This is a genomic window from Shewanella sp. TB7-MNA-CIBAN-0143, assembly GCF_040310065.1.
In the GTDB taxonomy this organism is placed as follows: Bacteria; Pseudomonadota; Gammaproteobacteria; order Enterobacterales; family Shewanellaceae; genus Shewanella.
In genome coordinates this window covers 57,672-151,781 of record NZ_JBEOPL010000015.1, presented here as the reverse complement: position 1 = coordinate 151,781, position 94,110 = coordinate 57,672, and the positions used below count along the sequence as shown (strand labels likewise).

The following is a 94,110-nucleotide window of genomic DNA, read 5'->3' as shown; positions in this document are numbered from 1 at the left end:
CATTCGTCTAGAGGCCTAGGACACCGCCCTTTCACGGCGGTAACAGGGGTTCGAATCCCCTATGGGATACCATATTTTTAAAATTTTAGTTTTAGTCAGCTAGAATTTGGGGCTATAGCTCAGCTGGGAGAGCGCTTCGCTGGCAGTGAAGAGGTCCACGGTTCGATCCCGTGTAGCTCCACCAATTATTTGGTATTTAATGCATATATTGCATTCATAAATTAACCACCGAAAGGTGGTTTTTTTATGTCTAATTTTTATTTCTTTCTTGTTTTAATTAAGTCCATGTAAACTATTATTACTCTGCTAGTCATAAATACTCTCTTCACATCACGATCAATGACAATGTGCGACATTCCACCCATTACCCCTTTTCTACTGTGTGACAATCCACACATAAAATCGCTCTCCGGTTTCCTTATTAAATTAAAGTTAATATATTTCATTGAGTTACAAATAATTAACATTCTGGCCTAATGCTTGCTATGTTTGATCTATCCTCATAAAGCGTTTATGGCGTACTTGTTCTGGGACAAGTCACCACCTTGAGGAAAATATAACACTAAAAAAAGGAAGTTAATTATTATGAAAAAATCCACCAGTACCTTTACACGCCCACTCAAATCAATTGCTAAACTAGCAACAATTGCGACTATTCTGGCAGCGAGTTTTAATGTCTTTGCTGAACCTGTAGAAATTAAATTTTCGCATGTTGTTGCAGAAAACACACCAAAAGGACAAATGGCACTTAAGTTTAAAGAATTAATAGAGCAGCGTTTACCTGGTGAATACGTTGTTAACGTATTTCCTAACTCACAGTTATTTGGGGATAACAACGAGCTAGCAGCACTACTCCTAAACGATGTGCAATTTGTAGCACCGTCATTATCTAAGTTTGAGCGTTTTACCAAAAAACTACAGATTTTCGATTTACCTTTCTTATTTGAAGATATGGCAGCAGTTGATCGTTTTCAGCAGTCAGATTCAGGCCAAAAATTATTAAACGCAATGAACCGTAAAGGCCTTGTTGGTCTAGGTTATCTTCACAACGGCATGAAGCAATTCTCAGCGAACGATCCATTGGCATTACCAAAAGATGCTAACGGCAAAAAGTTCCGTATTATGGCATCTGATGTGATTGCAGCTCAATTTGATGCAGTTGGCGCGATTCCTGTTAAAAAGCCATTTTCAGAAGTGTTTACTCTACTACAAACACGCGCAATTGATGGTCAAGAAAACACTTGGTCAAATACCTACTCAATGAAATTCTATGAAGTACAAAGTCACATAACAGAAAGTAATCATGGCGTTTTAGATTACATGGTAGTGACCTCAAATACCTTCTGGAAAGGTCTACCCGCCGATAAACGAGCTATTTTTAAGTCATCACTAGACGAAGCTATCGCACTTGGTAACAAAATTGCAGCTGAAAAAGATAATCAAGATAGACAAGCCATTATTGATTCTAAGCGCTCTGAATTAGTCACTTTAGCGCCTGCTGCACGCCAGCAATGGGTTAACGCTATGAAACCAGTTTGGGCTAAGTTTGAAGATCAAATTGGTAAAGACATGATTGATGCCGCTCAAGCTGCAAATACTAAATAGTCTCCGTACTTGACGTGGTACTGAACGCATTCTTGCATCAGTACCACCTTTTTTTATTCAAGGAGTATGACCGTGATTTCAAGACTATTTGGTTATTTTGAAGAAGGGTTCCTTAATTTATTAATTACATTAATGACGTTGCTAGTTTTTGGCGAAGTTATTGCTCGTTTCTTTTTTAACACCGGTTTTTTATGGATCCAAGAACTGACCCTTACTCTTTGTGGTTGGTTTGTATTATTTGGTATGTCTTATGGCGTTAAAGTAGGAGCACATATTGGTGTCGATGCCTTTGTGTCTAAGCTATCTGGTAAGCCACAGAAAGCAGTCGCTATCTTTGCGTGCCTGTGTTGCATTATTTACTGTGGCATGTTTTTAAAAGGGGCTTGGGACTACCTTAGCCAAATGTACCAAATTGGTATTCCAATGGAAGATATCGACTTTCCTGCATGGTTTATTCATCAATTAGATCCAGATTTTGCCTGGGAAACATTACGCATCGACGTAGAAGACGGTGCAGTTCCTATTTGGTTATCTCAAAGTATTTTAATTATCGGATTTTCAATGCTCACTTGGCGCTTTATAGAATTATTTATCGCTATATTGCGCAATAAAGCTGTTGGTTTCCAACTGGCCGATGAAGCTAAAGACAGCATGCATTTAATCGATGAAGCTGCGCTATCCACGTCATCAGAACAACAAAATGATAAGGACGCGAAATAATGACTATAGCAACACTATTTATTGCTTTGTTTATTTGCATGATGATTGGTATGCCTATTGCCATTGCTTTAGGCTTTTCAAGCATGCTGACTATTTTGTTATTTTCAAATGATTCGCTCGCTTCGATTGTTTTAAAACTGTATGAGTCGACTTCAGAACACTACACTTTATTGGCAATCCCATTCTTTATTCTATCATCGGCATTTTTGTCTACTGGTGGCGTAGCAAGACGTATTATTGACTTTGCGATGGACAGCGTAGGTCATATCCGCGGTGGTCTTGCCATGGCATCAGTGATGGCTTGTATGCTATTTGCAGCGGTATCGGGTTCATCACCAGCTACTGTAGCGGCTATTGGCTCTATTGTTATTGTTGGTATGGTGCGTGCAGGTTATCCAGAAAAATTTGCAGCAGGCGTTATCACTACGTCGGGTACATTAGGCATTTTAATTCCACCATCGATTGTAATGCTGGTTTATGCAGCCGCGACAGAAGTGTCTGCAGCTAGAATGTTTATGGCCGGTTTAATACCAGGCTTAATGATGGGTTGTATTTTAATGCTGGCCATCTATATCGTTGCTCGGATTAAAAAGCTGCCTTCACGTCCTTTTCCTGGCGTTAAAGCATTAGCGATATCAAGTGCTAAAGCGATGGGTGGTTTAGCACTCATTCTGATTGTGCTAGGTTCTATTTACGGTGGTGTAGCAAGCCCAACTGAAGCTGCGGCAGTAGCTTGTGTATATGCTTACTTTATTGCTGTATTTGGTTATCGTGATATTGGCCCTCTTAAAAATGTCGCTTGGCGAAATAAACATGAGTCTTTAGTGGGAGCCTCATTACGTAACATAGGGCACATGTTACTTGGCGTTATTAAAACACCTACCGACAAAGAAATCCGTCATGTAGTACGTGATGGCGCTAAAGTCAGTATTATGCTGCTGTTCATTATTGCTAATGCCATGCTGTTTGCCCATGTATTAACCACCGAACGTATTCCGCACATTATCGCCGAAACGATTGTCGGATTTGGATTACCCGCATGGGGCTTTTTGATTATCGTCAACTTACTGTTATTAGCTGCGGGTAACTTTATGGAGCCTTCAGCTATTCTGTTGATTATGGCGCCAATCTTGTTCCCTATCGCAACCCAGTTAGGTATCGATCCTATTCACTTAGGCATCATTATGGTGGTCAATATGGAGATAGGCATGCTCACACCGCCTGTAGGGCTCAATCTGTTTGTCACCGCAGGGATAACAGGAAAAAGTATGGGGTGGGTAATTCAATCGTGCCTTCCTTGGTTAGTGTTGTTACTCGGTTTCTTGATGTTGATTACCTATATTCCACAAATTTCTCTATTTTTACCCGAATACATAGACAAATTAAACGGCTATTAACTTGATAATTCGCGTATTATAGACGAGCCTTAATTTATTAAGGCTCGTTTTTTTACTTATGCTCAATAATCATCATAATCATTATCGATTGGGAATATGCATGCTTTCATTCTCGACTACCAAAAAACGAAATGTTGTAATGAGCATGATGCTCATTATCGGGTTATTACTGACCCTTAGAGTTACATATTGGTATTTACTTGAACAAGGCACAACGTCCATTGCTGAGCAATCTGAAAAGCAAATTAATGAACTGGTAATTTTTATTGATAACGCCCTTTCACACTACGAAAATATTCCTGCAGTACTTGCACAAAACCCCATCTTAGAACAAGGGTTACTTGATCAACGCAATCCTCAAACAATCGAAAAGCTCAACGCTTATTTATCTGAATTACAGCAAGTCACTGAGTCGTCAGACATTTACCTCACCGATGCGCTTGGCGTGGCTATTGCCGCCAGTAATTGGGATGTACCAAACTCTTTTATTAATCATGATTATTCATTTAGGCCTTACTTTATCGATGCGATATCAGGGAAGTCTGGACGATATTATGCAGTTGGTACCTCATCAAATAAGCGCGGATTCTACTTTGCTAATCCGGTATATCATAGAGGCGTGGTATTGGGTGTAGTGGTTGTAAAAGTTGATATAAGTTTGATTGAACAACAAAGTAGTGGTATTGCCATCGCAAGCCAATATGAGTTTATGATCAGCGATCCAGACAATATAGTGTTTCTTTCAAGCATTAATAGTTGGCGATTTAATTCATTAACACCACTGACACAGGCTAAACGTTTTGCTCTAAATTCATCAAAACGCTATGCCAACCGGCCCATTGGTGAGCTTAGTGTAAGCCCTCTTTTTATGCTCGGCAATTCCGATACTAAACAGGTATATAAAATATCATCAGCTGAAGGCCACGCAAAATACCTTGAACGTCACCAATTGATGCCCAATGCTAATTGGAACGTTCATATTCTTACTCCAATGAAGCCCTTATATGAATCGTTACCGCCAATAATGCTATTGGCGGCCACACTCTATTTATTATTAACACTTTTTATACTTTACAGCATTGAGCGCCGTAAAAATTTACGCAGAATGCACCAAGCTCAAAATCTACTCGAACAACGAGTAAAAGAGCGTACATTGGATCTTGAACAAGCCAACACCCAATTAAAAGACACTCAAGACGAACTAATCCAAGCGGCAAAGCTTACGGTCATAGGTAGCCTGTCAGCCAGCATTAACCACGAGCTCAATCAACCGCTGGCAGCACTGCGCAGTTACGCACAAAACACTCAAACCTTCATTGGCCGTAATATGATTGAAGATGCCAGCAGCAATATCAAAATCATGATAGAGCTAACCGATAGGCTTGCAGATATTATTGGTCAGTTTAAAAGCTTTACACGTAAATCTCAGGGTAAAGACAACGCCACCGAAATTAATCAATCAATTGAGCAAGCACTTACCATTGTTCAACCTGAAATGGACAAACAAGGTGTTAAATTGTCGCTGAAATTATTAACGGGCAAATGCCAAATATGGGGCGACAGCGTCAGATTACAACAAGTACTGGTTAACCTTATTAGTAATGCTATCGTCGCAATGCAGCAATCTACAGAGCGACAATTACAAATCGAAGTTTATTGCGACAGCAAGGTCAATATAAGCATTCAAGACAGTGGCCCAGGCGTGAGAGAAAGCCAAATGAATAAAATTTTTGAACCTTACTACACCACCAGTGAGCGCCAAGGACTAGGCTTAGGATTGTCCATCTCGCAGCGAATTATCGAATCTATGCAAGGTTCTATTACTGTCGAGAATGCCATACACGGTGGGGCTATTTTCCATATTATTTTGCCACTTTATTTACGTGAGGAAGTGTAAACGTGACTCAAATTCAAGACATCAATAATTATCAAGTTATTATTGTTGATGATGAACCTCATATCGGTATCGTGTTACAGCAGTTATTTAAACTAGAGAATATCAACGCGTTGGCGATTACGAATCCGCAAGCTATCTCCAGCCATATTACCGCTAACTGGCCAGGCATAGTGATTTCTGATGTCAATATGCCGCAACTCGATGGCTTAAGTTTATTGCAACAACTGAAACAACAAGACAGTGACTTACCTGTAGTACTATTAACGGGTTTTGGTGACATCGCCATGGCGGTAGACGCTCTCAAGAAAGGTGCTTACGACTTTATCGAAAAACCATTTAACAACGAACATATACTCGATGTGACTAAACGCGCGTTAGATAAGCGTGCGCTAACACTAGAAAACCGTAAACTTAAACGCGAACTTGAATCGCATATAGCACCTGGTCCACGTATTTTAGGCAGTAGTCCTGGTGTGATGAAAATGCGCCATCTTATTGACCAAGTGCTCGACACACCTGCAGATATCATGATTGAAGGTGAAACCGGTGCAGGTAAAGAGCTTGTCGCCCGATATCTGCATGACCATAGTTATCGTAACAAAGCTAATTTTGTCGCCATTAATTGTGGTGCAATCCCTGAAAATCTCATTGAAAGTGAACTCTTTGGTGCAGAATCTGGCGCTTTCACTGGCATAGACAAACGCCGCATCGGTAAGTTTGAATATGCTAATGGTGGCACGCTACTGCTAGATGAAATAGAAAGCACTCCTATGGCCTTACAGGTTAAATTATTGCGTGTATTGGAAGATCGTAAAGTCGAACGATTAGGATCAAATACGCCGATTAATTTGGACATCAGGGTTATTGCGGCAACAAAATTAAACTTGCAGCAACTGTGCGAAGAAGGGAAATTCAGACAAGATTTATTGTATCGTCTTAACCTAGTGACCATTGTAATTCCTCCACTACGAGATCGCCGAGAGGACATTCCATTGCTGTTTTTACATTTTGCCAGAATTGCTTCGGCTCGTTACCATAAAGCACTCATAGCATTAAATCCCCAGCAAACGATGGTGCTAACCTCTCACGACTGGCCAGGCAATGTACGCGAGTTGCGCAACTTAGCAGAGCGTTATGTGTTACTTGGTGCAGAAGCCGCTTTTGCTGGTAATTTAGATAACCACACCACTATGCACACCAGCATGTCGCTTCAGCAAAGAGTGGAGTTCTTTGAGAGAATGTTAATTGAAGAAGCATTAAGCCACAACAAAGGCAGCATCAAATTAACCATGGAACAACTCGAATTACCCCGTAAAACCTTGTACGACAAAATGCGTAAGTTTGAACTAGACCGTAAACAATTTATCGAGAGTTAATCGGGTACGGGAACATCAATAACCTGTTGTTGATGTATCCCTAAACGCCAGACCGCCACGAAAAGCAGCGCCAAAAGGCTCATAGACCCCGCAACCACACCATTCCATTCAGCTTCGTGCCAAAACATCATTAAATAAGGTCCGCCCAGGGATGCGCCAAGATAATAGCAACATAAATAGAGCGACGTTGCCTTAGCGCGATGACTGGTGGCACGGATAGCAACAAACGAATTACAACAGCTGTGAGTTAAGAAAAATCCGCAAGCACTGATCAGAAAACCCACCACAATGGCAGTCAATGTATCCACCAAAGTCAACAACGTGCCAGCAACCATTAAGCATAAAGCCACTCTAAATAATGGCATCGAGCCATAGCGCATAATCCATTTTGCCGACAAATAAGAAGCAAATGTGCCACTTGAATAACAGAGAAAAATCAAGGTCGCATTAAAGCGACTCAAACCATATGGTTCAGCCATAATATGCAATTGAATAAAGCTAAACTGATTGACCATCATCATAAATGCTAAGCCACCAATGGCATAAGCTAGGCGCATCTGCGAGTCAGACAAATGGAACATAAAGCCATCTATATCTTGCTTTACCTTGTGTCGCAAAGAGACTTTTTGCTTAACTACTGGGGATTTAATTTCTTTACGCGGCAATAAATACGTTACCAATGCCACCCCCATTAACGTGACCAAAAACACCAACCCCATTGACGACTGCCACGACAAATTTTGTGCCATTAATCCGCCAAAAATTCGTCCTGCGATACCGCCCATACTGTTGGCCATAATGTATACGGCAGCAGCTTTGAGCATAAAAGAGGGAGCTAATTGTTCTTTAAAATAGGCCATCGAAATCGCGGGCACAGCGGCCAACAAAATGCCCTGCAGTAAGCGCACCCATAATAAGTCATCGAATGTTTGGGCAAACACTAATAAAATATTCGACCCTGCGAGCAGCCATAAACTCACCACAATAGGAGCCAACCGTCCTATCCTGTCAGATAAAACTGCATAAAAAAGCAATGAAAAAGCTAAGGTAAAACTGGTAACAGATAACACCAAAGTAGCTTGTGCGCCAGACACATCAAAATGTTCCGCAATAGACGGCAGCATGCCTTGTACTGTGTACAAATTAATGTAAATCACCATAGAAGCGATGCACAAAGCCCAAATTAAACGAGTTTGCGCATGCGAGCGATAAGTCTGAGATAACTCTGTCATAAACAACCTAAACAGCACATTAGGGTAGAAAACAGATTATTACCCGCCAAATAAATAGATCAATGACGGGCATAAGAGTTTGTGAACTAGATTACGAAGTGGCTATTTAACGCGTTTCATTAACACTTGAGTGGTAAATTGACCGTTACTGATCACACGGAACTTATCATACGTTTGAAAAATAGCATTACCTTGATAAGTGATCATTGCCACAACACCGTAATCAACACCGCTTTTGACTAACTCAGCAGGTAAGGTGAATTTAAATGGAACGGGTGCTCTGGCTATATCAAAGTTTTTTTGAGAGATAATCGCACCCGGAGTATTAAAATCAATTAATGCAATGTTAATTTTACACCCTTGTGGCAAGGCAATTTTCTCTGCATAACCTGCATAGCCATTTACAATGACTGGCTTTTCAGGCTCAATCGTCACACAACCATTGAGCATTATGGCAATCAAAGTGACAACCGCGAATTGTATCCCTTTCTTAATTATTAACATGTTAGCATCCTACTTGGTCATTCTGATTAAACCTTCCTGTGTGGCAGAAGCCACAAGACGTCCTTGCTGATCAAAAAACTGCCCTTTCACAAATCCACGTCCACCGCCTGCATTGGGACTATCAATACAGTACAAGAGCCATTCTCCCATATTAAATGGGCGATGAAACCACATGGCATGATCAATAGTGGCCATGCGCATACCTGGAGTTAAAAAAGACACACCATGGGGCTGAGTTGCTGTGGCTAAAAAATTAAAATCCGATGCGTAAGCGAGTAAATACTCTTGAATACTGTGGTCCGATGGTACTTGCCCATTGGCACGTAGCCATACATACCCTTTTGCCTCTGTTGTGTTAGGGGCGATAGGATGAACCGGGTTAACTAAACGCATTTCAATCGGAGAGTCTGCCATAAATTTTTCGAGCATTTTCGCTGGTACTTTATCACGCATAGTCACTGCAAGTTCTTGCTGATTCAATAAACCTTCAGGTCCTGGCACATCGGGCATGACATCTTGATGATTAAAGCCTTCTTCAACCGTTTGGAACGAACAAGTCATATAAAAAATAGGTCGACCTTTCTGAATCGCTTTCACTCTACGCGCACTAAAACTTCCTCCATCACGCATATTTTCAACATCGTAAATAATCGGTAATTTTTCATCACCCGCACGTAAAAAGTATGAATGTAAAGAATGTACATGACGGTCTTCACTAACCGTTTGTTTTGCAGCACTTAACGCTTGTCCCATCACCTGGCCACCAAACACGTGTCCGAAGCCTAAATCTTGACTCTGGCCGCGAAACAGACCTAACTCAATTTTCTCAAGTGACAACAATGACAATAAATCGTTTAATACCTGACTCATAACACCTTCTCTACAACTTGGATTAACGTTAAGGTTACCTTAGTTAAGCTGATGTTTTCTAGCTTATTCTATGGTAATTGTTGAATTTAAGTCATCTCGTGACAAATCACGAAATAGTGATGCAACGCAAATATTCATATCTGCAGCTTAATTGAATATTTGGTATGCTATTAGACATGACTAATCAACAGTGCGTCTCACAATATTATGCAACCTAGCTCAATGCAATCATGGTTTATGGCTATCCGTCCTCGCACGTTACCGGCGGCTATCGGTCCATTATTAATCGGAAATATGCTAGCGATTGGGCTCGAACAATTTAGCTTACTCATCGCCTTTACCTCAATGCTATGTGCAGTATTATTGCAAATTTCAGTTAATCTCGCTAATGACTACTTTGACTTTAAGAATGGTATCGACACCGAAGAGCGGATCGGTCCAATAAGAGTCACTCAAAGCGGTATTCTTGCTCCGTCATCTGTACGAAATGCCATGATTGGTTGCCTAGTCATATCATTGTTAGTAGGTTCATTGCTAATCGTTCACGGTGGCTGGCCAATAGCCATTCTTGCTACAGCCTCTATATTAGGCGCGTTATGTTATAGCGGAGGTCCCTACCCACTGGCATCACATGGATTAGGCGAAATTGCTGCATTTGTATTTTTCGGCTTAGTGGCCGTTGTTGGCAGTTACTATTTACAAGCAGGCACCACCACCATGACAGCATGGTTACTTGGCTGTGCTATTGGTTTTTTTAATGCTGCCATTATGCTGGTCAATAACACTAGAGATATCTCTACCGACACAAAAGCAGGTAAAAATACTCTTGCGGTAAGAATTGGTGAAGCACAAGCAAAAGTGCTATATCAAAGTTTTGTCTACTTACCATTTGGTATCATTATCGCGGGATTCTTGCTCGGGTCGCTCGATGGGTTACCCGTATTATTAGCAGGTGTATCATTAGTAATCGCACGTAACCTGAGTCGCGAATTTCATAATAATACTGGTGAAGCATTAAATCCTATCCTTGGGCAAACAGCTAAATTGACGATGATTTTTAGCGTCTTATTTAGCATTGGATTGTACTTTTCGTTAACCTAACAATTTTCCTTAGCTAAATAAAAAGACGCTTCATTTTACAATGAAGCGCCTTTTTATAATGTAAGACTAATTACACCTTAGCTAAAGTACGCTGCTTCGCACTCCAGTCTAAGTGGTATTTCTCACCAGCGGGTTTATCGGTGCGTTCAAAAGTATGTGAACCGAAAAAGTCGCGCTGACCTTGTAACAAGTTAGCGGGTAATGTCTCACAGCGGTAGCTGTCGTAATAGGCAATAGCCGAACTAATACATGGAGCAGGAATGCCCTGCATAACAGAAGCTGCGACCGTTTTACGCCAGTTAAGGTGTTTTTGCGATAATGTTTGACTAAAAGTGTCAGCCATTAATAAGTTCGTAAGGTTTGCATCTTCTTGATAAGCCTTAGTAATTGACTGTAGGAACGTAGCACGGATAATACAACCCGCTCGCCAAATTTTAGCAATTTCAGCAAAATCTAAAGACCAATTCTGCTCTTTAGCATTCATCGCCATTAACTGAAAACCTTGCGCATAACAGCACACTTTAGCGCAGTATAATGCATCTTCAAGATTAGCAATAAATGCCACTTTTTCAGCATCACTAAAACTGACTGGTGCAGGTCCTGCTAACTTCGAGCTTAACTGCATACGCAAGTTTTTCTGAGTGCTCACAGCGCGTGCATAAACGGCTTCAGCAATCGTTGGCGCAGGGCAACCAATTTGCAAGCTGCTCACTGCAGTCCATAAACCAGTGCCTTTTTGGCCTGCTTTATCTAAAATCATTTCAACTAATGGCTTACCGGTTAATGGATCGTCTTGTTGTAAGACTTCAGCACTAATCCCCATAAGGTAACTGTTAAGAATGCCTTTATTCCAACCATTGAACACGTCACCAATGTCATGAGCAGACATGCCTAAGCCGTCACTGAGCAATTGATACGCTTCGCAAATAAGTTGCATATCAGCATATTCAATACCGTTATGAACCATTTTAACGTAATGACCAGAACCAGCAGGACCAATATAAGTCGTACACGGCTCACCTTCGGTTACCGGATTGCCTGGCTCAAAACGCTCTATCGGTAAACCCGTTGCTGAATCCACTTTAGCAGCAATAGCTTTCCAAATTGGCTCAACATAACGCCATGCCTTTTCATCACCACTAGGCATGAGAGATGGGCCAAAACGTGCACCTACTTCGCCACCAGACACTGCAGAGCTAAAGAAAACAAACTGATCTTTATAACGTGCTTCGCGTTCTACCGTGTCGGTCCAAAGGCTGTTACCCGTATCAATAACGATATCGTTGGCTTCAATACCAGCTTCAATTAACGATTTACATACACCGTCAACAGGCGCACCAGCAGGCACAGATAATACAATAACTCGAGGCTCAACTAATTTAGCCAGCATTTCTGTAAGATTATTACATGACTGCATGCGCGGTGCCGTACCGGCTTTACGCTCACTTTCTTCTTGAGCCACAGCAGCGTTGACTTTTGGAGTATCTAAATCGAAAACTGCAACATGGTAGCCGTTGTCAGCAATGTTTAATGCGAGGTTCTTGCCCATAACACCAAGGCCGATAACGCCGACGTGAGATTGTTGGGTGTGGTTATTCATAGTGTATGTTTCCACAGGTCACAGAGATTAATCGCGTAGTGCGAATCCATTTGGGTGGCAATTATAGCGATTCTTGTAACTAAATTACCAGTAACAAAACGCGGAAACGCTGTTTTTTACAATGTATGCCCAATCTGTTTATTAGGAGATAACATCGTGTCACAATAGAAAAAACCATAAAAACACTGGTTTTTTATGGTTTCGATTTAAAATCACCTTATCATTTGGCATGGCTAAATATTGAAGAGTAACATCATGTTATCTCAGTAGTTAGTGCATTAGCATAACCCATTTTAGTCAACGCATTCCGGACAATATCTAAGGTTTGTGGGTCTTCAATCGTTGCTGGCATGGTGTACTCTTGATTGTCTGCAATTTTACGCATTGTGGCGCGTAATATTTTTCCAGAGCGGGTTTTAGGCAACTTTTGCACAGCACTTACCAGCCGAAATGAAGCCACTGGGCCAATTTCATGACGTACCAAGGCAAGTAACTCTTTATAAAGAGCTTCATCTGACAAGGTAACGCCATTTTTAAGGACTACTAATCCAAGAGGCACCTGGCCTTTTAGTTTATCTTGCACACCAATTACCGCAGCCTCGGCCACCGCTTCATGCTGACATAAAACTTCTTCAAATCGACCCGTAGATAAACGGTGTCCGGCAACATTTATGATGTCGTCAATTCGGCTCATAATGTATAAATAACCATCTTCATCGACATAACCTGCATCTCCAGTTAAGTAATAACCAGGATACATAGACAAGTAACTGTCGATATAGCGTTTATCATTTTGCCACAAGGTCGTTAATGTGCCTGGAGGTAAAGGTTGCTTTATCACCACATTACCACTTTCATTAGGAGCCACTTGTTGCCCCATCGCATCAAGAATCTCCACTTGGTATCCAGGTACTGCTCGCGCAGGCGATCCGGCTTTAATCTCTATCGGATCGGTGCCCATCAAGTTTGCCGCGACAGGCCAACCAGTTTCAGTTTGCCACCAATGATCAATCACTGGTTTACCTAACTGCTGCTGACTCCAGTTTAAGGTGTCAGGATCGCAACGCTCCCCCGCTAAATACATTTGCTTAAGGCAAGTTAAATCAAATTGTTTAATAAACTCGCCTTCTGGATCTTCTCGTTTTATAGCCCGAATAGCTGTAGGTGCGGTAAAAAAACTACGAACATTTTTTTGTTCGATAATACGCCAAAATGCACCCGCATCAGGGGTACCAATAGGTTTACCTTCGTACATTATGGTCGTCGCACCCACCAGCAATGGCCCATAAACAATATATGAATGGCCTACCACCCAGCCCACATCAGATGCAGCCCAAAAAACATCACCGACCCCAATGTCATAAATGTGTTTCATCGACCATGCTAATGCGACTGCATGGCCACCATTATCACGTACTACACCTTTAGGTTGGCCAGTGGTACCAGAGGTATATAAAACATATAAAGGATCGGTCGCATCGAGCGACACGCAATCAGCGTCAGGCGCACCCACCAGTGAATTGTACCAATCCAGATCTCTTGGTGACTGTAGTTGTGCTTGATATTCTGTACGATTTAAAATAATGCAATGATCTACTTGATGTTGCGCTTGAGATAATGCGTCATCGAGTAAAGGTTTGTACGGTACGACACCAGAAGGTTCAATGCCGCATGAAGCAGACAGAATTAACTTAGGTTTCGCATCATTGATACGCGTAGAAAGCTCATTGGCAGCAAAACCACCAAACACCACAGAATGAATCGCACCAATCCGTGCACATGCCAGCATGGCATAAGCTGTTTCTGGCACCATTGGCATGTAAATAACCACTCGGTCGCCTTTTTCAACACCAAGTGACACCATCAATCCAGCCAAGCGTTTTACCTGAGCCAACACAGATTGATAACTAATTGAGTATTCGTTGTGCGTCACAGGGCTAATATAATGAATAGCGGTTTGCTCACCTCTTCCCGCCAATACGTGGCGGTCTACGGCATTAAAACAAGTATTCATCTTGCCATCAGCAAACCAACGGTAAAAAGGCTTATTGCTATCATCAAGTACAGTTTGGGGCGCAAGATCCCAGCTAATAGCTTCAGCGGCTTGCTGCCAAAACACTTCGGGATCGGCTATCGATTGTGCGTGCATTGATAGTCCTACATCAGCCATATTGTTCTCCGTTAATCAACTTTTATTACAGTGATTATGAGCAGAATTCATTAAATACCCCTATTAGACAAAGGGATAACAACCACTAAAACCAACAAAAAAACCTTTAGTTTCAATCGAGTGTTTAACTTGTGCAGGTCAAATACTATCAATAATAAAATACACTAAATAACAATATGTTAATGTATAATTAGTGTTTGAGTGGCAAGCAAAATTAACACGCATTAAACTGAAAACCATCTAGCAAACTTTACCTTTACGTAAACTTCATATATCTTGCATCAAAAGAAACACTTTTGGTGACATGATGAGCACAACCCACATTCCTCAATCAACATATTCAATCAGTGACTTATCAAAAGAATTTGATATCACCACCCGCAGTATTCGTTTTTACGAAGACCAAGGCTTGATTAAACCTAAGCGTCGCGGACAAACCCGTATATACAGCCTGAAAGACAGAGTGCGCTTAAAACTTATTTTACGCGGTAAACGTCTTGGATTTTCGTTAGCTGAAACTCGTCGATTATTTGAGCTTTACGATGCTGATAAAAGTAGCTCAACACAGCTCAATACCATGCTGGATTTGGTCAATGAAAAAAAATCAGCTCTACAGCAGCAAATGGACGACATTAAAGTGGTGTTAATGGAACTTAATTCAGCCGAACAACAGTGCAAAGCAGCACTAGCCGACAACTCGGCTAAAAAAGCCAAATAAAACTCAATAAAAAAATAGCTAACTCAATTAAGCCAAACAAGTTTTATCCAACTGCCAAAAACGTGCAAAAAAAGCGTTGGCAGCAAATGTTTTGCCAGACGATAATAAAAATTCAACAGGACACATGCAAATGAGCGATTTATATACCAGCTTAAACTTCGGTTTAGGTGAAGATGTTGACATGTTACGCGACGCCGTTCGCGGTTTTGCCGCCAACGAAATTGCACCTATGGCCGCCCAAGTCGATATCGACAATGAGTTCCCTAATCAATTATGGCCAGTACTTGGTGATATGGGGCTATTAGGCGTAACCGTTGATGAGCAATATGGCGGCGCTAACATGGGCTACCTTGCGCACGTGGTGGCAATGGAAGAAATTTCCCGTGCTTCAGCATCTATAGGGTTAAGTTATGGCGCCCACTCAAACTTATGTGTGAACCAAATTAATCGTAATGGTAATGACGCTCAAAAAGCCAAATACTTACCTAAACTCGTCAGTGGCGAGCACATTGGTGCACTTGCCATGAGCGAACCCAATGCCGGTTCAGATGTAGTGTCAATGAAACTGCATGCTCGCAAAGAAGGTGACCGCTACATCCTTAACGGCAATAAAATGTGGATCACTAACGGTCCAGATGCCCATACCTATGTTATTTACGCCAAGACTGACCTAGAAAAAGGTGCACATGGTATTACCGCATTTATCGTTGAACGAGGATCTAAAGGGTTTAGCCAAGCCCAAAAACTCGACAAGTTAGGTATGCGCGGTTCAAACACCTGTGAACTTGTATTTGAAGACTGTGAAGTGCCAGAAGAAAACATCTTAGGCGGCCTCAATAATGGCGTAAAAGTGCTTATGAGCGGCCTTGATTACGAACGAGTAGTGTTGTCTGGTGGCCCATTAGGCATTATGTCTGCTTGCATGGACATCGTAGTGCCATACATTCATGAGCGTGAACAATTTGGCAAATCGATTGGTCAATTCCAATTGGTACAAGGTAAATTAGCCGATATGTACACGGGTATGAATGCTGCACGCGCTTATGTTTACAGTGTGGCTAAATCATGTGACCGCGGTGAAACTACCCGTAAAGACGCCGCTGGTGCGATTTTATACAGCGCTGAGCTTGCCACTAAAATGGCCTTAGATGCCATTCAATTACTGGGCGGCAATGGCTATGTCAACGAGTACGCAACAGGTCGTTTATTACGTGATGCTAAGCTTTACGAAATTGGTGCAGGCACCTCTGAAATTCGCCGCATGTTAATTGGTCGCGAATTGTTTAACGAGTCAAAATAACCAGTTTTTGCAGTACGAAGGCGACATATCAAGCGTGCTATGTCGCCTTAATCAAGCCCCCCTTATTTTTTGCTTCATTAAGGATATAGAAATGACGCAACTGAGCAGCCGTATCAATCCTCGCAGTGACGAATTTAAAGCCAAGTCAGACAGCATGGCGTTATTGGTCGATGATCTTCAACAAAAACTAAAAAAAATCGAACAAGGCGGCGGCCCTGTTGCCTTAGAACGCCATTTATCTCGTGGTAAGTTATTGCCGCGCCAGCGCGTTGAAAAGCTGCTCGATCCAGGTTCACCTTTCTTAGAAATATCGCAATTTGCCGCTTACGAAGTCTATGACGAAGAAGTCCCAGCGGCAGGCGTTATTGCTGGTATCGGTCGTGTCAGTGGTATTGAGTGCATGATTATCGCCAACGATGCCACGGTCAAAGGCGGCACTTACTACCCGATTACCGTTAAAAAGCATTTACGCGCGCAAGACATCGCCAGCCGTTGTCACTTACCGTGCATCTACTTAGTCGATTCTGGTGGCGCGAATTTACCTCGCCAAGATGAAGTATTTCCAGATCGCGATCATTTCGGCAGAATTTTTTATAACCAAGCACAAATGTCAGCCAAAGGTATTCCGCAAATTGCTGTCGTCATGGGCTTGTGTACCGCAGGCGGTGCTTATGTTCCTGCAATGGCCGATGAGTCTATTATTGTTAAAGATCAAGGCACCATCTTTTTAGCCGGGCCTCCATTAGTGAAAGCGGCTACCGGTGAAGAAGTCAGCGCAGAAGAGCTTGGCGGCGCAGAAGTTCATACTAAAATATCGGGTGTTGCCGATCATTTAGCGCAAAATGACGACCACGCGCTTGAACTCGCTCGCCGTGCAGTACTGCGACTTAATCATCAAAAAGAAATCAAAAGCTTATTAAGTCCAGTCAAACCACCACAATTCGATATCCATGAATTGTACGGCATTGTTGGTACTGATCTTAAAAAGCCGTTTGATGTAAAAGAAGTCATTGCCCGTGTGGTTGATGACTCTGACTTTGACGAATTTAAAGCTAACTATGGTGCAACCCTAGTGTGTGGTTTTGCCCGTATTCATGGTTATCCTGTCGGTATTGTAGCCAATAATGGCATTTTATTTTCTGAATCGGCGCAAAAAGGCGCTCACTTCATTGAACTGTGTTGCCAACGTAAAATTCCGCTGTTATTCCTGCAAAATATTACCGGCTTTATGGTGGGTAAAAAGTACGAACACGAAGGCATTGCTAAACATGGTGCCAAAATGGTGACCGCAGTGTCTTGCGCTAACGTGCCTAAATTTACCGTGATTATCGGTGGCAGTTATGGCGCGGGTAACTACGGCATGTGTGGTCGCGCATTTGAACCGACCATGATGTGGATGTGGCCAAACGCCCGTATTTCGGTAATGGGTGGCGAACAAGCTGCTGGTGTATTAGCCACAGTGCGCCGCGATGGTTTAGCGCGTAAAGGCGTTGAATGGTCGGCAGAAGACGAGCAAGCCTTCCGTAAACCAATTGTTGAACAATACGAAAAAGAAGGTCATCCGTATCATGCCAGTGCCCGACTTTGGGATGATGGCATTATCGACCCTGCACAAACGCGTGATGTGGTCGGCTTAGCCTTATCGGCAGCATTAAATGCTCCTATTGAAGACACCCGCTTTGGGGTGTTCCGCATGTAATTGTGCGGTTAATTCAGCTAATAAGGAGTAATAAATAATGTTATCAAACCAATATAAGTTCATTGAATGCCGTCTAGACAAAGGGGTGGCAGAGCTCATTTTAAACCGCGTTGAAGTGCATAATGCCTTTGATGAAGTGATGATTAGCGAGATGATCCAGGCTATCGAAAGCTTTGCCAGTAACAATCAATGCAATATGTTGATTTTGCGTGCTAATGGTAAAAACTTCAGTGCTGGCGCCGACCTCAATTGGATGCGCAAACAAGCAAAAATGGACTTTGAACAAAATCTGACTGATGCCCATGAGCTTGCCAAGCTGATGCACGTGTTAGACAAGTTTCCAAAACCCACTATTGCCTTAGTACAAGGCGCGGCCTTTGGTGGCGCTTTAGGACTAATTTGTTGTTGCGATATTGCCATTGCCAACACCCGTTCAAGCTTTTGCTTAAGCGAAGTCAAGCTGGGGCTTATCCCTGCTGTGATAAGTCCGTATGTGGTTCGTGCTATGGGTAATCGCCAATCGCGTCGCTTTATGCTGACCGCTGAACGCTTTAGTGCTGATGTTGCCTTAACCCATCAAGTCATTCATGAAGTTAACGACGACTTAGATGCAGCGGCGGTCCCTTTTATCACCGCATTTAATGCCAACAGTCCTCAGGGCATGGCATGGGCAAAAAATCTCGTATCGCATTTAGAAAACGGCGTGATTGACGACGCTACGCTCAATTTTACCAGCGAGCAAATTGCTCGGATTCGTGTATCAGATGAAGGTCAAGAAGGCCTTAATGCTTTCTTTGAAAAACGTACGCCAACATGGCAAACCGCTAAATCTGATCCACAAGGAGCCCAATAATGTTTACCAAATTACTGATTGCTAACCGTGGTGAAATTGCTTGCCGTATTATTAAAACGGCTCAAACCATGGGTGTTCGCACCATAGCCCTTTATTCCGATGCAGACAAAGATGCCCGCCATGTAGCCATGGCAGATGAATCGTTTTATCTAGGTGGCAGCGCCCCAGCGGACTCATATTTAAAAGCTGATTTAATTATCGAGATAGCTAAAAAATCGGGCGCGGAAGCCATTCACCCTGGTTATGGTTTTTTGTCTGAAAATGCTGAGTTTGCTCGTAAATGTGAGCAAAATGGTATCGCCTTTATCGGCCCTGGCAGTGATGCTATCGATTCGATGGGCAGCAAAAGTGCCGCCAAAAAAATCATGTCAAAAGCCAATGTGCCCTTAGTGCCGGGTTATCATGGCGACGATCAAACGGATGCCACGTTAATAACAGAAGCCAAAGCTGTTGGCTTCCCGTTACTGATTAAAGCGGCCTATGGTGGTGGCGGTAAAGGGATGCGTATCGTAGAAAACGAAGGCGAAACCCTTGAAGCGGTTAAATCAGCACGCCGTGAAGCCAGCTCGTCATTTGGCAATGACAAACTGTTAATGGAACGCTACTTACGTCAACCACGTCATGTTGAAGTACAAGTATTTGCCGACACTCATGGCAATGCGATTTATTTATCGGATCGTGACTGCTCTATTCAACGTCGCCATCAAAAAGTGGTTGAAGAAGCACCTGCTCCAGGTTTGTCAGACGAACTACGAGCTCAGATGGGGAACGCAGCCGTTGCAGCCGCCAAAGCCATTGATTATGTTGGTGCGGGTACCGTTGAATTTTTACTGGATACTGATAACAGCTTCTACTTCATGGAAATGAATACCCGTTTGCAAGTGGAGCATCCTGTTACTGAAATGGTCACAGGCCAAGACTTAGTCAAATGGCAATTACTGGTCGCCAGTGGTGCTGAATTACCGCTGCGCCAAGATGAAGTGCGTATTCATGGTCACTCATTTGAAGTGCGAATTTACGCTGAAGATCCGCAAAACGAATTTCTACCGGCCAGTGGCAAGCTCAATTTTTTACGTGAACCAGAACAAAATCGTCACGTGCGTATCGATTCTGGTATTCGTGAAAACGATGTCATCAGTAACTTTTATGACCCGATGATCGCCAAGCTGATTGTATGGGATGAGTCGCGCCCTCGCGCACTACAACGTTTAGTACACGCACTTGAGTCATACCAAATCAGTGGCCTTAAACATAACATCGAGTTTTTAGCCAACATTGCTGAACACCCAGCCTTTGCTGCGGCAGACTTCTGTACTGACTTTATTGAGCGTTATGGCGACACCTTAATTGGTGACGCAGCTATTGAAGCAGATACTGCGTTAGCACTAGCAGGACTTTTTCAGGTATTGTCACGTAAGCAAGCGGCAAAAGCGCTGGCCATTAACAGTGCTGATCCGTATTCACCTTGGGGCCTAGTGAGCGGCTTTAGACTAAACAGTTCAAGCGTGCATCGTGTGTCGTTATTAACTGACGTATCCGCCGAAGTGCAACAGCATGACTTGTTGCTTACCGCCGTTGGCGAGCAATATCAATTGTGTTTACACGACCAAGTATTGACGTTAGCGGGTGAGCTGAAAGCTGACTTACTCTTAGCCGAAATTAATGGCCATAAGAGCAAAATTCCTGTTAGCCATCAAGGCGATGACTTTACGCTATTTTTACCATCTGGCAGTTATCACTTTAAAGCCATATTGGCTCAAGTGATTGAAGAAGTGATTAACCATGCTGATAAGCTTAAAGCACCAATGAATGGCACTGTTGTGACTCATTTAGTGGAAGTGGGCGAACAAGTCAAAGCGGGCCAAGGCTTATTAGTGATGGAAGCCATGAAAATGGAATACACCATCGAAGCGCCGTTTGATGGCGTGGTGAGTGAGTTTTATTTCCAAAGCGGTGAGCTTGTCAGTGACGGTGCACAACTATTAAACGTTGAACCATTAGCCTCTGAAGCTAACATCGAGGAAGCGTAAATGTTACCGACTAAAGTGAGCATTTTTGAGGTCGGCGCGCGTGACGGTTTACAAAACGAAGTGCCGGTGACCACTGCAGACAAACTCACGCTAATCACTCAACTTGGTGATGCAGGTATTAAGCGTATTGAAGCAGGCAGCTTTGTGTCACCTAAGTGGGTGCCACAAATGGCCGATTCTGATGCTGTATTGCAGCAACTCAAACGACAAGCTGGTGTAGTTTACAGTGCATTAACGCCTAACCTAAAAGGCTTTGAATTAGCCCTTGCTGCAGGTGCGGATGAAGTGGCTATTTTTGGCGCGGCATCAGAAAGTTTCAGTCAAAAAAACATTAATTGCTCAATCAATGAGTCAATCGAGCGCTTTATTCCGTTAATGGAAGCCGCCAAAAAACATGGGATTGCAGTGCGTGGCTACGTGTCTTGTGTGCTGGGTTGTCCGTACGAAGGCGACATTGCAGTGAGTGAAGTCGCGAGAGTATCTGAGATCCTTTATAAAATGGGGTGTTACGAAATCTCATTAGGCGACACCATCGGTGTTGGCACTCCCAATAAAGCGCGGCAAATGGTTGAAGCTGTCGCCAAAGTGGTTCCGGTTGATAAGTTAGCCTTGCATTTTCATGACACATACGGTCAAGCATTAGCCAATATTCTGGCCTGTCTCGACACTGGTGTCAGCGTGTTTGATGCATCAGTCGCCGGTCTTGGTGGTTGCCCATATGCAAAAGGCGCTTCCGGTAATATCGCCACTGAAGATCTGGTCTACATGATCCATGGCATGGGAATAGATACCGGCATTGACTTAGCTAAGCTTGCATTTGCTGGCGACAACATAAGTCGCGCATTAGGCCGAAGCAATGGGTCTAAAGTGGCAAATGCAATCAGAACGTAATCACATATACTAAAAATGGTTAACGTAGCATACCGCTAACCGTTGATATCAATATAACGATAAGGACAACAAGATGGCAGGATTCAATAAAGTCGTCCACAGCTATGAAGAAGCACTGGCAGGACTGAATGACGACATGACCATTATGGTCGGCGGGTTTGGTTTGTGTGGTATTCCTGAAGGCTTAATAAACCACATGGTTAAATTGGGTGTTAAAGGCTTAACTGCTATTTCAAACAACGCTGGTGTTGATGATTTTGGTTTAGGCTTGTTACTTAAACAACATCAAATTTCAACCATGATAGCCTCTTATGTTGGCGAAAATGCCACCTTTGAACAACAAATGTTGTCTGGTGAGCTTAATGTGATACTCACGCCACAAGGCACATTGGCTGAAAAAATTCGTGCTGGTGGTGCGGGTATTCCGGCATTTTTCACCGCAACAGGTTACGGCACGCCGATTGCTGACGGTAAAGAAACGCGCGAAATTAAAGGTCGTCACTACGTATTAGAAGAATCATTGACGGCAGACTTTGCTTTAGTTCGTGCATGGAAAGCCGACACCATGGGTAATTTGGTATTTCGAAAAACCGCCGCTAACTTCAATCCAATGATGGCCACCGCAGGTAAAATTACCGTGGTTGAGGCTGAAGAAATTGTTGAACCGGGTGAGTTAGATCCAGACCACATTCATACACCAGGTATTTATGTTGATCGCATTATCAAAGCCAGCTTTGAGAAACGTATCGAACAACGTACCGTCAAAGCTGCGAAATAAGGGAGACAACACCATGGCACTGACCAGAGAACAACTCGCCCAGCGCGTAGCAAAAGAATTACAAGACGGTTTTTACGTTAATTTAGGTATTGGTATCCCTACTCTTGTGGCTAACTATATTCCACAAGGCATGCAAGTGATGCTGCAATCTGAAAACGGTCTACTCGGCATGGGCGAGTTTCCAACCGAAGAAACCATAGACGCTGATCTCATCAACGCCGGCAAACAAACAGTTACCGCAGTTGCTGGGGCGTCATTCTTTTCATCGGCAGAGAGCTTTGCGATGATACGTGGCGGCCACGTAGACCTAACCGTATTAGGCGCTTTCGAAGTTGATGTTAACGGCTCTATCGCCTCATGGATGATCCCAGGCAAGCTGATTAAAGGCATGGGCGGCGCAATGGACTTAGTGGCTGGTGCTGACAACATTATTGTCACCATGATGCATGCAGACAAATACGGCAACTCAAAGTTATTGTCAAAATGCGAACTGCCATTGACGGGCTATGGTTGCATTAAACGCGTAATGACAGATTTGGCCTTTATGGAAATTAAAGATGGCGCTTTCCATTTACTTGAACGTGCCCCTGGCGTGTCTGTTGAAGAAATCGTCACAAAAACAGCTGGTAAGTTAGTGGTACCAGACCATGTGCCAGAAATGACTTTTTAATTAATCTTAAATGGTTAATATAACAAAGCCCGCCACTCTGGATATACTCAGTAATGCGGGCTTTTTTGTATTTTTTAAAATGACAACTAACTAAAAATACCTAACGGTTCCTTGATGTGACCGTTAATTTGCAGAAAAACTACCAGGTTAAAGGCGCAAGCAATTGATCATCTGCTGGAATAATCAATACGTTACTGCGCATCCGCTCTAAAACTAACTCAGCAGTATTACCTATAATCCGTCCTAATAATCCTTCTCGTTGCCGAGCACCAATCACAAAATATTCACTCTTCAATCTGCAGGCTAGCTCAAACAAGCACAGCTCAGGCTCACCAGCAATAATGTGGATACATTCGGGATCCATATTAAATTGAGCAATCTGTTTTTGATGATCTTTATATGCCTTTTTAACAAGAGCATGGGTATCAATCAAATCCATATCTCGTAATATTTTGGGTACCCTAAGCACAAACGCTAAATGTAATTTGGTCCCTGTAGCTTCTGCAAGTTGCTTACCATATGCCACTACAACGCTATTGAGCTGTTGTTTAATAGGATCATGAGTAGCAAGATCGACAGCCATCAACGTTGCGTTGCCTTTAGTGAGTGGATTACTGGTTAATAATAATAACGGGATCCGAGTATGGCGTATCAACTGCCAGTCAGTGGATAAATAATGGTCTGCATGATGTACAGCCTTCACCATAAGGTCAAATCCATGACGAATAGAATGATGACAGGCATGTTCAAATAAATATTTGCTCCACACCATGTGTACCGGAATATCTTCACCTTTAAGATCCACGAGATGCTGCTTTAATTCAGCTTCTCGTTGATCCATTAACTGCTTTTGAGCAACGCTGACTAAACGAGGGTTATAACTTTCAGGACCACTAAAATAAGCATAAGAATAAGCAAAAACTTCCGCATTTTTGTTCAATTGCTTAGCTAACAGCAAACCGCTCGCTATCGCATCGGTGTGTGCTTGTTCCATTTGCGCGATAATAAACACCTTATCCATTTCCTTCTCCTTAAGTCTGCCAATTTTTTGATGTACAGCTACTGAAATAGTGATGTCCTGATTAGTTGTGCTATATAACAATCTTCATTGCTGGGGACTTGAACTAAAAACCCCATCAGCTGAGCTTTATAGGCAAATGTCACCGTTAAAAACAGTCGTCCAAATAACCAACTCACCTAGCTCAAATAGTAAATAATTGAAAGTTCCAACTAAATATTTTTTCCGTTAAAACACAGTAAATCATGTCTTATTAGCTATCATTAGTTTAGTCAATAGAGTACGTTTGTGTTTAATAATTAATCAGTAAGTTGATCGTAATCAACTTTCTGAGATCAAATCGAATCAAGGGATATAGCGCAAACTAAGGCAGACAAAATGACAATAGATAGTTTTGTAATGTCATTATTCTTTATTCTAGTGGTAGGTAGAATACTCGGTGAACTGAGCGACCAACTTGGGTGTCCAAGCGTGGTGGGTGAAGTTATTGCAGGGATATTACTGGGGCCATCAATTCTCAATTGGGTAGAACCGAATAGCACATTAGCTATTATCGCAGAACTTGGGGTTATCCTATTACTTTTTGATATTGGGTGCGAAACCTCAATTAAACGGCTCGTCAATGCAGGAGGTCAAGCTGTTCGGGTCGCATTATTAGGGATTGCTTTACCCATATTAACAACAGGACTTGCCAGTCTTTATTGGTTGTCCCTAGCACCTTTTACAGCCTTATTTTTTGGTTGTGCCCTCACCGCCACCAGCATTGGTATATCAATGCGCGTGTTAACACTATACAAACAGACCCAAAGTTCAGCTGGACATATTATTCTTGGAGCCGCGGTAATTGATGATATTGTCGGAGTGATACTGCTTAGTTTGTTGTTTCATTTTGCTTCCTCAGGTGAATTGGCATTAAGCTCAACACTGATGTTGTTTATCACGATAACCAGTTTTATCGTTTTCAGCCCCCCACTTGTTAGAGCTATCATTTATTTTACCCGCTGGTTACGTCCCAAAACGAATATCCCGGGTTATGAAGTGTTTGTGGTAATGTCACTGATTAGCATGTTTGCGTGGCTGGCACACTGGTTTGGCACACCAGCAATATTAGGTGGGTTTGCAGTTGGCATGGGTATATCGCGGCAGTTTACTTCGCCATTAAATAAATTTTTGAAAAATCCCTTTCCTTACACTTATAAACTAGAACTGTCCTCTCGCCCGCTGGTGCAAATATTCAGCCCGATATTTTTTGTTTATGTCGGAATTAGCCTCGATCTCAGCCAGCTAGATTCAAGTTTTACAGGTTTAGTCATTCTAGGATGGTTAGCGTTTATTGCTGTATTAAGTAAGTTCGTGGCAGGTTTAATAGCAGGTCAGAACTGGCAAGAAAAATGTATCATTGGTGCCGCGATGGTACCTCGTGGAGAGGTTGGGCTAGTTTTCGCGGAAATGGGCCGTCAACTTGGGGTGATACCAGCTAAAGAGTTTGCAATATTAGTTATGATTATCGCCCTAACGACCCTAATAGGGCCGCTTATTTTGAAATATACGTTAAGTAAGCAGCATTAACCGCTTAAGTCATTTCGACTGAAATATCAGTACTGAGTAACATAATGATCAGTCTACTAAAAACTGCAGCGCTTTTTCTAAATTAGGATCGTCAGGATTAGATGTATTTGTCACCCACGCAATATGGCCAGTGCGGTCAATAAATACTGTTGTCGGTGTGCCTCTTACGCCATACAACTTAGCAACCTCATCTCCTAAAACCAACGTTTTCATCTTTACCCCTCGTTCTAGCAAGCTTTGTCCGGGAGTTGCGCCGACATCTTCTTTAAAACTAATACCAATCATTTGTAAGTCTGTATGTTGATATTTAAGCCGCAGCTTTTCTAAGCCGGGTTGAAGTTTTTTACAATATGGACACCATGTAGCCCAAAAATGCAAAATGACTGGTTTTCCCGCGTAGTCATGTAGATTAAATGGCTGACCATCAGCATGAGTTAACTCAAAGTTAGGAGCAACGGATTCTTCCATCTTCGACGCCGCATCAGCTATGTGTAACGGCATGAAAGACAAAAAGAACAATGCCAATATACTTATTCCAAACCAAACTAATTTCATCACTAGCCCCTTTTTGATGGCGTATTCTTTTGATAGATAATTTTGGATAGATAATTTTTGTAGATAACTCATAGACCGGACAAAAACGATTCTGTATTCGTTTGCAGAGCAAAAAAAATGGTTCATCAGTACTGAACTTTCTATAGGTGATTACGGTATTAATAAAGAGGCTAACAATACGCATATTTCAGAGTAAATAAATCGGTACATTAAACGTATAAAATTAAGTTTACGTTTACGTAAAAATAATACTGAGTTTTTACTCGAAATTGGGTATGGTTAGATAAATCAACTATCTGATTGGACCAGTAACTAACTACATTTTGTTGCCGAGACCCAACTAAAATACAACATAACCAAGGAATGATCTTATGCCAATTTACCAAGCTCCTCTTCGCGATTATCAATTCATTCTATCTGAACTGCTTAATGTCTATCAACAAACTGATTTACGTGGTTTTGATGAGTTAGATGCTGAGCTAACTGATGCGATTTTACAAGGTGTTGCCGATTTCAGCACTGACATCATGTTGCCACTCAATGCCAGTGGAGACTTAGAAGGTTGTAAACTGGTTGATGGTAAGGTCATTACCCCTACAGGGTTCAAGCAAGCTTATAAACAATACGTACAAGATGGTTGGGCAACATTAACTTGCGATCCTGAATTTGGTGGCCAAGGTTTACCCGAAGTTATCGGTACATTTGCAACCGAAATGAAAACAGCCACTAATATGGCGTTTGCCATGTATCCAGGCTTAACCCATGGCGCTTATTCAGCGATTCACGTTCACGGCAGCGATGCGCTAAAGCAAAAATATTTAGCCAAACTGGTCAGTGGTGAATGGACCGGCACCATGAACTTAACAGAGTCTCATGCGGGTACAGATTTAGCCTTACTGCGCACTAAAGCGGTTCCTGCTGGTGATGAACTGTTTGCTATTAGCGGTGAGAAAATTTTCATTTCGTCTGGCGATCACGACTTAGCCGACAACATCATTCATTTAGTATTAGCGCGTTTACCAGATGCACCGGACGGTGTTAAAGGTATTTCATTATTTGCTGTACCTAAGTTTTTAGTGAATGCCGATGGTAGCTTAGGCGAAGCTAACAAGCTTAGCGCAACAGGTCTTGAGCATAAAATGGGCATTCATGGTAACTCAACATGTGTGATGCATTTTGACGGCGCAATAGGTGAACTTGTTGGTGCAGCACATCAAGGTTTAAAAGCCATGTTTACCATGATGAACCAAGCACGTTTAGGTGTCGGTATTCAAGGTTTAGGCGTATCAGATATTGCTTATCAAAATGCTCTCGTTTATGCCAAAGAGCGTATTCAAGGCCGTGCATTAAGTGGTGTTAAGCAGCCAGAGCAAGCTGCAGACTCATTATTAGTCCATGGCGACGTGCGACGTATGTTGTTATCACAAAAGTCGTTCAACGAAGGTACACGTGCGCTAATGGGTCAACAAGCGCTGTGGCTTGACCAAGTAGAACGTCATACCGATCCAGAAAAAGCCAAACAAGCTAATGCACTTGCTGCGTTATTTACACCGATTGTTAAAGGCTTTGTCACCGACCAAGGCTTTAAAGCTTGTGTCGATGCCCAGCAAGTCTATGGCGGCCATGGTTATATTAATGAATGGGGTATGGAGCAGTTTGTGCGTGATATCCGTATTGCAATGATTTACGAGGGCACAAATGGGGTACAAGCACTCGATTTAGTCGGCCGTAAATTACTTGCCGACAAAGGTGCAGCATTAACTTTGTGGTCAGGTATGGTGAAGGAATTAATTCAGCAAAACGCGGCTAATGACGCAATGAAACCTTATCTTGCAGGCTTAATGGATGCCGCAGGCGATCTTGAAAAAGCGACCGGTTTTATTGTGCAGTCAGCCAGTAAGAATCCTGATCTTATTGGTGCAGCGTCAATGGCCTATATGCAGTTGTTTGGAATTACCGCACTAGCATGGATGTGGACTCGCGTTGCTGTAACGTCATTAGCCGCATTAGAAGCGGGTACTGAAGAGACGGGTTTTTACCAAGCTAAACTTAAAACCGCACAATTCTTTATGAGCTATTGGGGCAGCCAAACCCGCAGCTTACGCAAACAAATTGAATCGAGTAGTGCAGATATTGTCGATTTCGCAGAAGCCGATTTTTAATAAATAGTGACACGCAAAAAAGCCGCATCAATTAACTTGAAGCGGCTTTTTTATTCAGTTAAGTTGGGTTTGACTTAATCCCACAAAAACTCACGAAAATGCTTTCGACAAACCGACTCGTAACTTTCATTACCGCCAATGGCAACCTGCTCGCCTTCGCGCATCGGTTTACCGTCATGATCAAGACGCACGACCATGTTAGCTTTACGGCCACAATGACAGATAGTTTTAAGCTCAACCAACTTGTCAGCCCAGGCTAATAAATATTGGCTGCCTGGAAATAGTTCGCCTTGAAAATCATTGCGAAGACCATAGCACAATACTGGAATATCAAGATTATCAACAACATGAGTAATCTGTCTAACTTGTTCTTTACTTAAAAACTGACTTTCATCAATCAATACGCAATGAATTTTTTGCTCATCATTCGACGTCGAAATTAACTCAATTAAATTATCAGTGCTACCGAACACCTGCGCTTCGGTTTCGATGCCGATACGTGATGACACTTTGCCGACACCATAACGATTGTCTATCGATGCCGTCATCACTAAAGTGTGCATACCGCGCTCACGATAATTATAAGAAGACTGCAGTAATGATGTTGATTTACCGGCATTCATCGCCGAATAATAAAAGTACAGTTGCGCCAAAATGAAGCGTCCTAATGTTTAGCTAGTGAATGTCGTTCATATTACCTTTTCCAACATCGTAATAACAAATAAAAATGCCGTATTCATAACGAATACGGCATTTTTATTACAGCTTAAATTGGACATCTACCTACATACAGTAGGGCTTAGTTAAAAAAATTACTTCTTAGCCCAAAAGTGTAATATTACAATGCTGATGACAAACAACACGCTACAGCAAACTAACCCTGCGATTAATGAGCCAGTAAAACCTAATACGGTGTAACCGACTAAACTGATGAAAGCGGCAATTAAGGCATACGGCAGTTGAGTAACCACGTGATCAATATGATGACAACTGGCACCGGTTGACGACAATATAGTGGTGTCAGAAATGGGCGAACAATGATCGCCAAATACCGCACCAGACAATACTGCGGCCAACATTGGCAACATCATAGTACTATCACTTCCCATAGCCATATCTGCTGCAATAGGCAACATAATCCCAAACGTGCCCCAACTTGTTCCTGTCGCAAATGCGGTAATACCCGCTAATAGGAATAACACTGCAGGTAACATCGCAAACGGAATATTGTCAGTGGCTAAACTTGCCATGTACTTACCGGTTTCAAGCTGTCCAATCACACTCGAAATTGTCCATGCAAAAAGTAATATGTAAATGGCTGGCAACATCGAGCGCGCGCCAACCGACATGCCTTTGAGTAACATAGACAAGTCAACTTTTTGCTGAATAGCAAGAATGAGCGTCGCAATAAGACCAACTACAGAGCCAAAAAATAGTGACGAGCTAACATCGGTATTCTCAAATGCCCCAAGTACATTAAACGGTAAGCCTTTTGCTGCTAACACATCGGCGCCACTTGAAACCATAAAATACACTGTCGCAAACACCAATACCGCGATAGGTAAAAATAAGCCCATCACTTTACCGGTATCGGCTTCAGGTAAATCTGTAACAGCGCCAGGGGGTTGGCCTTTTGACTCATCAAACAAGTTACCCCGCAGTGCGTTTAATTCATGCTGGCGCATTGGGCCAACATCTAAGCTAAACGTTGCAACACACAGTAATAATAATAACGAAAAAATGGCATAAAAGTTCATTGGGATCATTTGAATAAAGACGCTCAAATGACCAGAATCTGTAAATCCATGAGCCGTTAAAATACCGCCAATTAAGGCGATAATGTATGCACCCCAGCTAGATACGGGAGAAATAACACACACCGGCGCAGCGGTGGAATCAAGAATATAAGCTAATTTGGCACGCGAAATATGGTAGCGATCTGTGATTGGACGTGAAATCGAGCCGACGACTAAACTATTAAAGTAATCATCAATAAACACTACACAGCCTAAAAACATGGTCATTAACTTGGCATCACGTTTATTGCGAATACGCAATTTAGCCCAATCAGCAAAAGCACGAGCAGAGCCACTGACAGTGATCAATGCTGTGATCATACCCAGCACAATCAAAAAGCCTAAAATGTACACATTCCAACTGTTCAGTCCGGCGTCTTTCCAAACTAACTGGCTGGCTGTATTTAAGATATATTCGCCACTGCCAACCAATGAGAAATCGGTTAGTAATAAGGCGCCGAAAACAATGCCAACCCCTAAAGATAGCAATACTTTACGAGTTAAAATAGCCAGAGTAATAGCCACAAGTGGTGGCAAAACAGAAAGTGCCGAATCGGCATAACTTATTATCATAATTTAATTATTTCTTCGTTGGATACGAATGGAGAAAAACTAGAAATAAGGCTAAACATACACAGGAAGTGTATGCGTTAACTTAACTAGTAGCACTCCACAGTAATATCCATTTAATATGAATATCATTCTTTTTATCAAGTCGATAAAAACACTATGACAGTGCAGTCCCTTTCGAGAACTGCCCCAACAAATACGGCTGATAACCCCATTTATTTCGGCATTGCACCCTTTTATGTCGAATTATTGGCATCACCCAATTCAACATGACTTTTATGCAACGCACCTCTACTTTTGTTGTTTGTAGTTAAAGCTCATTACACACAACGCGAACATACAATCATAAATTACATATTCTGCGCCAGTAAAAAGCACTAAACAGCACGACAAATAACAACAACATCAATTTAAACCACAATTGCATAGCATTAGTTTAACGTTTTTAAATCAAATGCACACTAGTGTAATGGGCACAAAAACAGCAACCGCATCAAACCCTGGATATTTGAACTGAATTTTTAAAAATCAACACCTAAACCAGTACTAAATCCAAGAGAAATCCAAGAGTAGCCCAATAAAAAAGGTTTCTACCTTATGAGTAGAAACCTTTTTAATCGTACAACAGAACGTTTAATAGCGCGTCAAAGTCGGCTGAACAACACGAGCTTAATCAACTCCTCCGTTTAGCGACTTAACATCTGATTAAACGAGGTTGTTCAATGCCGGTACCGCTTCAAATAAGTCGGCAACCAAACCATAATCCGCCACTTGAAAAATAGGGGCTTCAGGGTCTTTGTTAATGGCCACAATTACTTTTGAGTCTTTCATGCCAGCAAGATGTTGAATCGCGCCAGAAATACCCACTGCAATGTACAAGTTAGGGGCGACAATCTTACCCGTTTGCCCAACTTGCAAGTCGTTAGGTACAAAGCCCGCGTCTACAGCTGCACGTGATGCACCTACTGCTGCGCCTAACTTATCGGCTAGTTGTTCTAAAATGGCAAAGTTTTCACCGCTGCCCATACCACGGCCGCCAGACACAATAATGCCAGCATTACCGAGTTCAGGACGGGCTGATTCAGTGAGTGACTGAGAAACAAACTCAGTTTTTGAATCAATTGCTTGGCTTAAGTTGATGACTTCAGCACTGCCTGTTGATGCTACAACATCAAACGCACTTGAGCGCACAGTCATGACTTTCTTAGCATCTAAGCTTTGCACTGTTGCAAGCGCATTACCCGCATAAATAGGGCGTACAAAAGTGTCACTGCTTACAACTTCAATCACTTCAGAAATCTGGGCAACGTCTAATAATGCTGCTACGCGAGGCAATGTATCTTTACCTATACTGGTTGCTGCAGCCAGAATGTGTTCATAGTCTCCGGCAATATCAACAACCAATTTTGATACATTTTCAGCTAGTTGAGCACCATATTGAGCAGCATCAGCTACTAACACTTTACTCACGCCCGCTAAACTTTGTGCTGCACTTACTGCGGCAGAACAATCAGCACCAGCAACCAGTACATGAATATCACCACCAATGGCTGTTGCAGCGCTAACTACTTTCGCCGTGTCAGTTTTCAGGCTGACATTATCGTGTTCTGCTAATACTAAAATGGTCATATTAGATCACCTTCGCTTCATTTTTTAACTTATCAACTAACTCTTCAACAGAAGACACCATGATGCCCGCTTTACGCTCAACTGGAGGTGTGACGCTAAGTACTGTTTGATGCGCTCTTAAGCTCACACCAAGATCAGCCACAGCCATAATCTCTAATGGCTTGCGTTTAGCTTTCATAATATTAGGTAATGAAGCATAACGAGGTTCGTTCAAACGTAAGTCTACCGTCACAATCGCAGGCAAAGGCATTTTCAGCGTTTGTAGTCCGCCATCGATTTCACGTGTAACCGTAATCATGTCACCATCAATTTTGACTTCTGATGCAAATGTCGCTTGTGGCATATCAGTTAATGCTGCGAGCATTTGACCCGTTTGGTTATTGTCGCCGTCAATTGACTGCTTACCAAAAATAACGAGTTGTGCTTGCTCTTTTTCTTGCACTGCCTTTAACAGCTTAGCAATCGAAAGAGGCACTAACTCTTCATCGGTCTCAATATGAATCGCTCGGTCGGCACCCAGTGCCATTGCGGTTCTTAATTGTTCTTGCACCGCTTTAGGGCCAACACTTACCACTACAACTTCAGTGGCAATGCCAGCTTCTTTGAGGCGAACAGCTTCTTCTACCGCTATTTCGCAAAATGGGTTTAACGCCATTTTAAGGTTGGTCGTATCAACATTTGTGTTATCAGCTTTTACCCTGACTTTCACATTGGCATCAACTACGCGTTTAACAGGCACCAATACTTTCATAGGTTTTCCTTCCTACACCTTCAATGTATATGGACAACACACTGGCGTTCGCCAATGCAAGATGGGTTAACTTTACGTCCTGTTAACGTTAACGTCAATCAAAGTCAAACGACTGTTTACATATTTTTTGTTATTGTGGTGGCAATCAAACTAAACAAGTAGTGGATCATTAATTACTTAATGGGAATGCTTAATTAAAATTAATTGCATAATTAGATGATTTTATTTGATTCAATGCCAAATAGTTTCTATTATTACAGCTATATTCAGTATTGATTAAGCTGTATTAGTAATAATCAGAGAATTAATCTGACTTATATTAATAATAACGACCCAAATAAACAATATGAAGTACTGAAACTTACACGGAACGTTGATACTTTTTATCTCTTATAACTTTTATTTTATAAATAAATCATTAGGAAACTATACAACATGAGTGACTTTTTAGACATATTAACCCACGGCCGTCGTTTTAAAGCTGCAGTAAAAGAATTGTCTCTTGATGATTTACGTGAAACAGCGGCGAAATTAGAAAAAATCATTACCGAACGTCAAGAAGAAGAGAAATTAGAACTTGAAGCTAATGCAGAGCGTAACGCTCGTATTGCTGAAATTCTTGCTCAAATTGAAAACAGTGGTTTATCAATTGAAGATTTAGGTGATGTGACCTCTTCTGTTAAAACAGCTAAACCTAAACGTGCACCGCGCCCACCAAAATATCAAATCACTGTTGATGGTGAATTAATTCAATGGACTGGCCAAGGTCGTATGCCTACCGTATTCAAACAACAAGTTGATAGCGGCAAAAATATGAGCGAATTCTTAATTCCTGGTATGGAATAATTATTCTGATTAAGGGTTAACCACACCGTTATCCTTTAAAATAAAAAAAGAGCTTACTCCGGTAAGCTCTTTTTTTTATAACATTTGAGCGCTTTATCATCGCCATGAGAAAAGGTAAACTAACCATCGTTGATCCATTCCCCATTAATAGAAGGCTACGGCTATGACTTTTCCTCTTAAATATGCATTTATTGCTTCAGGTATAGCACTATTATTGAGCGCTTGTGCGAGTGATTATACGTTCAAAAGTAATTTAGACAGTAAAGCGATCAATGATTATTTTAAAGTCGGTGATGTACAGTTATATGAAGGTAGTGATCAACCTAAAGGAACGTTTGAAACTTTAGGTTTAGTGGAAGGCGAAGCCTGCCAAGAAAGCAAACAAGATGCACCACCACAAATGGCCGTAGCACGAAGCAATGCCAGAAGAGCTGCTGCAGATATGGGTGCAAATGGTTTTGTGGTTAAAAGCTGTTTTATGATTACTGAAGCAGACAATAGTTGTTTTAGCCGTGCACTTTGTGTCGGTCAAGCCATTAAAACTCCTACAGAAAAATAACAACTCAATATATTATATTGGCTGCCCATAAATGATGAGTGCTCATATAACACTCATCAACATTTTTTATATTTGATTTATAACTCCCTTTGTTTGCTTAATTCAGGTATCGCATGACACAAAGCAACGATCGACACAGTCAAACAGATCTAATGAATCATAAATCTAGCGTTCCGTTTAGCAGCCAATTAAATGCTGTTGCAATATGCAGAACACCTTACAAACAAAAGTTTGGTATTCCTCGTCAGCCAGGTTTAGTCAATGCGGTAGGTTATATAGAGTTTGAACCCGCGTTTAATCATATTGATACAGTAAGAGGAATAGAGCAATATTCACACTTATGGTTATTATTCTGTTTCCATGAAAATCTGGCTCAAGGTTGGAAAACCACCGTTCGCCCTCCTCGTTTAGGCGGCAATGAAAAACTGGGCGTTTTTGCTACACGCTCCACATTTCGTCCAAATGGTATTGGCCAATCAGTGGTAAAACTCCATGGAGTTATCCAACGTAAAGGAAAAGTGTGCTTAGTAATATCTGGAATGGATTTATTAGACGGCACGCCAATTGTCGATATTAAACCTTATATTCCTTTTTCTGATGCTATTTTAGACGCCAAAGGCGGCATCGCCCAAGAAGCCCCAATCCTCATCCCACTGACTTATACATCGTTAGCGACAGAGCAAATAAATCACTACAGCCAACAAGAGCAGTACCAAGATTTAGCCGCGCTTATTGAAGGAGTATTGTCACAAGATCCTCGTCCTGCATACAAAAAAGCCAAAAATGATCACAAACTTTATCAAGTGGCTTTATACGACTTAGATATCTTTTGGCATATCACAGCTCAAGGTATTGAAGTGTTAGAACTCAAACCGACAAAAGTTGAACTGCTGAAGGATTAAATCAATGGCAGACATAGATTACCAAGCTCAACATAAAAAACGCTTATCATGGATGCCATGGCTGTATTTTTCACTTAAACCAAAACATTTAACATGGGCAAAACCTTGGCAAGATGACATTCAACAACGGCTATGTCAGCTTGAAACCATTCATGTAGGTGAACAATGTTTTATTGCCCCACAAGCTCAACTTTTTGCCGAACCTGGTAGGGACATTATCATTGGCGATCAATGTATGATTGCCGCTGATGTGTTTATGCATGGCCCAATTACCCTAGGCAATGAAGTGGCCATTAACCATGGCTGCAGCTTAGATGGGGGCCGTAACGGTATAAAAATTGGCAGCCAAACACGTATTGCTAACAACGTCACGATTTATGCTTTTAACCATGGTATGTCACCCAGCGCACCCATTTATAAACAACCCGCGACATCAAAAGGTGTAGTGATAGGCCAAGATGTATGGATTGGCGCTCAGGCAGGCATTGTTGACGGTGTCACCATTGGGGATTGTGCGGTGATTGGCATGGGCTGCATTGTTACAAAAGATGTACCCGATTTTGCCATTGTTGCTGGAAATCCTGCCCGAGTTATTGGCGACAGACGCGATAAATAACCTCAGATACGTTGAATAGATAGGGTTATTCAATAAAGACAAATTAGTGGCAACTCATCGATATCAAACTTGCCATTGTTGTTGCTATCTAAGCACATTGACGCGACTATTGTGTTCTTATAACAAGTCAATACAACACTGGATAGAGGGATAGAAAGCTATTTAATATGCATTTATTATCCCGATGTGAAGTTTAATAACGGTCACTTGCGGTTAAAGTATAACAAAGGCTACTTTTGAGTCGAATTAGCAGGTGACATCATTGTTGCAGGTGCTAAAATGATGCTAATTCATAGCAACTATTTTGGACATTGGGAATGCGAGTTAGCAAGTACCTGCTTTCAACACAAAAAGAAACCCCTGCTAATGCAGAGGTGATTAGTCATCAGTTAATGTTACGTGCCGGTATGATCCGTCGTAATGCTTCAGGTCTCTACACTTGGCTTCCATCAGGTTTACGTGTTTTACGTAAAGTTGAAGCCATTGTTCGTGAAGAAATGAATAAAACAGGCGCTATCGAAATATTAATGCCGTTAGTTCAGCCTGCTGATTTATGGGTTGAAACGGGCCGTTGGGACAAGTTTGGTCCTGAATTATTACGTTTCCAAGACCGTAATAATCGTGACTTCGTATTGGGGCCAACCCATGAAGAAGTGATCACCGATTTAGTCCGTAAAGAATTAAGTTCTTACAAGCAACTGCCGTTAACACTTTACCAAGTACAAACTAAGTTCCGTGATGAAGTTCGCCCTCGCTTCGGCGTCATGCGCGCGCGTGAATTCTTGATGAAAGATGCCTATTCTTTCCATTTAGATCAAGAAACCATGGATAACACTTACCACGCTATGCATACCGCATACAGCAATATTCTGACTCGTATGGGATTATCATTCCGTCCTGTACTGGCTGATACTGGTTCTATCGGTGGTAGCATGTCGCATGAATTCCATGTACTGGCTAACAGTGGTGAAGATTTGATCGCTTATTCAACGGGTAGCGATTATGCCGCTAACATTGAAAAAGCCGAATCACCAATGCCAACCGACACTCTTGCCACGCCGACTGAAGCGATGACGTTAGTGGATACGCCTAACGCCAAAACGATTGCTGAGTTAGTTGAGCAATTTGGTTTAGTCATCACTAAAACGGTTAAAACCTTAATCGTAAAAGGTGCTACTGACGAAGCGCCATTAGTTGCCTTAGTTATCCGTGGCGATCACGAACTTAACGAAATTAAAGCCGACAAACTTGAATTAGTCGCGTCTCCATTTGAATTTGCTTCAGAAGCAGAAATTCGTGCAGCAGTGGGTGCAGGTCCTGGTTCTATAGGACCTGTTGGCTTAACGATGCCAATTATTGTTGATCATAGTGTGACTGTGATGAGCGATTTTGCCGCGGGTGCCAACACTGAAGCTAAGCATTATTTTGGTATTAACTGGGAGCGCGATTTGCCTCTAACGACTGCAGCGGATATCCGTAATGTGGTCGAAGGTGAACCAACGCCTGATGGCTTAGGTACGTATGCCATGGCTCGTGGTATTGAAGTCGGCCATATCTTCCAGTTGGGAACAAGTTATTCTAAATCAATGAATGCCACCGTGTTAGACGAAAACGGTAAAGCCCAAGTGTTATTGATGGGTTGTTACGGCGTTGGCGTGAGTCGTATTGTGGCTGCTGCTATTGAGCAAAACAACGATGAACGTGGCATTACCTGGCCTGAAGCGATTGCACCGTTTACTGTAGGCATTTTGCCAATGAATATGCATAAGTCACATCGTGTAGCTGACATTGCCGAAAAACTTTACCAAGACCTGGCTGATGCTGGTGTTGAAGTATTGATGGATGATCGTAAAGAGCGTCCTGGGGTTATGTTTGCCGACATGGAGCTCATTGGCTTACCGCATGTTGTCGTGATTGGCGATCGTAATATTGATGCAGGTGTATTTGAATATAAAAACCGTCGTACGGGTGAGAAACAAGATATTCCATTCGATGAGATTGTGGCGTTTTTAACAAATGCAGCTAAAGGCTAGTTATTAACAATATAACCTGTTAAAAACGCACTTTAGGGTGCGTTTTTTTATCGCTGCAAAACACTTTTATGTAATATTTTTGATATAAATATCGATTTCAAGGCCTTGATTCAACTCTGAAATAATCTCAAGCCTACCGCCTAATTTTTGCGTTACTAGATTATACACAATAGACATGCCTAACCCTGTGCCACCAATATTGCGTGCAGTAGTAAAAAAAGGTTCAAATATTCTCCGCTTTACTTCAGGGCTCAAACCTTTGCCATTATCTTTGTAAAACATCTTTATTTCATCACCACAGTAATTAGCGCCTAATATAATTCGCTTTTGTCCTACATAATCGACAGGAAATGCATGCCGAAAGCAATTGGACACCAAATTAGTAAAGATTTGTGCAATAGCACCAGGATAAGATTCAACAACCAAGTCGGGTTCTAATTGAATATCAAGTTCGATACCTTGCTTACGGGTTAATGGCCTAAGAGGGGAAGATATTTGCTCCAAATATTCAGTTAAATTAACCTGCTCTTTTTCTAAAATAAGCTGGTCAGCGGCGGTGCGTTTAAAGTTATGAACTAACTCTGCGGCACGCGATAAATTGCGTTCAATTAAATGTAATCCGTCAGTAAGTGTATGGATAAACTCTTCAAAGTCTTGTTGTTCTAATTCACCCGCAGCGAACAAAGTTTTGAGTTTAGTTAACTCATCAATGCAGTGGCTTGTTGATGTCACCGAAATACCTAATGGAGTATTCACTTCATGTGCAACACCAGCAACAAGATTACCTAAGGCGGCAAGCTTTTCGCTCTCTATTAAACTGGTTTGCGTTACTTGTAGGTTATTAATCGCATTTTTTAACTCTGCGGTTCGCTTTTCAACTTCTGCTTCTAAGGCTAAATTATTCAATTCAAGTTCATTTTGGTAAGCTTTGACCTTTTTAGCGTTAACAGCTCTACCATACAAATCAGCCAAAGAGCTCACAAATGATTGCTCATCACGGCTCCAATGCCTAACGCCTCCCTTATGCTCACAACAGATAATGCCGATCATTTTACCAGCATGCCTTATTGGGCTGTCTAACATGGCTGTGATTGCATTGGGACGTAAATAAATCTCTTTAAATTCACAGGTTGCTGGATCTGTCATAGCATCACTGGCAGCAATCGTTCTTTCTGTATCGAGAGCGCGAAAATACCCCGGAAACGCTAAGCGAGTTAGCGTGATATTATTTTGTTTAGTTTGATTATCAACTAATAAAAAACAACCGATTGATTGATTATCTTCTGTTAACAACCATATACCTGCCCTGTCGATATCGAGTCCGCGACAAACTGAATCGACAATCAATTTTGAAGCCGAATCTAAGTTTCCAGTATCAATTAATTCAGACCGGCTGACAGCCAGTAATACTTGATCTAAATTCTGATTCATAATAGATAACTTAATGTGTGCTTTGCGCAGGTTCATCTGGCATTTGTTGCTGGATCTCTACAAACTTATCAAGCAAGGTTAAACTGGCATCACACATCAAAGGATCAAATTGCTTACCTGACTGCTCAATTAAATAATCTCTTACTTTTTCAGCGGACCAGGCGTCTTTATAACTGCGTTTTGACAACAGTGCATCAATTACATCCACGATAGCCATAATGCGACCTTCAATCGGTATTGCATCAGCAACTAACCCACGAGGATAACCATTACCGTCCCATCGTTCATGATGTGTATAGGCAATACGAGCGCCCATTTTGGCTATGATACGATTTGATGCCGCAAGTAAGGTGTAGCCCTTTTCTGCATGGGTTTTCATGATTTCCCACTCACTATCGGTCAACTTACCGGGTTTATGTAAAATACTTTCAGGGATACCAATTTTACCCACATCATGTAAAGGGGCTGCATAGCGCATGGTTTCAACAAAATCATCGCTCATACCAATATGGTTAGCCAGCATTTCACTCATCACTGCCACACGCCTAACATGAGCACCGGTTTCTTTACTGCGCTGTTCAATCGCATCACCAATAATTAGGATCAGTTCACGTTGCGTTTGTTGGACATTTTCTTTGCTTGAAAGGTTTTCAAAGGTCAAACTAACATTGGCAGCAAATAATTCAAGGATCCTGACCTGCAAAGGCGTTAATGCGCTGTCGTGTTGGAGGTATAAAATACTGGTAACATCGTGGCCAAACTTATAAAAGCCTACATAAATATTATCGTGAACTATCGACTTCTCTATACTAATGGCTTCAATAATATACTCTTTCACTTCACCCGGTAGTGATTCGACATTTTCTATTTCACGGTAACTCACCATATCGCCAGTCGCGGCTAATAGGTTCATATGAGTATCTTGGTAGAGATCTTCACGAAAACTGGTTAAATAAAGCGCTGAGCTATTCAAATTAAGTAATTGCAATGTTTGTTCAAGAACAGCACTGCCAAAATTATGCAGTGTATTGCTTAGTAGCACTGAAGAAGAAGCTTGGATGACTTTCTCCATCCCACGTTGACTTAGTTCAATTGTTTTAATATCTCGATACGAGCGCAAGGAAGCATAAACACACGATTTAAGTTTGGTAGCGGTTAATTCTGTTTTTGCTTTGTAGTCATTAATATCAAACTCTCTGATCACCCTTTCCTCAGGAGCGCTGCCCGGCTGACCAGTGCGAAGAATAATCCTTGTACTGTGATTATTTAACTCACCTCGAATACGTTCAACTAAATCCAGCCCCGCGTGATCGTTTTCCATCACAACATCGATAAATGCGAGCGCGATATCAGGCTCATCGCGTAGTAAAATGAATCCATCTTCAGCGCTAAAACTTGAATAAAAAGCGAGTTTCCTACCTTCCAACTCAAAATGACTTAATGCAAATTTAGTCACATCATGTATGCCTGGTTCATCATCAATGATGGCAATTTTCCAGGGAGAAAGTTGCTTTGCTTTATGTGCTGCATCGTTATCAACCGATACTTCTGATGTTGTCTTAAACAGAGCCACATGCCATCCTTAAATTGGTATAATCAATTGGGTATTCGTTAACAAAATCAACATCAACAATCTATGATGAACTATTTACATTAGTTTTATCATGAAGACTAAATAACCATACGAGTAAAAGTTTACTTTAGATCTTATTATCAATCTCGATATGGTGTTGCAAATGAGTGCTCGTAATCATGTTCAACTTTTCATCTCAAAGTATTAACCTCGATAATAGATATAGTGAAGATAAAGGATAGACAATAAATAGCGTAGTCGACTTATTGGTAACTGGTGTAGAACACAAAAAGAATTCATACTAGAATCAAACAAACTTAACCGATTAAAGGACCGATATTGCCAGTATCAACAGCATTAGTACTTGGAGGTGGTGGAGCCAGGGCGGCTTATCAAATTGGCGTATTAAAAGCGTTAGTGCAGTTTTACCCACGCAACCATAATGTTCCATTTGATATTATTTGTGGTACATCTGCAGGTGCTATTAATGCAATATCGATAGCGACCCACGCATCTTGTTTCCATTTGGCCATAAAAAAACTGGACTGGGTGTGGCGTCATTTTGAAACCCATAAAGTCTATCGCACTTCGATCCCTCAAGTGTTGAGACATTTGGGACGAATGGCAATTAAAGGTCTACAAGATGACAAAGTCAATACTGATGCTGGCAGCCTACTGGATAATCAACCATTACGAGAGTTGCTGAATAACCTTATCGATTTTAAAAGAATTGATCGTAATATTGGTAATGATGCACTCAAAGCTATCAGTATCGACTCATCATGCTACAACAATTCACGTTCATATACTTTCTATCAAGGTAACGAACACATTGATGATTGGCAACGTGCTAGACGAGTTGGTATTCGCAGTTTATTAAATACTGAGCACTTACTTGCAAGCTCAGCAATTCCAATGGTATTCCCATCAATTAAACTTAATCAAGCCTATTATGGTGATGGGTCCGTCCATCAATTATCGCCACTATCAAGCCCTATCCACCTAGGTGCTAGTAAAATATTTGTGATTAATTTAGACAGTCCACACAAACACTTTCCCATCGAGTTTGAATATCACCCTAAAACAGCAACAATCGCCGGACATTTATTAGATACCATTTTCTCGGACACATTGAACAGCGACTTAGAGCGTCTGCAACGGGTCAACAGCACCTTATCAATGATATCCCCACAAGACCGTGAAACCTTGAACTTGCGTCATATTGATACTTTAGTGATAAAACCTAGTCAAGATTTAAGCCGAATTGCAGAACGGTTCTATGATGATATGCCTTTTGCAATCAGAACTTTATTGAAATTATTTGGTATTAACAGACAGTCTGACTCGAGTATTGTGTCGTATTTATTATTCGAAAAAAGCTATACCACCACCTTGATTGATTTAGGTTATCAAGATGCAATGGATAGAATTGATGAAATAAAACAATTTTTCGATATACAGACTAAAGTTTAACCGTTAATACTCAAAATCTATGATATACCTATATATTAACATCAAGAATTAACATCGGGATTAATTGATGATAAAAGCGCGAGTGCGCTTTGGTTATCTATATTAAAGTCATCCTCGTCATACTGGTTTAGCTTGAGTCAAATAGACATGTTTTACATAGTCACATTTATAAAAGTGAATATTATTTTAAATTGTTGATCATTCACTTGAGACACATAAAACCAGAACTGCCGAGCGTCACATTCGTAACAATTTTGTATCTAAAAGGATTTTAGATGAAAAATTTATGGTTAGTGATTATATTAACAATCGTCGGCTGCGGCCAACAAGACACCTCGACTATAGATACAACTTCAAGTAGTCAAAACACTTTGCAATGGCAAGGTGTATATCATGGTGTATTCCCATGCCCGAGTTGCGATGGAATGGATACCACTCTTGAACTAACCCAACCGAACCAATATACCATCCACACTATTCGTCTAGGCACTGATCCCAATCCTTATCGTGGCAGCGGAACATTTAAGTGGGATAAAAGTGGTAACATTATCATTTTAGATCGTGGACATATTTATCAAGTCTATTCCGATCACTTATATTTGTTAGATGTAAAATTTAGGCGAATTACAGGCCCAGACGCAGAGCGATATAGAGTCGATAAAATCGAAGGACTAGGTCAGCAAATCAGAATAAACTAACAATGAAGTATGACTCTTATAATCAAAGTACTGAAAGCTTTTTAATAACTCTTCGGAGCACAATTAAATAGATATTCATTGCTCATTAGACTGCCGTTGACGACTTTGCACTTTTCTGTGGAAACTGTGTTCACAAAAACAATGGTCAGTTATTTACCATTGGAGTAATGCAGGTAAGTGTACTTGGTATGAGTTTGCTCAAGAGATCAAAACACAAGGAATAGCGTTAGGCTTATTACCTCAATCAATTTATTTGCAGCCTATGACATCAGAACAATATGCATCTATCGTTAATAGACCCACTTTCAGTGTGTTAGACACCCGCTTATCGCACTCAATCGCCATGCCCAAACCTTGGCAACAACAATTAGCTCAATGCCTTAATGAATTGGTGCTTAGTAAAGTTTAATTATTTAAAGTAAAAAATGAATTGTCATATCAGTGTCATTTTTACGTGCAATAATTTTTACCATCAAGGATGAAATATTTCGCTTTAGCTTGTCATTAACTTTAGGTAAAAAGAGGCTGTACCAACAGAGGTACAGTTATCTGGAATGTTGAAAATGTCACACTCATTTGAATTTGATGAAGATGATGCGCCATGGGGCGATAACATCAAGGGAAAACCAAAATCGAAAAAAGTAAAACAGCGTCGCCGAGATACTAAGCGCCGTTACTTTGACGATAATGCAGAAATGGAGTTCGCGCCTGCTAAGTGGAAATAATTTAACAGAATTTTCTCATCAAGTTTAAAAAGCAAGTTGCCTGCAACTTGCTTTTTTGTTGAAAAAAATGGCCTTGAGAAACTCAAGACCATTTAAGTAAAGCGTTAGCAGTATTGAATCAGTGTATTTCGATGTCTCTGAAATTGACCTTTTACAGATAAAATATGGTGGCTAACCCCAAAAAAGTAAAAAAGCCTACAACGTCAGTCACTGTGGTCAGAATAACTGAACCAGATAAAGCTGCGTCTTGATTAAAGCGCTGTAAAATCATCGGCACCATCACACCAGCAATCGCAGCAACAGCCATATTAACTAAAATAGCACAGGCAATAACGACGCCCATTATCGTATCGTTAAACCACCATCCGGCAATAATACCGATGACAATCGACCATAACATGCCATTTAGCGCACCGATACCGAGTTCGTTTTTCATCAACGACATCACGTTACCAGCAGAAATCTGACCCATTGCCATACCGCGGATCATTAACGTTAACGACTGGCTACCTGCAATGCCACCCATTGAAGCCACAATTGGCATCAATACCGCTAACGCGACCACTTGCGACAATACATTTTCGAATAATCCAATAGTAGCAGATGCTAAAAATGCCGTGAGTAAGTTTATCCCTAGCCACACGGCACGACGCTTTGCACCCACCACTATCGGGGCGAATAAATCGTCGTGTTCATCCATACCAGCAGTTGCCATTAATTGTGCTTCGTAATGTTCACGCACTAATGCTGTAGCAGTTCGCAGTGTCATTCGCCCAATTAATATACCATCTTCATCGACAACCGGTAATTCAAGTTCGCGACTATGCTCAATGGCTTCGGCTGCTTCGATTAAAGATGAATCCGCAGAGATAACTCGGCTGTCATCCCATTTTAACGCCTGCAATTGAGTATCAAGATCCGCAGTTCTGAAAACGTCATAACGACGCACTGTACCTAAATATTTATCGTTTTTATCTACTAAAAATAGATGGTCATTACAATCTAAGTCAATTCGGCGAAAAAAGCGTTGTCCTTGCGCGACGGTAGAGGTAAGACTTAATGCCAACATCTGGTGATCAGCATAACGACCGATTTCATTTTCAGAATATTGATCATACAGTTCGAAGTGCTTACGTTGACGTTCACCCATCTGTGCTAATGCACGATCGGTAATGTTGTCAGGTAATGAATCACTCCATTCAATAAGGTCTTCAGGACTTAATTGAGAAAAGAGTAAGTCTAGTTCCTCATCTGGCATTTTCTTAACAATGCCTAAACGAGGATCGGCGCGCATTAAGTTTAGAACGTCTACACGCTCTTCAACATCGACTTGCTGCCAACGTTCATAACGTTCATCAAGTGGTAACGATTCTAATAATAAAGCAATTGTGCCTGGTTCTGCTTCAGTCAAGATTTCACTGAACATTTCGGCCTGTTCATCGCCTTCTGCTTCAGTTAACAAATGAACCACTTGACTGACATCAGCCTGTGGTTGTGAACTGGTGTCGATTTCATCTTCAGAACTAAGTTCGTTCTTTAATTCACTCATCAGCCCGCCCTTAATTCTTGATAGTAAAATATGCGCAACTATATTGAAATTGGTATTGATAAGCAAACAGATAAATTAGGTTGCCAACAACTTAATTGCCAGCTAAGCATTTTCACATTATAGTTTATCTTTCATATAAAGGAGCATCACATGACCGCAGCTATTTACCCTATTTCCGTAAAAGACATTCAAGGCAATGATGTTGTTATGGAGAATTTTAAAGATCACGTTTTGCTTATTGTTAATACAGCAAGTAAATGTGGCTTCACCCCACAATACAAAGCACTTGAAGCACTATATCAACAGTATAAAGATCGCGGTTTAGTTATTTTAGGCTTTCCTTGCAATCAATTCGGCAAGCAAGAACAAGGCAATGAAGATGAGATCAGCCAATTTTGCGAACTAAACTTTGGCGTGACATTCCCATTATTCAGTAAAATTGAAGTCAATGGCAGTAACAGCCATCCGTTATATCAACATCTTAAAAAGTCTGCCAAAGGCCTTTTAGGTAGTGAGTCAATAAAATGGAACTTCACTAAGTTTTTAGTCGATAAACAAGGAAACGTGATTGAACGATATGCACCAACAACAAAACCAGAAGACCTTAACGCTGTCATTGAAAAACTGCTTAGATAGCCATAGCCTCTATCGTGTAATCGAAGGCTGATAATCAATGAGAATGGCTTTGGGTGATTGATGTCATGATAATCACCCTGCTTTTGCTCACGGCTTAGTCAGTTCCTGTAAGTGAACATCTAAAGTCTGCCACATTTTCATTTAACGATATTTTCGAATAGAAGTACTCAAACAATGGAAAACCGTTAGAAAAAGTAAACTCTTAAGCCACTGAAAAATAATCAGTATAAAATTAATCTCACTATTTTGATAAAAGAATTCATTTATATTGAACTTTTAAACCATTAGGTACTCCAACTTAGTAACAGTGATATTCACTTTTGTTCATCATCTCCCTGGGACTTCTAGCGCGGTCCCCTTGATCGCTAAGTCGATCGATAGGCAGTCATTTGATTGCCTTTTTTTATGTCTGTTGATTGTACAACGCAACTAGAATGCGTTGCATGGTCTAGCTTAGGTCTACCCTAGTGATGTGTTTTCTATATAGGGAGCTCATCAACATAAGATCATAACCAGCTAACTTCACCGCATTGGCTTGCTCTCAACACACAGCAATGTGTCAATGCGCCCTATTATCGTAAATAGGCAAGTAGCATAAATAGGCAAAGCAATATTAGCCAAGTTTGATATTACCAACATGAAATAAAACCATTCTCATCGATTTATCCCAGCTATTATTAAGAGATAGGGGCTAACTAGCACTGCGCATGTTTATCACTACACCTAAATAGGTGATGTCGTTTAACTCACAGTAATTAAGCTAATGAGTTTCGCTAAGTCGATTTCGATATTGGGCAACCTGGTCTGGGAGCTTGAAAAAAAATTTGTAAAACCCATTTTTAGGCTCTCGAGACAGCAGATGTTATGCCACGATAAACGTCATTTACATAGAACCACGTGCAACTACCAATGATGAGTAAAGCCCATTGATTATCTATTTTTAAATTTTTTCATTATTTAATGAACTATTCTAACGAGCACTAGTCAGAGTATATGTAACAAGTAAGAACATGTATTCGCTAAGCGTCTTCCTCCAACGTTTTAGCGTGTATCCAAAGGTTTGATTACTGACTTTTGTATTTGCTTGTCGCGACAGTTTTATGTTCATCATCCCTATTTGGGGAGTATTAACACGCTAGCGCACTGTTAATCACGACCCACAAAGAACGACTTAGGCAACCAAATTGGTTGCCCTTTTTTTAGGTTCATTTTGTGTTTTACACAAATAAAACCAAAAATAGCATCATCATCGATATTTACCTCAACCATATACAGAACCAATAGCTTACTTGAGTACACCTCAGAGCTAGAACTAGCATAGTGATAAATAAGCACTTAATTATAAAGACTTTGATAAACTATAATATCGAGTTTCGGTTCATTTAAATGCCATTTTTAGCTCTTAAAAACCTAATAAATCCTTCGAAAAACCAGCTAAGAAAACAAAAAACCTTGCTCTCATAAAATAAATGTAAAAAAATTATTTTTATTGTGAACTTTCCTAATTACGCTCGGTCTTATTTATTGTACGAAGAAGATGTAGTTTGAAGTAAGTGCAGCATAATGAGTTAACCTCCTCTCCCGGAGTTAATTGATGACACTGCTTAGTGATTTATCCTACTTACCTTAAGCTTCAGTTAGGATTGAGTTACTGCTACACCGTTTTAATGTTTATTGTTCATCATCCCTATTTGGGGAGTATTAACACGCTAGCGCACCGTTAATCACGACCCACAAAGAACGACTTAGGCAACCAAATTGGTTGCCCTTTTTTTAGGTTTATTTTGTGCTTTACATAAATAAAACCCAAATGCCTCACCATCGATATTTGCCACGGTCATATGCGTAACCCATCACTTACCTGAATTCACCTCAGAATCAGAATAAACAACTGATTAAAAAGAATTTTATTAGGCGACAATTAACTTGGCCGGTTCGCGACAACTAGCTTGTCCGGTTTTGGTAAGCTCTAGGCATACATAATTATTGAGAGATTTATATGCCTGGAAAAACCATAAATCAATCACAGGTTAACCTATATATGTCTTATCGTAATCAACCTAAACAGACTCAATCATCTGCAGCGGCTAAAGCAGGATTTTCATCCCGCACAGCCAGACGTATTGATTCAGGGCAGCACAACCCCCCTCCATTACCGCGTCAATACGCTACTCGAAAAGATCCGTTTAATGGTCTTTTTGAACAACATATTGTCCCACTGCTTGAAAAAGAACCCACATTACAACCCATTACATTATTTGAAAAACTCGAAGAAATCGCACCGGGGCAATTTGATCGCGCGCAACTTAGGACTTTACAACGCCGTATCAAGACATGGCGAGTCAAATACGGACCAGAAAAAGAGGTGATTTTCAGGCAACAGCATACACCTGGAGCGATGGGGATTTCCAATTACACTTGGGCTAATGAATTGAATATCACCCTCGCTGGCAGTGCATTTAAACACAAACTTTATCATTACCGCTTGGTTTTCAGTGGCTGGACTTACGTCGAAGTCATCTTGGGTGGCGAAAGCTTTGAGTCATTGTCATCCGGGCTGCAGAATGCCTTTTGGCAAAGTGGGGGTGTACCCAAAACCCACCGCACAGATAGCTTAAGCGCTGCCTTTAAAAACCACACACAAGCAGAAGTCCTCACAGAGCGCTACACCAAGTTATGTCAGCATTACGGTGTAAAAGCCACTCGAAACAATAAAGGTATAGCCCATGAAAATGGCGCAATTGAAGGCCCTAATGGGCATCTAAAGCGAAAGATAGCGCAGCAATTGCTATTGCGCGAAAGCCGTGACTTCCTGGATTTAAAGCAATACCGAGCATTCATCGATGCCATCGTCGCTAAAATAAATCGTCAATGTCACACGCGTTACATTGAGGAGTGCGCGTACTTGTCCGCCTTACCCGTCCGTCGAACGAATGACTTTTGTGAGCAGTACGTCAAAGTGACATCCAGCAGCACGATTTCCATTAAGCGTGTGACGTATTCCGTGCCATCACGGCTCATTGGCGTGACCTTACTGGCGCACATTTATGATGACCGCATCGTCCTCTTCTATGGACATGAAATCACATTAACCTTAGCGCGAATACACACGCAAGGCGCAGCACGTGGCCGCTCAATAGACTATCAGCACCTTATCCACGCATTGGCTAAGAAGCGCAATGCGTTTAAAGCATCACAACTTAGAGACGACCTTATACCTAAAGGCGATTTTTGGCAGTTATGGCAGGCACTCACCCGTGATGGTGTGACTGATACAGATTGTCATTATATGGTCGATTTACTGGTCATCGCTGCCAACTATGATTGTGAGGCTGCATTGGGCCGCTTCGTTCTCAGCGCATTTGAAGCAGGAAAAGCGGTAACGATAGATGAATGTCGACGCGTTTTCAGGCCTGATACGCTATTTACCCCCATGATTAATCGTCAACAACATAGCGTTTCAAGTTACGACGTACTGTTAGGAGGGCGCAATGGCTAACCCACTGAGCTTACCTATATTATTACAAGAGTTACGATTACCCGCGATAGCAAAAGCTTGGCCTGATATCGCGCTAAAAGCGGTGAAGGAGCAATGGGGGCCTGAGCTATTTCTCGCTCAGTTATGTGAAATAGAGGCCTCACACCGACAAGAAATACGCCTAAAGCGCTTACTGAAAGACAGCCAATTACCCATAGGGAAACAACTATCACAGTACGATTTTAGTGAAGTGACAGGGATTAGTGCCGTTCAAATCAAGCATAAAGCCAGTGAGCTCGGGTGGTTGAGGCAAGGCCACAACATACTGTTATTTGGTGCAAGCGGTCTGGGGAAAACACACCTAGCCGCCGCGTTAGGCTATGCCCTTATAGAGCAATCTGTTCGAGTTAAATTCACAACAGGAACCGCCATGGTGCAGCATCTACAGAAAGCGCGACAAGGTTTAGGACTAGAAGATGCGCTTAAAAAACTCGATAAATATGAGCTACTGATTTTGGATGACATTGGCTATGTAAAAAAGAGCGACAGTGAAAGTCAGGTTCTATTTGAACTCATCGCACATCGATATGAGCGCAATAGCTTGGTGATAACGACGAACCAGGTATTTAGTGACTGGGACAGTATCTTTGGCGACAATATGATGACGGTAGCTGTGATAGACAGGCTGGTGCATCATGCTGAAATTTACCGACTTGAAGGAGATAGTTACCGTAAAAAACAAGCTATGAAATTAAACGACAAAAGCGGCCAACTTAATTGACGCGCATAGGACAAGCTAGTTGACGTCTAACAGAATTTATAAAAAAATCAAGTTTAGGTTAATTCTAATACTATTTTTAATTAAAAAAACGAAACCTTTTCCAGGGAAAATCGACCATATAGATCAAAAAAAATTACTCTCACAAAATAAATTAAAAAAATTCATTTTCTTTGTGAACTTTCCTGATATCACCCGGTCTTATTTATTGTACGAACAAGTATGTAATGATTAAAATGTAGTTTGAAGTAAGTGCAGTATGATGAGTTAGCCTTCTCCCCCGGAGTTAATTGATGACACTGCTTAGTGATTTATCCTGCTTACCTCAAACTTCAGTTAAGATTGAGTTACTGCTACACCGTTTAATGTTTATTGTTCATCATCATCCCTATTTGGGGAGTATTAACACGCTAGCGCACCGTTAATCACGACCCACAAAGAACGACTTAGGCAACCAAATTGGTTGCCCTTTTTTTAGGTTTATTTTGTGCTTTACATAAATAAAACCCAAATGCCTCACCATCGATATTTGCCGCGGTCATATGCGTAACCCATTACTTACTTGAGTTCACCTCAGAATAAAAAACTTAAGTGCCTAATTACGATAGCTTTAATAATCTATATTATCGAATCCAGGTTAACTCTAACGCTATTTTTAATTAAAAAAACGTATCCTTTCCCCAAAAATATCGACCAAAGGGTTCAAAAAAATTACTCTCACAAAATAAATTAAAAAAATTCATTTTCTTTGTGAACTTTCCTGATATCACCCGGTCTTATTTATTGTACGAACAAGTATGTAATGATTAAAATGTAGTTTGAAGTAAGTGCAGTATGATGAGTTAGCCTTCTCCCCCGGAGTTAATTGATGACACTGCTTAGTGATTTATCCTACTTACCTCAAACTTCAGTTAAGATTGAGTTACTGCTACACCGTTTTAATGTTCATCATCCCCATTGGGAAGTATTAACACGCTAGCGCACCGTTAATGACAACCCGGAAAGAGTTATTTTGGCAGCCAATATGGCTGCCATTTTTTTTTGTCTTTTTTTGATGTAAAAGGTCATAACATTTTCTTGTTAAAAATTGAGTAAATTATCTAACTGAATTTGCAATGAAGGATGATAACCAGCACGAGCTTTTTTATAAATTTCAGCTAATTCTTGTTGATAGCCTGCTATTTGTAATTCAACAAACAAAGGTCTAACAAATTTACCTCTGCCGATACGGCATAAATAATCACTTAATGCTGGTAATACAGGATCATAGTGATTACGGATGGCAACGCGATACCAATCACACGCTATTTCGGCATTGGGACTGTTTGTTAATGTAAAAGTATCATCTAAATCTAATAACGTGGCTTGGCTTACCATTAACGGTAATTGAGTCAGAAAATACTGCCAGTGATGAACTCGCCACTCACTCACCAACAACTCACTTGCCAAAGCGCCTTTGACAATAGCTTCCACAGCCAAGTCAACTTTATCCAAGCTGCTTGATGTAGGGCCTTTAAACCATAGTGGTAATCCTTGCCCGTATACCCATTCATTGAGTTCTGGCAGGGTTAATTTATCGTGATGTTCCACCAGCAATGTCTGTTTTACATAATCAATGAATGTTTCGGTAGTAATCGCGCGAAACGAAAAATGCTCAACATACTGGGATAGAAAGCTATCGAATGCAGGCCGGCCTAATCGGCTTTCAAGTTCATGAACAAACATCGATGCTTTATCGTAGGTAAACCGATTAAATGCCAGATTAGGATCTTGGTCTTGGACATTGGCGGGTAGAGTTTGGTTGACTAAGGGAGTAGATTCCATTTCCTCTTGCAAACGTCCGTACTCGATAACCCATTCGAGTTCTGCCTGCTCTTTACCATAAATAGCTTCAACAATACGATTGGTAAAGTAAGTGGTAAATCCTTCGTTAAGCCATAAATCTCGCCAAGTCGCATTACTGACTAAATTACCTGTCCATGAATGGGCTAATTCATGAGCAACCGTGGACACAAGACTTTTATCCCCAGCAATTAGCGTGGGAGTCATAAATGCCAGCATAGGATTTTCCATACCACCAAAAGGGAAACTCGGTGGCAAAACAATCATGTCATAACGCCCCCAAGCATAAGGCCCTAGTATGGACTCTGCCATTAAGATCATTGATTCAGTATCTTCAAATTCTTTAACTGCAGCAGCAAGCATACCGGGTTCAGTATAAATACCACTTCGAGGCCCAGTGGCTTGGAAGCTTAACTCTCCAACAGCAATGGCTAATAAATGTGTTGGAATGGGTTTGCTCATGCAAAACTCAAACACACCATTATCTGGCAATTCAGGGTTATTTTCAGCACTCATTACCACGCGTAAACCTTGCGGAGCGGTAACTGTCGCATTAAAGGTTATGCGTGCTTTTGGGGTATCTTGTAAAGGTATCCAGCTACGAGCATTAATGGGTTGCGATTGGCTGAACAGGTAAGGCAATTGTTTGCCTAAGGTTTGTTCCGGAGTAAGCCATTGAAGCCCCTGGGCAGTTGTTGATGTACGATAATGGATGACCACCTCAGTTAATCGTTCACCCACATCAATAACCAGCTTTTGACCCAATATGGCATTCACATCACTCACATAATATGACAACACATTAGCGTCGCTGTCGGTGATACCTTCTATGATCAAGTCTCGGCAATCTAGCACTAATGGAAGTGCAGCCATTTTTCGGGTAAACTGCAACCGGGCAACGCCATTGAGTTGCTGCAAGTCAAAATTAACCACAATATTAAGTTCAAGATGATGCACGCATAAAGCATCAGTATTGGCACTTGAATGGTAATCGTGTTGTTCGTTCCATTTTGCAGTCACAAAATATCCTTACAAAGGCAATAAAACATGAAATCTAGCAAAGATAATAGCATTAGCATCACCAAAAATATGCTGTAAAAAGCCGCATTAATACCGAGTCACTCAGAGTAACCACGCTTGTCAATTCAAGGCATATAGATTTATTAAGCAGCAAAGTTAGCTCTGCACTTCCAACTTTCGTTTTATGCTGCTTTGAACTTAATGGAGACTATCGATCAATACCTTCACATTTAATGTCTACCGCTACATTGATATCTGGATTTTCTACTCAAATTTATTTTAAATAAAAATAAGTACTTTTTTGCATTCAAGGGAACTAACTGAAAAATGACTAGTCTGAATATATGAACCGAATTTGCATTACTTTATTAACAGCTAGTAGCGTTTTTTTGTTCATCATCATTCTCCTATTTGATAGTAGTAACAATCTATCGACAGTATTGCCCTTAGCAATAGCAGCAACCTCTTAATTAGGTTGCTTTTTTTTATCTTTTTTTCAACGAAAAAAAACAAAAAAGGCCTCAAAGAGGCCTTTTTAAGTTTACGGAAAGTTCGCTAATTAAAGCTTGATACCTACTTTCTCTAAATCTTTAGTAATTACAGATGTTGGTAATGGAACATAACCATCTTTCTCAACAATTTGTTGACCTTGCTTAGACAATACGAAGCGTAAGAATTCACGATCCATTGGCGTTAGGTCTTTGTTAGGATGCTTGTTCACATAAACATATAAGTAACGTGAAAGTGGGTAAGTACCGTCGGCAGCATTCGCAGCTGTGGCTTCGATAAACTTATCACCCTTCTTAGAGATAGCGACCGCTTTTACACCAGCAGTTTTATAACCAATACCTGAATAACCAATGGCATTCAATGACTGTGATACAGACTGAACAACTGAAGCAGAACCTGGTTGCTCATTTACGTTTGGACGGAAATCGCCTTTACATAACGCTTTTTCTTTAAAGTAACCATATGTACCAGACACTGAGTTACGACCGTAAAGCTGAACATCTTTTGCAGCCCAGTTACCATCTAAACCGGCATCACCCCAACGGTTAATTTCTTTACCGCCACACTTATGTGTAGAAGAAAAAATCGCATCAATTTGTTCAATGCTTAAGCCTGTTATAGGGTTATCTTTGTGTACGAATACAGCTAACGCATCGATTGCAACACGAACTGCCGTTGGCTGGTAGCCATAATGCTTTTCAAACGCTTCAACTTCATTAGGCTTCATCTTGCGGCTCATTGGGCCGAACTGAGAAGTTCCTTCAGTTAACGCTGGTGGCGCAGTAGAAGAACCTGCCGCTTGAATTTGGATATTAACGTTAGGGTAAATATGTTTGAACTCTTCAGCCCATAACGTCATCATATTTGCTAATGTATCAGAACCAACAGAAGACAAGTTACCAGAAACACCACTTGTTTTTTCGTATATTGGTAAAGTAGGGTCAATAGCAGCCATTGATGCTGCTGAGAATACGCCAGCGGCTGTAAGAGTAATCGCGCCGACAAGTTTGTTCAGTTTCATTTTAATGCTCCAGAATTAAGCGTACTAAGTTTTTAAAACGTAGTCAGTATCGACCTCATTGATGACAAGTCTATGACATTGACATGACAGTTATGTGACACCAGCAGTAAAACTGTCTCATTTGACAAAACAAAATAAAAGACAATTAATATCAATAACTTAACAAATGTAGGTGATAATAAATTATTTAGTACAATAGATAAATACCCACTAAACACATTACAAACAAGATAATTACGGCTTAAAATTATAGCAATAACGCTACATTATGACATTCATCATACCGGTTTAATTGAAGCAATTTATGCAATGCCAGCGATTGATTCAACACCATCTCTCTAAGACTAATTAGATTAGCACTCCTCAGCGGTTTTGAACTGATTAGCTCATTATTATTAGCCATTTGAACTGAGGAGCAGCAATAAAAAAACAGCACGTATGCTGTTTTTTAAGGATTGAAAATCTAGAGGCTAGCTATTGTCGAACTAACAAGTGCGCTGGAATAACAAAGCTGAAGATACTGCCTTTACCATACTCACTTATCACCTTAAGCTCACTGTGATGATGGTTTAAAGCATGTTTTACAATCGCTAGCCCCAAACCACTGCCGCCAGTTTTACTTGAACGGGCATTATCTACTCGATAAAAGCGTTCAGTTAAGCGGTTAATATGTTGTGGAGCGATACCCACTCCGGTATCGGTCACCGAAAACAACGCTCCGGTTGCAACACTTTTCCAATTAACCGAAATCGTTCCACCAGGAGTGGTGTAACGTATTGCATTTGAAATCAAGTTGGAACAAGCACTGCGTAATTGCAATTCATTACCATGGGTATTCAAACCGGGTTCGCAATTAAACACTAATGTATAGTCGGTGCCAGCAAGAGCTTTGGCTTCTTCTTTAAGAATTTCCATCATCAATGACATATTGACCGTTTGCGATAAATCAATATCAACCGCGTCTTCAATGCGCGACAGTGCCAATAACTGTTCAACCATCGACTGCATCCGAGTCGTTTGTTGCTGCATCAATGATAGTGGTTTGTGATTAGGAGAGTCTGCATCTTCCATGGTTTGCATAATTTCTAAATACCCCTGTAATACTGTCAATGGGGTCTTAAGTTCATGGGAAACGTTTGCCACAAAATCTTTGCGCATACCTTCTAACTGATGAATTCGGGTGACATCTCGAGCGATTAACAGCAATTGTCGATCACCATAGCTCATTACTCGAATTTCAAGTAAACGCTTATCGGACACGGGAGAAGGGATTTCTAATGGTTCTTTGTATTGTGCTTTCTTTATATAAGTCGAAAAATCAGGATGTCGAATAAGGTTATCAATTCTCTGACCATTATCCTGAGGCCAAACAAACCCTAAGATTAACTGAGCGAGCTTGTTACACCATAAAATATTATGTTCGGCATCAAGCACTACAGCCGCATCAGGCAAGGCCTCAGCGCCTTGACGAAAACGGGCTAACAACGTAGCTAACTGACCCACTCTTCGTCGATTCTTGCCCTGCAGACGATATATTCCATTGAACACGCCCTCCCAACTTCCCCGCCCTTGTGGAGGCGTAAGCTTTTTATCTTTCCATAACCAGAAGTTTAAACGAGTAATTTGACGATAATGCCACACAAGTAATGCAATCGAGCCTAATAGCATAACGATAACAACTTGATTGAATAAAGCGCCGATAAGCATGAATAAAACAAGCAATATAGCTAACCGGAAAAATAAACGATATCCAGAGTACGAGATAAACATAGGCTACCTAAATACGAAAATAACGCCGCCAACACATTCAGTGCCGTTACTGATTATTAGGGCTAACGAGGAACCACAAGATAGCCTAAATCGACTATTATGGCTAGACAGCGAAAAAAACAGTTTTTAAAAAGCTCTGCCTAGCATGGCAGAACTTTTCGAGCAGCCAATACGAATTACATTCTGGTTGAAAATCGATAACCAGCACCACGAACAGTTTGGATCAATTTATCATGTCCACCCTCTTCTACGGCTTTTCGTAAACGTCTGATGTGCACATCGACAGTTCGATCTTCAACATACACATTGGTGCCCCAAACGTTATCAAGTAACTGCTCTCGACTGTAGACTCGCTCAGGATGGGTCATAAAGAAATGCAATAAGCGAAACTCTGTCGGTCCCATATCGAGCACGGCGTCACCAACGGTCACTCTATGACTCACAGGGTCGAGTTGTAATCCTTGCACATCAATAGTTTCTTCTAAGCGCGTTGGTGCGCTTCTGCGCAAAACAGCTTTAATTCGTGCGACGAGCTCTTTAGGTGAAAAAGGTTTAGTTATATAGTCATCAGCGCCCACTTCAAGGCCCTTCACTTTATCTTCCTCTTCTCCACGAGCTGTCAGCATAATAATCGGGATCTGACGCGTAAATTCATCTTGCTTTAAACGTTTAGCTAATTGGATGCCACTACCACCAGGGAACATCCAATCCAATAAAATTAAGTCAGGGTATGGCTCTTTAAGCAACTCAATTGCTGAATCAAAATCTTCAGCTGCAGCTGTCGTAAAACCATGTTGATCCATCACAAATGTCAGCATCTCACGGATTGCTGATTCATCTTCTACTATTAATATCCTAGCTGTCATATTGGGTTTCTACGTTAATTTGCCACGAGACTATTATTGGACACTTTTGTTACAGATTTATGATCTAACAGCTGATTCTGGCATTAAATACGCCTTTCTGTCATAAAAAATTCATTGCTGTTAATGCAATGTAACAAAAAAAGGGCCTAAGCCCTTTTTAATTGATTGAAGATTTAACCATCACATGATGACTGGTTTAGAACTTATGTTCGATACCAATACCAACATAGCTATCATCTTGGTCATTTGAATCAAACGAGTTGGCTGTGTAGAAAGCAAATAGTTTAGTTGGTTTACCTAGTTTGTAGTCAGCACCTACAGACCATGAATCGCCTTTGTTTTCCATGTCGACATACTGAGCTTTTAGTGTCACATCATTGATGTCATAAGCTGTACTTAATAAGAAACCGTTATCTGTTACACCGCTATCTATTGCTTCTTGTTGCTGGTACATACCACCAATAACTAAGCCAGCAACTTTACCTTGAACCGTTGCACGTGCAGTGTCATAACCTTTTACTTTTGAATCATAAGCAATCGCTGCATATATTGGTGTACTTTTAAGACCTGCATCACCGTACATTACAGCCATGCTCACACCATCTTCACCAGTTGTATTGTCACCAACAACTTGGTCTGAATCGCCAGATGCAACATACGTAACACCCGCTTGAAAATCACCAAACATAGGTGTGTAGTATGTCGCAGTTTGCGCCATACGGTTTTCACCTTTGAACATGTTTTTTACGTCACCAGATAAATCGTTAAACTGGTCAACTTTACCTTGAGATACTTTAAGGATAGTGTCGTTACGACCTACAGAAACGGCACCAAAGTTACCTTTTAAACCAACAAATTGGTTACGAGCTAAAAAGTTTTCTTTGTCATCATCACCGGTATTAACTTCGTATTCGATGGTATAGAAAGCTTCTAATGATTTGCTTAACTCAAACTCACCGGTTACACCAAAACGTGATGCATTACTTTGAATAGTTGTTTCAGTTTCATCATTAACATCATTAGACTGTGCTGTAACATTTAATTTTCCATAAACTTGTAAAGGATCTGCCGCATAAGCACTTGATACTAAAGAGGCTGCCATTGCAGAGGCTAATAGAGTTTTACAAAAAACATTCATCATTTCATCCTTTCGACGCATATTTCGTCATGGTTATTCTGGGTTAGTTGTATCGGAACGAGCAGAATTTTGCCTTGCGAATGTTTCAGAAATATTGCAATGCTTGATTAAAAATGAATATTTGCCATACCGAACCACATTATTGCGCAGTAGATCTAGCTACAGCAGTGGTTTCAAGGAAGTTTGGGGGAATGTGACAATTTGATGAATTCTAACCCTAGTGACGACAGCGGTCGTATTATTAGTGTTTTTTTGTAGGTTTACCGCTTTGCATCTATCCCGTAAACTGCAGTAACTTATTTTTCCTGTTAATTAATGAGAGCCTTCTATGTGGTTTAAAAATCTCACCCTGTACCGTTTCAACAAACCTTTTACGACAGATACCGAAACATTAGAAAATGCCTTAGCTGATTTCACTTTCTCTCCTTGTTCAAGCCAAGACATAAGCAAGTTTGGTTTTTCTAATGCCCTAGGCAAAAAAGGCCAGGCATTAGTCCATAGTGCCGAAAATCGCTATCTAATTTGCGTCACGAAAGAAGAAAAAATTCTCCCAGGCCAAGTAATCAAAGAAGCCTTAGATGAAAAAGTGGCAGAGATTGAAGAGTTAGAGAATCGGAAAGTCACTAAAAAAGAAAAAGACACCATTAAAGACGAAATCACCACAACATTATTGCCTCGTGCATTTTCTCGACGTAGCCAAACTCATGCACTCATCATGCCTGAGCTAGAAATGATTTTAGTTGATAGTTCTAGTGCGACTAAAGCGGAAGAGTTGTTGGCACTGCTTCGTAAAGCGATAGGTAGCTTACCGGTTATCCCGCTAAGTTATGCCACACCAATCGAATCAACATTAACGCAATGGTTGCAAGCGGGTGAAGCACCGGCGCCATTTGAAATGCAAGATGAAGCCGAGCTTAAGTCAGACTCTGATGAAGGCGGTATCGTTCGCTTTAAACAACAAGTGCTTCAAGAAGATGAAGTGCTTGCCCATATTGCGACAGGTAAGCAAGTGCACAAATTGGCATTGCATTTTGGTCAGTCGATTGCTTTTTTAATGCAGTCTGATGCCAGTATTAAACGACTTAAGTTTTCTGAAGAGTTTAGAGCAGGTAGTGATGACGTTGGTACCGAAGATCCATTAGCACGTTTAGACGCTGACTTTGCCTTGATGGGCAGTGAATTAGTGGCTTTCGTCAACGCGGTAAATCAAGCATTTGGTCCTTTAGAGCAAAGCGTTTAATACCATAAGGGTATCCCATGAAACTTTACGGTAGCTTTACGTCTCCCTTTGTTCGGCATTGCCGAATAGCCTTATTGGAATCAACATTAGATTATCAATTTATTGAAACAGATCAGGCTAGCAGCGCAACGCTATCCCCTACAAAACGGGTTCCTTTTTTACACGATGGAGAGTTATCGTTAACGGATTCAAGCGCTATATTGCGCTACATCCGTCATAAGTCATCAAAAACGTACCTTGATACCGTGGTAGAACTTGATCAGTTTTGCATGATCAACACTGCTCTAGACAGTTCAATTAACTTGTTTTTCTTGTCTCGTGATGGCGTTGATATTGAACGTTTTGATTACACAATCAGACAAGCACAACGCATTAACGCAACACTAGCTGAATTTGAAAAATTCGAACTACCGCTATACGGACCGTTTAATGATGTGCAATTGCGTTTAGGTTGTTATTTAAGTTGGGCGGTTTTCCGCCAACGGATTGATATCGAAGATTATCCAAAACTGAAAATATTTTTAGCCACAATAGAAAAAGAGCCATTTTTTATCGAAACAGCTCCTCCGGCGTAACCATCATACAAAAATGCCCTGTTCTCAGGGCATTTTATTTATCATAACGGCTCGCATCTCAATACTGAATGACATATTCAACCAAGCCACTTCAACATGCTCGTTTCAAAGCCCCGTAGGATAACTGAACAAGGCAGTGATTGAAGAGAATTAATATCACTATTCTTAGAGCGCTGGGCTGCTAGGACGCTACGCGGCTAGATTCTATAAAAGCAGACAGCACAGCGAAGCTGTCACAACCGCTTAAGGTAGCAAGCGGTGACGAGCGAAAGGGCGATAACAAGCCAAGAGCTTAGGCGCGAGACCGCTTTATCCGTGAGCGCAGCGTTCGCTTGTTATCGTTTCTGAAGCGTCACTTCTCCACATGCTGGATCCTGCATTTCAAGGTCGTTTTGGGATATGCAAATCAACATTTTAGTCAGTAGTATTAATCCACTCACCCTTGTCATCAAACGGCCATTCAACCCCCAACCATGCTTTATAAAACGCTTTCTGCGCATCAGTTACCTTATCTACGGATGCAATTGATAAGTCACCTTTAGGTTGTTCAGTCAGGAGTAAACTCACTTCCTTTAACCGCTCATCCCTGAATATACTCAGTTTAATCGTATCGCCGACATTAAAATCATTAAGACGTTTAGTTAAACCATCCGCGGTAACCTTTAAACCATTAACAGCAACAATTTCATCTCCGGCAGCAACACCAGCATTCCAAGCGGGGCCATTTTTTAGCACACTCGCAATAATTAAATCGTTATATAAGCCAGACAACATCATTCCGGCATCTACTTCTGTTTTTGGAGATTGACCATAAGTCGTGATCAAACCAGCATGTGCCAACAAGTCATCAAAAGATAAACTAAACGGTTGGTTTACATATTCAGCCCACCACGACTGGTAATCTTTACCAGAAAGATTTTTTAAAATAGATTGCACGTCCGCGACGTTATAACTTAATGGAATTTTATATTGTTGATAAAGCGCTTTATGGACATCTCTATATGAATGAGCAAGTTGCGTATCGCTTAACAAACTAAAATCAAGTGCCATTGAAGCCAAGTAACCTTCAGAGTAAATATTCACACTGTGATTAACCGCATAATCGCCCCAAGTGCTACTCCACTGGCCTAAACTGGCTTCTGCGACAGATTGGACTTCACGACCTGGGTTATGTTGATTAAGCACAATACGTTGACTTAAATCGTCAAAGAACTCTTTGGCGGTTATCACTCCAGCGCGTAACAATAACTGATTTTGGAAATAACTGGTGGAGCCTTCAGCCATCCACAGTAAATCGGTCATATTTTCCGACTGATAATCATACGGAACCAGCCCTTGAGGTCGGTAAGCTTTAACATTCCACGTATGAATAAACTCGTGCGAGGCGGTACTGATAAAGCGTAAATAATCTTCGCGTTCACGAAAATTAAATCGTGGTAATTGGATAATAGTAGAATTGAGATGCTCTGTTGCACCACGAGCACCACTGGTTGCATGCACCATGTACACATATCGTTTAAATGGATAATCAGGCCAAATAGCCGATGCCTGACCACTGATTTTGGTGAGATCTGCTACAATTTTTTGAGTATCGTAATTACCTTCGCCCCAAAATACCACGTCGTAATCACGACCGTCAGCCTCAAAGCTGACATGTTGGTTTATGCCTGTTTCTATCGGTGAATCAACTAACACATCATAATTGGCCGCTTTAAATGAATGTGATGTGCTGCCTTTATCCATGCCAGAGTAACTTTTCCAACCTTCAGGAACTTCCATGTTGACCGTAACGGGTTGCTGACGAAATGCAGGGCTATACATAAATACACCACTGGCATCTAAAAAAGCATGGCTACTATCAATGTGACGTAAACGATCACCAAGCTCATTGGCATGTAATTGATATGTCACCTTCACCGATGTAGGTTTGGTTAAGGCGATTTGCCATTCGCCACTGGCAGTGCGTTTCCAAGGTAATGATTGTCCTTTACTGTCGGTCGCATTAAACAACCTTACGCCATCTGCAACGGGTAATACTTGATAACGACCTGTTCGCCATACCGGTAAATTGACCGTTAATACATCCGAATTGGTTTGAGGGAATGACACACTCACTTGGGCTAAATGGTGTGTGGGTTGGTTAATATCGATATGGTAATCGACATCTGCAAGTGCAGGCATTGCCCAACTCATCGAAAAAATAGCACTGCTGGTTAAAATTGCAAGAGAAGTAGGTTTCACTCTAGGTTCCTTCTGGTATGATTCTATTGTTTTTATTTTAAATTCCGAACAATTATAACGATCTAGACTCATTAACACAGTGGCAATTTGCAATTTAGTGGAAAACACCCGGTGAGAACATCTGACCCAGGTAAATTTATTTATTCATTCCACGTAAAAATGAAGTCCACGTTAACTAACACTATAAAAGGTATCTCTTACTATGCTGCGATGTTTTCCTCTGGTCATATTATGTTCGATACTATTAAGTTCAGTGGTTTCAGCAAGGGATATTGAGCAGCAAGAAATATTTTTCAAAGAAAATCCTCAAAAGCTGTATACAAAACTAATGAAGGCCACAGAGTTTCCTTTACAATTTTCAAATAAGGAGGAATTTGAGCAAGCCGCAAATGAATTAAGTTACCCACCCAATGAACTTCATCGCGATTTAGAGCTGCTGGCTCGACTGAATTTAGAAGCAAAGCTTACATCACCTACTAAGTATAAAGACGCTAAATTGCTCATAACACAATTAGACGCCATTGCATCAACCACACTTGAGCAAGCCGTCGTCATCATGCTTAAAGCGCGAATTAAAGGCCGTCAAAACCAAGAATATAATCAGGTGATTGTTGATTCAAATAATGCGTTGAATATGGTTAATACAGATGTCAGTTTAGAAAGTACGCTATTTAAATCAACACTTCATGAACAACTCAGCATGTTACATTCATTGCTACTTCAACCTACGCCGGCATTTTCTCACTTAAATCGTTACCGCGATATCGCTTACCAATTACACAATAATTATTTTATCTCCGATGCCGAAACCCAGTTAGGTCGTTATTACAATCTTAATGGCGATCAAGCCAAGTCACTCCAGCACTACAGTGAAGCATTTCGTTTAGCCAATAGTCTGGATTACCCCGGAATTAAAGCCCATACACAACTTAATCTTGCGCGTACATACCGAGATTTAGAACAATGGGATGATGCCCTAAAATATGCCCATAATGCTGCCGAAATACTTCAAGCGATAGGTCAAGATGTCTACCTAGCAGAGACCTTGACGGTCATCGCAATGATTTACGCTGGCCAAGATCAATGGAATAAAACCATCGACTATTATTTAAATGTCCAGCAAGTTAATGAGCGTATGGGAAATGAAATCGCCATAGGGCTCACATACCACAACTTAGGCGAGGCTTACTTCAAATTAAATAATATCCAAGCAGCATTGAACGTAATGCAACGTGCAAATGATATATTTAGAGCTCGGAAAGTAGAACATTACTTAGTCCATAATGAACTACTATTTGCCCAAATAAATACCAGTGAAGGCATGTGGAATGAGGCTATTGATCATGCGAACAAGGCTATTGAACTGGCTAAAAAGAAACATTTAAATGATGTGCAAACAGAAGCATTAGGCTATTTATCTACCGCATATCGCAAAACAAACAACCTCAATGCAGCACTTGCAACAGTCGATGCCATTGTTGAGCTGATCAACACATCGCAACAAAAAACCGAACAAACAAATGATTTCTCTGAACTCACTGAACAAAAATTAAAATTCGAACTGGGTTTATTACGTAATAAACTACATCAACAAACGGCAAAGAATAAATATAGTCAATTTATCATTTTAGTATTAATTCTCGGTTTCAGTATTGCGATTATCGTGTTGTTTTTTATCTACAGAAAATTTCAACAGCGAAATACCTTATACCTTAACGCCCAACATTTAAATACCATAGACCCTATAACGCAAGCCCAAGGTTACAGGGCGTTTATTCAACGCATCAGCACTCTTAAACACACTGAGTCTAAAACGATCGCGTTAGTGAATATCAATAAATTAAACAATATTGATATTCAACTTGGGCTCACTGAATCTATCGCATTGATGCAAAATTTTAATAGCCTGTTCAGTAAACACCTAGACACTGAAGTGTATATAATACGTTCAGGATTGATTGCATGTTATTTCGATAAGCAATACGACGCAGAAAATATCTTACATGCTGTAATTGATTGCCTTAAACAATTACATGAGACCCAATTTACTATACCAAATTTTGCTAACATATCCGCGGTCCAACATGCCAGTATTGGTCACATTAATTTGCCACTACTGGGTAACCCAGATGCCAGCATCAGTGCTGAATTACAATTTGAAACATTGCAATACGCACTTGCTGCAGCCATGGAAATAACTGAGCAACCCGCTTATGTGTCATTGCGACCACTTAATTTCGCTCCAGCGGCTGTTTTTATGCGCCCACTTTATTTAAATCTGACTCAAGCACTTAATCGCGGCATCATTCGTGCAGAAAGTAATCGTAACACCCAAGAGATCAACTGGCCGAAAAACTAATTGATTAATAAACATGCTATTGTGACCAGTTATGAGATTTTGTACGATAATTGGATTTGCTGCACAACATTATTGAGATAATATTACTATAATGTTAATCGATGATATGTTAATTACTATAAATTCGATTTGCCGTCTAAATTAATATCCTAATCACGGCAATAGATGCCTTTAGCTGAAGAATGAAAGTAGGCACTGCAAAATGAAAGAGTCAAATACAGCGATAACTCAAATTTCGTTGATGAAGCAAAAGCTCCATGCAGCTAAACTTGCTCTCGAAGAAATAAATATCGATCGTAATGATAAATTGAAAACATTAATTCAATTTATCACTCATCTGAGTCTTGCTTGTAAAGGGCAAAACTTAGAACTCGATAATAAACTGGCTAAATTGCGCCATCATATGCACAATTTTGAGCAAATTGACGAGGCACTACCTGAACTCGTCGATATCGAAAGACTATTAAAATCTCAATATAGCCATACCATGACTCGTTTAGAAGACAGTCGTAATGGCCTCAATCGAGTGATCCGTCAGATCCAACGAATTAACTCTGCGCCAGACAAACTCAAAAAAGAAATCACCTACTTTAAACAAGAATTAGGCAAACCATTCCATACTGTATGGGAATACATTCCCAAAGTTGAAAAACTGATTTTTTTCTATGAAGAAATTTTAAAACACGAATTTGCTGATGCCGACAATTACGAAATTTTGCCTCACCATATTCAGCTAGCTAAAGAGCTTGCCGCTAAAATTGCTGAAATTGAATTTAGAAAAGATCAACGGGACCAAATTCTAGTCATAAAAGAAGTGTTACTTGGTGATATCAGCTTAAATAACTTACTGGATTCTTACCAATCGATATTAAGCTTACTATTAGAAAATATTGCTCGCGAAAAAACCGCATCACAAGACTTTTTATTTGCCCTCAACGATGCTCTGACTATCGTTCGCGATGTGGTCAACAACACCCATAACAACAACCAACGTTGTGAGCAACTTAAAGGTCAATTAAATAAAGAAATCAATTTACGCGTCAATAACGCCGACGAGTTAGTGGTAGATGCAGATGATCTTAACCAATTAAAGATTCAACTGACGGTGCAGTTATCTTCACTTCGCGATTCACTGTCTCGTAAAGAGGCACTGGAACAACGTGAACAAACCATTTTACGTAAATCAATAGAGACAATGCGTAAAGAGCTCAATTCAATGAGCCAGGAAGCGAATAGCTACAAAGAAAAACTATTTGAACATCAAAAGCTCAACCTACTCGATCCGCTTACCCAATTAGCAAACCGTACTGCGTTAGAAGATCGCATGGAGCAAGAGTATCGCAACCATGTCCGCTTTAAAACGCCACTGTGGATAGCCATTACAGACATAGACCACTTTAAAGGCATTAATGATAGCTTTGGCCACAGTACCGGCGATAAAACCCTGCAAGTCATTGCTATGGCGTTAAAAAACTCATTACGCGATAGCGAGTTTGTTGCTCGTTATGGTGGTGAAGAATTTGTATTACTATTACCTGATATTACTGATGAACATATCTCTCAACTATTGAATCGAGTGAGAGAGAAAATCAAAAATATTCCATTTAAGTTTAAAAATCAGAGAATTACAGTTACATTATCTATAGGTGCTGCACAAGTGATGGAAAACGAAACGCTTGAAGAAGCTTTCGAAAGAGCAGATGCTGCATTATACCAAGCAAAAAACAACGGCAGAGACCGAGTCGTTATTGATATCTAGCCTCCCAAGACAGTTTTCTTTGGACTCGGCATCAAACACTCGAGTCCAAAGGAGTTGCTTATGATAGTAAAAATTAGTCCACGTGGTAGTCTAGATCAGCTTTCACAATTAGAAGTCGAACGTCTGAAACAAGGTGCAAAAAGCGACCTTTACCAATTATATCGAAATTGCTCACTCGCGGTGTTAGCTTCAGGCCTTATCAGCGACAGTTCCGAAGACCTGTTTAGTCGCTATGAATCTTTTAGCCTTAATATTTTACAGCGTGAAAGAGGCATCCAAATTGAACTCATCAACCCTCCTCTGCAAGCCTTCGTCGACGGGGAAATCATTGTCGGTATTCAAGAACATTTGTTTGCAGTACTCCGCGATATTATATACATCAGCAATAAGTACGAAAATTTAAAGCATATTGACTTAAGTAATGCCAGCCACATTACCAATGTTGTGTTTGATATTTTACGCAATGCTCAAGCAATCTCGCCAATGAAAGACCCTAATGTGGTGGTTTGTTGGGGAGGACACAGCATCAATGCTATTGAATACCAATATACCCGCGATGTAGGTTACCAACTTGGGTTACGTAGACTGGATATTTGCACCGGTTGCGGCCCTGGTGCTATGGAAGGCCCAATGAAAGGCGCGGCGATTGCCCACGCAAAACAACGAGTTCACAACGCCCGTTATATCGGCTTAACCGAACCCAGTATTATTGCTGCTGAGCCCCCAAACCAAATTGTTAATGAATTAGTCATTTTACCCGACATAGAAAAGCGTCTAGAAGCCTTTGTCCGTTTAGGCCATGGTATTGTCATTTTCCCTGGCGGCGCGGGTACGGCTGAAGAACTACTCTACTTTCTTGGTATCCTATTAAATAAAGAAAATTGCCATGCATCCTTTCCACTGGTATTAACCGGACCTGCTGAAAGTGCTGAATACTTTGCCGTTATCGATGAATTTATCGGGGCAACATTAGGCGAAGAAGCACAGAGTAAGTATCAAATCATTATCGGCGACCCTGCCAAAGTGGCGCAAATAATGAAGCAAGGCATGGAGCAAGTAAAAATCTATCGCAAAGAAAAATGTGATGCTTACCAGTATCAATGGTCACTCAAAATTGAACCCGAATTTCAATTACCCTTTGCGCCGACCCATGAAGTTATGGCAAATTTGAATCTCTATTTTCAAGAAAATAAGGCAGAACTTGCCGCTAACTTACGTAAAGCGTTTTCAGGTATTGTCGCCGGTAACGTAAAAGGCGATACCATCAAGTTAATTCAAGAGTTTGGTCCCTTTAAGATTGAAGGTGATGCTAAGCTCATGCTAATGATGGATAAGCTATTAAACGCTTTTGTTAAACAACAACGAATGAAACTGCCAGGCAGCGCTTACGTGCCCTGCTACGAAATAATAAAAACAAATGAATAAATTACTCATTATTGATGGACTCAATCTCGTACGCCGCATTCATGCGGTGCTACCTGATGAAAACGATATTACCAGCGTTCAAGAACGTGTTTTAGCAGCATCCAAAAAAATGCTGTTACAACATCAACCGACTCATTGCATTGTCGTTTGGGATGGCAATGAGCCATCTTGGCGCAAAACGCTGTACAGTGATTACAAAAAAGGTCGTAAACCCATGCCGACGGCATTAAGTGATGGCCTGGTAAATATCAAAGCCACACTGGCTGAACACGATATCAATTCTTTCGACGCTCAATCTGAAGCCGATGATGTTATCGCCACCATCGCGATGAAAATGATCAGCAACAAGGGTGAAGTGATTATTGTGTCAACCGACAAAGGCTTTAGCCAGTTACCGACCAAAAATCTCACCTTGTGGGATCACTTTAATCAGCACGTTTTTGATGTTGCGCAATATGAAAAGAAACTGGGAATAGAGCAATACCAAATGCTCGACTTTATTGCATTAGCGGGTGACAGCGGCAATAAAATTCCCGGAATTATGGGCATAGGCCCAAAATCTGCAGCGGATTTACTCAATAAATTTAGAACGCTAGCTAATTTATATCGTTCTTTAGATAACCTTGGCGCCAAGCAAGCACTTAAATTAGCCGAAGGAAAAGAGATTGCCAGAATTAGTTATAAATTAGCGCAGTTACAATGCGATATTCCACTGAATATTAATTTGAAACAATTTAGGATCAATCCAATAACAAACTAATGCCATAATAAGCTAACCTCTACTCTGGATAAGGGATGGGCTAAAGCGTTAAAAATAAGTGTATTTAACGTCTGCTATCACTCTTGCTATTGATGTTGCCAAGGGTTTTAACATGATAGTAGGCTTATGGTAAGTCGATACAATACAGATAACAAAAAAGTGTTATTTGATAACCGTTTATTATCCAGAGTTGAGTAAAAACACATAACCTCAACGGTATTAATACCATAACGGATTACACAGATTATGAATACAAAAGTGACGTATATCATCGGTGGAATTTTCACTGCCTATTTACTGTTTGTTGCCGTGGTGATTTTTGTTTATGAACCACAGCCAGAAGACCGAGCATGGGATGATCGCCAAGCATTCAACTTACAAAAAATGAGTGAAGTCAGCTTTGGTCAAAGCCTTGATGAGATCAGAACATTATTAGGCAGTGCAGATTTTGTCGAAGCCAAAACCGGCATTGATGGACAATATCAAGTGATGTATTACCGTACCCACCACATAAAATCAGACGGTGAAACCACTAAAGAAGAGTGCACCCCATTGTTATTTAGAGATAATCTGCTGATTGCATGGGGACAAGACACTGAAGATCAATATTTTGCGGTGCCAATAACCCATCAAGAACCACAATAGTTGCTTATTTGTCTGTGGTATCAATAACAAAAAACGCCCTATCGGTATTAGCATAGGGCGTAAAAAGTTAATTCAGATAAACATTGATAGCCGTTTTAATCTACTTTTTTATACTCCTGATAAGCTTCACCTTGGCGGAGCCAATCTGGGGCTTGCTCACCCTTTAAGTAATGATCGAAGTACTGCTTCATCTTAATGGTATAATCAAGTTTATTGGGATATTTTTTCAAATGATGTGGCTCATCTTCATATTGTAAAAACACCACATCCTTGCCTGCACGACGCATTGCCAGATATAGCTCAATACCCTGCTCCCATGGTACAGCATCATCTTTATCACCAAACATAATCATCATGGGTGTTTGAATGCGATCGACATAAAAAATCGGCGAGTTTTCAATATACTTTTGTGGTGCCTTGAACAGACTCTCGCCCATTCGACTTTGGCCCGTTTCATATTGAAATTGTCTTGCTAGCCCTGAACCATGGCGAATGCCACTATAAGCACTGGTCATATTCGATACCGGAGCACCAGTCACAACAGCTTTAAAGATATTGGTTTGGGTTACCGCATATGCACTCTGATAGCCGCCCCAAGAATGCCCTTGAATACCAACAGCATCAGGATCGGCAATCCCCATCGCTATCAATTTTTGTACGCCTGCGGTCAGTGCTTTTACTGAAGAGATCCCCGGATAACCTATCTCGAAACGAATATCAGGCAAGAAAATCGCATAACCATTGTCTGCATACCAAGCAAAGTTAGGTCGATGATTGAGCTTCATATCAGGAAACGCATGTAGCCTATCGCTCATAAACCGATAGAAATACACTAAGGTTGGATACTGTTTACCGGCTTGGTAATTTGTTGGCTTAATGAGTACCCCATCCATGTAAACACCGTCACCATCTCGCCAATGTACTAGCTCCGCATTGCCCCATTTAAAGGGTTTACGCTGCTTATCCAGTTGGGTCACCTGTTGGGCGTTCTGTGGTGAGGTATTAGCTGCAATATATAAATCAGGATATAAATCATAGCGCTGTTTCGAAAACACCACTGTCGAGGCTTTATTAGCTCTGGCAAGCAACGTTAATTTACTGTTGCTTTCGGTTAAGCGCTTCACACCAGCAACACCCATTTTGGCGCTGAAAAAACCGTCTGCTTTTGATAGATGACTATAACCTTGCAATAGCACAGTTTCAGCATCACTCACTACTGCGGGTAACAACTCATCCTTAACTAAGCCAACTAGCCTGAATTGAGTTTTCTGCTTTCGCCCTTCGCCATTGGTTAACATAAACCCTTGGCTCGATGCGGTATTAAACTGCCATACATCATATTTATCATAAACGGTTATCGCACTATCATCAGTTAGCCAAGGGCCAAAACCGTAACCGGGTGCAGCACTGGGATAATCATGATCTTCATCAGCAAACGGTGTCGTAATATTAGCAGTCAAATTAACCCGACGTTGAGATGCAATGTCTAACAGAAACACGTTACCTTGCTGATAATAAGCCAGAAACTTAGCATTCGGTGACAGTGTAGGCATTGCATCACTGGGTTGCTGAGTTAACACTGGAATTTTATTACCGTTGTTTACATCAACCAAATACACATCACGATAAAAACCTGCCCAGGTGATCATTTTTTGATATAGCACATCTGAACTGGCCAATAAAAAACGCGCTTGCTCACCATAAGTAACATCTGGCACCACTTGATCAGCTAATTGAACTAACTTATTTGAATCTAAGTGTAAAACAGCTAAATAAGTGCGTTTTAATTCTTGCTCATATTCTTTGACTTCTTGAGGCTTAATTTTGGCATCATCACCATGCCAAATGCGTAGCTGCTTTTTCGCCGTGATAATCTCTGGATTAAACACATCATTGGCATTTTGATAATCAGCTAATTCAGCTTGCTGAGCAACTTGGGGAACTCGACCAACATACAAACGTTGACCGTCTTTTGAAAACTGTAAGCTTGAATATTGGTTATATGCCCAAGCTTCAGACTGGGCAAATTGCTGTTGTTTATTCTGCTCTACATCAATAAGCAACATGTTGTGCTCACGGCCATAGCGTGTCGAACTCGCAGCGCCTTTCGTCACGGCAACATATTGACCATCATCGCTGATCGCTAATGCTTCAATATGTTCATCGCGACTACCATAAAGCTGACGCTGTTTTTGGTCATCCAATGCTACCAGCACTACCTGGTGCAGTTGATTTTTACCTTGATTAACGACTGCAACAAAATGCTTCCCAGCTTTATCAAAAGCAAATTGGGTCACATCAGATAGCTTGGTGTGTTGGTTGGTAGCCAGATTAATTAACCGAACATCAGAGCCTTTATCTGCTTCCTCAATTTCAACATGAGTATCATCTTCAACCTTAGCAGTATTTTCGGCAACCGTTGATTCAGAGATAATAGATTTAGAAGCTTTAGACTCAGAAGCAATGGATTCAACAGCCTTAGATTCCGATAATTCAGATTTCTCATTCGTAGACTCAGGCTTGTTAATTTTAAATTTTAAAACTAAAAAATGACCATTGTCGCTAAATAGTGCAGATTCAACATTCTCAAACGTCTGTTGCTTACCACTTTGAGTATTCAGTAAGACCACTTCATGGGGTAAATCGGCTTTCTTCTTGGTTTCTCGCTCAAATAAGTTCGCTTCAATGGTCGCCAACACAAATTTGCCATCAGCACTGACATTCACATCGGTGCCATTGGCAATTTCATACTGTTTACTGTTATCACTAAAACGGATTAATGCACGACTATCGCCTCTATCAGGAGTAGCCTGTACCGCAATCACGTTGCCATTATCAGAAATAACCGGCTGTTGTAAGGTTTCAAAATGCATAATGTCATCAAGGGACAGTGCACGTTGTGGAGCCGCATGGGCATTAAATGACAGACAGACTGCCAATGGAATTAAATTGAATAATTTCACAGTTTTCCTCTAATGGTAACGTTGATTGATTATTTTTATAGATCACCGTAATAGATCATCGTGTTGGATTATCTCAATATTGACTAGCTAACGTTAAGCCAACCAGCAAAAGACATGACATGCGACCAAAGTCGTCTTTATAAAAAATGCTTACAGAATAAGCTAATGCTGCCAATAAAACATTGAACCGCAGATAAATCTTCAGCATTAAGATACTTTACAAGTAAACGATTTGTAATAAAGGTTCATAGTAAAACAATCAAATTAGAATTGACTTAAAAATAACGGAAATAATGTGATAATACTCACTATTTTCTGTAAATAAACATTAAAAGTCGTTAAAATACGCCGCAGAAAAACGACGCTTTTTATCGTCACCTAGCCGTGCCATATATGCGGTCTATCAATTGCAGTAACCACAACTGTGGAAGGACTATTCATGTCAAAACGTACAATAACCGTGATCCCAGGTGATGGGATTGGCCCAAGCATTATCGATTCAGCATTAAAAATCCTCGATAAAGCAGGATGTAACTTTGAATATGAATTTGCTGATGCAGGGTTAACGGCGTTAGAAAAACACGGTGAATTAGTACCGCAACGTACATTAGACCTTATCGAGAAAAATCGCATTACGCTTAAAGGACCATTAACCACACCTGTCGGTGAAGGTTTTACCTCTATTAATGTGAGCTTACGTAAAAAGTTCAGTCTTTATGCTAACGTACGCCCGGTGATTTCATTTAAAGGAACCCAAGCGCGTTATGAGAACATTGATATCATTACCGTGCGTGAAAACACTGAAGGTATGTACTCAGGCTTAGGTCAAAAAATCTCTGACGATGGTCAAACAGCCGAAGCGACCAGTATTATTACTCGTCAAGGTGCAGAGCAAATCACCACATTTGCTTACGAACTTGCTCGTAAAGAAAATCGTAAAAAAGTGACTATCGTTCATAAAGCTAACATCATGAAATCAACTTCAGGTTTATTCTTGAAAGTGGCACGTGAAGTGAGCTTGCGTTACCCAGACATCACCACCGAAGAAATGATTGTTGATGCCACTTGTATGAAACTGGTTATGAATCCTGAAAACTTTGATGTTATTGTGACGACTAACCTATTTGGCGACATCTTGTCTGATTTATGTGCCGGTCTTGTGGGCGGTTTAGGCATGGCTCCAGGTGCAAACATTGGTCGCGATGCCGCTATTTTTGAAGCTGTACACGGCAGTGCACCAGATATCGCAGGCAAAAACTTAGCCAATCCAACCTCAGTAATTTTAGCGTCGATTCAAATGCTAGAGTACTTAGGCATGTCTGATAAAGCTGAGATGATCCGTAGCGCTGTATCGGCTGTTATTGAAGAAGGTGACCGTACTACCCGCGATTTAGGCGGCACTCACGGCACTACCGACTTCACTCAAGCAGTACTCGAGCGTCTAGGATAATTCTATATGGTTACGTTAATGACTGAGTTATCTGTCATTAACTAAAAAGCCCCTTATGCAGCGTTGCATAAGGGGCTTTTTGTTAGCGGCACAATAGTATTTTTATGCGTAGCTCACACCCTTTTCAGGGAATATCCATAAATGCACGGTCACTTCATCGCGGTCATGATAAAGGTGCTTACACTGCATTTTAAAATCAATTTCATTTTCAGTTAAAATGGCACCAATGGTTTCTAAAATCACGCTAACTTCTTTATAGCGGCTTTTCATGGGTAACTTAAGATTAAAAATAGCTTCTTTAAACCAACCATTAATCGCCCAAGCTTCCATTAATTCAGCAACTCGGGCTGGCTTTTCAACCATATCACACACTAACCAATACACATTTTTACGCGGTGGCTCAAAACGAAAACCATCTGCACGGTAATGCTTCACCTGGCCTGTTTCCATCAATTTTGGATCCATTGGACCGTTATCTACCGCAGCCACCATCATCCCACGGCGAACTAATTGGTAAGTCCAACCGCCAGGACAAGCGCCTAAATCAACGGCATTTAACCCACTACGACAACGTGTTTCTTGCTCTTCTTTAGTTAAAAAGGCTCCAAAAGCTTCATCTAGCTTAAGGCTTGAACGACTTGGTGCATCTGCAGCCATTCTTAACCGAGGAATACCCATAAAGTGTGGCGAACTATTGTGGCTTAACGAATAACCCGCATACGCTTTGCCTGGTCCGATAAAACACACATGAATAATAGGACGGCGGTCACTTTCAGCGTTAAGCAATGCGCCGCTCTTTTTTAAACCTTGACGTAACGGCACTGTCAATTTACGACAAAATGCAGATAATTCTTTTGCTTCATTGGTGTCAGGCGTTTCAACGCGTAGCTCACCACATTTTGACAGCGCGGCCAATGAAGCCACAATAGGCCCGACTCGATCTTGTTCAGGCAAATCACTCAACAACTCACCCGCGGCAAACATCTGACGCGCAAAAACTAATGAACTAAGCGCCAATTCCTTAACTAACGTATCGGCACCATTATCGTCAAAACATTGATAAATCACATAGGCATCGTTGATGTTGGTTTTAACAAAACCACCCACATTTAATTCTGTTGCCCGTTGTTGAATTTCTGCCGCACAGTCTTTTTCATAGCCTGAGCGACAAAATAGGAATAGGTTTTTCATTTGGAGCCTTAGCGTAAGGATATTCGCATAATAGCGAGACAATAATCTCGCTATTATACTCAAAAATGCTCAAGGTGGGAGAATTTAGCTAAGGCATTATTCTGCTGATTTTGCATGCCAAATCGCCGCAGCAAATAACAACCACCCCACTAAGAAGCATAATCCGCCCATAGGCGTAATTGGGCCAATCCATTTAGCCCCCGTAAAGGCATAAAGGTATAGCGAACCAGAAAACAATATTATCCCGGCAATAAAGCTATAAGCAGCCCAGTTGATCAACTTAGAGGGGATCCAATGAGCAGAAAAAGCCAACGCAATCAATCCGAAGGTATGATAAAACTGATAATCGACCCCGAGTTTAAAAATACTCACTAATTCCGGTGGTGCGATAGTTTTAAGTCCATGAGCAGCAAAAGCACCCAGTGCTACAGCCATAAAACCACTTAATGTGGCAAATAATAATAGACCTTTATTCATTTTACTTAACCTCATACAACATAAACCGACAATGCATCATACTATTGAAGCAAGCTGGTTTTCGTGACTCAAACCATCACCATAGTTATTAATCCAGGTATTAATAACTATGGTGATGTTAATAAAAATATCAGCATAATAGACACCGCATATGCGTAAAACATCGCGTTACAGGATTAACCTACTCGGGTAATAAACTGACGAATATTCTCAATGGCATGATTAAGATTGCCCTCAAGGGTATAACCAGACGATTTTCGCGGTTGTAAACTATGGTCGCCATCACCAATCCAACAGACTTCTGCATGTTCACCCAAGGCCCAATTAGGTACTTGTTGAAGGTCGCCAAATTTATCTCGTTCACCTTGAACAATCAGCATCGGAATGGAATTGTGCTGAATAGGCGCAAGTCGTGGCTCTCCACCTTTGAGGGGAATAAATGGGTAGCCCAAACACACAATTGCACTAATTTTATTGGCAACATCGGTAATAAGGGGCCGTTGTAGTTGATGGTCTGAACTGGTCAATATCGCCGACATGCGACCGCCCATTGACTTACCCATTAAGATTATCCGCTGACAATTGATAAGACCAAGAGCCATTTTTTGTTGAATATCAAGCAGCACCTGTTCATAGTGCGCAAGTAATTTAGGCGCACGGTCAGGCGGACGACGTTTACCATCTTGCATATTGGCTTGCATATACAAGAAATTAAATCGGTACACCTGATAGCCTTGAGCGATTAACTTATCGGTCATCGAAGTCATATATTGATGATGCATATTCGCACCAGCACCATGAGCAAAAACAATCAAGGTGTCACTTTTAGAACCTTGTAAAAGAAAGTCTTCAGCTAATACTGGCGTATTATCCGGTAAGTAACTCACTACGCGACTCCTCGGCAAACATATCGACCATCCATTCTCTGAACGCTGATATTTTACCTATTTCGGAGTGATTTTGTTGGCACACAAGGTAATACGCATCTTTACTGACTAACACTTCAGAAAACGGGCACACTAAACGCCCTGCTTTGATATCAGGTCTTGCTAGTACGCTATATCCTAATGCCACACCTTGACCATGTGCAGCAGCTTGCAGCACTAATGAAGAATGGCTAAATATCGGCCCTTGATTGACATTGATGTCAGTGACGCCACATTGCCTAAACCATGCCTGCCAATCTTGGCGACTGGAATCATGTAATAGAGTATGGAGCTTTAAATCACTCGGTTGAATTAATGGCTTAGGCCCGTTAAGTAATAATGGTGAGCATACTGGAATCAGCACTTCATTACGCAGTTTATCAGCACGTAATCCAGGCCAGTTACCTTGACCGTAATAAATCGCCACATCGACATCATCCGTTAACGAACTGGCATCGCTGTCTACCGCTTTAATACGCACATCAATATCAGGATTTTTTTCGCTAAACTTAGCTAAACGAGGCACTAACCATTGAATAGCAAAACTCGGAGACATACTCACCGTTAACGATCCTACCGCGCTTCGGGCAAGCAGGCGATTAGTTGCCTCGCCGAGTTCAATAAAAATGTCTTTAATGTCCAGAAAATAGCTTTGGCCTTCTTCTGTTAACAATAATGATCTATTTTTACGTCTAAACAGTTTTAGCCCTAAAAAATCTTCTAATGCTTTAATTTGATGACTCACCGCAGCCTGAGTGACAAACAACTCTTCTGCGGCGCGGGTAAAGCTCAAATGTCGTGCTGCAGCTTCAAATGCTTTAACTGCATTCAAAGGAGGTAATCGTCTAGACATAGTGATCAATCTCTCGTTTTTTAATTAGTTTTTCTAATGATTATCGTTATTTTTTGTCGTTTGTAAAGAACACTGTGTTTGGTTAAATTAGCATCATTGAAAATACAGTTGGACAATCTCTACGATGTTACTGGGATAGTCCGGCAAATGTGACTTATTAGCCTGGAGGCTCATCCCCTATGTTCAACCTAAACACTATTTTTGCAGTCGCACTATTATCTATATTGGGTTTATCTTCTGCTCAAGCGACGGAACTAGAACCTATCGATATGATCGATTTACATGCTGAATTATCACAAAGCATTGAAGCGATGCAAATTGATATCAATAATGATGTTAACAGCATTTTAATTGCTGACAATGATGAACAACAAAAAACTTCAGAAGTGGTTCAAGCTAACTAGAGCTAGCTCATCTTAAGCACGTTACTGAGACAATAAAAAACCGCATTAAATGCGGTTTATTATTGTCTGTGATTCATCTCACTCAAAGCGTATTACTGTTTAAGCTCACTGCCACAACTAACACTAACGTGGATAAATCCCTAAAAATAGACCAAAGTCACGACACCGCAAAGACGGTGTCGTTTCGACGGCTTAAGGGCGATACACTTTAACGTTAGTATAGCCCTTTTCTACAAGATATAAGGCTTGCAGCTTACTCATTACGCCACGATCGCAATATAATAAATACGTTTTAGACTTATCTAAATCGGCAAATTGGGTGGCTAACTTAAAGAATGGAATCGCTTTAACCATTACATTATCAATTAATAATGGGCTACGTTCTTCTTCTTCAGGTGCACGAACATCAATAATTATTTCGCCAGAAGCGACATCGTTAACCGTTTCGGTCTCGGTCACTTGTTGGCTCATTTCAGCTTCAATATCGCGAATATCCATTACCACTGCAGATGCAACCACACGGTCGATTAAATCTTCAGAGAATTTAAGCTCTTCGGCTTCAACCTTAGATAATACCGCTTTCACCGTAGGTTTTTGTGAAATAACACCACAATACTCGGGAATAGATTTAGCAAAATCTTCAGTGCCAATAATACGGCTCTGATTAATAATATCTTGTTTGTCCATTGCGATAAGCGGGCGTAAAATCAATAAATCGGTGCTGCGATCGATAACATTTAGATTCGTCAGTGTTTGGCTAGATACTTGACCTAAGCTCTCACCTGTCACTAGTGCTTGAATACCGTATTTGTCAGCAATACGCGTTGCTGCTCGCATCATTACACGCTTAAGTACCACACCCATCTGACCGTTATCAATACGCTCTAAAATCTCTTCAACTACAGGCTCAAATGGCACCGACACAAAACGTACTTTGTGAGACTCACCGTACTTCTTCCATAGATGGTAAGCGACTTGCTTAACGCCAATTTCGTGCTGAGCGCCACCTAAATTAAAGAAACAGTAATGGGTACGAGCGCCTTTTTTAATAAACTGAAAACTCGACACACCAGAATCGAAACCGCCTGAAATAAGCGACAACACATCTTCTTGGGTCGCCATCGGAAAACCACCCAAACCTTGAATACGACGCTCAACCATGTAAAGCTTATCTTGATTGATTTCAAGATTAACGGTCACGTCAGGGTCTTTAAGTTTTACCCCTAGCGCCTCAGTGTGTTGATTTAATCCGCCACCGACATAACGCTCAACATCAATTGAATTAAAGTCATGATTACCAGAACGTTTTACGCGGACACAAAAAGTTTTACCGGCAATTTCATCGCGGTACTTTGGTAAAGCTTGCTGATAAATATGATCGATTGAATCAAAAGTGTACTCACTCACTTGCACCACGTGAGCAATACCTGGAATACACGCTAGTCGCTCTGCAAAAACGTCACATAACTGCGGTTTATCGCTCGGTACTTGCACGATTATACGATCGTATAAGCGTTGTACTTTTGCACCTTCATCCACATTTTTAAGCACATTACGTATATTAGTTTCAAGCATTTTGGTAAAGCGCATTCTTACCGACTTGCTCTTCATCATAATTTCAGGGTACAGCTTTACAATAAACTTCATGGGGCGTCCACAGGTATCACCATCAAATAGCACTACACTCGGTTTTGCTAAATAAAAAAGACAGTAATACCTTGATAATAAATTAAAAAAACAGCACAGCTCTATTTTCTAGATGTGTATACAATCCAGTCAATAGCATAACGTATGCAATAATTCGTCGATTATACCAAATGATGCCTATTAACCAAACATATTCACTTTTTTATCTGTTATTTGTTAGTAAAAGCGCTGTAAGGCACATTTATAAAACAAAAAAGCGCAATCTCTTTAACTTGTAGAGATTGCGCTTATCTTTTGATGGCAAACTATTGAGTTACAATTATTTCATTCGACTCTTTCGCTTTGCCTTGTTCGATAGATATTTCTACCCGGCGGTTTCGAGCCTGATTTTCAATAGAATCATTGGCGATTAATGGTCTATTAGACGCCTCGCCAACCACTTTCATCCTTGATTCATCAAAACCAGAAACTCTTCTTAATTCATGAGCCACAGCCACAGCTCGTTGGCTTGATAGTTCCCAGTTTGAACTGTAAAGCTCATTATTGATATCAGCACCATCAGTGTGACCCGACACCGTAATAACCCCAGGGACATCTTTTAATAATTCACCAATTGAGCGCACAATAAGTTTGAACTTAGGTTGTAAAAAGCCTGAGCCCGAAGCAAAGGATCCTTTCTCACGGATACGAATAATAATTTGTTGGCCTAAAGATTCAATTTCAATGGCGCCATCGACAATTTCTTCATTGAGTTTTTCAGCCATTTTTTTAACTTGATCATTAATGTTTTCTTGCGAAGAGGCAGCGTCTTTTTTAACGGCTTCAGCTTCTTGTTGCGCTGTTGCAGCTGCATTGCCACCGCGTTGCTCACCGCTTTGCTTTTGAGTACCACCAGCACTGTCTTCTTCACCCGCCTGATATTCTATCGTCGGCTGAGTCATTTCATTGGTTTGTTGATTAATGATCTCTATTGGAGTGGGATCGGGGCGACCTGGGCGGAATTCAAGCGCAATAACAGACGTCCCCTTAGGAATGTCTTTTACTTCAACTTTGTTTTGTACCCCGAATGCATACTTCATTGAACCAGCGATTTGTTTAAACTTCATCACGTCCATTTCAGAAAACGCTAACAACAACACGAAGAAACACATCAGCAACGACATTAAGTCTGCAAATGTGGCAAGCCACATAGGGGCGCCAGCGGGTGGACAATCACACTTGGCCTTAGCCATGAGTTACTCTCCGTCCGTTGTATCGATTTTTCGCACACTTTCAGCCAAATAGTTCTTCAGAAAGCCTTCAATAACCCGTGGATTTTGTCCATCTTGAATCGCTAATACTGCATCCATAATTAAATTACGATTAAGCAATTCTTCGTTCATTCGTAATGATAATTTATCCGCCATTGGGATGGCGATCATGTTGGCAATTACCGCGCCGTAAAGAGTCGTTAACAATGCCACTGCCATTGAAGGTCCAATAGACTTTGGATCGTCCATGTTAGATAGCATCGCCACTAAACCGACCAAAGTACCAATCATGCCCATTGCAGGTGCCACATCACCCATGGCTTTAAAAATACCCACCCCTGTTTTGTGGCGTTCTTCAGTTAATGCGATGTCTTTTTCTAATGCGTTGCGCACCACATCACCGTCATGGCCATCAACTAACATATCAACGGCTTTTTGCATAAAGGTGTTGGTAATAACCGCTTCTTCTAATGCTAAAAAACCGCCTTTACGGGCAGCATCAGCCATGGTGACAGCTTGTTCTATCAAGTCTTCAGGTTTATCTAATTTAAACATGAAGGCTTTCATACCAATCTTTATTGAACCTAAAAATTGCTTTAGGTTAAATTTCATCATCACCACAAATAAAGAGCCTGCCACAACAATCAAAATTGACGGTACATCGATAAATAATCCGATACCACCACTGGTGATCATCGCACCAATAATAAATGCAAAAGCACCGATAATACCTATTAGGGTAGCTAAATCCACAACCTCTCCTCAATCGCAGTCATTATGCTGCTTATTTGTGCTACTTTCATCGTGCTGTTAGCGCACGTTATATGACCCGAATAATCCGACTGCATTTTGTGTTAATAACAACGCCCATCGTTATGTATTACAGCAAAAGTTTCAATACTATTTTTGCTAGCAAATTTAAATCATGACTTGTTATCGGACAAACTTGGCTCAAGTTTAGCTTGTTTTTGTACATTCTAAACAAAATTCAATAACAAAGCGTGCTGTTGAGCAAATAACCAGCGACTGTATTTGACCGATACGCTGGGCTGATATACCTTGTCACACGCTGAATGAAAGGAATATTACTCGTGGCTAAAAAACCTGAAAATCTCAGTTTTGAACAATCATTAACTGAACTTGAAACCATTGTTGCTCATTTGGAGCAAGGTGAAGTGTCACTGGATGATGCACTTAAGCAGTTTGAGCGTGGCATTAAGTTAGTACGACAAAGCCAAGCCAAACTTGAGCAAGCACAGCAAAAAGTCTCTATCTTATTAAATGAAGATGATGCTGAATTAGCGTCGTTCACTGTAGAAAGTGAATAATCGTCAACATAGTGTGTATTAAATAATAGGTCTTGATACGTGTTAGCTGAAGCAATAACAACATACCAAAATCGCGTTAATGGTATTCTTAACCAACATTTAACGCTGCTCGATGACGCTGCACCAGATTTAAAAGCAGCGATGCTCCATGGTGCGCTATTGGGTGGGAAACGCATAAGACCATTTTTGGTCTACAGTGTAGGTGACATGCTCGGTGTCAATATCAATGCACTTGATAAAGCCGCGGCTGCTATTGAGTGTATTCATGCCTATTCATTAATACACGATGACTTACCGGCAATGGATAACGATGCACTTCGTCGTGGCCAACCAACTGTTCATATTGCATTTGACGAAGCCACCGCGATTTTAGCCGGTGATGCGTTGCAAACATTGGCTTTTGAAATTATCACAGCCCCTTGTAATGACTTACATCCGAAGCAACAACTGGCGATGGTCAGAGTACTCGCAAAAGCTTCAGGGTATCAAGGTATGTGCGGTGGGCAGGCGATTGATCTGAGTGCAACAGATCACAGTATAAATTTAGACCGATTAACCGAATTACATAATAAAAAAACCGGAGCGTTAATCAGTTGTGCGGTTGAGCTTGCCTTAATCGCTGCTGACGTACCCGATGAGCATTATAAATTAATGATGAAATATGCCCATACGCTTGGGCTAGCTTTTCAAGTGCAAGATGATATTTTAGATATTACTGCCAGCACCGAAGAGCTAGGCAAACCACAAGGCAGCGATCAGCAATCGAATAAAAGCACGTTCCCGAAACTATTGGGTCTCGATGGTGCCAAAGCCTGTGCAGAACAACTAATACAAGATGCACTATCAGCGCTGACTAAATTACCATACAATAGCCAGTTAATTGCAGACTTCGCCCACTACATTATTGAGCGAAGATTATAATAAAGAGTCAGACAATCTCGCTATGAGCTTCGATATTTCTAAATTTCCAGTACTAGCGAAAGCTAATACACCAGAAGAATTAAGGAAGTTACCTCAAGGTTTACTTCCTCAAGTGTCTGATGAACTCAGACAGTTCTTACTTCAGTCTGTTGCTATTTCTAGCGGACATTTTGCTTCTGGCTTAGGCACAGTTGAATTAACTGTGGCACTTCATTATGTCTACAATACCCCATTTGATCAGTTAGTTTGGGATGTAGGGCATCAAGCTTATCCACATAAAATCCTTACCGATCGTCGTGAACAGATGCATACCATTCGACAAAAGAATGGTTTACATCCTTTCCCATGGCGTGAAGAAAGCCCATACGATACGTTTAGCGTGGGTCACTCTGGCACCTCTGTTAGCGCCGCCTTAGGTATGGCGATTGCTGCAGGTAAAGAAGGTGCGGGTCGAAAAGTGGTTGCTGTGATTGGTGATGGCGCCATGACCGGGGGAATGGTGTTTGAAGCCTTAAATCATGCTGGCGACTTGCACAATGACATGCTCGTGGTACTGAATGACAATGAAATGTCAATTTCTGAAAATGTTGGCGCGCTTAATAATCATTTGGCACAGCTGATGTCAGGTCGTTTTTATACCACCATTCGAGAAAACAGTAAAAAGGTCCTTAAAGGGATGCCGGTCATTAAAGAAATGGCTAAGCGTACTGAAGAGCACCTTAAAGGCATGGTGGTGCCTGCAACGTTATTTGAAGAACTAGGGTTTAATTATATTGGCCCAATAGATGGTCACGATGTTGATTCGCTCGTTGAAACAATGCGTAATATGCGTAACCTCAAGGGTCCACAGATACTGCATATCATGACAAAAAAAGGTCGTGGTTATGAGCCTGCTGAAAAAGATCCTATCGGCTGGCACGCGGTGCCTAAATTTGATCCTAGCCAGTTTAAGAAACCGACAACAAAACCAGGTTTACCAACGTTTTCACAAGTATTTGGTAAATGGTTATGCGACATGGCTGCCACAGACGACAAATTAGTCGCTATTACGCCCGCTATGCGTGAAGGCTCTGGTATGGTTGAGTTTTCGCAACGATTCCCAAGCCAATATTTTGATGCTGCCATTGCCGAACAGCATGCGGTCACCTTATCCGCAGGGTTTGCCTGTGCAGGTCTAAAGCCTGTGGTTGCTATTTACTCGACTTTTTTACAGCGCGGATACGATCAACTTATCCACGATGTGGCTTTGCAACGTTTACCAGTATTATTCGCTATTGACCGTGGTGGTATTGTTGGTGCAGATGGCCCAACTCATCAAGGGGCATTCGATTTAAGCTTTATGCGTTGTATTCCCAATATGATCATTATGGCGCCATCAGATGAAAACGAATGCCGTCAAATGCTCTATACAGGTTATTGCTATCAAGATGGGCCGACTGCGGTACGTTACCCTCGAGGGTTTGCGACTGGGGCTGAACAAGTTGAGGCCATGACATTAATACCGATAGGTAAAGGGGTATTAACCCGTCAAGGTCAAAAAATTGCCATTGTTAACTTTGGTACCACACTTGAAGCTGCTACCTATGCTGCTGAAAAACTGGATGCTACCATTGCCGATATGCGCTTTGTTAAGCCACTAGATTTAGCCTTGCTTGAACAACTTGCCAATAGCCATGATGTTATCGTTACCGTTGAAGAAAATGCGATTATGGGTGGTGCGGGTTCTGGAGTGATTGAAGCATTACACAAAATGCGGATCGTGAAACCTGTGTTACAGATTGGTTTGCCTGATGAATTTATTCAACACGGCGCACCTGATGAAATCATCACGGATCTTCAACTTGATGCTGAAGGTATTTTAGCGCAAATCCAAGCATTTATGGCTTAATATTCTACTGTTATTACTGGCAGAGGATCAAAAAAGGACTGAAAATTCAGTCCTTTTTTATGGCTCGCGTTCTAGTGACCATAGTGCAAGTAACTATAATAAATAGTACTATAATAAATAGCACTATATTAAATAGCACTATGATAAATAGCACTATATGAATAGCACTATGTTGAAGAACACTATAATGCTATTGGCTACAGCTCTAGTGTCAACAAGCGAGTATTGAGATTAACGTTATCGTTAAGCTTCAACATCCACACTGCCACCACCTTGAGATACCATCACCATCGCAGGACGCAGTAAACGGTCATTCAATAAATAACCTTTCTGCATGACCATCATGACAGTATTGGCAGGAAATTCAGCACTTGGCTGCATCCCAATAGCTTGATGATGTTCAGGGTTAAATGCTTGGCCTTGTGGATCAACTTGAGTTACACCAAACTTTGCCACCGAGGTTAAAAAGCCTTTCATGGTCAGTTCGACACCCTCATAAATCGCTTTAGTCGCTTCATCTTCAGGGTTAGTCCCCTGTAAGGCGCGTTCCATATTATCGATTACAGGTAAGAGTTCGTTAGCAAACTTTTCCAAGGCAAACTTACGTGCTTGCTCGACATCTTTTGCCGCGCGAGTACGAATGTTCTGTGTTTCTGCCGCTGCGCGCATTTCAACATCTTTACGCTCAGCTAACGCAGTTTCAGACTCAGCCAATAGTTGCTCTAGTTCTTCAATTCGAAAATTTGCTTGGGTTACTTCATCCATCAAACTTGCCTCATCAGCCACAACTTCAGGAGTTACAGCTTCTTCCACTTGATCTTGCGATGTGTTGTTCGATTCGTTGCTCATTTTCACTCCAGCTAAAAAATGCGTTATTTCGTATTCTACGACAATAAAATAAAGTGGCCATTTACTGATAAATTAACAGCAAATCTCACACTTCTAATAAGTTTGAGTATATTATGGGGATCAATTCTTATGTTTCAAGGCCTAAAGGCATAACAAACTCGAATATGACTAAAATGTTCCAGACAATCGGTCTCATAGGTAAACCACATCATCAAGGGACTAACCTCACGTTAACCCGATTGCATCATTGGTTAAGCATGCAGGGCTTTAGGGTTATCGTTGAAGGACGAGTCTCTGCAGAGCTGGGGGTAGATGTTTGTTCAATGGACCTACTTGAAATGGGTGAACATTGTGATTTAGCCATCGTAGTTGGTGGTGATGGTAATATGTTAGGTGCAGCCCGAGTATTGGCGCGTTTTAATGTTGCCGTGATTGGTGTAAACCGGGGTAACTTAGGTTTTTTAACTGATTTACCTCCTGATAACTTCGAAGAAGCCTTGTCTAAAGTGCTCGGCGGTGAATTTGAAACTGAACACCGTTTTTTACTGGAGGCTGAAGTTCACCGTCACGGAAAAATAACCGCCAGTAATACCGCCGTCAATGAAGCTGTACTTCACCCTGGCAAAATTGCTCATATGATCCAATTTGAGGTTTATATTGATGAACAATTTATGTATAGCCAGCGCGCTGATGGCATGATTGTGTCCACGCCAACAGGTTCTACTGCCTATTCTTTGTCTGCTGGCGGTTCAATATTAACACCTAATCTGCAAGCGCTTATTTTAGTGCCGATGTTTCCTCACACCTTGTCATGTAGACCCATTGTGGTCGATGCATGTAGCATCATTAAATTAGTGGTCTCACCTGAGAATGGTGAAAACCTCGAAGTCAGTTGTGATGGTCATGTCCATTTAGCTGTATTACCAGGCGATGAAATTTTTATTCGCCGCTCAAATGAACGCCTAAGACTCATCCACCCCAAAGGTCATAATTATTTTCACGTATTACGTAACAAATTAGGCTGGGGAAGTAAACTTTTCTAACTGTTTGAACTCGATCACAACACCGTCGCCTTTCTAGTGAGCCCCTTCACATTACCAAATGCTAATTAAATATATTGTAAGCCAATCGATAACTCGCTTGGTTTTACTTTATATGACCTGTTATATCCCTATAAAGCGTGATCTCAACCACGCACTAAAAACCTTGCACCGGATGCGCTTCACAGTTCTGTTGGCTAATGCACTTTCTCGTTTGTTAGATGATCTCGATCAACACTTTTAACACTTAAATAACGTCTATTACGCCCTAGTTAGACAAATGCTGACAAATAATAACAATTTAGTACCCACTTATAGTGATACGAGGTATGCATGACAATATTACAGATACTAGCAAGCTTGACCCCCATTATTAGCGTAATGGTATTTTTAGTGCTTATGCGCCTACCAGCGTCTAAAGCAATGCCCATATCAATGGTCGCTACAGGCCTTGTAGCAATGTTTATTTGGCAAATGGATACGCAACTCCTTGCGGCATCTGTTGTCGAAGGTCTTCTCGCGGCGTTAACACCACTGACCATTATTTTTGGTGCGGTATTTTTGTTAAATACCCTTAAATATTCTGGCGCCATGGACACTATTCGTTCAGGCTTTACTAACATCAGTGCCGATGCGCGAGTTCAGGTGATTATTATTTGCTGGTTGTTTGGATCGTTTATTGAAGGCTCTGCAGGCTTCGGTACTCCAGCTGCAATCGGTGCACCGCTACTAGTATTATTAGGTATCCCACCCATTGCTGCAGCCGTAGTGGCCTTGATTGCTGATTCAACATCAGTGTCATTTGGCGCAATTGGTTTACCTGTTCTATTTGGGATGGAACAAGGCCTAACAGAAGGCGGCGTTAACATGGCGGCAGCTCAAATTGCTGAACATGGTGGCACCTTCGCAGGTTATGCACAGTATATTGCTAAACACATGATCACCATCGACTTAATAACAGGTACATTAATTCCGTTAGTGATGGTTTGTGTATTAACAGGATTTTTTGGTCGCAACAAGTCGATTAAAGAAGGTTTACAAGTTTGGAAATTTGCAATATTTGCGGGTTTTGCCTTTACCATACCAGCATGGTTAATTAACTATTTTGCCGGTCCTGAATTCCCTTCTGTTATTGGTGCTCTTGTGGGTATGGCGTTAGTTATCCCTGTCGCGAGAAAAGGCTGGTTACTGCCATCAACACCTTGGTGTGACTTCAGCGAAAACGACAATAAATCAGATGAAGAGCTCGCGATTAATCAAACACCGGTTAAATTCTCACAAATTGCCGCTTGGTCTCCATACATCATTATGGCGTCGTTATTAGTCTTATCTCGTGTCGTTACACCATTTAAAAGCTGGTTGCTTGGCTTTAACATTAGCTGGACGGGTTTATTAGGCACAGAGCTTAAAGCCGGCTTTGCTACATTGTATGCACCGGGAATCTTCTTTGTTGTTGTATGTTTATTCGGTTTTATCTTATTTAAAATGAAACCTACTGCAATGAAGCAATCAATCACCGTATCTTGTCGTTCAATGTTACCAACGATCATTTCACTAGGTGCATCAGTACCTATGGTAAAAATATTCCTAAACTCAGGTGAAAATGGCGCTGGTCTCGCTTCAATGCCAGTTGCATTAGCAGACCTACTGGCCAATAGCATGGGCTCAGTTTGGGCTTGGGTTTCACCTATTGTCGGTATTTTTGGTGCCTTCCTGTCAGGTTCTGCGACTTTCTCAAACATGATGTTCTCAGGCTTACAGTATTCAGTTGCAGATAATATCGGCATGAATCACGCCATCGCGTTAGCGTTGCAAGGCATTGGAGCCAATGCGGGTAACATGATGTGTGTAATGAACGTCGTTGCTGCTGCTACCGTGGTAGGAATGGCAGGTCGTGAGTCTGAAATTATTCGTAAAACAATGCCTATCGCACTGGGTTATGCCTTAGTTGCAGGCACTATTGCTGTTATCTGGGGTGGATTCTAATTAACGATAAAGTTACTTATATTCTAACGATAACAATACAACAGCAGGCACAAAATGCCTGCCGTTCATTCGAGTGTAAAGAGAGCATGTTATGACTATTAATTATCAAGTAGTGATGGATACGTTAACGTCACAGCTCGGCAGTCACGCCGTATCCAATGATCCAGTGCGTCGTTTTGCTTGGTCAACTGATGCCAGTTACTTTCGTATCGTACCTGAAATTGTGGTACACGCAGATACTCCAGAACAAGTTAAAATAACCCTTAATATCGCCAGAGCACATAATGTGCCAGTAACCTTTCGTGCTGCCGGTACCAGTTTATCTGGCCAAGCAATTGGTGATGGTATTTTACTTATTTTGGGCCATGATGGTTTTAGAAACATTGAAATCAGTGAAGATAGAAATTCAATCACTCTAGGTGCTGCGGTCATTGGTTCAGATGCCAACATGGCATTAAAACCCTTCAATAAAAAAATTGGTCCCGATCCAGCCACACTAGCCTCTGCACAAATTGCCGGAATGGTAGCAAATAATGCATCTGGAATGTGTTGTGGCACCGCGCAGAACAGTTATCAAACCATTAAATCAGTTAAATTAATGCTTGCCGATGGTACTGAACTTGATACAGGTTGTCCGCATTCAAAAGCAGCATTTAGCCAATCTAATCCTGCGTTACTTACGGCGTTAACCGATCTTGCGCAATTAACTCAAAATAATCCAACCCTATCGGCGCGGATCCGTAAAAAGTTCTCGATTAAGAACACCACTGGTTACAGCATTAATGCACTGGTAGATTTTAGCGATCCATTTGACATCATTAATCACTTAATTGTGGGCTCAGAAGGCACACTTGCGTTTGTAAATGAAGTCACTTATCACACCGTTGAAGAAGCTCAATTTAAAGCTTCTGCCATGGCGGTGTTCTTCAATATGGAAGATGCTGCCAGCGCAATACCACCGATTAAAGGTGATAGTGTGGCCGCTGCAGAATTACTTGATTGGGCATCGATTAAATCGGTTACCGGTAAAACTGGCATGCCGGAGTGGCTAAGTGATTTACCAGAAGGTTCAGCCATTCTATTAATTGAGTGTCGTGCTAATGACCCCGAAACGTTAGTGCAATACACTCAAGATGTGATCACAAAAATCGCTCACATTGACACTGAACGTCCAACTGAATTCAGTAATGATCCAGCAGTATTTGGCCAGTATTGGGCAATGCGCTCTGGTTTATTCCCTATTATTGGCGGTGCAAGACCTAAAGGCACATCGGTTATTATTGAAGATGTTGCATTCGAATTACAACATTTAGCCAGTGCAGCAGCAGACTTAACCGCTTTATTCCATCAACACGGTTACCCAGAAGGAGTGATTTATGGCCATGCTTTAGCCGGTAACTTCCATTTTATTATCACGCCAACGTTTGCCTCTCAAGATGATATCAATCGTTTCCAAAATTTCATGCAAGATGTCGCTGAAATGGTGATCAATAAGTACGATGGTTCGATGAAAGCAGAGCATGGTACTGGTCGAGCTGTAGCCCCCTTTGTTGAAATGGAATGGGGCACTGACGCATATACATTAATGAAGCAAATCAAACAAATTTTCGACCCAAGTAAATTGTTAAATCCTGGGGTTATTCTCAATGATGACACGCTGGTACATGTTAAAAACATCAAACCTTGCCCAGTGGTAGATGACTTTATTGATAAATGTATTGAATGTGGTTTTTGTGAGAAAACCTGTCCAACATCGGCGCTTAACTTCTCTCCGCGCCAACGTATTGCGGTATTGCGTGAAATTGAACGTTTAGAGCAATCGGGTGATAAAAAAGCCGCCGCAGAAATGCGTGCCAGTGCCAAATATGATGTGGTTGATACCTGTGCAGCCTGTCAGCTATGTACTATTGCCTGCCCAGTTGACAACAGCATGGGTAATTTGGTGCGTAAACTGCGCACACCGTACATCACCACCACAGAACAAAAAGTGCTCGACTTCCAAGCCAAGCATTTTGGCGCAGTAAACCAAGTGATCAGCACCGGCTTTGATATTTTAGGTATTGTGCATAAAATAACTGGCGATGGTATCACCAACTCGTTGATGAAAGCGGGTCGTTTGATTTCCAAAGAAGTACCTTATTGGAATCCAGACTTCCCTAAAGGTGGCAAAGTGGCAAAGCCATCAGCCCATAAACCGGGTCAACAAACAGTTTTATACTTCCCTGCATGTGGTGGCAGAACCTTTGGTCCAACACCAAAAGATCCTGACAACCGCACCTTGCCAGAAGTGGTTATGACTTTACTTGAACGCGCTGGCTACAATGTGATCATCCCAGAAAATACCCGCCATTTATGTTGCGGTCAGATGTGGGAATCAAAAGGTGATTTTAAAAACGCCGATGCTAAGCGTGATGAACTTATTGACGCACTCAGTACACAGTCTGAAAATGGCAAAGTGCCTATTATCGTTGATGCATTGTCTTGTACTTATCGCACATTAACCGGTAACCCTAAGGTGAAAATAACCGATTTAGTCGAGTTTATGCACGACGAGATGTTACCAAACATGACAATTACGAAGAAATCTAACGTCACTTTACACCAAGGCTGTAGTGCCCGTAAGATGAAATTAGAGCCTAAGCAACAAGCTATTGCTGATGCGTGTGCTAACCATGTAGTGTTGCCCGCGGGCATTAGCTGTTGTGGTTATGCCGGTGAAAAAGGGCTTTATAAGCCTGAAATTAATGCCAGCGCACTGCGTAACATTAAAAAGCTCATTCCGGCAGAAACGAAAGAAGGTTACTACGCTAACAGAATGTGTGAAGTCGGCTTAACACAACACAGTGGTATTTCATACCGCCATTTAGCCTATTTATTAGAAGAATGTACTCGTTAAACTAATGGACCATCACAGTAAATAGCGTAAACAATAAGGGCATTGATATCATATCAATGCCCTTAATTTTTGTTACCATACTTAACACTAATATCCGAACTCAGCGTTAATTAGCGTACTCAAACGAGTCATCCTACTCAATCGAGAGGTACTATCAAAACGACATGTCCTATAAAACGAATTGCTCATCTCAACTCAGACTAAATCAATAAACACGCCAGTAACTGTTGCTGCAATCTTTCATGTTCAAGCGGCATATCGCTAATAATTTCGACCCGTGTATCTAGTGCATCATCAAGTTCATTAAGCATCAACTTATCATCCACCATATTGACACTGAGCACCCCATCCTGGGTAATAACAATAGCTTTTAATCTCAGCACCTTGTCCATTTTAACCGTGTCTACCCACGCCATAAATTGCTCAAACTGAAAACAATGTACTGCTGAAAATATCCAACCACTACTGTAACAGCCCTCACCTTGGTTAGTTTTGTGAATAAACCCAGTAGGGGAAAACTCAGGGGTATCGATATCGCTCAGTGGTGGTTCGTTAGACAGCCAGTTATCCATAAGCGTTTTCCGCCCCAATAGCCGTTGTCCCGCTGGCACCGTTTGATACTTTGTCGGGGTATTTAAGCGCAATAATAACTGTTGGATTAGGTCAACATCAGTAAAGTGATTATCGACACTAATTAGTGGCGTCTGTTGTAAATGTAACTTGCTGAGGAATTGCTGTAACTGTAAATGATCTGTTTCAGTGTAATGCTGGGCTTTATTGGCCAACAGCACATCTGCCATCTGTAATTGCTGCGTAAACGTATCATGATTTCGATAGCGCGGATCGCTGACTTTACGCGCATCAACCAGACATACACTACTTTGCAAAGTAATAACATGTTGATAATATTCAGATGTTAATAACTTCACTATTTCAGCAGGATGCCCAAGCCCAGTAGGTTCTATCAATAACCGGTCCGGCTTAGTTTGCTGAATAAGTTGATTTATCGCGACTTGTGTTGGTAAGCCGGAGACGCAACACAGGCAACCACCTGGCACTTCTTTTATGACAATACTGGCAGGCTTTGCTGGTGTAACATCAGGACTATTACTATTATTACTATTATTACTATTACCTGCAGCAGTCGCATTTAACAAACCACCATCAATGCCTATTTCGCCAAACTCATTTACCAGCACCGCCCACACTTCATCTTTGGGCTTATGAGCTAATAATTGGCTAATGAGCGTGGTTTTACCCACCCCCAGAAAGCCAGTAATAATATTGGTGTTAATCGGTTTAGTGATCATTTTTTCGCTTTAGCGTATTTACCCTTTCGAGTAGGTTTCACATCTGTTTGCGATGGCTTGCCACGTTTGTACTTAAGGACTTTTTTCGGTTTCTCTGCCGCAACATCGCGATATCGAGCCGGTAATGGCGCCCCTTCCTCGTATCCTGTTGGTACCAATATCGGCAATGATTGTTCAATAAGTTGTTCAATCGCGCCAAGTAACTCTAGCTCTTGAGGACTCACCAGCGAAATGGCTTCACCGCCTAATCCCGCACGGCCTGTACGCCCTACTCTATGGATGTAATCTTCGCATTCTTCAGGTAATTCAAAGTTAATGACTCTTGGTAGAGCTTGAATATCAAGCCCTCGAGCGGCCAAGTCGGTAGCGATTAACACGCGTAATTGACCAGCTTTAAACTCTTCCAACGCACGATTTCGAGCCCCTTGGCTTTTATCACCGTGAAATACCGATGACTTAATACCGTCTAAGCTTAACTCGCGGTATAAATGATCTGCTGTTTCTTTACGGCTGGTGAACACCATAACTTGTTGCCAGTTATGCTTGCCAATTAATTCAGATAACAACTCAGCTTTTCGGCGGGTATCCACTTGATAGACTTGCTGGACAACATTAGCGGCAGTAGTTTGGGTTTCAACATGAACGTATTCAGGATTGTTTAGCATTTTAGCCGCTAGCGTTTTAACTTCTTCAGAAAAAGTAGCAGAAAACATCATAGTTTGATGTTGTCTGGCGATTAAACGCTTCACTTTTTCAATATCTTTAACAAAACCAAGATCAAGCATGCGATCAGCTTCATCAA

74 protein-coding genes, 1 tRNA gene and 1 riboswitch (1 of these 76 cut by a window edge) are annotated in these 94,110 nt (G+C 41.2%); of the genes, 44 read left to right on the top strand and 31 right to left on the bottom strand.

The window, feature by feature from the left end; all coding sequences use genetic code 11:
* The first annotated feature begins 108 nt into the window (after positions 1-108).
* The 6 genes from AAEY97_RS13760 (at position 109) to AAEY97_RS13735 (ending at position 6,995) form a co-directional block, all read left to right on the top strand.
* Positions 109-184: transfer RNA gene (locus tag AAEY97_RS13760), tRNA-Ala, on the top strand.
* Between the two features lie 401 nt (positions 185-585).
* The gene (locus AAEY97_RS13755; protein ID WP_182744755.1) at positions 586-1,605 is read left to right on the top strand and encodes a TRAP transporter substrate-binding protein; all 1,020 of its coding nucleotides are present in this window, start codon (positions 586-588) and stop codon (positions 1,603-1,605) included.
* Between the two features lie 66 nt (positions 1,606-1,671).
* Positions 1,672-2,325, top strand: a complete 654-nt coding sequence (locus AAEY97_RS13750; RefSeq protein ID WP_350999391.1) for a TRAP transporter small permease — start codon at positions 1,672-1,674, stop codon at positions 2,323-2,325.
* Positions 2,325-3,722 carry a TRAP transporter large permease gene (locus AAEY97_RS13745; RefSeq protein WP_192116308.1) on the top strand — a complete coding sequence of 466 codons (1,398 nt, stop codon included), beginning with the start codon at positions 2,325-2,327 and terminating at the stop codon, positions 3,720-3,722. The genes AAEY97_RS13750 and AAEY97_RS13745 overlap by 1 nt, the downstream gene beginning before the upstream one ends.
* A 100-nt stretch (positions 3,723-3,822) precedes the next feature.
* Positions 3,823-5,619, top strand: coding sequence for a sensor histidine kinase (locus tag AAEY97_RS13740; RefSeq protein WP_192116307.1), 1,797 nt, complete (start codon positions 3,823-3,825; stop codon positions 5,617-5,619).
* 2 nt (positions 5,620-5,621) lie between these two features.
* Positions 5,622-6,995, top strand: coding sequence for a sigma-54-dependent transcriptional regulator (locus tag AAEY97_RS13735; RefSeq protein ID WP_101086553.1), 1,374 nt, complete (start codon positions 5,622-5,624; stop codon positions 6,993-6,995).
* Here the strand turns inward: AAEY97_RS13735 and AAEY97_RS13730 are convergent.
* From AAEY97_RS13730 to tesB, 3 genes are all read right to left on the bottom strand, one after another.
* Positions 6,992-8,227, bottom strand: a complete 1,236-nt coding sequence (locus AAEY97_RS13730) for an MFS transporter (protein WP_162023558.1) — start codon at positions 8,225-8,227, stop codon at positions 6,992-6,994. The two genes, AAEY97_RS13735 and AAEY97_RS13730, sit on opposite strands and share 4 nt — an antisense overlap.
* Positions 8,228-8,329: 102 nt before the next feature.
* Complete coding sequence (locus AAEY97_RS13725) at positions 8,330-8,731, bottom strand: YbaY family lipoprotein (protein WP_162023559.1); 402 nt, start codon at positions 8,729-8,731, stop codon at positions 8,330-8,332.
* Positions 8,732-8,740: 9 nt separating this feature from the next.
* On the bottom strand, positions 8,741-9,601 hold the full coding sequence (tesB, locus tag AAEY97_RS13720; protein ID WP_011638171.1) for an acyl-CoA thioesterase II: 861 nt from the start codon (positions 9,599-9,601) through the stop codon (positions 8,741-8,743).
* A 207-nt stretch (positions 9,602-9,808) separates the two neighbouring features.
* Here tesB and AAEY97_RS13715 point away from each other — a divergent pair, with 207 nt between their 5' ends.
* On the top strand, positions 9,809-10,702 hold the full coding sequence (locus AAEY97_RS13715) for a 1,4-dihydroxy-2-naphthoate polyprenyltransferase (RefSeq protein ID WP_101086550.1): 894 nt from the start codon (positions 9,809-9,811) through the stop codon (positions 10,700-10,702).
* Positions 10,703-10,772: 70 nt separating this feature from the next.
* Here the strand turns inward: AAEY97_RS13715 and gnd are convergent, their stop codons facing one another.
* Positions 10,773-12,302, bottom strand: a complete 1,530-nt coding sequence (gene gnd / locus AAEY97_RS13710) for an NADP-dependent phosphogluconate dehydrogenase (protein ID WP_162023560.1) — start codon at positions 12,300-12,302, stop codon at positions 10,773-10,775.
* Between the two features lie 253 nt (positions 12,303-12,555).
* A complete protein-coding gene (locus tag AAEY97_RS13705) occupies positions 12,556-14,472 on the bottom strand; it encodes a propionyl-CoA synthetase (protein WP_192116306.1) in 1,917 nt (638 codons plus the stop codon).
* 307 nt (positions 14,473-14,779) lie between these two features.
* Here AAEY97_RS13705 and AAEY97_RS13700 point away from each other — a divergent pair, with 307 nt between their 5' ends.
* The 8 genes from AAEY97_RS13700 (at position 14,780) to AAEY97_RS13665 (ending at position 23,411) form a co-directional block, all read left to right on the top strand.
* Entirely contained in the window at positions 14,780-15,190 is a 411-nt protein-coding gene (locus tag AAEY97_RS13700; RefSeq protein WP_101086547.1) for a MerR family transcriptional regulator, read from the top strand.
* Between the two features lie 130 nt (positions 15,191-15,320).
* Positions 15,321-16,490, top strand: coding sequence for an isovaleryl-CoA dehydrogenase (locus AAEY97_RS13695; protein WP_101086546.1), 1,170 nt, complete (start codon positions 15,321-15,323; stop codon positions 16,488-16,490).
* Positions 16,491-16,581: 91 nt separating this feature from the next.
* The gene (locus tag AAEY97_RS13690; protein WP_059744381.1) at positions 16,582-18,189 is read left to right on the top strand and encodes a carboxyl transferase domain-containing protein; all 1,608 of its coding nucleotides are present in this window, start codon (positions 16,582-16,584) and stop codon (positions 18,187-18,189) included.
* 37 nt (positions 18,190-18,226) lie between these two features.
* Positions 18,227-19,042, top strand: a complete 816-nt coding sequence (locus AAEY97_RS13685; RefSeq protein ID WP_192116305.1) for an enoyl-CoA hydratase-related protein — start codon at positions 18,227-18,229, stop codon at positions 19,040-19,042.
* The gene (locus tag AAEY97_RS13680; RefSeq protein ID WP_192116304.1) at positions 19,042-21,072 is read left to right on the top strand and encodes an acetyl/propionyl/methylcrotonyl-CoA carboxylase subunit alpha; all 2,031 of its coding nucleotides are present in this window, start codon (positions 19,042-19,044) and stop codon (positions 21,070-21,072) included. Before AAEY97_RS13685 ends, AAEY97_RS13680 begins: the two co-directional genes overlap by 1 nt.
* The gene (locus AAEY97_RS13675) at positions 21,073-21,963 is read left to right on the top strand and encodes a hydroxymethylglutaryl-CoA lyase (protein WP_192116303.1); all 891 of its coding nucleotides are present in this window, start codon (positions 21,073-21,075) and stop codon (positions 21,961-21,963) included. It begins immediately after the preceding gene.
* Positions 21,964-22,036: 73 nt separating this feature from the next.
* A complete protein-coding gene (locus AAEY97_RS13670) occupies positions 22,037-22,741 on the top strand; it encodes a CoA transferase subunit A (RefSeq protein ID WP_192116302.1) in 705 nt (234 codons plus the stop codon).
* 13 nt (positions 22,742-22,754) lie between these two features.
* A complete protein-coding gene (locus AAEY97_RS13665) occupies positions 22,755-23,411 on the top strand; it encodes a 3-oxoacid CoA-transferase subunit B (RefSeq protein ID WP_182744745.1) in 657 nt (218 codons plus the stop codon).
* Between the two features lie 139 nt (positions 23,412-23,550).
* Here AAEY97_RS13665 and AAEY97_RS13660 read toward each other — a convergent pair whose 3' ends face one another.
* Positions 23,551-24,432, bottom strand: a complete 882-nt coding sequence (locus AAEY97_RS13660) for a universal stress protein (RefSeq protein ID WP_101086540.1) — start codon at positions 24,430-24,432, stop codon at positions 23,551-23,553.
* Between the two features lie 375 nt (positions 24,433-24,807).
* On the opposite strand from AAEY97_RS13660, the gene AAEY97_RS13655 reads away from it, so the two are divergent.
* Positions 24,808-25,998 carry a cation:proton antiporter gene (locus AAEY97_RS13655; protein WP_350999384.1) on the top strand — a complete coding sequence of 397 codons (1,191 nt, stop codon included), beginning with the start codon at positions 24,808-24,810 and terminating at the stop codon, positions 25,996-25,998.
* 48 nt (positions 25,999-26,046) lie between these two features.
* On the opposite strand, the gene AAEY97_RS13650 is transcribed toward AAEY97_RS13655, so the two are convergent.
* The gene (locus AAEY97_RS13650; RefSeq protein ID WP_243756290.1) at positions 26,047-26,553 is read right to left on the bottom strand and encodes a TlpA family protein disulfide reductase; all 507 of its coding nucleotides are present in this window, start codon (positions 26,551-26,553) and stop codon (positions 26,047-26,049) included.
* Positions 26,554-26,924: 371 nt separating this feature from the next.
* Between AAEY97_RS13650 and AAEY97_RS13645 the strand changes: the two genes are divergently transcribed.
* Positions 26,925-28,715: an acyl-CoA dehydrogenase C-terminal domain-containing protein gene (locus AAEY97_RS13645; protein WP_192116301.1), complete on the top strand. Its 1,791-nt coding sequence runs from the start codon at positions 26,925-26,927 to the stop codon at positions 28,713-28,715.
* A 74-nt stretch (positions 28,716-28,789) separates the two neighbouring features.
* On the opposite strand, the gene AAEY97_RS13640 is transcribed toward AAEY97_RS13645, so the two are convergent.
* The 4 genes from AAEY97_RS13640 to AAEY97_RS13625 form a co-directional block, all read right to left on the bottom strand.
* Entirely contained in the window at positions 28,790-29,368 is a 579-nt protein-coding gene (locus tag AAEY97_RS13640) for a thymidine kinase (protein ID WP_101086537.1), read from the bottom strand.
* 159 nt (positions 29,369-29,527) lie between these two features.
* Positions 29,528-31,087 carry a Na+/H+ antiporter NhaC family protein gene (locus AAEY97_RS13635; RefSeq protein WP_182744757.1) on the bottom strand — a complete coding sequence of 520 codons (1,560 nt, stop codon included), beginning with the start codon at positions 31,085-31,087 and terminating at the stop codon, positions 29,528-29,530.
* A gap of 79 nt (positions 31,088-31,166) precedes the next feature.
* A riboswitch (Lysine riboswitch) is annotated at positions 31,167-31,383 on the bottom strand.
* Positions 31,384-31,786: 403 nt separating this feature from the next.
* The gene (locus AAEY97_RS13630) at positions 31,787-32,710 is read right to left on the bottom strand and encodes an electron transfer flavoprotein subunit alpha/FixB family protein (protein WP_101086535.1); all 924 of its coding nucleotides are present in this window, start codon (positions 32,708-32,710) and stop codon (positions 31,787-31,789) included.
* 1 nt (position 32,711) lies between these two features.
* Complete coding sequence (locus AAEY97_RS13625) at positions 32,712-33,461, bottom strand: electron transfer flavoprotein subunit beta/FixA family protein (RefSeq protein ID WP_059744357.1); 750 nt, start codon at positions 33,459-33,461, stop codon at positions 32,712-32,714.
* A 435-nt stretch (positions 33,462-33,896) separates the two neighbouring features.
* Here AAEY97_RS13625 and AAEY97_RS13620 point away from each other — a divergent pair, with 435 nt between their 5' ends.
* The 5 genes from AAEY97_RS13620 to AAEY97_RS13600 all read left to right on the top strand — a co-directional run bounded on the left by AAEY97_RS13620 (position 33,897) and on the right by AAEY97_RS13600 (position 38,417).
* Positions 33,897-34,307, top strand: coding sequence for an H-NS histone family protein (locus AAEY97_RS13620; RefSeq protein ID WP_101086534.1), 411 nt, complete (start codon positions 33,897-33,899; stop codon positions 34,305-34,307).
* A gap of 163 nt (positions 34,308-34,470) precedes the next feature.
* The gene (rcsF, locus tag AAEY97_RS13615; protein ID WP_350999379.1) at positions 34,471-34,866 is read left to right on the top strand and encodes an Rcs stress response system protein RcsF; all 396 of its coding nucleotides are present in this window, start codon (positions 34,471-34,473) and stop codon (positions 34,864-34,866) included.
* Between the two features lie 152 nt (positions 34,867-35,018).
* Entirely contained in the window at positions 35,019-35,768 is a 750-nt protein-coding gene (tsaA, locus tag AAEY97_RS13610) for a tRNA (N6-threonylcarbamoyladenosine(37)-N6)-methyltransferase TrmO (protein WP_350999376.1), read from the top strand.
* Between the two features lie 4 nt (positions 35,769-35,772).
* Entirely contained in the window at positions 35,773-36,384 is a 612-nt protein-coding gene (locus AAEY97_RS13605) for an acyltransferase (protein ID WP_350999373.1), read from the top strand.
* A gap of 317 nt (positions 36,385-36,701) precedes the next feature.
* On the top strand, positions 36,702-38,417 hold the full coding sequence (locus AAEY97_RS13600) for a proline--tRNA ligase (RefSeq protein WP_350999370.1): 1,716 nt from the start codon (positions 36,702-36,704) through the stop codon (positions 38,415-38,417).
* 66 nt (positions 38,418-38,483) lie between these two features.
* Here AAEY97_RS13600 and AAEY97_RS13595 read toward each other — a convergent pair whose 3' ends face one another.
* Positions 38,484-39,848 carry a sensor histidine kinase gene (locus tag AAEY97_RS13595; protein ID WP_350999367.1) on the bottom strand — a complete coding sequence of 455 codons (1,365 nt, stop codon included), beginning with the start codon at positions 39,846-39,848 and terminating at the stop codon, positions 38,484-38,486.
* A 10-nt stretch (positions 39,849-39,858) separates the two neighbouring features.
* Entirely contained in the window at positions 39,859-41,421 is a 1,563-nt protein-coding gene (locus tag AAEY97_RS13590) for a DUF3369 domain-containing protein (RefSeq protein ID WP_350999364.1), read from the bottom strand.
* Between the two features lie 339 nt (positions 41,422-41,760).
* Between AAEY97_RS13590 and AAEY97_RS13585 the strand changes: the two genes are divergently transcribed.
* The 4 genes from AAEY97_RS13585 to AAEY97_RS13570 all read left to right on the top strand — a co-directional run bounded on the left by AAEY97_RS13585 (position 41,761) and on the right by AAEY97_RS13570 (position 44,317).
* Complete coding sequence (locus tag AAEY97_RS13585) at positions 41,761-42,894, top strand: patatin-like phospholipase family protein (protein ID WP_101086528.1); 1,134 nt, start codon at positions 41,761-41,763, stop codon at positions 42,892-42,894.
* A gap of 275 nt (positions 42,895-43,169) precedes the next feature.
* Positions 43,170-43,592, top strand: a complete 423-nt coding sequence (locus AAEY97_RS13580) for a copper resistance protein NlpE (protein WP_162023574.1) — start codon at positions 43,170-43,172, stop codon at positions 43,590-43,592.
* A gap of 115 nt (positions 43,593-43,707) precedes the next feature.
* The gene (locus AAEY97_RS13575; RefSeq protein ID WP_192116310.1) at positions 43,708-44,001 is read left to right on the top strand and encodes a sugar nucleotide-binding protein; all 294 of its coding nucleotides are present in this window, start codon (positions 43,708-43,710) and stop codon (positions 43,999-44,001) included.
* A 154-nt stretch (positions 44,002-44,155) separates the two neighbouring features.
* Positions 44,156-44,317, top strand: coding sequence for a hypothetical protein (locus tag AAEY97_RS13570; protein WP_041413129.1), 162 nt, complete (start codon positions 44,156-44,158; stop codon positions 44,315-44,317).
* A 151-nt stretch (positions 44,318-44,468) separates the two neighbouring features.
* Here the strand turns inward: AAEY97_RS13570 and AAEY97_RS13565 are convergent, their stop codons facing one another.
* Positions 44,469-45,866: a magnesium transporter gene (locus AAEY97_RS13565; protein WP_101086525.1), complete on the bottom strand. Its 1,398-nt coding sequence runs from the start codon at positions 45,864-45,866 to the stop codon at positions 44,469-44,471.
* Positions 45,867-46,016: 150 nt separating this feature from the next.
* Between AAEY97_RS13565 and AAEY97_RS13560 the strand changes: the two genes are divergently transcribed.
* From AAEY97_RS13560 to istB, 3 genes are all read left to right on the top strand, one after another.
* Positions 46,017-46,502, top strand: a complete 486-nt coding sequence (locus AAEY97_RS13560; protein ID WP_182744738.1) for a glutathione peroxidase — start codon at positions 46,017-46,019, stop codon at positions 46,500-46,502.
* A gap of 1,999 nt (positions 46,503-48,501) precedes the next feature.
* Positions 48,502-50,001, top strand: coding sequence for an IS21 family transposase (gene istA / locus AAEY97_RS13555; RefSeq protein WP_350999360.1), 1,500 nt, complete (start codon positions 48,502-48,504; stop codon positions 49,999-50,001).
* Complete coding sequence (istB, locus tag AAEY97_RS13550; protein WP_192114610.1) at positions 49,994-50,761, top strand: IS21-like element helper ATPase IstB; 768 nt, start codon at positions 49,994-49,996, stop codon at positions 50,759-50,761. The genes istA and istB overlap by 8 nt, the downstream gene beginning before the upstream one ends.
* Positions 50,762-51,838: 1,077 nt before the next feature.
* Here the strand turns inward: istB and AAEY97_RS13545 are convergent.
* The 5 genes from AAEY97_RS13545 to AAEY97_RS13525 all read right to left on the bottom strand — a co-directional run bounded on the left by AAEY97_RS13545 (position 51,839) and on the right by AAEY97_RS13525 (position 58,928).
* Positions 51,839-53,620 (bottom strand): M1 family metallopeptidase, encoded by a 1,782-nt coding sequence (locus tag AAEY97_RS13545; RefSeq protein ID WP_350999357.1) that lies wholly within the window; start codon positions 53,618-53,620, stop codon positions 51,839-51,841.
* 559 nt (positions 53,621-54,179) lie between these two features.
* Positions 54,180-55,151 carry a PstS family phosphate ABC transporter substrate-binding protein gene (locus tag AAEY97_RS13540; protein WP_101086502.1) on the bottom strand — a complete coding sequence of 324 codons (972 nt, stop codon included), beginning with the start codon at positions 55,149-55,151 and terminating at the stop codon, positions 54,180-54,182.
* A 474-nt stretch (positions 55,152-55,625) separates the two neighbouring features.
* On the bottom strand, positions 55,626-56,921 hold the full coding sequence (phoR, locus tag AAEY97_RS13535; RefSeq protein ID WP_162023578.1) for a phosphate regulon sensor histidine kinase PhoR: 1,296 nt from the start codon (positions 56,919-56,921) through the stop codon (positions 55,626-55,628).
* Between the two features lie 176 nt (positions 56,922-57,097).
* Positions 57,098-57,787, bottom strand: a complete 690-nt coding sequence (phoB, locus tag AAEY97_RS13530) for a phosphate regulon transcriptional regulator PhoB (protein ID WP_011638217.1) — start codon at positions 57,785-57,787, stop codon at positions 57,098-57,100.
* A 196-nt stretch (positions 57,788-57,983) separates the two neighbouring features.
* Positions 57,984-58,928: a porin gene (locus tag AAEY97_RS13525; RefSeq protein WP_101086500.1), complete on the bottom strand. Its 945-nt coding sequence runs from the start codon at positions 58,926-58,928 to the stop codon at positions 57,984-57,986.
* 325 nt (positions 58,929-59,253) lie between these two features.
* Between AAEY97_RS13525 and rdgC the strand changes: the two genes are divergently transcribed.
* Positions 59,254-60,165, top strand: a complete 912-nt coding sequence (gene rdgC, locus AAEY97_RS13520) for a recombination-associated protein RdgC (protein ID WP_101086499.1) — start codon at positions 59,254-59,256, stop codon at positions 60,163-60,165.
* Positions 60,166-60,182: 17 nt separating this feature from the next.
* Positions 60,183-60,740: a glutathione S-transferase family protein gene (locus tag AAEY97_RS13515; RefSeq protein ID WP_162023579.1), complete on the top strand. Its 558-nt coding sequence runs from the start codon at positions 60,183-60,185 to the stop codon at positions 60,738-60,740.
* Positions 60,741-61,154: 414 nt separating this feature from the next.
* Here AAEY97_RS13515 and AAEY97_RS13510 read toward each other — a convergent pair whose 3' ends face one another.
* Positions 61,155-62,981, bottom strand: coding sequence for a M61 family metallopeptidase (locus AAEY97_RS13510; RefSeq protein WP_335692440.1), 1,827 nt, complete (start codon positions 62,979-62,981; stop codon positions 61,155-61,157).
* A gap of 328 nt (positions 62,982-63,309) precedes the next feature.
* Between AAEY97_RS13510 and AAEY97_RS13505 the strand changes: the two genes are divergently transcribed.
* From AAEY97_RS13505 to AAEY97_RS13485, 5 genes are all read left to right on the top strand, one after another.
* Positions 63,310-65,340: a tetratricopeptide repeat protein gene (locus AAEY97_RS13505; RefSeq protein WP_350999352.1), complete on the top strand. Its 2,031-nt coding sequence runs from the start codon at positions 63,310-63,312 to the stop codon at positions 65,338-65,340.
* 202 nt (positions 65,341-65,542) lie between these two features.
* On the top strand, positions 65,543-67,099 hold the full coding sequence (locus tag AAEY97_RS13500) for a sensor domain-containing diguanylate cyclase (protein ID WP_350999349.1): 1,557 nt from the start codon (positions 65,543-65,545) through the stop codon (positions 67,097-67,099).
* Positions 67,100-67,159: 60 nt separating this feature from the next.
* Positions 67,160-68,524 carry a nucleotide 5'-monophosphate nucleosidase PpnN gene (ppnN, locus tag AAEY97_RS13495; protein ID WP_192116290.1) on the top strand — a complete coding sequence of 455 codons (1,365 nt, stop codon included), beginning with the start codon at positions 67,160-67,162 and terminating at the stop codon, positions 68,522-68,524.
* Positions 68,517-69,284, top strand: coding sequence for a flap endonuclease Xni (gene xni / locus AAEY97_RS13490; RefSeq protein WP_101086493.1), 768 nt, complete (start codon positions 68,517-68,519; stop codon positions 69,282-69,284). Before ppnN ends, xni begins: the two co-directional genes overlap by 8 nt.
* Before the next feature lie 246 nt (positions 69,285-69,530).
* Positions 69,531-69,929 carry a DUF3192 domain-containing protein gene (locus AAEY97_RS13485; protein WP_101086492.1) on the top strand — a complete coding sequence of 133 codons (399 nt, stop codon included), beginning with the start codon at positions 69,531-69,533 and terminating at the stop codon, positions 69,927-69,929.
* A gap of 95 nt (positions 69,930-70,024) precedes the next feature.
* Here AAEY97_RS13485 and AAEY97_RS13480 read toward each other — a convergent pair whose 3' ends face one another.
* Complete coding sequence (locus AAEY97_RS13480; protein WP_350999343.1) at positions 70,025-72,892, bottom strand: S9 family peptidase; 2,868 nt, start codon at positions 72,890-72,892, stop codon at positions 70,025-70,027.
* Between the two features lie 439 nt (positions 72,893-73,331).
* On the opposite strand from AAEY97_RS13480, the gene AAEY97_RS13475 reads away from it, so the two are divergent.
* The gene (locus tag AAEY97_RS13475) at positions 73,332-74,342 is read left to right on the top strand and encodes an isocitrate dehydrogenase (RefSeq protein WP_182751234.1); all 1,011 of its coding nucleotides are present in this window, start codon (positions 73,332-73,334) and stop codon (positions 74,340-74,342) included.
* 102 nt (positions 74,343-74,444) lie between these two features.
* On the opposite strand, the gene rlmM is transcribed toward AAEY97_RS13475, so the two are convergent.
* The 4 genes from rlmM to AAEY97_RS13455 all read right to left on the bottom strand — a co-directional run bounded on the left by rlmM (position 74,445) and on the right by AAEY97_RS13455 (position 77,789).
* Entirely contained in the window at positions 74,445-75,533 is a 1,089-nt protein-coding gene (gene rlmM / locus AAEY97_RS13470) for a 23S rRNA (cytidine(2498)-2'-O)-methyltransferase RlmM (RefSeq protein ID WP_011638229.1), read from the bottom strand.
* A 96-nt stretch (positions 75,534-75,629) separates the two neighbouring features.
* A complete protein-coding gene (locus AAEY97_RS13465; RefSeq protein WP_011638230.1) occupies positions 75,630-76,010 on the bottom strand; it encodes a DUF423 domain-containing protein in 381 nt (126 codons plus the stop codon).
* Between the two features lie 176 nt (positions 76,011-76,186).
* Positions 76,187-76,897, bottom strand: coding sequence for an alpha/beta family hydrolase (locus AAEY97_RS13460; protein ID WP_192116287.1), 711 nt, complete (start codon positions 76,895-76,897; stop codon positions 76,187-76,189).
* Entirely contained in the window at positions 76,878-77,789 is a 912-nt protein-coding gene (locus AAEY97_RS13455; RefSeq protein ID WP_011638232.1) for a transcriptional regulator GcvA, read from the bottom strand. The genes AAEY97_RS13460 and AAEY97_RS13455 overlap by 20 nt, the downstream gene beginning before the upstream one ends.
* A gap of 179 nt (positions 77,790-77,968) precedes the next feature.
* On the opposite strand from AAEY97_RS13455, the gene AAEY97_RS13450 reads away from it, so the two are divergent.
* Positions 77,969-78,193, top strand: coding sequence for a hypothetical protein (locus tag AAEY97_RS13450; protein ID WP_162023587.1), 225 nt, complete (start codon positions 77,969-77,971; stop codon positions 78,191-78,193).
* A 192-nt stretch (positions 78,194-78,385) separates the two neighbouring features.
* Here the strand turns inward: AAEY97_RS13450 and thiI are convergent, their stop codons facing one another.
* From thiI to pomA, 3 genes are all read right to left on the bottom strand, one after another.
* Positions 78,386-79,840 (bottom strand): tRNA uracil 4-sulfurtransferase ThiI, encoded by a 1,455-nt coding sequence (gene thiI / locus AAEY97_RS13445; RefSeq protein ID WP_192116286.1) that lies wholly within the window; start codon positions 79,838-79,840, stop codon positions 78,386-78,388.
* Between the two features lie 305 nt (positions 79,841-80,145).
* Positions 80,146-81,072, bottom strand: a complete 927-nt coding sequence (locus AAEY97_RS13440) for a flagellar motor protein MotB (RefSeq protein ID WP_350999339.1) — start codon at positions 81,070-81,072, stop codon at positions 80,146-80,148.
* A gap of 3 nt (positions 81,073-81,075) precedes the next feature.
* Positions 81,076-81,843 (bottom strand): flagellar motor protein PomA, encoded by a 768-nt coding sequence (pomA, locus tag AAEY97_RS13435; protein ID WP_101086485.1) that lies wholly within the window; start codon positions 81,841-81,843, stop codon positions 81,076-81,078.
* Positions 81,844-82,181: 338 nt separating this feature from the next.
* Here pomA and xseB point away from each other — a divergent pair, with 338 nt between their 5' ends.
* From xseB to dxs, 3 genes are read left to right on the top strand one after another with little or no spacing between them, the layout of a single operon-like run.
* The gene (gene xseB / locus AAEY97_RS13430) at positions 82,182-82,418 is read left to right on the top strand and encodes an exodeoxyribonuclease VII small subunit (RefSeq protein ID WP_011638237.1); all 237 of its coding nucleotides are present in this window, start codon (positions 82,182-82,184) and stop codon (positions 82,416-82,418) included.
* Positions 82,419-82,457: 39 nt separating this feature from the next.
* Positions 82,458-83,339 carry a (2E,6E)-farnesyl diphosphate synthase gene (gene ispA / locus AAEY97_RS13425; protein ID WP_011638238.1) on the top strand — a complete coding sequence of 294 codons (882 nt, stop codon included), beginning with the start codon at positions 82,458-82,460 and terminating at the stop codon, positions 83,337-83,339.
* Between the two features lie 22 nt (positions 83,340-83,361).
* On the top strand, positions 83,362-85,227 hold the full coding sequence (dxs, locus tag AAEY97_RS13420) for a 1-deoxy-D-xylulose-5-phosphate synthase (RefSeq protein ID WP_101086484.1): 1,866 nt from the start codon (positions 83,362-83,364) through the stop codon (positions 85,225-85,227).
* 243 nt (positions 85,228-85,470) lie between these two features.
* Here the strand turns inward: dxs and grpE are convergent, their stop codons facing one another.
* Entirely contained in the window at positions 85,471-86,076 is a 606-nt protein-coding gene (gene grpE / locus AAEY97_RS13415) for a nucleotide exchange factor GrpE (RefSeq protein WP_162023589.1), read from the bottom strand.
* Positions 86,077-86,240: 164 nt separating this feature from the next.
* On the opposite strand from grpE, the gene nadK reads away from it, so the two are divergent.
* The 3 genes from nadK to AAEY97_RS13400 all read left to right on the top strand — a co-directional run bounded on the left by nadK (position 86,241) and on the right by AAEY97_RS13400 (position 91,998).
* A complete protein-coding gene (gene nadK / locus AAEY97_RS13410; protein ID WP_182744634.1) occupies positions 86,241-87,119 on the top strand; it encodes an NAD(+) kinase in 879 nt (292 codons plus the stop codon).
* A 330-nt stretch (positions 87,120-87,449) separates the two neighbouring features.
* The gene (locus AAEY97_RS13405; RefSeq protein WP_101086482.1) at positions 87,450-89,102 is read left to right on the top strand and encodes an L-lactate permease; all 1,653 of its coding nucleotides are present in this window, start codon (positions 87,450-87,452) and stop codon (positions 89,100-89,102) included.
* 91 nt (positions 89,103-89,193) lie between these two features.
* Positions 89,194-91,998 carry an FAD-binding and (Fe-S)-binding domain-containing protein gene (locus tag AAEY97_RS13400; RefSeq protein WP_162023591.1) on the top strand — a complete coding sequence of 935 codons (2,805 nt, stop codon included), beginning with the start codon at positions 89,194-89,196 and terminating at the stop codon, positions 91,996-91,998.
* Positions 91,999-92,198: 200 nt separating this feature from the next.
* Here the strand turns inward: AAEY97_RS13400 and AAEY97_RS13395 are convergent, their stop codons facing one another.
* Together AAEY97_RS13395 and AAEY97_RS13390 are read right to left on the bottom strand one after the other, a co-directional pair.
* Positions 92,199-93,308, bottom strand: coding sequence for a CobW family GTP-binding protein (locus AAEY97_RS13395; protein ID WP_350999336.1), 1,110 nt, complete (start codon positions 93,306-93,308; stop codon positions 92,199-92,201).
* Positions 93,305-94,110: the 3' portion of a DEAD/DEAH box helicase gene (locus AAEY97_RS13390; RefSeq protein ID WP_162023593.1), read on the bottom strand. 466 nt of this gene lie beyond the right edge of the window; only the last 806 of its 1,272 coding nucleotides appear in the window; the start codon falls outside the window, past its right edge — the gene reads right to left on this strand; its stop codon occupies positions 93,305-93,307. Before AAEY97_RS13390 ends, AAEY97_RS13395 begins: the two co-directional genes overlap by 4 nt.

Coding starts and splice junctions, on each gene's coding strand:
- AAEY97_RS13755 (WP_182744755.1), top strand. CDS start 586: ATGAAAAAATCCACCAGTACCTTTACACGCCCACTCAAATCAATTGCT.
- AAEY97_RS13750 (WP_350999391.1), top strand. CDS start 1,672: ATGACCGTGATTTCAAGACTATTTGGTTATTTTGAAGAAGGGTTCCTT.
- AAEY97_RS13745 (WP_192116308.1), top strand. CDS start 2,325: ATGACTATAGCAACACTATTTATTGCTTTGTTTATTTGCATGATGATT.
- AAEY97_RS13740 (WP_192116307.1), top strand. CDS start 3,823: ATGCTTTCATTCTCGACTACCAAAAAACGAAATGTTGTAATGAGCATG.
- AAEY97_RS13730 (WP_162023558.1), bottom strand. CDS start 8,227: ATGACAGAGTTATCTCAGACTTATCGCTCGCATGCGCAAACTCGTTTA.
- AAEY97_RS13725 (WP_162023559.1), bottom strand. CDS start 8,731: ATGTTAATAATTAAGAAAGGGATACAATTCGCGGTTGTCACTTTGATT.
- tesB (WP_011638171.1), bottom strand. CDS start 9,601: ATGAGTCAGGTATTAAACGATTTATTGTCATTGTTGTCACTTGAGAAA.
- AAEY97_RS13715 (WP_101086550.1), top strand. CDS start 9,809: ATGCAACCTAGCTCAATGCAATCATGGTTTATGGCTATCCGTCCTCGC.
- gnd (WP_162023560.1), bottom strand. CDS start 12,302: ATGAATAACCACACCCAACAATCTCACGTCGGCGTTATCGGCCTTGGT.
- AAEY97_RS13705 (WP_192116306.1), bottom strand. CDS start 14,472: ATGGCTGATGTAGGACTATCAATGCACGCACAATCGATAGCCGATCCC.
- AAEY97_RS13700 (WP_101086547.1), top strand. CDS start 14,780: ATGAGCACAACCCACATTCCTCAATCAACATATTCAATCAGTGACTTA.
- AAEY97_RS13695 (WP_101086546.1), top strand. CDS start 15,321: ATGAGCGATTTATATACCAGCTTAAACTTCGGTTTAGGTGAAGATGTT.
- AAEY97_RS13690 (WP_059744381.1), top strand. CDS start 16,582: ATGACGCAACTGAGCAGCCGTATCAATCCTCGCAGTGACGAATTTAAA.
- AAEY97_RS13685 (WP_192116305.1), top strand. CDS start 18,227: ATGTTATCAAACCAATATAAGTTCATTGAATGCCGTCTAGACAAAGGG.
- AAEY97_RS13680 (WP_192116304.1), top strand. CDS start 19,042: ATGTTTACCAAATTACTGATTGCTAACCGTGGTGAAATTGCTTGCCGT.
- AAEY97_RS13675 (WP_192116303.1), top strand. CDS start 21,073: ATGTTACCGACTAAAGTGAGCATTTTTGAGGTCGGCGCGCGTGACGGT.
- AAEY97_RS13670 (WP_192116302.1), top strand. CDS start 22,037: ATGGCAGGATTCAATAAAGTCGTCCACAGCTATGAAGAAGCACTGGCA.
- AAEY97_RS13665 (WP_182744745.1), top strand. CDS start 22,755: ATGGCACTGACCAGAGAACAACTCGCCCAGCGCGTAGCAAAAGAATTA.
- AAEY97_RS13660 (WP_101086540.1), bottom strand. CDS start 24,432: ATGGATAAGGTGTTTATTATCGCGCAAATGGAACAAGCACACACCGAT.
- AAEY97_RS13655 (WP_350999384.1), top strand. CDS start 24,808: ATGACAATAGATAGTTTTGTAATGTCATTATTCTTTATTCTAGTGGTA.
- AAEY97_RS13650 (WP_243756290.1), bottom strand. CDS start 26,553: ATGAAATTAGTTTGGTTTGGAATAAGTATATTGGCATTGTTCTTTTTG.
- AAEY97_RS13645 (WP_192116301.1), top strand. CDS start 26,925: ATGCCAATTTACCAAGCTCCTCTTCGCGATTATCAATTCATTCTATCT.
- AAEY97_RS13630 (WP_101086535.1), bottom strand. CDS start 32,710: ATGACCATTTTAGTATTAGCAGAACACGATAATGTCAGCCTGAAAACT.
- AAEY97_RS13625 (WP_059744357.1), bottom strand. CDS start 33,461: ATGAAAGTATTGGTGCCTGTTAAACGCGTAGTTGATGCCAATGTGAAA.
- AAEY97_RS13620 (WP_101086534.1), top strand. CDS start 33,897: ATGAGTGACTTTTTAGACATATTAACCCACGGCCGTCGTTTTAAAGCT.
- rcsF (WP_350999379.1), top strand. CDS start 34,471: ATGACTTTTCCTCTTAAATATGCATTTATTGCTTCAGGTATAGCACTA.
- tsaA (WP_350999376.1), top strand. CDS start 35,019: ATGAATCATAAATCTAGCGTTCCGTTTAGCAGCCAATTAAATGCTGTT.
- AAEY97_RS13605 (WP_350999373.1), top strand. CDS start 35,773: ATGGCAGACATAGATTACCAAGCTCAACATAAAAAACGCTTATCATGG.
- AAEY97_RS13600 (WP_350999370.1), top strand. CDS start 36,702: ATGCGAGTTAGCAAGTACCTGCTTTCAACACAAAAAGAAACCCCTGCT.
- AAEY97_RS13595 (WP_350999367.1), bottom strand. CDS start 39,848: ATGAATCAGAATTTAGATCAAGTATTACTGGCTGTCAGCCGGTCTGAA.
- AAEY97_RS13580 (WP_162023574.1), top strand. CDS start 43,170: ATGAAAAATTTATGGTTAGTGATTATATTAACAATCGTCGGCTGCGGC.
- AAEY97_RS13570 (WP_041413129.1), top strand. CDS start 44,156: ATGTCACACTCATTTGAATTTGATGAAGATGATGCGCCATGGGGCGAT.
- AAEY97_RS13565 (WP_101086525.1), bottom strand. CDS start 45,866: ATGAGTGAATTAAAGAACGAACTTAGTTCTGAAGATGAAATCGACACC.
- AAEY97_RS13560 (WP_182744738.1), top strand. CDS start 46,017: ATGACCGCAGCTATTTACCCTATTTCCGTAAAAGACATTCAAGGCAAT.
- istA (WP_350999360.1), top strand. CDS start 48,502: ATGCCTGGAAAAACCATAAATCAATCACAGGTTAACCTATATATGTCT.
- istB (WP_192114610.1), top strand. CDS start 49,994: ATGGCTAACCCACTGAGCTTACCTATATTATTACAAGAGTTACGATTA.
- AAEY97_RS13540 (WP_101086502.1), bottom strand. CDS start 55,151: ATGAAACTGAACAAACTTGTCGGCGCGATTACTCTTACAGCCGCTGGC.
- phoR (WP_162023578.1), bottom strand. CDS start 56,921: ATGTTTATCTCGTACTCTGGATATCGTTTATTTTTCCGGTTAGCTATA.
- phoB (WP_011638217.1), bottom strand. CDS start 57,787: ATGACAGCTAGGATATTAATAGTAGAAGATGAATCAGCAATCCGTGAG.
- AAEY97_RS13525 (WP_101086500.1), bottom strand. CDS start 58,928: ATGATGAATGTTTTTTGTAAAACTCTATTAGCCTCTGCAATGGCAGCC.
- rdgC (WP_101086499.1), top strand. CDS start 59,254: ATGTGGTTTAAAAATCTCACCCTGTACCGTTTCAACAAACCTTTTACG.
- AAEY97_RS13515 (WP_162023579.1), top strand. CDS start 60,183: ATGAAACTTTACGGTAGCTTTACGTCTCCCTTTGTTCGGCATTGCCGA.
- AAEY97_RS13505 (WP_350999352.1), top strand. CDS start 63,310: ATGAAGGCCACAGAGTTTCCTTTACAATTTTCAAATAAGGAGGAATTT.
- AAEY97_RS13500 (WP_350999349.1), top strand. CDS start 65,543: ATGAAAGAGTCAAATACAGCGATAACTCAAATTTCGTTGATGAAGCAA.
- ppnN (WP_192116290.1), top strand. CDS start 67,160: ATGATAGTAAAAATTAGTCCACGTGGTAGTCTAGATCAGCTTTCACAA.
- xni (WP_101086493.1), top strand. CDS start 68,517: ATGAATAAATTACTCATTATTGATGGACTCAATCTCGTACGCCGCATT.
- AAEY97_RS13485 (WP_101086492.1), top strand. CDS start 69,531: ATGAATACAAAAGTGACGTATATCATCGGTGGAATTTTCACTGCCTAT.
- AAEY97_RS13475 (WP_182751234.1), top strand. CDS start 73,332: ATGTCAAAACGTACAATAACCGTGATCCCAGGTGATGGGATTGGCCCA.
- rlmM (WP_011638229.1), bottom strand. CDS start 75,533: ATGAAAAACCTATTCCTATTTTGTCGCTCAGGCTATGAAAAAGACTGT.
- AAEY97_RS13465 (WP_011638230.1), bottom strand. CDS start 76,010: ATGAATAAAGGTCTATTATTATTTGCCACATTAAGTGGTTTTATGGCT.
- AAEY97_RS13455 (WP_011638232.1), bottom strand. CDS start 77,789: ATGTCTAGACGATTACCTCCTTTGAATGCAGTTAAAGCATTTGAAGCT.
- AAEY97_RS13450 (WP_162023587.1), top strand. CDS start 77,969: ATGTTCAACCTAAACACTATTTTTGCAGTCGCACTATTATCTATATTG.
- thiI (WP_192116286.1), bottom strand. CDS start 79,840: ATGAAGTTTATTGTAAAGCTGTACCCTGAAATTATGATGAAGAGCAAG.
- AAEY97_RS13440 (WP_350999339.1), bottom strand. CDS start 81,072: ATGGCTAAGGCCAAGTGTGATTGTCCACCCGCTGGCGCCCCTATGTGG.
- dxs (WP_101086484.1), top strand. CDS start 83,362: ATGAGCTTCGATATTTCTAAATTTCCAGTACTAGCGAAAGCTAATACA.
- grpE (WP_162023589.1), bottom strand. CDS start 86,076: ATGAGCAACGAATCGAACAACACATCGCAAGATCAAGTGGAAGAAGCT.
- nadK (WP_182744634.1), top strand. CDS start 86,241: ATGACTAAAATGTTCCAGACAATCGGTCTCATAGGTAAACCACATCAT.
- AAEY97_RS13405 (WP_101086482.1), top strand. CDS start 87,450: ATGACAATATTACAGATACTAGCAAGCTTGACCCCCATTATTAGCGTA.
- AAEY97_RS13400 (WP_162023591.1), top strand. CDS start 89,194: ATGACTATTAATTATCAAGTAGTGATGGATACGTTAACGTCACAGCTC.
- AAEY97_RS13395 (WP_350999336.1), bottom strand. CDS start 93,308: ATGATCACTAAACCGATTAACACCAATATTATTACTGGCTTTCTGGGG.